This window comes from Nocardioides luteus, from assembly GCF_014648595.1.
In the GTDB taxonomy this organism is placed as follows: Bacteria; Actinomycetota; Actinomycetes; order Propionibacteriales; family Nocardioidaceae; genus Nocardioides; species Nocardioides luteus.
In genome coordinates, this window is record NZ_BMRK01000011.1 from 34,181 (window position 1) to 146,903 (window position 112,723).

Consider the following 112,723-nt stretch of genomic DNA (forward strand, 5'->3'; position numbering starts at 1 on the left):
GTGGCGCTGGAGGCCGACGTCTGCGAGATCTACACTGACGTCGACGGCGTCTTCACCGCCGACCCGCGCATCGTCCCGACCGCGCGGAAGCTGGGCCAGGTCGCCTTCGAGGAGATGCTCGAGCTGGCCGCCTCCGGGGCCAAGGTGCTCCACCTGCGCTCGGTGGAGTTCGCGCGGCGCCACAACCTCCCGATCCACGTACGCTCCTCCTTCTCGACCCTCAACGGCACCGTGGTCAAGGGCAGCATCGACGCGGTCTCGCCGCAGCGCATCCAGCAGCCCAGCGAGGACGCCGGGATGGAGGCGCCGATCGTCGCCTCGATCGCCTACGACCGCAGCCAGGCGAAGATCACCGTCGTGGACGCGCCCGACGAGGTCGGCGCTGCGGCGAAGGTCTTCGACATCGTCGCCGGCGTCGGGATCAACGTCGACATGGTCGTCCAGGACGCCTCCGCGGCAGCCACCGAGCGCACCGACATCACCTTCACCCTGCCCCGTGACGACGTCGAGCGAGCCGTCAAGGCGCTGGAGCTGGCGCGGCACGAGGTCGGTTTCGAGCGGGTCATCGCCGTGCCGAGGATGGGCAAGGTCTCGCTCATCGGCGCCGGTCTGCGCACCCAGCCGAAGAAGATCGCCGACTTCTTCTCGGCCATCGCGATGGCCGGGGTCAACATCCAGATGATCTCCACCTCGGAGGTGCGGATCTCGGTCGTCGTGGCCGACGAAGAGGTCGACCGGGCCGTGCAGGCCGCTGCCGAGAAGTTCAGCGACGTCGAGGTCGAGAAGGTCTCCTACGGCACCGAGGTCGATGGCGACGTCCCGGAGATCGTGGGCATCGCCCATGACCGCAGCGAGGCCAAGATCACCCTCGTCGGCGTCACCGACGAGCCCGGCGAGGCCGCCCGTGTCTTCGACACCCTGGCCGAGGCCGGCATCAACATCGACATGATCGTCCAGAACGTCTCTGCGGAGGAGACGCGGCGCACCGACATCTCGTTCACGCTCCCGCGCACCGACGTGAAGCTGGCGCGCGCGGCTCTCGGCGAGATTCAGAGCGAGATCGGCTTCGCCGACCCGATCACCGACACCCAGATCGGCAAGGTCTCCATCGTCGGTGAGGGGATGCGTACGCACCCGGGGATCACGTCTCGATTCTTCGCCGCGCTGGCCGCTGAGGGAGTCTTCATCAGGATGGTGTCGACCTCGGAGATCCGGGTCTCGGTGCTCGTCAGCACCGACGACCTCGACCGCGCCGTGCGCGCCACACACAGAGCATTCGGTCTCGACAGCGATGTAGAGGCCATCGTCTACGGAGGGACCGGCCGATGAACGTCAATCTGGGAATCGTGGGAGCCACCGGGCAGGTGGGCGTCGCCGTACGCCAGATCCTGCTCGAGCGCGGCTTCCCGCTGGGCGACGTCCGTTTCTTCGCCTCTGCCCGCTCGGCGGGCAAGACCATCGAGTTCGGTGACCGCTCGGTCGTCGTCGAGGACGCCGCCACGGCAGACCCGGCGGGTCTCGACATCGCGATCTTCTCGGCCGGCGGGGCCACCTCGAAGGCGCTGGCCCCGAAGTTCGCCGACGCCGGTGTGATCGTGATCGACAACTCGTCGGCCTGGCGCAAGGACCCGGAGATCCCGCTGGTCGTCTCAGAGGTCAACCCCTCGGCGATGGACGGCGTGATCGCCGCCCGGACGGGCATCATCGCCAACCCCAACTGCACCACGATGGCAGCGATGCCGGTGCTCAAGGCGCTCCACGACGAGGCCGGTCTCGAGCGGCTCATCGTCTCGACCTACCAGGCGGTCTCGGGCTCCGGCGTCGCCGGTGTCGAGGAGCTGGTCAACGGGGTCGCGGCTGCCGGTGACAAGGCCCGCGAGCTCGCCTACGACGGGTCCGCCATCGCGTTCCCGGAGCCGGACAAGTACGTCGAGCCGATCGCCTACAACGTCCTCGCCTACGCCGGCTCGCTGGTAGACGACGGCCTCAACGAGACCGACGAGGAGCAGAAGCTCCGCAACGAGTCCCGCAAGATCCTCGATCTGCCCGACCTCCCCGTCTCCGGCATCTGTGTCCGCGTCCCGGTCGTCACCGGCCACTCGCTCGCGGTCAACGCCGAGTTCGCCTCGCCGCTGACCCCCGAGCGCGCCACCGAGATCCTCGCCAAGGCCGAGGGCGTCGAGCTCCGTGACGTACCGACCCCGCTCCACGCCGCCGGCAAGGACCCGTCCTACGTCGGCCGAATCCGGCAGGACGAGGGTGTCCCGGACAACCGCGGCCTCGCCCTGTTCATCTCCAACGACAACCTCCGCAAGGGCGCTGCGCTCAACACGGTCCAGCTCGCCGAGCTGGTCGCCGCCGCCCTCTGACGAGCCGTCACATACGTCGGCCGAGATGGCACCTCGGTGCCGCCTCGGCCGACGGTGGTGACGTCTCGACCGGCGTGGGTGACGCCTCGCCGGGAGTCAGTCGATGTAGTTCGTGGTCACCCAGTGCGCGAGCGCGTACGCGGCTGCGGTGAGGGCGACGATGACGATCACGCCCCAGGCGTGGGTGAACATCTCGGTGAGGAAGAGCATCGAGAGTACGGCGACGAGTGCTGAGCCCAGAAAGCTGATCGTGAACGGGGAGCGGGCGCCGGTGACGCGGAGGAGATAGCCGCCGACCACGACGGCGAGCACGAAGACGCCGATGAGGATGATCGCGCCGGTGTCGCCGAGCGAGGAGGTGCCTCGCGTCCACTGGCTCACGGTGCCGCTGAACCAGATGGCCAGAGCCATCAGCGCGCCGACGAGGGCACCGATGATGGTCGCTGCGGTGAGTCCGGAGGGCGTCGGGAGCTTGATCCGCTCCTTCGGCTCCTTCGCCGGCTTTGGTGCCTTGGCAGGCTCGGGCTGCTTCTTCTCGGACTTGGGTGCCTTCGGCTTCTTCGGCTTCTTCGCGGTCTTGGCAGCCTTGGCAGGCGACTCGGCCTTGGCGGGCTTCTCGACCGACGGCTCAGGATCGACGACCGGAGCGGTCTCCTTCTCCAGCACCTGGGTCTTCTGCGCGGAGGCGGTCTTCGTCTCCGAGTTCTCGGCCTGGGTCTTCTCGGGCTGAGTCTTCTCGGGCTTGGCCTTCGCCGGCTTCGCGCCCCCACGCTTCTTCTTGAAACCGAACGACGGCGCGGCGAGCTTGTCGGCGGGGTCGTTGCTCATGAGGGGCAGTTTCGCATGTCGCCGGTCACAATTGAACTCAGGCGCGGGTCCACGAGATCAGGCCCTGGTCAGCCGGATCACCGGGATCTCGCGGTCGGTCTTCGTCTCGTACGTCGCGAAGTTCGCCGCCGTCTGCTTGATCTGCGCCCAGGCGCGAGCCCGTTCTTCGCCGTGCAGCTGCTCGGCGACCACCGGGATCCTCTCACCGTTGAGCTCGATGATGACCCGGTCCGGGTTGGCGGCGATGTTGTAGTACCACGCCGGGTTCTTGGGGGCTCCGCCCGCAGAGGCGGCGATCAACCAGGTGTCGTCCTCGCCGGGGAACCAGGCCAGCGGGGTCGAGCGCGGCTCACCGCTCTTCTTGCCGATGGTGGTGAGAGCCAGCATCCGCATGCCGGCCATCTGTACGTTGCGCTTGCGGGCCCGGTTCATCATCAGGTTGTTCATCGTCTTCCCGAAGAAGCCTGGTGAGGGCTGCTTGGCCCCGCGAGTGCCGTTGCGCGTGTCGAAGCTCATGCGGGCAGACCCTACTCGCCGAAAACGACTCAGGCTCGGAGATCTGTGCGATCTCCGAGCCTGAACTCGATGTCGGGTTGACAGGATTTGAACCTGCGGCCCCCTCGTCCCGAACGAGGTGCGCTACCAAGCTGCGCTACAACCCGAATGCTGCACCGAATCATCGGTCCAACGAGCAATGAGCATAGCCCAGAGACCCGCTCGATCCGTAATCGAGCCCACGATCTCTACCGGCGAGACGAACCACGCGGCGTGAGCGTCAGAAGGGTGGCCTCAGGACGGCACGCGATGCGGATGCGCGTGTAGGGGGAGGTGCCGAGTCCGGCCGAGACGTGCAGCCACGCCTGCCGCCCGCCGTGGGTGTGGGTGTGCAGCCCGCGCACCCGCTCGGGGTCGAGGTCGCAGTTGGTCGCGAGGGCCCGCCCGCCGGGCAGGCAGATCTGGCCGCCGTGGGTGTGGCCGGCCAGGATCGCGTCGTAGCCGTCGGCCGTGAACTGGTCCAGGACCCGCAGATACGGAGCGTGCGCGACCCCGAGCCGTACGTCGGCGGTCGGGTCGGCAGGGCCGGCGACCGCCGGCAGGTCGTCGAGCCGGAGGTGAGGGTCGTCGACGCCCGCGAAGGCGATCTCGATTCCCTTGACGGTCAACGACGTGCGCGTGTTGGTGAGGTCGAGCCAACCGGACCTGGTGAACGCGGCGGTGAGATCGCGCCAGGGCAGCTGGGGCACGTTCGTACGCCGCTTGCCGTTGTCGGGCAACAGGTAACCGATCGGGTTGCGCAGCCTCGGCTCGTAGTAGTCGTTGGAGCCGTGCACGAAGACGCCCGGGACGTCGAGCAGCGTACCGAGCGCGTTGACGACGGCCGGCACCGCCCGACGGTGGGAGAGGTTGTCGCCCGTGTCGACGACGAGATCCGGCTGCAGAGCGGCCAGCGACGCGATCCAGTCGAGCTTCTTGTGCTGCGACGGGACCACGTGCATGTCGGAGAGGTGCAGTACGCGCAACGGGTCCGCGCCCTCGGGGAGCACCGGCATCCGCACCCGGCGCAGGGTGTACTGCCGGGCCTCCCACAGGGCGTACGACGTGAGGGCCGCGCCGGTGGCGAGCCCGGTGCCGAGGGTTGCACCGACCACTGGGCCGATCACTGAGGCGAGCCGCATGGCTCAACCCTGCCACAATGGGTTTCATGAGCACTCTGAAGGACCAGCTGAGGACCGACCTGACCACGGCGATGAAGGCCCGCGACAAGGCCCGCGCCGGGACTCTGCGCATGGTCATGGCCGCCATCAGCGAGGCCGAGGTCGCTGGGACGGAGGCCAAGGAGCTCACCGACGAGGAGATCACTGCGATCCTCATCAAGGAGGCCAAGAAGCGCCGCGAGGCGGCCACTGCCTTCGCCGAGGCAGGCCGGGCTGAGCAGGCCGAGAAGGAGACCGCGGAGGCCGCCGTCATCACGGAGTATCTCCCAGCTCAGCTGAGCGCCGAGGAGATCTCTGACCTGGTCAGCAAGGCCATCGCGCAGACCGGTGCCGCCGAGCTCGGGATGAAGGGGATGGGCAAGGTGATGGGAGTGCTGACCCCACAGACCAAGGGACGTGCCGACGGCAGCGCCGTCGCGGCCGAGGTGCGCAAGCAGCTCGCCTGAGCGGAGCCGAGGACCGGGACCAGGGCCGGGGGCGGGGGCCGGCGACGACGTCAGTCGTCGTTCGGCGGCCACTCCCAGCCGAAGTCGGGCTCGTCGTCGGCCGCGGCGGGCCTCTCGTCGCCGCGGCCCGGCTTGTCGTTCCCGGGCTTGTCGGGCTTCCCTGGCTTCTTCTTGTCGGGCTTCTTCTCCGGCTTCGGCTCCGGACCGAGCGAGGTGTAGATCGTGATCGGCGAACCCTCGGCGGCGTCGCCGGACGGGGTGGTGAACGCGACCAGACCGCGGTCGTAGTCGGAGTAGGCCTCCGGGCCGACCTGCACCTGGAAGCCGGCCTTCCGCAGCACCTTGGTGGCCTTCTCGACCGACATGCCGCCCACCCAGGGGACGTCGACGGTGTTGCCGGCGATCACGTTGGGGTCGGGCTCGTGGAAGTCGACCGACTTGAGGTACTTGTCGATGACCTGCATCGCGCCACCCCACATCGGACCGGCGGTCGTCGAGCCGGCGGCTTCGTAGACGTAGCTTCCGCCGACCACCTGGCCGTTGAGGCTGAGCGGCGTGCCCTTCGAGTTGGCACCGGCGATCATCGACGCGGTCGCGAGCTTCGGGGTGTAGCCCATCAGCCACACCGCCTTGTTGTTCTGCGTGGTGCCGGTCTTGCCGGCGCTGGGCACCGACAGCGCGAGGTTCTGACCGAAACCGCCGGGCTCCATCACCCCGCGGAGGATGTCGTTCACCGCGTCGGCGGTGCCCTTGGCCATGACCTGCTTGCAGGACGGGGTGTACTTCTTGATCAGCTTGTCGTTGGCATCGAGGATCTCGTTGACGGGCACGGAGTCGCAGTGGTTGCCGCGGGCCCCGAACGTCGCGTACGCCTCGGCCATCTCCAGCGGGCTGACGTCGACGACGCCGAGGGTGAAGGTGGGGACGCGCTCCGCGCCGCCGCAACCTGTCTCGCTCGGCTTGCAGACGTGGCCGTCGTCGTAGCTGACGCCGAACGGGGCGGTCAGCTTGACGCCCATCTTCTGCGCCAGCTTGTAGGGGGCGCACATACCGGTGATCTGGAAGAGCTGGGCGTAGAAGGTGTTCACCGACTCCCGGGTGCCGGTGTAGGCGTCTTTGGCGCCCGAGGTGGTGGAGTTGTGGAAGGTGTGGTTGCCGACCCGGTTGCCGTCGCCGGGACACCCGGAGAACGTGGACTCGTTGAGGGTCAGCTCCTCGGGAGAGTTGATCTTCTGCTTGAGGGGGAAGCCCTGCTCGATGGCCGCGGCCAGGGTGAACGCCTTGAACGTCGACCCGGCCTGGAAGCCGTTGGAGTCGCCCGCCTTCTCCTTGGGGACCAGGTAGTTGAGGTAGGACTGGCCCTTCTTCTTGTTGTCGCCCATCGGCCGGGACTGGGCCAGCGCCCGCACCCGGCCGCTGCCGGGCTCGACCATCGCCAGGGCGCCGATGGCCTGGTCGGTGGCGTTGACGTGGTCCTCTACGGACTCCTGGGCGGCGTCCTGGAAGCGCTGGTCGAGGGTGGTCTTGATGGTCAGACCGCCCGACTTGATCAGCGCGAGCCGGTCGGTCTCGTTCTCGCCGAAGGCCGGGTCCTTGAGGAGCCACTTGATGACGTAGTCGCAGAAGAACTCCGCCGACGAGCCGAGGCAGCCGTTGCGCTGCTTCTGCACGTCGAGGCCGAGAGGAGCGTCCTTCAGCTTCTCCGCCTGCGGTCGGGGGACGACCTTGAGCGCGGCCATCCGGTCGATGACGACGTTGCGCCGCGCGATGGTGGCGTCGGGGTAGTTCGTCGGGTCGTAGCCGGTGGGGTTCTTCACCATCCCGGCCAGCATCGCCGACTGCTGCCAGTTGAGCTCGGAGGCGTTGACGTTGAAGTAGTGCTTGGCGGCTGCCTGCACGCCGTAGGCGCCGTCGCCGAAGTAGGCGGCGTTGAGGTAGCGCTCCAGGATCCAGTCCTTGGAGTGCTGCTCCTCGAGCGCGATCGCGTAGCGGAGCTCGCGGATCTTCCGGGCCGTCGACTTCTCGATGGCCGCCGTGCGCTCGGCCTCGGTCTTGGCGGAGTAGACCAGCGTCGTCTTCACCAGCTGCTGGGTGATCGAGGAGCCGCCCTGGACCGAGTCGCTGGCCTGGTTGGTGATCAGCGCGCGCAGCGTGCCCTTGAGGTCCATCGCGCCGTGCTGGTAGAAGCGGTAGTCCTCGATCGCCAGCAGCGCCTTCGTCATGTTGGACGAGATCTGGTCGAGCGGGCGGTAGACGCGGTTCTGGTCGTAGAGCGTGGTGATCAGGTTGCCCTTGCGGTCGACGATCTTGGTCGTCTGTGACATGTTGTCGACCTCGAACGCCTTCGGCAGCGAGTCCATCTTCTCGGCCGTCTCCTTGGCCGCGAGACCGGCCACACCGGCGAACGGGATCGCCAGACCTGCGGCGACGACTCCGAGAACGGCTGCCACGCCACACATGACGGCAAGATGCTTGAGCACGGTCTGCGGGCGCAGCGACGGCGAGGACATGCTGGTCATCGTAGGTGATCGTCACCAATAGCACACGAATCGCAACCGGCCCCCACAGGCCGGTCAGAAAGCCTCCACAGAAACGCCATAGTCATTTCGGACTACGTACTTTGGGCCAGAAGGGTGTGTCACCCGACAGGTTTCAGTCTTTAACCTTTAGTCCGCACGGGCGCCCACGCCATCAATGGGGAGGGCGAAGCGCTCCGACGAAGGGATGGCACACAATGTGGGTAGATGAATGGTCGCTGCAGGCTGCTTGTCGTGAGAACGAGCCGGACGAGCTCTTCGTGCGCGGGGCCGAGCAGAACAAGGCCAAGCTGGTCTGCTCCGGCTGCGCGGTTCGCACCGAGTGCCTTGCCGAGGCTCTCGACAACCAGATCGAGTGGGGCGTCTGGGGCGGCATGACCGAGCGCGAGCGTCGTGCCCTGCTTCGCCGCAGCCCGAACGCCTCCTGGCGCGCCGTCCTCGAGGCCGCTCGCAGTCGCGCCACCACCGTGGAGTGAACACTCGCCCCCTACACGAGTGGATCGCTGAAGATCTTGGTCTGAGCCAGGACGTACGTGACGTACGTCCTGGCTCGACTCATTCTCCGGCCAGCAGCCGGCCGATCTCACGCAGCCCGTCGAGGTCGTGTACGTCACCGGGCAGCGCCGGCACCACGGCCGTCGGGACGTGGGGGTGGGCGACGGCGAACCGTTCGCGCAGCTGCTCCTGACGCTCGACCAGCAGCGCGCGGTCGGCGTGGAGCCGCAGCAGCCCGGCGGTGAGCGGTGCGTCAGGGAGGCGCTCGGAGGCGGCGCCGGCCGCGGCGGCGGTCAGGGCGGCCTCGTCCGGCAGGGTCGCGCGGTTGATGACCAGCCCCTGGAGCGGCATCCGGTCGCCGGAGAGGCGCTCGACGAAGTAGGCGGCCTCCCGCAGCGCGTCCGGCTCGGGGGCGGCGATGACCAGGAAAGCGGTCTCGTCGGCCTGGAGCAGCGCGTAGGTCTCCTGGGCCCGCTGTCGGAAGCCGCCGAAGACCGTGTCGAGCGCGGTCACGAACGTCTGCAGGTCGGTGAGCATCTGCCCGCCGAGCACCTTCTTGAGCGCATTGGTGACGATGCTGATGCCGGCGGACATGAGCCGGACCGGACCCTTGGTGGGGGCCAGCATCAATCGCAGGAAGCGGCCGTCGAGGAAGCTGGAGAGCCGCTCGGGAGCGTCGAGGAAGTCCAGCGCGCTCCGGCTCGGAGGCGTGTCCACCACGATCAGGTCGTAGTCGCCGCTGCCACCGTTGTGGGCGAAGGAGTCGCGGTAGAGCTGGCCGAGCTTCTCCATCGCCATGTACTCCTGCGTGCCGGCGAAGCTGGAGCTCAGGGCGATGTAGAACTGGTTGTTGAGGATCTGCTGGGCCTTCTCCGGGCTGGCCTGCGACTCGACCACCTCGTCGAAGGTGCGCTTCATGTCGAGCATCATGGCGTCGAGCCGGCCCGGGCCGACGTCGGGCACGGGCCGGGGCGTGTTGTCGAGCTGGGCGATGCCCATCGACTGGGCGAGCCTGCGCGCGGGGTCGATCGTCAGCACGACGACCTTGCGTCCGCGCTCGGCAGCCCGCAGCGCGAGCGCGGCCGACGTCGTCGTCTTGCCGACGCCGCCGCTGCCGCAGCAGACGATGATGTGGGTGTCGCGGTCGTCGAGCAGCCGGTCGACCTCGAGGGCATGGGTGTGGTCGGCGTGGGCGGCCAGTGGCCCGACGCGGGGATGTGACGTCATGCGAGCCCCTGGTCCTTCAGCTCGGCGGCGAGCTCGTAGAGCCCACCGATGTCGATCCCGCCCGCGGTGCGGTCGAGCTCGTAGGTCGGGACCCCGAGCCCGGCCACGAGCTCACGCTGGGTGTCCTCGAGCGCCCGGCGCTCGGCGTACTCCTTCGCCTCCTCGGTCAGGGCGGCGACCAGTCCGGGGTCGGGCTCGACACCGGCCCGCTTGAGGTCCTCGGCGATCTCCTCGCTGTCGAGGTCGCCGGCGAGCGCGGCGGAGAGGGACTCGTCGGGGAGGTCGCGCGGGCGAACCTGGTTGACGATGACGCCGCCGACCGGGAGCCCGGCGGCGCGCAGCTCGCTGATGCCGTCGGCGGTCTCCTGGACCGGCATCTCCTCGAGCAGCGTGACCAGGTGGACGGCGGTGCGCCGGGAACGGAACAGGGTCATCATCGTGTCGGCCTGGTTCTTGATCGGTCCGACCTTGGCCAGGCCCGCGACCGACTCGGAGACGTTCAGGAAGGACGTGATCCGGCCGGTCGGGGGCGCGTCGAGCACGACGGCGTCGTAGGTGCGCGCGCCCTTGTTGCGGCTGTTGCGCTGGACGGCCTCGAAGAGCTTGCCGGTGAGCAGGACGTCGCGTACGCCGGGAGCGATCGTGGTCGCGAACTCGGTGACGCCGAAGCGGTCGAGCGCGCGGCCGGCCGGGCCGAGCTTGTAGTACATCTTGAGGTATTCGAGGAGCGCTTCCTCGGGGGCGATGTGCAGGGCGTAGACGTTGCCGGGCGCGGCGTCGGCGCCAGAGCGCGACCGCATCCGGAGCCCGGTCGCGATGCGGGTCTCGGCGTAGGGGAGCGGGTCGACGTCGAACATCCGGGCCACTCCCTGGCGGCCCTCGACCTCGCAGAGCAGCACGTTCTTCCCGTGCGAGGCCAGCCCGAGCGCCAGGGCAGCAGCCACCGTCGACTTGCCCGTGCCGCCCTTGCCGGTCACCACATGCAGCTGCACGTGTGGCCAGTCGGAACTCATGAAACGACTCTAACGGGGACCCGATGTCAGGGGGTGATGTTGAGGTTCTCCACGATCTTGGTGCCGAGGGTGGGGTCGCCGGTGATGGTGACCTTCGCGGGGTCGGCGGCGGCGCGACCGCCGGCGAGCAGGACGTACGTCTCCCGGTCGGTGCTCAGCGTGACCGCCGGGTCGGTGACGGCGCCGGCGAGCGGGACGCCCTTGCCCTCCTTCGTCACCGTGAACGCGTACGCAGGGTGCCCCTCGACCTCGACGACGACCGTCGATCCGGGGGCACCGCCGGCCTTCTTGGCGAGCACGAACCCGACGCCCTCGAGGAGGTAGTCGGCGGTGTGGAGCGCGCCGGCCGTGTCGAGGTTGCCGGGGCGGCCGGTCGCGCGGCGGATGTCCTGCTCGTGCATCCACACGTCGAGCGGCCGGTTGCGGAGCAGCTTGCCGGTGGTCCACCCGATCGCACCGAAGACCCCGATCGCCGGCGCCGCGGCGTCCTCGGGCGGCTCGGCGAGCAGCGCCTCGCGGCGTACGGCGGAGTGGCGGCGGATCTCGTCGATGATGCTGGCGGGGTCGGCCTCGCGGCGGGTGAGCACGCCGACCTCGGTGAACTGCCCCATCGGCGACTTGATGTGGTCGGCCTCCGGGACCTCGACGTCCTCGCGGGGCGCGCCCGCGGTGAGGCCCTCGAGGTGGGCGACGTGGGAGGCGATCGCGCGGACGTCCCAGCCGGGGAGGTCGGTGGCGAGGTCCCAGTCGGTCTCGTCGAGCTGCTCGAGGAGCGTGAGGAGGTCGCCGATCGAGGACCACCAGGCGTCGACGTAGGTCTTCAGCTGCTCTGCGGAAGTCACGGGCTGACCCTAGTAGGGATTTCAAACCATGTCATCGGACATCCGCCCTCCGCGGTCTGCGAAGTAGGGTGCCGACATGACCAAGTGGGAGTACCAGGTAGCGCCGATCCTCAACCACGCTGCGGCGCAGATTCTGAACAACTTCGGTGAGGACGGGTGGGAGCTCGTCTCGATCCTCGACAACGGCACCGGCAACTACGTCGGCTTCTTCAAGCGGGCGGTCTCCGAGTGAGCGCGCCCGAGGAGGTCCTGGCCGAGCTCGGGCTGAGCGTCCCGGACGTGGTGCCGCCGGTCGCGGCCTACATCCCGGCGGTCCGCTCGGGCAACCACGTCTTCACCTCCGGCCAGCTCCCGATGAAGGACGGCGCGCTGCTCTCCGTCGGCAAGGTCGGCGGCGACGTGTCGGCAGAGGACGGCTACGACGCGGCGCAGCAGTGCGCGCTCAACGCGCTGGCCGCGGTCAAGGCCGAGATCGGCGACCTCGCCCAGATCAAGCGGGTCGTGAAGGTGCTGTGCTTCGTCGCCTCCACGCCCGACTTCACCGGCCAGCCGGGTGTCGCCAACGGCGCCTCCGAGCTGCTCGGCAAGGTCTTCGGTGACGCCGGCCGCCACGCGCGGTCGGCTGTCGGGGTGCCCGTGCTGCCGCTCGACGCGCCTGTCGAGGTGGAGCTCGTCGTCGAGATCTGACCGCGGGTCGAGACCTACTGACACTCGGATAGGGGCACGTCGACCTCGTGACCGTCGCTACAGTGACGAGCGTGCGTATCCCGATCCCTCCAGTCCGGCTCAATGACGACATCGTGGCCTTGGCCGGGGAGTACGCCGAGGGCGTACGCACCCCGGTCGAGCCGCGCGACGCGGCGACGGTGCTCCTGCTGCGACCGGGCTCGGGCGCCGGGCCGGAGGTCTACCTGCTCCGGCGGCAGATGACGATGGGATTCGCCGCCGGGATGGCCGTCTTCCCCGGCGGCGGCGTGGACGTACGCGACGTCGAGCTGCCCGACTCCTGCTGGGCCGGGCCGACGGCCGCCGAGTGGGCGCGCCGGCTCGGGGTCGACGAGGCCCGGGCCCGGGCGCTGGTCGCTGCCGGCGTGCGGGAGACGTTCGAGGAGTCCGGGGTGCTGCTCGCCGGGGTCTCGGAGGACTCGGTCGTCGACGACGTCTCGGGCGACGACTGGGAGGCCGACCGTGCTGCTCTGGAGTCGCGCACGCTGTCGCTGACCGAGCTGCTGACCCGACGAGGGCTGGTGCTGCGTACCGACCTGCTGGCGCCGTGGGCCGCCTGGACCACCCCGGTCTTCGAGCCGAAGCGGTATGCGACCTGGTTCTTCGTCGCCCGGTTGCCGGAGGGGCAGCTGACGCGCGACGTGTCCAGCGAGTCGTCCTCCGTGCAGTGGCTGGAGGTCGCCGAGGCGGTCGCACAGGTCGAGGCCGGCGAGCTCGCGATGATGCCGCCGACCTACCTCAACTGCCTCGAGGTCGCCTCGCTCGGCTCCGAGGACGAGATCCTCGCCGATGCCGCCGGGAGGACGCTGACGATGTTCACACCGACCGTCTCGGAGGTCGACGGCGGTCACGTGCTGTCGATGATGCCGCGGCACGCGGCCCTGGTCGCGGGGAGGAAGCGCTGATGAGCGAGTCGTGGTCCGGCGGGACCTTCGGAGAGCGCGGGCAGTGCATCCTGGCGCCCAACCCCGGCATCATGTCGCTCGACGGCACCAACACCTGGGTGCTGCGCGAGCCGGGAGCGCGCCGGTCGGTCGTGATCGACCCGGGTCCGTTGGACGAGGGGCATCTCGACGCGGTCGCGGAGGCGGCCGGCGAGGTGGCGACGGTGCTGCTGACCCATCACCACTACGACCACTCCGAGGCTGCCCGGGCCTTCGCGGAGCGGGTCGGGGCCGGCGTACGCGCTCTGGATCCTGAATACCGGCTCGGCACCGAGGGCCTCGGCGACGGTGACGTCATCGAGGTCGACGGGCTGGAGATCCGGGTCGTCGGTACGCCCGGTCACACCGCCGACTCGCTCTCGTTCTGGCTGCCCGGCGACGGGGCGGTGCTCACCGGGGACACCGTCCTCGGCCGCGGCACCACCGTCGTCGCCCACCCCGACGGCCAGCTCGGCGCCTACCTCGACTCCCTCGACCGCCTCCACGCGCTCGCCTCCGAGCACGGGGTCGGCAACGTCTGGCCCGGCCACGGCCCGGTCATCGGCAACGCCCTCGGCGCCCTTGACTACTACATCTCCCACCGCCGCGAGCGCCTCGGCCAGGTCGAGGCCGCTGTCGCCACGCTCGGAACCACGGCGGCCGAGGCAGACCCGCGAGCGGTCGTCGAGATCGTGTACGCCGACGTCGACCAGGTCCTCTGGGGCGCCGCCGAGCTCTCGGTCCGCGCCCAGCTGGCTTACCTCGCCGAACGAACCTGACCCCGAGACGTCGAAAATCGACGCCGAGACGTCAGAAAACGACAGCGAGAGGTCGATCTCCGAGGCCCTGGCATCCGCCGGGTCTCAGAAATCGACCTCTCGCCGTCGAGAAGTGACGCCTCGGCGTCGATTTCTGACGTCTCGGCGGGCTGGCGGGTCAGCGGGCTCGGCGGGCCATTCTTTCGATGTCCATGATGACTACGCTGCGGGGCTCGAGGCGGAGCCAGCCGCGGCTGGCGAAGTCGGCCAGGGCCTTGTTGACCGTCTCGCGGGAGGCGCCGACGAGCTGGGCGAGCTCCTCCTGGGTGAGGTCGTGGTGGACGTGGACGCCGTCGTCGGCGGTGCGGCCGAAGCGGTCGGCGAGGTCGAGCAGAGCCTTCGCCACGCGGCCGGGGACGTCGGAGAAGACCAGGTCGGCGACGACGTCGTTGGCCTTGCGGAGCCGGCCCGCGAGCTGGGAGAGCAGGCCACGGGCGACGACCGGGCGGCCCTCGAGCCACTTGAGGAGGTCCTCGTGGGAGAGGCTCGCGAAGGTGGAGTCGGTGACCGCGGTGACGGTGGCGGAGCGGGGGCCCGGGTCGAAGAGCGAGAGCTCGCCGAACATCTGGCCGGGGCCCATGATCGCGAGCAGGTTCTCCCGGCCGTCGGACGAGGTGCGACCGAGCTTCACCTTGCCGTCGATCACGACGTACAGCTTGTCGCCGGAGTCGCCCTCGTGGAAGAGCACCTCTCCGCGGCGGAGCTTCGACTCTGCCATCGAGGCGTGCAGGGCCGTCATCGACTCGTCGTCGAGTGAGCTGAAGAGCGGTGCCTGACGGAGTACGTCGTTGTCCATTGCGGCCATTCCTCCTGGATTTTCCCCACATCCGCGGGTATTACATCGGGAATCCTATCTGTGGAACGTCTCACAGTTGCACTTCCCCCACCGATAAGCGGTCGATAAGGGTGGAAAGTGCATGTGTCCGACGGTATTTGTGCTAATCGAACTTCCGGGCCGGATCGGGATTGTCGGTGCGGCCGCGTAGCCTTGCTGCGTGCCTGCCCAGAAGTTTGCGACTGAGACGCGCCTGGGTCTGGTGCGTCGTGCCCGTCGGATCGACCGCATCCTCGGTGAGACCTACCCCGATGCGAAGGCCGAGCTCGACTTCACCAACCCGTTCGAGTGCCTGGTCGTGACCGTGCTCAGCGCGCAGACCACCGACAAGCGGGTCAACCTCGCTTCGCCCGCGCTGTTCGCGGCCTATCCGACGGCGAAGGAGATGGCCGCAGCGCCGCGCGAACACCTCGAGCAGCTCGTCGGGCCGCTCGGGTTCTTCCGGGCCAAGACCGATGCGCTGCTCAAGCTGAGCGCGGTGCTGGTCGAGGAGCACGACGGCGAGGTGCCCTCGCGCCTGGAGGAGCTGGTGAAGCTGCCCGGCGTCGGGCGCAAGACCGCCAACGTGGTGCTCGGCAACGCGTTCGGCAAGCCCGGGATCACCGTCGACACCCACTTCGGCAGGCTCTCGCGACGCTTCGGCTGGACCACCGAGAAGGACCCGGTCAAGGTCGAGCACGAGGTCGGCGCTCTCTTCGAGAAGCGCGACTGGACGATGCTCTCCCACCACGTCATCTGGCACGGCCGCCGGATCTGTCACGCGCAGAAGCCCGCGTGCGGTGCCTGTCCGCTGGCGAAGCTGTGTCCTGCGTACGGCGAGGGGCCGACCGACCCTGTGGTCGCGGCCAAGCTGGTCCGCACGGAGGGCCGCAACTGATGCTTCGTGGTCGCGCCGCGGTGGCAGCTGCTCTGCTGCTGACCGTGCTGGCTGCCTGCGGCACCGACTCGTCGGGCGGCGGGCAGTCGGGCGCGCCGCTGGGAGACAGGCCGTCCTCGAAGGTGGACGTCGCCACCAAGGACATGGTCGCGGCCAAGAAGGCCTCGAAGGTCGAGGACTGCCGGGCGGGCTCGGCGAGCGACGGCGGACTGCCTGCTGTCGAGCTCCCCTGCCTCGGCGGCGGTGACTCGGTCGACCTCGCGTCGTTCGAGGGACCGATGGTGGTCAACCTGTTCCAGGGTTTCTGCGCGCCCTGCAAGGAGGAGATGCCGGCGCTGCAGAGCTTTTACGAGACCTATGGCGACGAGGTGCCGGTGATCGGCATCGACGTCATGGACACCGTGCCCGGCGTCGCGCTCGAGGAGGCGATCTCGCGCGGAGTGACCTTCCCGATGTACGCCGATCCCGGCGGCGAGCTCCAGGGCGGGCCGCTCACCGCGCGAGCGGTGCCGGCGACGTACGTCCTCTCGGAGACGGGCGAGGTCGAGCTCCTGCAGATGGGCGGCATGACGAGTGCGGGCCAGGTGAAGAGGCTCGTCGAGAAGAAGCTGGGGATCACGCTGTGACGGCGGACGGCACAAGGCCGGACTGGTTCGAGGAGATCGTCGAGGCGGCGAAGAGGATCCGCGGCGAGGACATCTCGCAGTTCCTGCCGCCGGCCGACGGCAGTGCCCGCGAGTCGGCCGTGCTCATGCTCTTCAGCGACGGTCCTGAGGGTCCTGACCTGCTGCTGACCGAGCGCTCCCACACGATGCGTTCCCACCCGGGCCAGGTGTCCTTTCCCGGTGGACGGCTCGATGCGGGGGAGACCGTCGAGGAGGCGGCGCTCCGAGAGGCGTGGGAGGAGACCGGCCTCGACCCGGCCGGCGTCGACGTCGTCGGCAGGCTCCCGGCGCTGTGGATCCCGTTCTCCAACCATGCGGTGGTGCCGGTCATCGCGTGGTGGCGCGAGCCGTCGCCGGTGACCACTCGATCGCTCGAGGAGGTGCACGCTGTCTACCGCGTGCCCCTCGAAGAGCTCAAGGACCCCGCTCACCGAATCCAGGTGGGAGCGCCGGGCCGCAGCGGGTGGCTGATGCCCGCGTTCTTGATCGGACCGGAGAAGGATGTCATCCTCTGGGGCTTCACAGGTGGAATCATCAACCGTTTCTTCACCTATCTCGGGTGGATCTCGGAGATTCCGGACGCCCCGATCAAGGAGTTGCCCGAATACATGCTGCAGGGACGCGAACGGAATCGGCCGTGAACTTTCTTGATTGGATCCTGATCGTCCTCGTCGGGGCTTACGCGCTCTCCGGCTATTGGCAGGGCTTCATCACCGGCGCGTTCGCCACCGGCGGCCTGCTGCTCGGTGGCTTCATCGGGATCTGGCTCGCACCGAAGGTGCTCGGCAGCGCGGCCCCGTCGCTCTGGGTCTCCCTCGGTGCTCTGTTCGTGGTGATCGCCTGCGCCTCCATCGGGCAGGCGGTGCTGCAGTACGGCGGCGTACGCGTCCGAGACGAGATCACCTGGCAGCCTGCGCGCATCGTCGACGCTCTGGGTGGGTCGTTGCTCAGCGCGGCCGCGGTGCTGGTCGTCGCCTGGGCCCTCGGCGTCGCGGTCTCCGGTGCGCAGATCAACGGCCTGACCCCGGCCGTACGCGGCTCGGCGATCCTCGCCAAGGTCGACTCGATCATGCCGACCCCGGCCGACCGTGCGCTGCGCGCCTTCAACGACGTCGTCGGCACCTCGTTCTTCCCGCGCTACCTCGAGCCGTTCGCCCGTGAGCGGATCGTCGAGGTCGGCCCCGGCCCGCGCCGGATGCTCACCGACCCCGACGTCGTACGTGCCGGCGAGTCCGTCCTCAAGATCCGTGGCGCCAACCAGTGCGGCAAGGGCGTCGAGGGCACCGGTTTCGTGATCGGGCGCGGCTACCTGATGACCAACGCCCACGTCGTCGCGGGCGTGGACGACCCCAACGTGATCGTCGGCGATGGCGCCAACGACGCCAAGGTCGTCCACTACGACCCCGAGATCGACATCGCCGTGCTCAAGTTCAAGGGCGGCGGCAACCTCAAGCGCCTCGACTTCGACCGCACCGCCGCCGCCGAGGACCCGATCGCGGTCCTCGGCTACCCCCAGGACGGCCCCTTCGACGTACAGCCCGGTCGTATCCGCGCCGAGCAGCGTCTCCGCTCCCCGGACATCTACGGCGTCGGCACCGTCATCCGAGACGTCTACTCCGTGCGCGGCCTCATCCGCCCCGGCAACTCCGGCGGCCCCATCGTCGACTCCGAGGGTGACGTCGTCGGCGTCGTCTTCGCCGCCTCGGTCACCGACTCCGAGACCGGCTACGCCCTCACCACCGACCAGGTCATCGACATCGCCCGCGAGGCCCGCACCCAGACCGAAGCCGTCGACACCGGCGCCTGCGCCGGCTGAGTCGAGACGTCAGCTAGGTCGGTCGAGACGTCAGACGCGTCGGCCGAGAGGGCACCGGCGTGCCACTTCGGCCGTCCGGGGTGACGCTTCGGCTGTCCGGGGGTGACGCTTCGGCCGTCGGGGGTGACGTCTCGGCCGTCGGGGGTGACGTCTCGATCAGAATCGCCGGGTGAAGTACGTCGGAGTCAGCGCGTCTCTGACCTCGCGGAGCCAGGCGTCGAGGCGATCGCCGGTGAAGTCGCCTTTTCGCACGATCACGATCGTCCAGCCGTGGTCGATGAGCCAACCACGTCGTTCTTCGTCGTAGATGCGCTGGTCCGGGTCGTCGTGGTCCTCGCCGTCGTATTCGATCGCGACCTTGGCCAGGCGATAAGCGAAGTCGAGACGGTAGGTCGGGATCCCCTCGACCTCGACCCAGACCTGGGCCTCCGGGAGCGGTAGGCCGGCGTCGCTGATCGCGAGCATGGTCCAGGACTCGCGCTGGGACTCCATGCGTCGGCTCACCAGCGGGACGAGCTCACGGAGCTGGACGACGCCGCGGCGGCCTCGAAACCGGGGCAGCTCTTTGTCGAGGGCGCTGCGGCTGATCCCGTGTTGTCGGGCGAACTCGTTGAGGGCGGCCATCGCCTCGCGCCGGTTCAGGTTGCAGCCGAGGTCGAGGGCGGTGCGCAGCGGTGTCGTCACGCGCAAGCCGCCGACGATGGTGATGTCCTCCGGGAGCAGGTCGCGGGAGCGACCGTCGGCGCCTGGGCGGCGAGTGCGGGTGTGGCCACGGACGGCGCACGTCTCCACCGCCGGGACCTGCGACAGCTCCGTCTGCGTGAAGGTGTTGACGCCGTGGACCCATGCTGCCGTACGGTCACTGATGACTTGGTGCTCCGAGACCACCTGCACGAGCGCTTCCGCTCGCCTGACCGGATCGTCCTCCGCTTGCGCGGGGAGGTAGACGCCCCGGAAGGGCCGCCGCACGTCTCCATGGCCGATCGCCTGGGTGAGTGCGTAGCGGTTGGTCGCCACCGAGTCGATGTCGGACGTGGTGAACGGACTCTGGGGCAGGTCGCTGTCGGTCTTGACGAGTGAGAGATTCATGCTCGCAGCGTGCGCCAGGTCGCGTACGAAGTCATCCGTCTTTTCAGAGCCTGTGGATAACTCCGTGTCGGGACCTGCCTGTGGACAGAATTCGGCCCGTCACGATGACGCCTCGGCCGACCGCGCTGACGCCTCGGCGGTCAGTGCTGACCCTTGAGGGCGCGGGGGATCTCCTTGCCCTGGGCGATCGCCTTCTCGGGAGCCTTGACCTTCTTGACCTTGCGTACGCCGATGAAGGCGAGGAGGCCGGCGAGGAGTACGTAGAAGCCGAAGACGATCAGGAAGGCCCAGTGGAGGCCGAGGCCGGCCCAGTGGATGAAGTAGGCCACCGAGACGGAGAACATGATCACCGCGAGCACCAGCAGGAACGCGGCGGCGGCGAAGAGGCCTGCGCCGACGCCGGCGTTGGTGAAGGAGACCTTGAGCTCCTGCTTGGCGAGCGTGATCTCCTTGTTGACGAGCTCGGAGATGTCACGGGTGGCGTCGACGACGAGCTTCCCGATCGTCGGGTCCTCGCCGCCCGGAGCCTTCACGTTGTCGACTGCCATGGGAACCCTTCGCTGAACGTGTGTTGGGGAGCGATCACGACCTTACCGGTCCCGACCCTGATCCTCTTCGAACACGTCCGGCACGCCGTCGTTGTCGGCGTCGGTCGTCTCGAGCTCCTCGATGCGCCGGTAGACCCGGTTGCGTGCCCGGAGGATGATCGTGGCGAGGAGGGACGCGAGGACGGAGCCGAAAAGGACGCCGACCTTCATGTGGTCGTGGGCCCCGTGGTCGGAGCCGAAGGCGAGCTCGCCGATGAGCAGCGAGACGGTGAACCCGATGCCGGCCAGCATCGCCATCCCGATCACGTCGGTCCAGGCGAGGTCGTCGTCGAGCGAGGCGCGGGTGAAGGTGGCCAGCAGCCACGTCGAGCCGGCGATGCCGATCGTCTTGCCGACGACGAGGCCGAGGATGATGCCGAGCGTGATCGGGTCGTGCAGAGCGCTCGTGACGCCGTCCCAGCCGCCGAGGGAGACGCCGGCGGCGAAGAAGGCGAAGATCGGTACGGCGACACCGGCGGAGATCGGCCGGGTCAGGTGCTCGAGGTGCTCGGCGAGACCGCGCTTCGCCTCGGGGTCGCGCGCGACGACGGGCACGGTGAAGCCGAGCACGACCCCGGCGACGGTGGCGTGGACGCCGCTGGAGTGGACGAGCGCCCAGGCGACCAGGGCGAGCGGGATGAGCAGCCACGGGCTGGTGATTCGGCGCTGGACGAGGAGCGCGAAGAGCCCGATGGGGATGAGCGCGAGCAGCAGATAGCCGATGTGGAGCTCGGAGGTGAAGAAGATCGCGATGATGGTGATGCCGAGCAGGTCGTCGACGACGGCGAGGGTCAGCAGGAACGTACGCAGCCCGGCGGGCAGGTGGGTCGAGATGACGGCGAGGATGGCGACCGCGAAGGCGATGTCGGTGGCCACCGGTGTCGCCCAGCCGGCGAGCGAGCCGCCGCCGATGGTGTTGACGGCGACGTAGATCAGCGCCGGGGCGACCATGCCGCCGACCGCGGCCGCGATCGGCAGCGCGGCGCGCCGCGGGTCGCGCAGGTCGCCGGCGACGAACTCCCGCTTGAGCTCCAGGCCGGCGACGAAGAAGAAGATCGCCAGCAGGCCGTCGGCGGCCCAGGTGCCGACGCTGAGGTCGAGATGGAGCGCGGAGGGGCCGAAGCGGAAGTCGCGCACCGCCTCGTACGTCTCCTGCAAGGGGCTGTTGGCGAGGATCACCGCGATGACCGCGCCGATGATCAGCAGGATGCCGCCGGTGGTCTCGGCGCGCAGGATCTCGGCGGTACGTGACGTCTCCAGCCACGATGTTCGGGTGAAGAGTCGGTTGCGAGTCTCGCTCACGGGCAGGCCTCCAGGGGCTCAGGGGGTCGTCGAAGTCACGCCGACCAGACTTCCCGGCACACCTGATTCCGACCCTAGCAAGGGACCTCCAGCCGGTCCGCGACGTGGTCGCTCACCGCGTTGACATGGCTCTCGGAAAAATCGCTAACGTATGGAAACAGAATCAAATAGCAGCGACACAACGACATATTTGACCGTCAGAGCCGAGAAATGCGCGGAATCCGTTGCATAGTGGATCTCAGCCCTCGCCGAACGGCGAGGCCGCTCCGGTCGCGCCGAAGCCCGTCACAGCCGGAGGTGAACCGACCCAACCTAGGTGGCGGGCACGGGGGAGCCAGGCAGTACGCCGGCAGCCAGAGACAAGGCCGACCGGCTTGGGGTGAAGGCGCAGTCGACGGAACACAGGATTCCAGCGCCCGGGCATCAGCAGCCCGAATCCGACAGGTGAACCTTCGTAGGTGTCGCTGCATCGGGGGAACCTCGAATGATCGGAACGTGCATCAGCGCGCTGCCGCGCGCGCCCAGGAAGATCAGCAGGAAGTTCAGCATCGGCATTGCGACCACCCTCGTGGCCGGGCTCGCACTCGTCGCCGCACCCAACCAGTCGGCCACCTCGGCTCCGCCGGGCGCAACCACCCGGACCGGCGCTCCGCCGGCCACCGCACCCACCACGGCCGTCGTGGAGAAGAAGGCCAAGAAGAAGGGGTCCCGCGGCATCCGTGCGCTCCGGCGTGCCAAGAGCCGTGCCGGCGCTCCGTACTCCTACGGCGCCGACGGCCCGCACGCCTTCGACTGCTCGGGTCTGACCCAGTGGGTCTACAAGAAGCTCGGCCGCAAGCTGCCCCACAGCTCCTCGGGGCAGGTCGGCCACACCTTCAAGGTCAAGAAGCCCCGCAAGGGCGACCTGGTGTTCTTCTACGGCAGCGGCGGTGTCTACCACGTCGGCATCTACGCCGGGAAGCGCGACGGTCGCCGCTGGGTCTGGCACGCACCCAGGCCCGGTGAGCGGGTCCAGAAGGATCCCATCTGGACCGGCAGCCACTTCATCCGAAGGGTGAAGTACTAGCAGCCTGGAGGTCGCACAGAAACGCCGAGTCGGCGCATCCGACCCCTCCCGCTCGCTTCGCTTTCGCGAGGCACGGGGTCAGATGCGCCGACTCGGCAGCGGCTCAGTCCTCCGTAGAGGTCGCCTGGCCGGCGGCGATCAGATCCATGATCGTCTGGTCGGCGAGCGTGGTCGTGTCGCCGACACCGCGACCCTCGGCGAGGTCACGCAGCAGGCGCCGCATGATCTTCCCGGAGCGGGTCTTCGGCAGCTCGGGCACGATCATGATCTGCCGCGGCTTGGCGATCGGGCCGATCTCCTTGCGGACGTGGTCGGAGAGCTCCTTGTGGCAGTCCTCCGGCGAACCGTCGCGCAGGATCACGTACGCCACCACGGCCTGCCCCGTGTCGGCATCGGTCGCACCCACGACGGCCGCCTCGGCGACGTAGGGGTGGGAGACCAGGGCCGACTCGATCTCGGTCGTGGAGAGGCGGTGGCCGGACACGTTCATCACGTCGTCGACGCGGCCGAGGACCCAGACGTCGCCGTCCTCGTCCTTCTTCGCGCCGTCGCCGGCGAAGTAGAAGCCTTGGTCCTTGAAGCGCGCCCAGTAGGTGTCGACGTAGCGCTGGTCGTCGCCCCAGATCGTACGCAGCATCGACGGCCACGGCTCGGTGAGCACGAGGTAGCCCCCGGCACCGTTCGGCACGGAGACGCCGTTGTCGTCGACCACGTCGGCGCTCACACCCGGCAGCGCCTTCATCGCCGAACCCGGCTTGCCGTGGGTGACGCCGGGGAGCGGGGAGATCATGATCGCGCCGGTCTCCGTCTGCCACCAGGTGTCGACGACAGGCACCTTCGAGCCGCCGATGACGTCGCGGTACCAGACGTAGGCCTCGGGGTTGATCGGCTCACCGACCGAGCCGAGCAGGCGGACCGAGGAGAGGTCGCGCCCGTCCGGGATCTCCCGGCCCTGCTTCATGAACGTCCGGATCGCGGTCGGTGCGGTGTAGAAGAGGGTGACGCCGTACTCCTCGATGATCTTCCACCAGCGACCCTTCTCCGGGAAGTCCGGCGTGCCCTCGTAGAGCACCTGGGTCGCGCCGTTGGCCAGTGGGCCGTAGACGATGTAGGAGTGGCCGGTGATCCAGCCGATGTCGGCGGTGCACCAGTAGACGTCGGTCTCGGGCTTGAGGTCGAAGACCTCCCAGTGGGTGAACGCCGACTGGGTGAGGTAGCCGGCGGTGGTGTGCAGGATGCCCTTCGGCTTGCCGGTGGTGCCGGAGGTGTACATGACGAAGAGCGGGTGCTCGGAGTCGTGCGCGACCGGGGTGTGCTCGGTGGACGCCTCCGCGACGACGTCGTCCCACCACTTGTCGACCGAGTCGTTCCAGTCGATGTCCTGGCCGGTGCGCTTGACGACCAGCACGTTCTCGACCAGGCCGGACTGCGCCTCCTCGACCTTCGCGACGGCCTCGTCGACGGCCGGCTTGAGCGCCGAGGGAGCCCCACGACGGTAGCCGCCGTCGGAGGTGACGATCAGCTTCGCGCCGCAGTCGACCACGCGGGTCGCGAGCGCGTCGGCGGAGAAGCCGCCGAAGATGACGGTGTGGATCGCGCCGATCCGCGCGCAGGCCAGCATCGCGAAGACGGCCTCGGGGATCATCGGCATGTAGATGGCGACCCGGTCGCCCTTGGATACGCCCAGCGACTCGAAGGCGTTCGCGGCGCGCGAGACCTCGTCCTTGAGGTCGGCGTAGGTGATGGTGCGCTTGTCGTCCTCGGGCTCGCCGACCCAGTGGATCGCGACCCTGTCCCCGTGGCCGGCCTCGACGTGCCGGTCGACGGCGTTGTACGCGACGTTGATCTCGCCGCCCTCGAACCACTTCGCGAAGGGCGGGTTGTCCCAGTTCAGGACGCGGTCGAACGGCTTGGCCCAGGTGAGCCGCTCGGCAGCGACGGCCCAGAACGCGTCGCGGTCCGTGGCGGCCTGGTCGTAGGCCTCGGCCTTGACGTTGGCGGCGGCGGCGAGCTCGGCGGGCGGCTCGAAGCGGCGCTTCTCGTGCAGCAGGTTGGACAGGGTCTCGTCAGTCACGGGTCGCTCCTACGAACAGAAAGGTTGTGGCTCAAGCCACAGGGTAGTGCGGGGGAAGGAAAGAGGATGGCGGGCCGTCGCACGACCGAGACCGTGAGGCCTCAGCGGACGACGACCCGCCGGGGGTGGATCAGTGCGAGATCGCCTTCTCCGAGCCCGCGCCGGTGAGCGCGCGGACCTCGAGCTCGACGTAACGCTCGGCGGTCTCGGGCTCCTTCGACGTCACCGTGCCCAGCCAGCCCAGGAAGAATCCGAGCGGGATGGAGACGATGCCGGGGTTCTCGAGCGGGAACCAGGCGAAGTCGATCCCGGCCGGGAACAGCGAGAGGCTGGCGCCGGTGGCGGCGTCGACCTTGCCGGAGACGACGGGCGAGAAGAAGACCAGCCCGACGCAGGAGATCAGACCGCCGTAGATCGACCAGGTCGCTCCGCGGGTGTTGAAGCGCGCCCAGAACATGTTGTAGATGATCGCCGGCAGGTTCGCCGAGGCGGCGACCGCGAAGGCCAGTGCGACCAGGAACGCGATGTTGAGCGACTGCGCCGGGATGGCCAGCAGGATCGCGACCAGGCCGATGCCTGCCGCGGCCCAGCGCGAGACCTTCAACTCCTCCTTCTCGGAGGCCTTGCCGCGCTTGATCACCGAGTTGTAGATGTCGTGGGCGACGGAGACCGAGGAGGTCAGCGTCAGACCCGCGACGACGGCGAGGATCGTGGCGAATGCGACCGCGGAGATGAGGGCCAGCAGCACCGCGCCGCCGATCGAGCCGTCACCGCCACCGACCTCCTGGGCGAGCAGTGGTGCGGCCAGGTTTCCGGCCTTGTCCATCGTGGCCGGGTCGACCAGGGCGGCCGCACCGAAGCCCAGGACCAGGGTGAACAGGTAGAAGACGCCGATCAGGCCGATCGCCCACAGCACCGACTTGCGGGCATCCGCGGACGTCGGGACGGTGTAGAAGCGGATCAGGATGTGCGGCAGGCCCGCGGTGCCGAGCACCAGCGCGAGACCCAGCGAGACGAAGTCGAGCTCGCTGGTGAAGTTCAGGCCGTACTTCAGGCCCGGCTGGAGGAAGGCGTCGCCCTTGCCGGAGGCATCGGCGGCCGAGCCGAGCAGCGAGGACAGGTTGAAGCCGAACTGCGCGAGCACGAGGATCACGATCAGGGCCGAGCCGGTCATCAGCAGGACGGCCTTGACGATCTGGACCCAGGTGGTGCCCTTCATCCCGCCGACGGTGACGTAGAAGATCATCAGCGCGCCGACGAAGAGGATCACGATGTTCTTGACCGCCTGGTCCTCGACGCCGAGCAGCAGAGCCACCAGGGCGCCCGCGCCGACCATCTGGGCCAGCAGGTAGAAGATCGACACGACGACCGTGGAGGTCGCGGCCGCCAGGCGGACGGGGCGCTGCTTCATCCGGTACGCCAGCTGGTCGGCCATCGTGTAGCGACCGGAGTTCCGCAGCACCTCTGCGACCAGCAGCAGCGCCACCAGCCAGGCGACGAGGAAGCCGATCGAGTAGAGGAACCCGTCATAGCCCGAGAGCGCGATGGCCCCGGAGATACCGAGGAACGAGGCCGCCGACATGTAGTCGCCGCCGATCGCGAGGCCGTTCTGGAAGCCGGAGAACCCGCGGCCGCCGGCGTAGTAGTCGGCTGCGGTCTTGGTCTGCCGGCTCGCCCAGAAGGTGATGCCGATCGTGATCGCGACGACGGTCAGGAAGAGGACCGTGGTGAGGATCTGGCTGCCGTCCATGTCAGATCTCCCTCTTGCCGAGCTCGTATTCCTCGTCGAGCTTCCGAGCCAGCGGGTCGAGGTGCTTGTTGGAGTAGTTGGCGTAGAAGTACGCGATGCCGAACGTGGTCAGGAACTGCAGCAGCCCGAAGACCAGCGCGACGTTGATGTTGCCGACCAGCTTGGTGTTCATGAAGCCCTCTGCCCAGTTCGAGCAGAAGACGTAGAGGAGATACCAAACCAGGAATGCCACCGTGGCCGGGAAGACGAACTTCCGATACGCCGACCGCAGAGCGCGGAACTCTGCGGTGGCGTGCAGGCTGTCGTAGACCGGGTCGTGCCGGTGGGCTTGGTCGTGTGCTTCTTCGCTCACGGTCGAACCCTTTCGTTGACGAGCCCGTCCTCCGTGGGGGTAGAGGGCGGACGACGTTGTGATCGCAGTCACAGTAGAGGTGGCCCGCCCTGCTCGTCCCGGGCAACGCACCGTCCCTCGGTGGACGGCACCGTCGCGCGACGAGCGGTCGATTTCGTACGCCGAGTGGCGGTCGTCCGGGAGCGGTTCAGCGCTGGAGGGCGGGCGTGGCGGCCGGCTCGATCTTCGGTTCCGGAGTGTGCAGCCGGACCAGCAGCCGGGTCGTGTGGGCGGGGACGTGGGAGGCGGTGGCGAGGCTGACGACGATCATCACCGTGAACGAGAGCGGCACCGCCCACAGCGCCGGCTGGGTGAGGGCGACATCGACCCACGAGCCCGTACGCCACCCACCGATCGTGACCACGACGGCCGTGCCGGTCGTGACCAGGCCGGTGACGAGTCCGGCGCCGGCGCCGTAGGCGGTCAGCCGGCGCCACCAGATGCCGAGGATGAGGAGCGGGCAGAAGGTGGCGGCGGCGAGTGCGAACGCGAGCGCGACGCCGCGGGCGACGCCGACGCTGGGGGTCAGCAGAGCGCCGGCGACGGGGACGAGGACGGCGACCAGGGAGGCGATCCGGAAGGCAGCGACCCCGCCGAACGGGCTGCCGCGGCGGCGCAGCATCGGCACGACCACGTCCTGGGAGAGCACTCCGGAGACGGCGATCGCCAGACCCGACGAGGTCGACAGGAACGCCGCGAAGGCGCCGGCGCAGACCAGCCCGGTCAGGGCGTCGCCCGCCCAGCCGGGGAGCATCAGGCGGGGCAGCTCGAGGATCAGGGTGTCGGCGGAGGCGGGGGTGGCTGCGTACACACGGCCGAGGAGGCCGAGGACCGGTGGCAGCAGGTAGAAGGCGCCGAGGAGGGCCAGCACGACCAGGGTGGTGCGGCGGGCGGCGCGGCCGTCGGGGTTGGTGTAGAAACGGACGCCGACGTGGGGCAGGCCCATGGTGCCGAGGAACGTCGCCGCGATCAGCGAGTAGGTGGCGTAGAGGCCGGTCGAGCCCTCGGTGCCCATCGGCAGCGACCAGGCCAGGCCGAGGTCGGCGGGCCGGGGCGCGCCGTCGCCGGCCCAGACCGCGACCAGCACCCCGACCGGGACGAGCAGGGCGGTCAGCTTGAGCCAGTACTGGAACGCCTGCACGAAGGTGATCGAGCGCATCCCGCCGGAGAAGACGCTGACCAGCACGACGGTGCCGACCAGCACCGGGCCGACCCAGCGCGGCGCCCCGGCGACGAGCTCGAGGGTGATGCCGGCGCCCTGGAGCTGGGGGAGCAGGTAGAGCCAGCCGATGGAGACGACCAGCAGCGAGCAGAGCCGCCGCACACCGCGCGAGGCGAGCCGCTCCTCGGCGAAGTCGGGCAGCGTGTAGGCCCCTGACCTGCGCAGAGGTGCCGCGACCAGGGTCAGCAGCACGAGGTAGCCGGCGGTCCAGCCGATCGGGTACCAGAGCATCTCCGCGCCGGAGACGAAGACCAGCCCGGCGATGCCGAGGAAGGAGGCGGCGGAGAGGTATTCGCCGCCGATCGCGCTCGCGTTGAGGCCGGGGCGCACCGACCGCGAGGCGACGTAGAAGTCGCTGGTGGTGCGGCTGAAGCGCAGTCCCCAGGTGCCGATGGTGAGGGTCGCCAGGGTGACCAGGGTGACGGCGACGATCGCCGGGGCGGAGTCGAGGCTCATGGCGCCTCGTCGTCCGACTTCAGCAGGTCAGCGTAGCTGTCCTCGTTGCGCTCGGCGCCGCGCAGGTAGAAACGGCCGAGGAGGAAGAGGAACGGGTAGACGAGCACCCCGAGGAGCAGCCAGGGCAGCGGTACGCCGAAGGGTGCCGTGCGGGCCAGGCCCGGCAGCAGCCAGAAGAGCAGCGGGAGCGACCCGACGCCGACGACGAGCAGCGCCAGGGTGCGTACCGCGATCGAGAGCTGGGCGCGCATCAGCGAGCCGAGGTAGATCTCGCCGAGGTGGGTGTCCTCGTCGATGTCGACACGGCGGACGGCCGGGCGCCGGCGGGGCGGTCCGGTGACGCGTACGCGCTGGGGCTCAGTCATCTGCTCGGGTCATCTGATCGGGTCATGCGCGCCGCGCGAGCAGGTCCTTGAGCTGACGGGTGTGGCGGCGGCTGACCTGCAGCTCGATGCCGCGCGAGGAGCCGCCGACCACGACCGACGTGCGCCCGGCCTCCGACCTCACCTCGGTCACGTGGGCGAGGTTGACGAGGAGCGAGCGGTGGATGCGTACGAAGCGGGCCGAGGCCCACTCCTGCTCGAGCTGGGTCAGCGGCACCCGCACCAGGTGGGAGGCGTCGGCGGTGTGCAGGCGCGCGTAGTCACCCTGGGCCTCGACGTGGGAGATCTGTGAGCGCCACACGAAGCGGGTCACGCCGCCGAGCTCGACCGGGATCTGCAGGTCGCCGCTCGGCTCCTCCTCGGGGACGCTGCCCATCAGCCGGGTCACGGTCTCGGCCAGGCGCTCGGCGCGCACCGGCTTGAGGACGTAGTCGACCGCACGCAGGTCGAAGGCCTCCAGCGCGTGCTCCTCGTGGGCGGTCACGAAGACGACCGCCGGCGGCGTCTTGAACCGTGCCAGCAGGCGGGCCAGCTCGAGGCCGTTGAGCCCGGGCATCTGGATGTCGAGGAAGACCGCGTCCACACCGGAGCCCTGCAGCTGCTGCAGACCGTCGGTGGCGCTGAGGCAGGTGCGCACCTCGGCGACGCGTGCGTCCTGGGTGAGCAGGTAGGAGAGCTCGTCAGCCGCCGGCGGCTCGTCGTCGACGACCAGGATCCGCAGCCGGCCACCGGGCGCGCCCTGGCGAGCGGCGACGGCCTGGGTGGTGCGGTTCATGTGTGGACTCCTGGGGCGAACTTCGGGATTCTGAGGATGACCTTCGTGCCGGCGCCGGGGGCGGTCTCGACGATCAGGCCGTAGTCGTCGCCGTAGGCGTTGCGCAGCCGGGCGTCGACGTTGCCGAGCCCGACCGAGTCGTTGGCCGAGCTGTTCCCGGCGGTCGAGTCTGTCGAGGCCCCGGTCAGCGCGTCGCGCACCTTCTCCGGGTCCTCGCCGGCGCCGTCGTCCTCGACCTCGATCACGCACTCGGTGCCGCTGTCGGCCGCCCGGATGGAGATGTGACCGGTCTCAGCGTCGGCCAGACCGTGGCGTACGGCGTTCTCGACCAGCGGCTGCAGGCACAGGAACGGCACCGCGATCGGCAGCACCTCGGGCGCCACCGAGAGCCGCACGCTCAGCCGCTCGCCGAACCGGGCCTGCTCCAGGAGGAGGTAGCGCTCGACGGACCGGAGCTCCTCCGACAGCGTGGTGTATTCACCATGGGTGCGGAAGGAGTAGCGGGTGAAGTCGGCGAACTCCAGCAGCAGCTCGCGCGCCCGCTCCGGGTCGGTGCGTACGAAGCTGGCGATCGCACCCAGCGAGTTGTAGATGAAGTGGGGGCTGATCTGAGCGCGCAGCGCGCGTACCTCGGCCTCCATCAGCCGCCGCCGCGACGCGTCCAGCTCGGCGAGCTCGAGCTGACCGGAGACCCAGGTCGCGACCTCGTCGGTGGCGCGGACCATCATCGCCGAGGTGTCCGGGGCGTAGGCCTGCAGCGTGCCGACCAGGTGGTCGTCGACGACCAGCGGGCTGACCACGGCGGAGTGGAGCGGGCAGCCGGCCTGGCCGCACTCCAGGTCGACCCGGTCGTAGAACCTGGTCGCGCCGCGTTCCAGCGTCGCCTCGGCCAGCTTCGTCACGTGCTCCTGGTGGTGGGTGCCGATGCCCTCCCAGGCGAGCAGGCCGTCGGTGTCGGTGATCGCCAGCGCAGGGGCGGCCAGCAGCGCCTGCAGGTGGGGCGCCGCGCGCTCGGCGCTGTCGATGGTCAGGCCGCCACGCAGCGCAGGGCTCGCCAGCGATGCGTTGTGGAGGGTGCGGAAGGTCGCCCGGTCGGCTTCGGTGCCCAGATGGGTGCCCATGGAAGAGCGCAGCCAGCGCCGCATCCGCTCTCCTCCTCCCTTCGGTGGTCGATCCTGTCGAGACCCACCTGGCGTGATCCGAGACCATCCCCAAGTGTGACGGCGCCCACGCTATCTGTCATCAGGCCCGCCGCGGAGGTGCGAGGTAGGTTTGCGGCATGCGAGCGAGTCGAGTCATCCCGGGCCTGCTGGCCGCCGGCGTCGTGGGCGCGGGAGCCGCGTTCGTGATCGGCATGCGAAACAAGTCGCCATGGCTGCAGGACCGCATCCGCACCTTCTCGAAGCAGTTCGCCTCGGAGGCGCTGAAGACCGCCGGCCAGGAGGGTTCCACCAACGGCGTCGTCCTGCACGTCGGCCGTTCGAGCGGCCGGGAGTACGCCACCCCGATCACGCCGTTGCCCACCCCCGACGGCTTCGTCATCACGCTGCCCTACACCTCGAAGGTCGACTGGGCCCAGAACGTCCTGGCCGCCCACTCGGCCACGATCGTCTACGACGGCGTCGAGCACCGCGTCACCGACCCGCGGATCGTCCCCTACGCCGAGGTCGCCCCGCTGCTCCCCAAGAGTGCCGGCATCGTCCGCGCGCTCTTCGACGTGCAGGAGTTCCTCCGCGTCACCCACGCGGACTGATCCTCAGCCAGGTCGGCGTGGGATACGAGCTGAGGGACCGGCTGGTCGTCGGGATCGCGTCGAGCGCGCTCTTCGACCTGACCGAGTCGGACGCGTTCTTCCGCGCCCACGGCGAGGAGGCCTACCGGCGCTACCAGGACGAACGGATCGACGACCCGCTGCGGCCCGGGGTGGCGTACCCGTTCATCAAGCGGCTGCTCAGCCTCAACGACCTGTCCGCCGATGCCGACGACGGGCTCGTCGAGGTCATCGTGGTCTCGCGCAACGACCCCAACACCGGGCTGCGGGTGATGCGCTCGATCGAGCACCACGACCTGCCGATGACCCGCGCGGTCTTCACCCAGGGCCGCTCGCCGCACCGCTACATCGGTGCGCTCGGCATGTCGCTCTTCCTCAGCGGCAACCGCGACGACGTCATCGCGGCCAGCCGGGAGGGGTTCCCGGCCGGGCACGTGCTTCCGTCGGCCGCGACGTACGACGACTCCGACAGCTCCGTGGTCGTCGCCTTCGACTTCGACGGTGTGCTGGCCGACGACGCCTCCGAGCGGATCTTCCGGGAGGAGGGCATCGAGCGCTACCGGGCCTACGAAGCGAGCCGGAAGAGCGAGCCGCTCGAGCCCGGGCCGCTGAAGCCGCTGCTCAGCGACCTCAACCGGATCCAGCAGATCGAGGAACAGCGCCGGCTGGAGGACCCGAGCTACGAGCCGCGCCTGCGCATCGCCCTGGTCACCGCCCGCGGCGCCCCCGCCCACGAGCGCGCGATCCGGTCGCTGCAGTCCTGGGACGTCTACGTCAACGAGGCCTTCTTCCTCGGCGGCGTGGAGAAGAAACGCGTCCTCGAGGTGCTCCGGCCGCTGATCTTCTTCGACGACCAGACCACCCATCTCGACGAGGCGGTCGAGTCGATCGCAGGCGTCCACATCCCCTACGGCGTGGCCAACCCGGAGACCGGGCCAGACGACGTTCCCGCTGGTCAATAGCACCTTCACAGTTCCCCAACAGGACGTGCTCAACTGGGGGAAGGCCCTTCTGCTGTGTCACCCTGGGTGGCGTTGTACAGATTCTGTTCACGAAGAAGTGCGAGGAGTTCGCTCGATGACTTCGGCTATGTGTGCCATGTGCACCGAAGACGAGGAGATCCGGGTTCTCTCGCGTTCGGGGGGCCGCCGGCGGCTGATGTGCTGCAGGTGCGGGTACGCGTGGGAAGGCGGCCGCTCCGCGGCCCGTCAGACCCGACTGACCAGCTTGTTCGGCGCTGCCACCGTGGGGATGTTCCTCATCGTCCTGTGCAGCCTGCGGTTCGTGGACGTGGCCTGAGGGGTCGCGGGTGGCGGTCATCAGCGCGCGCTGAGCAGATGGTTCACGGCGCCGCCGCGTGGTGTTCACCGCAGGAGGGCCTGCAGGTTCGGTGAAGCGGTTTGGGTAGGGCCGAGAAGACCTGTCTCGGGATCCCCTACCTAGCTCCGAGGAGTATCACCATGCCTGCATCTCGTCGTTCCCTCATCGCCGGCGGCGCTGGTGCCGGGGTCGGGATCGCGATCGCCGGGACGATGCCCGCACTCGCCGACTCCACCCCCGGTGCGCACAAGGGCCGCGGCCCCGGGAAGTATGCGCCCACCCCGTACGAGGCGTTCCCGCCGCTCGTCGACGACCCGGACGGCATCCTGGCGTTGGCCGAGGGGTTCTCGTACAAGATCATCACCCGCGCCGGTGTCTCCAAGCTCGACAGCGGCGAGCTGACGCCGGGCTCTCACGACGGCAACGCGGTCTTCGCCGGTCGGCGTCGCGGCACCTACACGGTGATCCAGAACCACGAGCTCGGGCGCAACGCGACCTACGGTGTCCCGCACGTCGCGGGCACCGTCTACGACTCGGGTGCGACCGCCGCCGGCGGCTGCACCGTGATCACGACCAACGCGCGCGGCGAGAACCTCGGCGAGTTCGTCGGCGTCTCCGGCACGCTGACCAACTGCGCCGGTGGCCCGACGCCGTGGGGGACCTGGCTGACCTGCGAGGAGACCGAGCAGCGGGCGGGGAACGGGTATCAGAAGGACCACGGGTACGTCTTCGAGGTCTTCGCCGACGGTCGCAAGCTGCCGCTCCCGATCAAGGCGTTCGGCCGCTACGCCCACGAGGCGCTCGCGATCGACAAGGACCGTCGCCACGTCTACCTCTCCGAGGACGCCTCGGGCCCGAACGGGCTCTTCTACCGCTGGGAGGCGCCGCGCGGCTACCGGCTCGGCCCGGGGATCGCGGAGGACCTGGCCGACGACGCCGGCGAGCTCGGCGCGATGGCGATCATCCTGCCCGACGGCTCGATCCTGCCCGACGTGGCGTACCTGACCTCCAGCCAGCTCAACCGGCCGTTCCCGGTCCGCTGGATCCCGGTGCCCGATCGCGATGCGCGGGAGGTGTCGACCCGGAAGCAGTTCGCCGACGGTGAGGTGACCCGCGGGAAGAAGTTCGAGGGCGTGTGGGGCACCGACGAGGGGGTCTACGTGGTCAACTCCTACGCCGGTGAGGACAGCTCCGACCTGCCGGCCGACGCGGTCCCGCACGACGGCATGGTGTGGTTCTACAACTACAAGAACGAGACCATCCAGCTGGTGACCTACTTCCCGCACAACGACGAGGCCTGGGAGAACGACCGACCGGCCTACGACGACCTCGTCTTCGACGGTCCGGACAACGTCACGGTCACCCCTTGGGGCTCGCTGGTGCTCGCCGAGGACGGCTCGGGCTCCTCGCACGTGCTCGGCTCGTTCCCCGGCGGCCCGACGTATGCGATCGCTCGCAACCAGCTCAACGACTCGGAGTTCTGCGGGCCGGCCTTCTCGCCGGACGGCAAGGTGCTCTTCGTCAACATGCAGTCCCCGGGCCTCACGCTGGCCATCACCGGTCCGTGGGAGCGCTACCTCGGCTGAGGCCCAGGTCGCAGACGTACGCGGCGGGCGGCCCGAGCCGCCCGCCACGTGTGCAGGATCAGCCGAAGTTGATCAGCTTTCCGGCCGGAGTCGTACCCTCCTCGGTCCCGGAGAGGACGTCGACGGTGGCGACCAGGCCCCACTTCGTCCACTCGACCGCGCCGGGGGTCGGCTTCTTGGCGACCGTCCAGCGGTGGTGGTTGTGCACGGCGGTGATCTTGTTGCCGAACATCTCGGCCACGTAGATCGTGCCGCGCGGGCTCACCGCGACGCCGGTCGCACCGGCGAAGCCACGAGCGATCTGCTTCGCGTGACCGTGACCCTTGTGGGCGTCGATCTTGAAGACGCTGCCGCGAGGACCGAGCTCAGGACCCTCCGGCCCGCCCGGGAGGCTGGAGACGTAGAGGCGTCCGTGGTGACCCGTCTCGACATCGGTCGGCACGCCCTCGAAGTAGTAGGTCCGGCCGATGAAGCACCGGTCCAGCCCGAACTGCTTGACGACCTCCTTCGTGAACTTGTACGGGATCCCCGGGAGCGTCGCGACGGTGTGGATGCGACCGTGCGAGGAGACCGACAGGATGCTGTTGCCGCCGGCGTCGGCGACGTAGGTGGTGCCGCCCTCGAGGGCGGTGGCGTACGGGTGCGAGTCGACCCCGCCCTTGTAGGCCGCGGGCGCGCCGATGTCGGCCGGCCACTTCGCGTTGCACCTCTTGTTGCCGTCGCGGAAGCCGTAGTGCGTACGCCTGTCGGGGTTGTACTTCTTCTCGTAGGCGTGCAGGTTCGCGACCGTCTTGACCTTGCCCGACGGGTAGAGCCGCTTGAGCCAGCTGCCCGTGTTCTCGAAGGTCTCGCGGTCGGAGCGGGTGACGACGAAGGTGACCACGCCGCCGCGGACCGACAGCCCGCCGACCTCGTAGCCGTTGGGGTCGGTGTAGACGACCTTGGGCGCCTTGTGCGGCCGGATCTTGAGGATCTGGCCGGCGAAGTTCGAGGAGACGTACGCCGTGCCGTCCTGGTCTACCGCCGCGCTGAGCGGGGTGAGGAGACCGGAGGCGAGTACGCCGGTGGGCAGCCGTGGCTTGGAGTGAGCCTGCGCTGCAGGGGTGGTGGCGATGAGCGCCGCACCGAGGATCAGTGCGGCAGCCGCCGTCAGACACCGTGAAAGTCTGGACATGCTGTGTCCCCCTTGTTCTGTCTGTCGGCCGACGCCAGCGTCGACGCCGGCCGTGTTTCAGTCTGGATGCCTCCGGTGGCTGTTGAATCGCCCTGTTTGGGTAAGGCTCTTTTCGAACAGAGAGCTTCTGTTCGAGCGTGCTCAGGTGGGCATGGTGAGGTCGTGAGGACTGTGAGGCCGTGAGCGGAAGTTGACCGGCTCGCACGCGAGCGTTGGCGGCTGTCGAAACCTGGGCTGGTGATCGTGGGTGGCATCTCGCAGACCGCCGCACCCGAGGAGCAACCATGAGCCGCCGCCACTGGATCGATGATTGGCGTCCGGAGGACGCAAAGTTCTGGGAGGAGACCGGAGCGAAGACTGCTCGCCGCAACCTGATCTGGTCGATCTTCGCCGAGCACCTCGGCTTCTCGGTCTGGCTGATCTGGTCGGTCTCCTCGGCGTTCCTGGTCGCCCAGGGCTTCGACTTCACTCCCGGGCAGCTCTTCTTCCTGGTCGCCCTGCCCAACCTGATCGGCTCGCTGCTGCGGGTGCCCTACACCCTCGCCGTACCGAAGTTCGGTGGCCGCAACTGGACGATGATGTCGGCGGGGCTGCTGCTCGTACCGACCCTCGGCTTCGCGTACGCGGTGACCCAGCCCGCCACTCCCTACTGGGTCTTCTGCCTCATCGCCGCCACCGCCGGCCTCGGGGGCGGCAACTTCGCCTCCTCGATGGCGAACATCAACTTCTTCTACCCCTCGGACAAGAAGGGCGCCGCGCTCGGCCTCAACGCCGCGGGCGGCAACATCGGCGTCGCGCTCATCCAGTTCCTGCTGCCGGTGATCGTCGGCGGCGCGGGCATCTTCGGGCTGGTCAAGGCCGCCGAGGGCGGGATCCACCTGGAGCGGGCAGCGTTCGTCTACGCGACGCTGGCCGTGATCGCGATCCTCGCGGCGTACTTCTTCATGGACAACATCAGCTCCGCGAAGTCCTCGGCGCGCGAGCAGCTCTCGGTCGTGAAGTCGAAGCAGACCTGGATCATGTCGTTCCTCTACATCGGCACCTTCGGCTCGTTCATCGGCTACTCCGCCGCGATGCCGCTGCTGATCAAGCTCAACTTCTGGGTGCCGGAGCCGGCCCCGCTCGGTACCGGCATCTATTTCGCCTACTTCGCGTTCCTCGGCGCGCTCGTCGGCTCCGCGACCCGGCCGCTGGGCGGCTGGCTGGCCGACCGCTGGGGTGGCGCGAAGGTCACTCTCGGCGCGTTCGTCGGGATGGTCGTCTTCACCCTCGCCGTGCTGTGGACCCTCATGCAGCTCACCCCGAACCCGTCGGCGACGCCGGCGATCGCGCTCGAGAACCAGTCGTGGTTCCCGGTCTTCCTCGGCTTCTTCATGCTCGTCTTCGCCGCGACCGGCATCGGCAACGGCTCGACCTACAAGATGATCCCGTCGATCTTCCGCCGCGAGGCGGAGATGGCGACCACGCCCGGCACCGCCGAGCGCGCGGACGCGCTCGTCGCCGCCACGAAGAAGTCTTCCGCCGCGGTCGGCATCATCGGTGCCGTCGGCGCGGTCGGCGGCTTCCTCATCCCGATCGCGTTCAACAGCCCGTGGGTCTCCAACCCCCTCGACGCCACCAAGTCGGCGTTCGTGGTCTTCACGGTCTTCTACGCCGTCTGCGCGGTGGTCACGTTCATGTTCTACCTGCGGCCTCGGGGTGCGCGGGTCGGTGAGCTCGCGGTCGTACGGATCTGATCTCGGGCGGGTGCGCCGGCCCCGTGTAACACGTCGTTCGTGGGGGTAACACGTCGTTCGTAGGACTACTCGCCCTATCAGATAGGGCGAATAGTCCTACGAACAGCGTGTTACACGGGGCGCGGCGCCCTCAGTGCAGCCCGATCGCAGCCTCAGCGGCAGCGAGCACCGGGGCGGTCACCTCGCGACACCGCTCGGCCCCCGCGGCGTACACCTCGGTCACGTACGCGCGATCCGCGGCCAGCTCGCGGTAGCGCGTCTGCAGCGGCTCGAGCTGCGCGACGACGGCGTCGGTGACCGCTGCCTTCAGGGCGCCGTAGCTCGACAGCCCGGAAGCGGATCCGCCGCAGGCCTCGAGGATGTCGATGAGGTTGGTGACCCCCGGTCGGTCCTCGTCGCGGGCGACGAGCCCGGCGGAGTCGGTGACCGCACGAGCCACCTTGCGGCGTACGTCATCAGGCGGATCGAGCAGGAAGATCGACCCCGGGTGGGCGTCACCGGCCGACTTCGACATCTTGCGCGTCGGATCGGCCAGGTCCATGACCCGCGCCCCAGCCTCCGGATGCACCGCCTGCGGCACCGAGAAGACCCGGCCGTACGTCGTGTTGAACCGCACCGCGATGTCGCGAGCGAGCTCGACGTGCTGCCGCTGGTCGTCGCCCACGGGAACCTCAGAAGCGCCGTAGAGCAGGATGTCGGCCGCCATCAGCACCGGGTAGGTGAACAGCGAGGCGCGCACCGAAGCCCCGACGCGGCGGGACTTCTCCTTGAACTGGATCATCCGGCCGAGCTCGCCGGTGTGCGCGACGCACTCGAGCAGATAGCCGAGCGAACGGTGCGCCGGGACGTGCGACTGGATGAAGAGCGTGGCCGGCTCGAGGCCGCTCGCCAGCAGGAGCAGAGCCATCTCCTCGGTCCGCGTACGCAGCACCGACGGTTCGTGCGGCAGCGTCAGCGCGTGCAGGTCGGAGAGCCCGTAGAAGGCCTCGGAGTCGGCGGCGGCAGCCATCGGCTGCAACGCACCGAGCAGGTTGCCGAGCGTCAGTCGGCCCGATGGGGTGATGAGAGAGAGTCGCCGGGTCATGGTGAACCTTTCGGATGAAGGCCCACAGGTCGGCGTCGATCAGATGTCGGTCAGATACGAGAGAGGCCGCCCGTGGGCGGCCTGATGTGAGTGCGCAACATTCGAGGTGGACCGCCTAGGAGGCGGACCACCACTGACCGGAACGAATGCTGAACACCCCTCCAGTGTCGCACACGTCACGGATACGGTGTGGCCCATGACGACTTCGCCGACCACCGGGCTCGACAGCTGCCAGGGCCACTCGACGGTCGTCTACGACGAGAGCGTGGCCGACTACGACTTCGGCCCGGCCCACCCGATGGCACCGATCCGGGTCGACCTGACGATGCGTCTCGCGGGCGAGCTCGGCGTGCTCGACCACCTCCAGGTCGTCGAGGCGCCGATGGGCACCCCGGAGCAGCTCCTCACCATCCACGACGAGAGCTACATCGAGGCGGTCATCAGGGCCGGCAAGAGCGGTGAGCCCGACCTCTCCCACGGTCTCGGCACCGAGGACGACCCGGTCTTCTCCCACATCCACGACGCCAGCGCCCACATCGTCGGTGCGAGCATCGAGGCCTGCCGTCAGGTCCACTCCGGCGAGAGCATCCACAGTGCCAACATCATGGGCGGCCTCCACCACGCCATGCGGGGGCGCGCCTCGGGCTTCTGCATCTACAACGACGTCGCCGCAGGCATCCAGTGGCTCCTCGACCAGGGCGTCAAGAAGGTCGCCTACGTCGACGTGGACGTCCACCACGGCGACGGCGTCGAGAGGGCCTTCTGGAACGACCCGCGCGTGCTGACGATCTCGCTCCACGAGACCGGCCAGCTGCTCTTCCCCGGCACCGGCTTCGCCGAGGAGGTAGGTGGCCCCGAGGCCGAGGGGAGCGCGGTCAACGTCGCGCTGCCGCCCGGCACCGCCGACCACGGCTGGCTGCGCGCCTTCCACGCCGTCGTGCCCCAGCTCGTCCGCGAGTTCGAGCCCGAGATCCTGGTGACCCAGCAGGGCTGCGACTCTCACACCGAGGACCCCCTCGCCGACCTGGCGCTCAGCGTGGACGGCCAGCGGGCTGCGTACGTCGCTCTGCACGATCTCGCCCACGAGGTGTGCGGCGGGAAGTGGGTGGCTTTCGGGGGCGGTGGATACGCCATCGTCGACGTGGTGCCACGCGCATGGACCCATCTTCTTGCGCTAGTGTCGGGACATCCCTTGGAGCCGACGCTCGACGTGCCAGGTGGTTGGCGCGACCACGTGCAGACGCGCCTGGGGAGGGTCGCTCCGTTGCGCATGACGGACGGGCACGAGCCGGCCTACCGCGACTGGGGGAGCGGATACGACCCTGGGACGTGGCTCGACCGGCAGGTCCACGCGACTCGCACGGCGGTGTTCCCGCTGCACGGCCTCGACCCGATGCCTTAGTTTCTCAGCCGCTTCGAAACCCCTATCTCGTCGCGCCCAAAAGCAACTCGACACGCCGGGAGAACATGAGATTCCCAGGGTGTCCCCTTCCCCATCAGTCACATCAGGCCCTATTCTCACTTTGGGATCGCGTTTTGGACCAGAGGTGGGGAAGCCGCTGGCGTCGCGATCACTCGAAGAGAGAACGGTGGAAGCAGATGGTTACTCCTCCTGGAGACATCTCTGACAGCAAGTTCCTGACCGTCGCGGAGGTCGCGTCCATGATGCGCGTCTCGAAGATGACGGTCTATCGGTTGGTCCACTCGGGCGAGCTGCCTGCGGTGCGCGTCGGTCGTTCCTTCCGGGTTCGGGAGGACGACGCGAACGAATACCTCAAGAGCTCGTTCTACAACGCGGGCTAGTTGTCAGGCCCCGCGCCCGAGGTGGCGGGCGCGGGGGCAACCGCCTGTCTCAGCAGGTCACCGATTCTCGTCGGGCGCCAAGCCTTCGTTAGGCTGGAGCCCCTAGGCCTATCTGCCGCTCGTCGCGGCGTCTGGTCGCGTCGGCACAGGGCCGGCAATCTCTGCAACGATCGTGAAGGGTTCCCCGTGGGTTCTGTCATCAAGAAGCGTCGCAAGCGCATGGCGAAGAAGAAGCACCGCAAGCTGCTCAAGAAGACTCGCGTCCAGCGCCGCAAGCTCGGCAAGTGACGTACGTGGCGTAGGTGGCGGAACGCACCGGGCCCGGTCGGGTCCTCCTGGTCACCGGGGTCTCGCGTGACCTCGGTCGCCGGTTCGCGCGCGCTGCCGCCCGCCACCCGAACGTCGAACGGGTGATCGGCGTCGATGTCGCACCGCCTCGCGGCGACATCGGCAAGGTCGGATTCGTCCGAGCCGACATCCGCAATCCGGTGATCGCCAAGGTGATCGCCAAGGAGGAGGTCGACACCGTCGTCCACCTCAGCGTCATCTCGACCCCCGGCTCCACCGGGGGTCGATCGACGATGAAAGAGCTCAACGTCATCGGGACGATGCAGCTCCTTGCGGCGTGCCAGACCGCGCCCTCGCTGAAGCAGGTCGTGGTGAAGTCGACGACCCACGTCTACGGCGCGAGCAGCCGCGACCCGGCGATGTTCACCGAGTCGATGGAACCGCGGCGCAACCCGTCGACCGGCTATGCCCGCGACGTGGCCGACATCGAGTCCTACGTACGCGGCTTCGCCCGCCGTCGCCCCGACGTGGCCGTCACGCTGCTGCGTTGTGCCAACGTCCTCGGCCCGCGGGTGGCCAGCCCGATCGCGGAGCACTTCCGCCGCCCGGTCGTGCCCAACGTCCTGGGCTTCGACCCGCGCCTGCAGTTCCTCCACGAGCAGGATCTCTACGGCGTCCTCGCCCATGCCGTACGCACCGGTGTGCCCGGCACCTTCAACGTCGCCGGCGACGGCGTGCTCACCCATTCCCAGGTCGCCAGGCGTCTCCAGCGGCTGACCGTGCCGATCCCCGAGCCGATGTTCGGGCTGGCGCGGTTCGGCGGCAAGGAGTACCCCGCCGAGCTGCGGGCTCTGCTGACCTATGGCCGCGGCGTCGACACCACTCGGATGCGCTCGCTGCTGGGCTTCGAACCCCGCTTCACCACCGAGGAGACGGTCGTAGACTTCGCCGAGAGCGTGACGCCCTCGGCCAACCGGGCCGACCGCGCGCTGGCCGCCTTGGAGAGTCGACTGACAGGAGCGCCCGGTGACTGAGCCCGCCGCCCAGAGCTTTCCCGGCGCCACGACCCGAGAGCGCCACCCGCTGAAGGCGATCCCTGCCGCCGACTGGGCTGCAGCCCTCGAGAGCGCCGCCAAGGAGGTCTTCGGCCCCGAGTGGGAGCAGCAGCTCGCCAAGTTCATCGTCTTCCTGCGCCGCCGGGTCTCCGGTGACTACTCCGTCGACGAGTACGGCTTCGACCGCGAGCTCACCCAACGCTTCCTGCTGGCGGTGCTGCGGCCGATCAAGGAGAAGTGGTTCCGGGTCGAGGTCCGCGGCATCGAGAACATCCCGACCGACGGCGGCGCCCTGATCGTCTCCAACCATTCCGGCACCATCCCGATGGACGGGCTGATGACGATGGTCTCGGTCCACGACGAGCTCGGCCGCAACCTGCGCCCCCTCGGGGCCGACCTGGTCTTCCGGCTGCCGATCGTCGGCAACATCGCTCGCAAGGCCGGTGCCACGCTGGCCTGCAGCGAGGACGCCGAGCGGATGCTCCGCGGCGGCGAGCTGGTCGGTGTCTGGCCCGAGGGCTTCAAGGGCATCGGCAAGCCCTACAGCGAGCGCTACAAGCTGCAGCGCTTCGGCCGCGGCGGCTTCGTCTCCTCGGCGCTGCGCACCGGCGTACCCATCGTCCCGCTCTCCGTCGTCGGAGCCGAAGAGATCTACCCGCTGGTCGGCAACATCCCGGCCCTCGCCAAGGTGCTCGGCCTCCCCTACCTGCCGATCACGCCGTTCTTCCCGCTGCTCGGCCCCCTCGGCCTCGTCCCGCTCCCGTCGAAGTGGCTCATCGAGTTCGGCGAGCCGATCCGCACCGACGCGTACGACTCCTCCGAGGCCGACGACCCCATGCTGGTCTTCAACGTCACCGACCAGGTGCGCGAGACCATCCAGCAGACCCTCTACCGCCTCCTGGGCGAACGCGCCTCCGTCTTCGGCTGACCCCCTCCTCCCGCCGAGACGGCGAAAATCGACGCCGAGGGGTCAGATATCGACGCCGAGTGGGACCACTCGGCGTCAGAAATCGACCACTCGGCGTCGATAACTGACGTCTCGGCGGGAGGGTTAGGGGAGGAGGAGGCCGGTGGCGCCGGCGAGTACGTCGCCGACGAGGCCGGTCACACCGGTGACCAGGCCGGTCACCGGGTCCTTGACGGTGCCGGGGTCGGTCTCGGGCTCGTCGGCCGGGTCGTCGTCGCCGCCGCCGTCGGAGGGCACGGTGGGCGTGGGCAGGATGCTGCCGTCGTCGTCCGGAGTCTCGTCAGAGGGCTTCTTCGAGCCGTCCTTCTCGTCCTTCGGGTCGGTCACCGAACCGGGACCGATCTCGTCGGGGTCGATGGAGGGCAGGTCGAGAGCGTTGTCGTCACCCGAGGCGACCGGCGGCAGCGCCTCGGCCTCGACGACGGTGTCGGCCGGGAGCAGCCCGTCGATCTCCGAGGTCAGGCTGGAGACCAGCGTGGCCGGGAGCTCGGTGATGCCACCCTCGCAGGTCGGGCAGAGCTGGGCGGCGGCCTGATCGATCAGCACGAGCGTCTGGGCGGCGTCGGAGACGGCCGGCTCGGCCCGCTCGGGAACGTTCGCGCTCAGCTCGACGAGCTCCTCGACGCCGTCGGCCGCGAAGGTGCGCAGCTGGGCGAGGGAGTCGTTGTCCTGGGACTGCTCGAAGTCGCTGATCAGCAGGTCGGATCCACGGGCGGCCTGGCCCGAGAAGGTCTCCAGAGTCGAGACGACCCGTTCGGAGTCGGTCAGCGGGGCGTCGGCGACCAGCGTCTTGGCCTCGCGCAGGCGGGTCCCGGCGTCCTCGAGGATGCGGAAGCCGCGGGCCTGGGTGCTGACCGTGAAGCCGGCGGAGACGTTTTCCACGGCGCGCTTGACCGGGTAGAGCGAGTCACCCGGGAGCGCGGTCTGGGAGGCGGCTGCGGCGCCGGCGGTGCCGCCGACGATCGCCATCGCGGCGAGCGCGACGGCCAGCTTGCGCTGACGGCGCGGCCTGCGTACGGCACCGACGGTGAGCTTGCGCTCGATGGTCTTCTCGGCGCGCGGCGCCGGGACCAGCTCGGTGTCGGCGGCCTCCATGAGGCGCTCGCGGAGGGCGACGGAGAAGTCGCGGCTCGGCACGGCCGAGTCGCTGAGGGTCGAGAGCGACGAAGCGAAGACTGCCAGCTCGCGAAGCTCGTCGGCAGTCTGCGAGGAACGCCGATCAGGCGCGGCAGAGGCCGCGACCAGTCGGTCGAACTCTTCGGCACGCTTTCGCGCCGGGAACGCCGGGCTCATCGGAGGGTTCCTACTCGGTGTCGGCAGTGAGGGATTCGTCGAAACAGCTGCACGCAGGGAGCAGCCATGTCGGACAACGAGTCGCCCCGGCCGCGGGTTACGGCAACCGGTCGAGCATTCATGGTGGCGCGGAACACAGTCATCAGCGGATCCCGTCAGGCATCTGCTTGGCGAGATTGCGGATCCCGCGCAGCTGGAGCTGTTTCACGGCTCCGTCGCTGCGTCCGAGGATAGCCGCAGTCTCGGCGATCGACAGCCCCTGGAGGAAGCGCATGATGATGCAGTCGCGCTGTTCGTCGGGGAGCTTGGAGAGAGCTCCGAGCAGCATCTCGTTGGTGACCCCGGCCATCACGATCTTCTCCGGACCGTCCGAGGCGGAGTCGTGCAGACCCATGTCCTCGGTGGTCATCTCCAGGCGAGTGCGGCCCGCCTTGAAGTGGTCGGTGGCCAGGTTGCGAGCGATGGTCATCAGCCAGGCGCCGAAGTCCTTGCCCTGCCAGCGGAAGCCGGTCATCGAGCGGAGCGCCCGGAAGAAGGTCTCCGAGGTGAGGTCCTCGGCGACCTGGACGGACCTGGTCCGGTAGAAGAGGAACCGGTAGACCGCGCCGTTGTAGTGGTCGTAGAGGAGGCCGAACGCCTCCTTGTCACCCTTGCGGGCGAGCTCGACGAGCGCGATCAGCCGCGCCCGGTCGGCCTCGCTCTCCTCCGAGGAGGCCGCGAGATCGGTGTCGTCGTCGGGCTCGTTGTCGGAGTGTGGCTTCGTCTCGTGGGCACCGCCCGAGCCGCGCGGCTGGGGCTCGGCGAACGGGCCGGAGGCACCGGCCACCCCGGCGTACGCCGGTTCGTAGCCCTCGTTGAGAAGGATGTCGACGACCGCAGCACGCAGCGCATCCAAGCGACGCTGGACGTCATTGGCGCGGCGCGACATGTGGGTCCCTCCCGAAGACTCCCCCTGAGCGGAAGCAACCTTACGGGTTGGGGAGACCGGATGTCAGGTCCCGAGCCCAAGTTGCGTCGGCGCGTGTCGGCATTTTTCCGACACGGCATCGAATGCCCGCCTCTGCACGACGGTCGAGAGGAAAGGGGTCACCGGTGTCGTCCGCGGAGCGCGATCGCCACCGCGATCGCCCCCGTCGCGGCGCCGCCCAGTGCGGCCGTGGCCATGCCGGCACGGGCGGCCTTGCGCCCGGTGCGGTAGTCACGGATCGGCCATCCCTTCGCGCGCGCGTGGGCACGCAGGCGCGCGTCCGGATTGATCACGCACGGGTGTCCGACCAGTGAGAGCATCGGCAGGTCGTTGTAGGAGTCGGAGTAGGCCGCACAGCGGGACAGGTCGAGACCCTCGCGGGCGGCGATCGCCTTGACGGCCTCCGCCTTGGCCGGCCCGTGGAGCATCTCGCCGACCAGCTCACCGGTGTAGACGCCGTCCTCGGTCGCCGCCACCGTGCCGAGCGCGCCGGTCAGCCCGAGCCGGCGGGCGATCACGCGTGCCGCCTCGACCGGCGCCGCCGTCACCAGCCACACCCGCTGACCCTGGTCGATGTGGGTCTGCGCGAGCGCGCGGGTGCCGGGCCAGATCCGGTGGGACATGCCCTCGTCGAAGATCTCCTCCATCAGGCTCTCGACCTCTTCGACCCCGTGGCCGCGGATGAACGAGAGCGCGGAGCTGCGCGCCGACTCCATGTGGGCCGGGTCCTCGACGCCGGCCACCCGGAAGTACGCCTGCTTGTACGCAGCCGAGGCGATGTCGCGGGTCCGGAAGAACTTGCGCCGGTACAGGCCGCGCGCGAGATGGAAGATCGTCGCGCCCTGCATGATCGTGTTGTCCACGTCGAAGAAGGCGGCCGCGGTCGGGTCGCCCTCGGTCGGGTAGAGCCAGGCCTCGATCTCCGCGGCGGCGGCAGAAGCCTCGCCGGCGAGAGCCGAGCGTCGTCTGAGGTCTCGTCGCCGCAGCTCGGCGCGGCGGCGGTCGCTGGCGCTGCTCACGCCGCCAACAGTAATCGCCAGGAGGGCGAGGCGTGGTGCAGGTGGGAAGATGGCGGGATGGAACCGCGTGTGACCTTCTACTCCCGGCAGGGCTGCCACCTGTGCGACGAGGCCCGGCTGGTCCTCGAGACGGTGGTCGGCGACGACTACACCGAGATCGACATCGACTCCGACGAAGCGCTACGGGAGCGCTTCACCGATGAGGTTCCGGTCACATTCGTGGACGGCAGACAGCACGATTTCTGGCGGGTGTCCGAGGAGCGGCTGAGGGCAGCGCTGGCGCTTTCCCCAGAATAACTGTCAATCGGCCCAATACCCTGGACAACCCCCCTCTGACAACTCCGCAAACACGTGTGCTAGCCGACGCTCTCCGAGTTTGTTCTCGCAGTCACAAAGTCCGTATGGTGGCAAAGCCGCTTGGCGATCCCGGGCTAAAAAGCCCCCGCCTGTGGCGCCGGCATTGAAAGAGCAGAGCGTGACGGCACGGAGCATGAATACGGGTGCGGGCAGCAGTGCCCAGGAGCCCCACCGGGACATCCCCGAGGCGACGGTCGCCCGGCTCCCGGTCTATCTCCGGGCCCTGACCTCGCTGGCCGACAGGAACATCGCCTCGTGCTCCTCCGAGGAGCTCGCGGCGGCGGCCGGGGTCAACTCCGCCAAGCTGCGCAAGGACCTCTCCTACCTGGGCTCCTACGGGACTCGTGGGGTCGGCTACGACGTCGACTACCTGAGCTACCAGATCGCCCGCGAGATCGGTGTCACGCACGACTGGCCGGTCATCATCGTCGGCATCGGAAACCTCGGTCAGGCGCTGGCCAACTTCTCCGGCTTCAGCAGCCGCGGTTTCCGCACCGTCGCGCTGCTGGACGCAGCCCCGCAGATGCAGGGCCGGTCGGTCGCCGGGCTCGAGGTCCGGCCGTTCGCCGACCTGGCCGAGATCGTCGCGGCCGAGCAGGTCTCGATCGGGGTCATCTCGGTGCCGGCGCCGGCCGCGCAGGACGTGGCCGACGCGATGGTCGAGGCCGGCATCAGCAGCATCCTCAACTTCGCCCCCGCGGTCCTGAACGTGCCGGCGGGCGTCGACGTACGCAAGGTCGACCTCTCCATCGAGCTGCAGATCCTCGCCTATCACGAGTCGCGGAAGGCTGCGGAGGCCGAGGAGACGGTGGACAATGATTCCGAGGAAGGGATCACGGCATGAGTGTTCTGGTCGTCGGTATCTCCCACAACTCTGCGCCGGTCGCGATGCTCGAAGCGGCGTCGGTCGACGGTGAAGGTCTGCAGAAGCTCCTCACTGACGTGGCTGGTTGTGAACATGTCAGCGAGGCAGCGGTCATCGCGACCTGCAACCGCCTCGAGATCTACACCGAGGTCGAGCGCTTCCACGGCTCCGTCGAGGAGCTCTCCCGCCGCATCATCGAGGGCGCTGGGCAGACGCTCGAGGCGATGCTGCCGCACCTCTACGTCCACTACGACGACGGTGCCGTCTCCCACCTGTTCAAGGTGGCGGCCGGGCTCGACTCGATGGCCGTGGGCGAGGGTCAGATCCTCGGCCAGGCCCGAGCCGCGCTGCAGCTCGGTCAGGAGCTGGGCACCGTCGGGCCGGCGCTCAACAGCCTGTTCCAGCAGGCGCTCCGGGTCGGCAAGCGCTCGCGCGCGGAGACGGACATCGACCGGGCCGCGCCGTCGCTGGTCACCGCCGCGCTGGGCCGCGCTGCCCGAGCCGTGGGTGACGTACGCGGCAAGCGGGTCGCCGTGGTCGGCGCAGGCGCGATGGCGGGGCTGGCCACCGCGACCGTCTCCCGGATGGAGGCGGCCGACGTCGTCGTGGTCAACCGCACCGCGGTCAACGCCGAGCGCCTCGCCGCGGAATACTCGGCGCGCTCGGCCCCGCTCGACCGCCTGTCCGAGGAGGTCGCGGCCGCCGACATCGTGATCACCTGCGCAGGCGCCAGCGGGCTGCTCGTGCCGGCCGACATGGTCGGCGACCGCAGCGACCACCCGGTCGCGCTGATCGACCTGGCGCTGCCGCACGACATCGACCCCGACGCGGGTGCGCTGCCGGGCGCGACCCTGATCGACCTGGCCGCTCTCGCCGACGAGCTGCACGCCTCGCCCGCCGGCAAGGAGGTGCTCGCGGTCCGCGACATCGTCACCCAGGAGGTCGCGGCCTTCCTGAGCGCCCGCCGCCAGTCCGCGGTCACCCCGACCGTGGTCGCGCTGCGGAGCATGGCCACCGGCGTCGTCGACGCCGAGATGGCCCGGCTCGACGGCCGGCTCCCCGAGCTCGACCCGGCCACCCGGGCCGAGGTCCTCCACGCCGTACGCCGCGTGGCCGACAAGCTGCTCCACCAGCCGACCGTCCGGGTCAAGGAGCTCGCCAACGAGACCGGCGCGGTCTCCTACGCCGCGGCGCTCGCCGAGCTCTTCGCCCTCGACCAGAACGCGGTCTCGGCCGTCACCCGAGCCGATGTCCCCACGTCCCCCGACCACCGGAACAGTGGTGATCTCCCATGAGGACCCTCCGTCTCGGCACCCGCCGATCCCAGCTCGCCGTCACCCAGTCGACCCTCGTCGCGGAGATGCTCCGCGCCCAGGGGCACATCGTCGAGCTGGTCGAGATCGTCTCCGACGGTGACCGCACCCAGGCGACCAACACCCCGCTGACCAGCTCCAGCTCGACCGGCGTCTTCGTCAGCGCCCTGCGCGAGGCGCTCCACGCCAAGGAGATCGACCTCGCGGTCCACTCGCTGAAGGACCTGCCGACCTACCCCGAGCAGGGCATCGAGCTGGCCGCGATCCTCCCGCGCGAGGACCCGCGCGACGTGGTCGTCGCCCGCGACGGGCTGACCCTCGGGGAGCTCCCGCCGGGCTCGCGCGTCGGCACCGGCTCGCCGCGCCGGGTCTCCCAGCTGAAGGCTCTCGGCCTCGGTCTGCAGATCGACGGCATCCGCGGCAACATCGACAGCCGCATCGGCAAGGTCCGCTCCGGCGAGTTCGACGCGATCGTCATCGCGCGCGCCGGCCTGGCCCGCATCGACCGGCTCGACGAGGCCACCGAGGTCCTCGACCCGATCCAGGTGCTGCCCGCTCCCGGCCAGGGGGCCCTGGCGGTCGAGTGCCGTGAGGGCGATGCCGACGCCGACGTACTCAAGATCTTGACCACCCTCGACGACGCGCCCACCCGAGCGGTCGTGGAGGCAGAACGCGCAGTGCTCGCCACCCTCGAAGGTGGCTGTGCCGCGCCCATCGGGACCCTCGCCGACGTGGTTGAGGGTGAGGAAGGACCAGAGCTGTGGGTGCGGGCAGTCGCGCTCTCACTCGACGGCTCGCTCTCGGTACGCCTCTCCGCCTCCGGGCCGCTCGACGACGCCGCAGGCGTCGGTCGCCGGCTCGCCGAGGAGATGCTCGCCGAGGGTGCCGCAGACCTGACTGACGCTCCCGCGGAACCAGGCCAGGCTGTCATGGACACGGGCGGTTCCCCCCAGACCGCTCCCGAGCAGGACAAGGTGCACAACGCATGACCCGAGCAAAGACCACCGAGCAGAAGGCCGAGTCCACCTCGGCCACCCCACTGGGCTGGGTGTCCTTCGTCGGCAGCGGTCCCGGTGACCCTGAGCTGCTGACGGTACGGGCGATCGACCTGCTGAGGCAGGCCGATGTCGTCGTGACCGAGGCCCCCGAGCACGAGGCGATGGTGCGCGGCGTACTCGGCCTCCCCGAGCCGGTCGAGCCGGCCGAGGGCGAGGAGGGCCCGGAACCGGTCGGACCCGAGTTCATCGACGGCGGGTTCGGGACGGACGGCCAGCCGCTGGCCAACGCCGCCCGTGCCAAGGCTGTCGTCAAGCAGGCCAAGCTGGGCAAGCGCGTCGTGCGCCTGATGACCGGCGACCCGTTCCTCTACGCCTCGGGCCCCGAGGAGGCGCAGTCCTGCGCCAAGGCCGGCATCGGCTTCGAGATCGTCCCCGGCGTCTCGTCGGTCAGCGCGGTCCCGGCCTACGCCGGCATCCCGCTGACGACCAAGGACCACCAAGAGGTCGCGGTCGTGACCTGCAACGAGAAGATCGACTGGAGCCAGTACGCGGACAACCGCACCCTGGTGCTCCTCTCCGGTGTCGGCATGATCGGCGACATCGCCAAGGAGCTCGTCGCGGCGGGCCGCTCTGCCAAGACCCCGGTCGCGATCACCCGCGTCGGCACCACGACCGAGCAGGCGACGGTAGAGTCGACGCTGGAGAACATCGCCGTCGACGCTCGTGCCGCACGGATGGCGCCGCCGGCGATCGTGGTGATCGGCAAGGTGGTCAACTTGCGTGAGACGCTCTCGTGGTTCGAGACGAAGCCGCTCTTCGGCTGGCGTGTGCTGGTGCCGCGCACCAAGGAGCAGGCGCCCGCGCTGTCGCTGAAGCTGAAGGGCTTCGGTGGCGTGCCCGAGGAGGTCCCCACGATCTCCGTCGAGCCGCCGCGCAACCCGCAGCAGATGGACAAGGCCGTACGCGGTCTGGTCGAGGGGCGCTACAACTGGATCGCCTTCACCTCGATCAACGCGGTGCGCGCCGTCCGCGAGAAGTTCGACGAGTACGGCCTGGACTGCCGTGCCTTCTCCGGTCTGAAGATCGCCGCCGTCGGTGAGAAGACCGCGCAGGCGCTCGAGGCCTGGGGCCTGCGTCCCGACCTGGTGCCGCACACCGACAACCAGTCGGCGGCGGGCCTGCTCGAGGTGTGGCCGGAGTACGACGAGGACCTCGACCCGATCAACCGGGTCTTCCTCCCGCGCGCCGACATCGCCACCGAGAACCTCATCGCCGGCCTGGTCGACCTCGGCTGGGAGTGCGACGACGTCACGGCCTACCGCACCGTCCGGGCGGCTCCGCCGCCCGCGCCGACCCGCGACGCGATCAAGACCGGCAAGTTCGACGCGGTGGTCTTCACCTCCTCCTCGACGGTCCGCAACCTGGTCGGCATCGCGGGCAAGCCGCACGCCTCCACGGTGATCGCGGCGATCGGTCCGGCGACGGCCAAGACCGCCGAGGAGCACGGCCTGCGGGTCGACGTGATGTCGCCCGAGCCGTCGATCGAGGCGCTCACCGAGGCGCTCGCCGCCTTCGGCGCCGCGCGTCGTGCCTCGCTGATCGAGCAGGGTCTGCCGGTCACCAAGCCGTCCGACCGGCGCCCGGCCTCGCGTCGCCGTTCGCGCACGAGCTGAACCCACGCTGGCCGAGCCGCCGGCGCCGCTTGCCGGCGCTCGCGGCTCGGCCAGCGACGTACTCTGGAGATCTGATGAGCATCGAGAAGCCTGTGATCCGTCCGCGCCGCCTGCGCCGCACCCCGGTCCTGCGCCGGATGGTCGCCGAGACGGCCGTACGCCCCGCCAACCTGGTCCTGCCCGCGTTCGTGCGCGAGGGGATCGACGAGCCGGTGCCGATCTCGACCATGCCGGGCGTGGTCCAGCACAGTCGTGAGTCGCTGCGCAAGGCTGCGGCCGAGGCTGCGGCGGCCGGCGTCGGCGGCATCATGCTCTTCGGCGTACCGACCACGAAGGACGCGGTCGGCTCCGGCGCGATCGACCCCGAGGGCATCCTCAACCTGGCCATCGCCGACGTGGTCGCCGAGGTCGGCGACTCGCTCACGGTGATGAGCGACCTCTGCCTCGACGAGTTCACCGACCACGGCCACTGCGGCGTGCTGGCCGAGGACGGCACCGTCGACAACGACGCCACCCTCGAGCTCTACGCGCAGATGGGGCTCGCCCACGCCGAGGCCGGCGCCCACATGGTCGGCCCGTCCGGGATGATGGACGGCCAGGTCGCCGTGATCCGCGACGCCCTCGACGGCGCCGGCCACACCGACGTCTCGATCCTCGCCTACTCCGCGAAGTACGCCTCCGCCTTCTACGGTCCCTTCCGCGAGGCCGTCGACTCCTCGCTCAAGGGAGACCGGCGCACCTACCAGCAGGATCCGGCCAACGCGCTCGAGGGCGTCCGCGAGGCGCTCCTTGACGTCGCCGAGGGCGCCGATATCGTGATGGTCAAGCCCGGACTCCCGTATCTCGACGTGCTCCAGCGGGTGCGCGAGTCTGTCGATGTTCCCGTGGCGGCGTACAACATCTCAGGGGAGTACGCGATGTTGGAGGCCGCCGCCGCGAACGGCTGGGTCGACCGCGAACCGGCGATCCTGGAGACACTCACCGCCTTCAAGAGGGCGGGCGCGGACGTCATCCTGACCTACTGGGCCACCGAGGCCGCCGGCTGGATGCGAGGCTGAGAACCCCTCGCCGGATGCCGGGCACCACTGTGACGTGGAACATATCCGGAGAGTAGACTCGAGATCGTGACCAATCGAGAATTGGGCAGCCCCAAGCGCACCGGTCGGCCGCGCAACAGTGGACGCGATTCGGCGAATCCACGAGAAGAGATCCTCAAGGAAGCATCCAGGCTCTTCACTGCGCAAGGGGTCGCGGCGACGACGATCAGTCAGATCGCCGAGTGCGTCGGGCTGCGCCAGTCCTCGATGTACTACTACTACAAGTCCAAGGAGGAGATCCTCTCCGCCTTGATGGAGAAGAACCGCGAGTCGCTCACGCTCGCGGAGAAGCTTCTCGAGGACGACGGCCCAGCCGCGCCGCGGCTCTACGCCTTCCTCTACACCGACGTCCGCCAGCTGTGCACCGCCCCGCTCGACTTCTACGAGCTGGAGGTCGCCGCGCTTGCGCAGCCGGCCGTCTTCGCCGGGTTCGAGGAGGACGGCGACAAGCTGCGCTCCGCGGCTGCCCAGCTCCTCGAGCAGGGCGTGGACAGCGGCGAGCTGCGCGCGACCGACCCCACCGACACCGCCTTGATGCTGCTCTCGCTCAACGAGGGCGCCCAGCACCGGCTCTGGCACGGCCGCCGCGACGACGAGAAGGCCACCGCGAGCTCCGAGTCGCTGGCCCAGTCCGTCGCCGACTACCACCTCAGCTCCCTCCTCACCGACGCCTCCTCGCTGCCCGCCGTCCGTGAGGCCGGCCGCGACTACGTCACCGAGTACGAGGACGACGAGCCGGCTGCCTGAGCCTGCCGCCCCTGGTGGTCGAGCTTGTCGAGACCCCCGCCGTCTGGGGTCCGTTCGACGTGTAACACGTCGTTCGTAGGACTATTCGCCCTATCAGATAGGGCGAATAGTCCTACGAACAGCGTGTTACAGCTCGCGAGCAGGCCGAGTTGCCGGGAGACGGCCGAGCCGCTGGAGCCCTCAGGCGAGACCAACACAGTCCCGTCGAGCGCGCGGAACGACTGTGTTGGTCTCGACACGCTCGCTGGCGCTCGCGGCTCGACCAGCGGGGGCGATGCCCTACTTGACGAGGCCGAGCAACTTCAGGAGGCCGGTCAGGATGCCGCCGACAGCGCCGGTCGCCTCCGGCAGCGTCTTCCCCTGCAGCTGCGCCACACAGTCGGTGATCGTGCTCTGGGGGACCGTGCGAGCAAGGACTGCGCCGAGCTGGTCGACGACCGCCTTGGTGCACACAGTGGTCAGCTCAGCGACGGTCGCCACTGTCTTCTCGACCGGCTTGGTCACCGGCTCCAGCACCTTGGCGGGGTCCTTGGTGGCGCCGTCACCGGAGCCGGATCCGCCACCGGTGTTGCCGCCGTTGCTGCCGCCAGGGGTCTCACCCGAGGGAGCCTCGGTGGACGGCGAGGACGGGGCCTGCGAAGCGCCGCCGCCGCGCGGGCCGGCCTTCGGGCCGCCGGCGCGGAACTCGCGGCCCTTCTCCTTGGCCGGCTTGGGGGCCTCCATCCGCGGGATCGCGTAGTCGACCGGGACCGTGCTGTTGGGAATCGAGGTGAAGTCGCCGGAGCGGTAGGCCTCGGCGACGCCGAGCACCGTGGTGACGTACGCCTGGCTGTGGTTGTAGCGGAAGACGGCCGCCCGCGCGCCCTTGTCGGTGGAGAGGTCGTCGTCGCCGGAGCAGAGGTAGACGGCGCTGGCGAGCGCGGCGTCGTTGATGTCCTGCGGGTTGCGCTTGCCGTCGCCGTCGGCGTCGACACCGACCATCGCCCAGGTGGACGGGATGAACTGCATCGGCCCGACCGCACGGTCGTAGCTGGTGTCGCCGTCGTACTGCCCACCGTCGGTGTCGGTGATCTGGGAGACGTTGCCCTTGCCGTTGAGCGGCACCCCGAAGATGCCGGGGGTCGAGACGCCCTCGGCGGTGAGCCGGTTGTCGTTGGCGCGGCCGTGGTTGGACTCGACCCGGCCGATCGCAGCGATCAGCGGCCAGTCGATCTTGCACGAGGCGTCGGCGGCGTTGATCACGGTGGCCGCACGCTGGTAGGCGGCGAGCGCGGCCGACGGGATGCCGGCGGCGCTGGCGGTGCCCGGCAGCGACTTGTCACCCTTGCCGCTCGAGGCGGACACGCTGGCCGGCGCCTCGATCGCCTCGGACGGCACCGAGGTGCCGTCGGGCAGGCTGAAGGCGTCGTCATAGCCGGCAGGACCTGAAGCTGTGGCACTCGACTGCGTCAGACCGGTGACATTGACCGTCCAAGCCGCGCTGAGGAGCGCGAGCGGGACGAGCGCGGTCGCCTTCTGAAGGCGGCTGTAGCGCGTAGCGGACATCGAATCTCCCTCTCAATCCCCGAGCTGTGAATACCCCGGGGGTTGCTCCCCAATCGCAACGTTCTCAACGAACCGTCTCACGTCAAAGTTACGCACGTCACGTTTTACTGACACATTGCGTTCCAGTTAACGAGACGCCGATGAGACGCAGTTTGTTGCAGTTCATGACGGTGAGCCGAGAATCTCGTACGCACGGGTAACCCGACACGCGCTCCATGATGCGTGCGGAATGGGGATTCGGGTGCCGTTGGGGAAGAATGAACCGGTGCCTCACGACATCTCACCCCTGTCCGCAGCGGCATCCGAAGCGCTCTTCGCCCGAGCGAAGGCAGTGACGCCGGGCGGTGTGAACTCGCCCGTGCGCGCCTTCAACGCGGTGGGCGGCACCCCACGCTTCATCCGAGAGGCGAAGGGGGCGTGGCTGACCGACGTCGACGGCAACGAGTACGTCGACCTGATCTGCTCCTGGGGCCCGATGCTGCTGGGCCACGCCCATCCCGAGGTCCAGGCGGCGGTGCTGGACGCGGTCACGCGTGGCACCTCCTACGGCACGCCGACGACGCCGGAGGTCGAGCTCGCCGAGGAGATCGTGAGCCGGGCGCCGGTCGAGAAGGTGCGGTTCGTCAGCAGCGGCACCGAGGCGACGATGAGTGCTATCCGGCTGGCGCGCGGCTTCACCGGGCGCGACGTGATCCTCAAGTTCGCCGGCAACTACCACGGCCACGTCGACTCCCTGCTCGCCAGCGCCGGCTCCGGCCTGGTCACCCACGCGGTCCCCGGCACCCCGGGTGTCCCCGAGAGCAGCACCGAGCTCACCGTCGTGCTGCCCTACAACGACCGGGCCGCCGTGACGGCCGCGTTCGAGGAGTACGCCGGCCGGGTGGCCTGCCTGATCACCGAGGCCTCGCCGGGCAACATGGGCATCGTCCCGCCCGAGCCAGGTTTCAACGAGTTCCTGGCGACCACCTGCAAGGCCAACGGTGCGCTGTTCATCTCCGACGAGGTGATGACCGGCTTCCGGGCCGGCAAGCAGGGCCAGTGGGGTCTGGACGGCAAGAGCGAGGGCTGGACGCCCGACCTGGTCACCTTCGGCAAGGTCATGGGCGGCGGCTTCCCGGCCGCGGCCTTCGGTGGCCGTGCCGACGTGATGGGCGCGCTCAGCCCCGACGGGCCGGTCTACCAGGCCGGCACGCTGTCCGGGAACCCGGTCGCGACCACCGCCGGCCTGACCACGCTCCGGCTGGCCACCGACGAGGTCTACGCCCACATCGGGAAGGCCGCCGAGACCGTGAAGGCCGCGGTCGCCGAGAGCTTCACCAAGGTCGGCCTGCCGCACGTCATCCAGTCGACCGGCACGATGTTCTCGGTCTTCTTCACCGAGGGCCCGGTGCGCAACTTCGACGAGGCCAAGACGACCGACGAGGCGGCATACAAGGGGTTCTTCCACGCCATGCTCGACCAGGGCGTCTACCTGCCGCCGAGCGCGTACGAGACCTGGTTCCTCTCCTCGGCCCACGACGACCGGGCGGTCTCGCAGATCATCGATGCGCTTCCGTACGCTGCCGAGGTGGCGGCCGAGGCAAGCTCGACCACCGGCTCGAAGGACGGGAAGTGAGTATGGAGACGACGGTTCACCTGCTGCGTCACGGTGAGGTGCACAACCCGGAGGGGATCCTCTACGGGCGCAGGCCCGGCTACAACCTCTCCGAGCTCGGCCTGCAGATGGCCGAGCGGGTCGCCGACCGGATCGGCGGGCAGGACATCACCCACGTGATCTCCAGCCCGCTGGAGCGTGCGCAGCAGACCGCGGGCCCGCTGGCGAAGGCGCTCGGTGTCGACATCTCGCTCGACGAGCGGGTGCTCGAGTCGGAGAACCTCTTCGTCGGCAAGAGCTTCAAGGACGGCCTCGGTCCGCTGAAGGACCCGAAGGTCTGGCCGAAGCTGATCAACCCGCTCAAGCCGTCGTGGGGCGAGCCCTATCTCGAGATCGTCGCCCGGATGATGGACGCGATCCACGACGCCCGCGACCTGGCTCGCGGCCACGAGGCGGTCATCGTCTCCCACCAGCTGCCGATCTGGACCACCCGGCTCCACATCGAGGGTCGCAGCTTCCTCCACGACCCGCGCCGCCGCCAGTGTGCGCTGTGCTCGCTGACCTCGCTGCACTTCGTCGACGACGAGTTCGTCGCGCTCTCCTACAGCGAGCCGGCCGGCGACATGCTGCCCGCGAAGGACAAGTACGCACCGTTCTCGGCCGGCGACGCGGAAGAGTCTTAACAAGGCTCTCAGTTTTGTCAGGAAGAGTCTGCGGCGTGTGGTACAGGACTGGTGGTCTCGAGCTCGGCCACCGGTGGGGTGTGCGCGCCCTCATCGCGACGGTCATGGTCGCCCTGCTGGCCGGCTGCGGCCAGAGCGGCACCAACGAGGCCGGCTACATCTCCGGTGACGGCCGCACCCAGGAGATCCCGGTTGCCGACCGCGGCGAGCCCGTCGAGCTCACCGGCGAGACCCTCGAGGGCAAGCCCTTCGACCTCGCCGACACCCGCGGCAAGGTCACGGTGCTCAACGTGTGGTGGACCGGTTGCGCGCCGTGCCGCAAGGAGATGCCGATGCTCCAGGCCGCCTACGAGGAGCTGGGTGACGAGGTCGCCTTCGTCGGGCTGAACACCCGCGACGCCTCCGCCGCGCAGGGCCTGGCCTTCGAGCGCCACTACGGCGTGGAGTACCCCTCGGTCTACTCGCCCGACGGCGCTGCCGTCCTCGCCCTGAAGGGCTCCCTGGCGCCTCGCGCCATCCCGGCCACCGCGATCCTCGACGCCGAGGGACGTGTGGCCGCGCTGATCCGCGGTGAGATCCCCTCCGCGCGTACGCTCGACGAGCTCATCTCCTCGGCCGGGGAGCAGGCATGACCGACTGGTTCGCGAGCACCGCGGGCAGCGGGTCGCTGATCCTGGCCATCCCCGTCGCGCTGCTGGCCGGGTTCCTCTCCTTCGTCTCGCCCTGCACGCTGCCGATGCTGCCGGGCTACCTCTCCTACGCGACCGGTCTCTCCGGCGCCGACCTCGCCTCCGGTGACGTACGCCGCGGCCGCATGCTCGCGGGCTCGCTGCTCTTCGTCGCCGGTTTCTCGGTCGTCTTCGTGCTGATGGGCATCACCGTGGGTGGGATCGCCTACAAGCTGCTCGAGTTCCAGCAGACCGGCACCAAGGTCCTCGGCGTGCTCTCGATCGTCATGGGGATCGCGTTCATGGGCTTCATCCCGCTGCTGCAGCGCGACCTGAAGTTCCACAAGGTGCCGGCCGTCGGCCTCGCCGCCGCGCCGCTGCTCGGCTTCCTCTTCGGCCTGGCCTGGACCCCGTGCACCGGGCCGACGCTCGGCGTCATCGCCGGGCTCGCCTGGGACCAGGGCACCGCCGCCCGCGGCGGGCTGTTGCTCGCGGTCTACGCGCTCGGCCTCGGCATCCCGTTCGTGCTCGTCGCGGTGATGTGGCGCAAGGCCACCGTCGCGCTGAGCTGGTTCCGCCGCCACACCCGCGCGATCACGATCATCGGCGGCGTGCTGATGATCCTGATCGGCATCGCCATGCTCACCGGCTGGTGGGACAACGGCGTCCAGTGGCTGCAGGTCCAGCTCGTCCAGCGCTGGGAGGGCATCGCACTGTGACCACCTCGACCCCCGACAACGACGAGCGCCAGGACGTACGCCGCCCGGGCGAGCTCAACGCGCGCGAGCTGGCGCGCTGGGGCTGGCGCCAGCTGACCTCGATGCGCACCGCGCTGATCCTGCTCCTGCTGCTCGCGCTGGCGGCCGTGCCGGGGTCGCTGATCCCGCAGGACGGCGTCGACTCGCTCAAGGCCGACCAGTGGCGTGAGGCGCACACCACGCTGACCCCGATCTACGAGACGCTCGGCCTCTTCAACGTCTACTCGACCCCGTGGTTCGCGGCCATCTACCTGCTGCTGATGGTCTCCCTGGTCGGCTGCATCATCCCGCGCTGCCTGGTCTACGCCCGCGCCATGCGCGCTCAGCCGCCGGCGACCCCGGCCAACCTGACCCGGCTGCCCGACTCCACGACGTACGTCACCGACGAGGAGCCCGAGGAGGTGCTCGCCGCGGCTCGGAAGGCGCTGCGGGGCTACCGGCTCCGGCGCTCGACCGGCTCGACCACCGAAAGCCCGGACGACTCCGTCTCGGCGGAGAAGGGCTACCTGCGCGAGGCCGGCAACCTGGTCTTCCACATGTCGCTGATCATCGTGCTGGTGGCGTTCGCGCTCGGCAGCCTGTTCGGCTACAAGGGCGGCGTGATCGTGCTGGTGGGGGAGGAGTACGGCTTCGCCAACGAGATGTCGCAGTACGACGACCTCAAGCCCGGCTCCCTCTTCGCGCCCGAGGACCTCGACGAATTCACCTTCAAGATCGACGACTTCCACGCCGAGTGGCTCACCACCGGCAAGGGCGCCGGCACCGCGCGCGGCTTCAACTCGAAGATCCGCTACACCGAGGGCACCGGCGAGGAGAAGGCCTACGACCTCAAGGTCAACCACCCGCTGACCGTCGGCGGCACCGACGTCTTCCTGCTCGCTCACGGCTACGCGCCGGTGATCACGGTGCGTGACGGCGAGGGCAACGTGTCCTACTCCGGGCCCACGATCTTCCTGCCGCAGAGCCAGAACCTGCTCTCCTTCGGCGTCGTGAAGGCGCCGTACTCCTCACCCGAGGAGCTCGGCTTCCAGGGTCTGTTCTACCCCTTCGAGGGCACGGTCGACGGCGAGCCGGTCAACCTGACCGGCGACATCGGCGACGGGTCCCACGCGATGCTCTCGCTGCAGGGCTTCCGGGGCGACCTCAACCTCGACGCCGGCCCGCAGTCGGTCTACTCGCTCGACACGTCCAAGGCCCACATGATGTCGCCCGACCACACCGGGAAGGCGTTCAACCTGCGGCTGGGGGAGTCGGCCGAGCTGCCCGACGGTCTCGGCTCGATCTCCTTCGACGACGTCCAGCAGTGGAACCGGGTGCAGATCTCGAAGTCCCCCGGCAAGGAGTGGGCGCTCCTCGGCGTCTCCCTCGCCCTGGTCGGGCTGCTGGGGTCGCTGTTCATCCGACCCCGGCGGGTGTGGGTTCGCGCCCGCCGCGCCGATGGGGGCACACTGGTCGAGATCGCCGCGCTCGACCGTTCCGGCGGTGGTGACACCGCTGCCGTAGTCACTGGCCTCGCGGAGACCTTACGAGGCGCGCGAACACACGAGGAGAACTGATGACCGACCACACCTGGGGAGTTCTCAGCAACCAGGCCATCACGGCCGCCGGGACCGTCTACTTCCTGGCGCTGCTCTGCGCGGTGGCCGAGTGGTCGGCCTGGCTCTCCCGCGCCAAGGCCTCGGTCGCGGAGAAGGAGCTCGTCGGCGCGGGTGCCGCTGCCGACGAGACCGAGACTCCGGCCGACGCCGCTGCTGCCGTACGTGAGCAGCGAGCCGCCCTCTTCGGGCGGCTCAGCCTGCTGCTGACCGTGATCGCGGTGGCCTGCCACCTGGTGGCGCTCGTCTCCCGCGGGATGGCCGCCGACCCCAACCGGGTGCCGTGGGGCAACATGTACGAGTTCACGATCTCCGGCTCGTTCGTGGTCGCCGCTGCGTACGTCGTCCTCTACCGCCGGCTGAAGCTGGCCTGGATGGCGACGTGGGTGCTCGGGTTCACCTTCGTGGTGCTGATGCTGGCCGTGGTCGGGCTCTACGAGCCGGTCGCGCCGCTGACCGAGGCGCTCAACTCCTACTGGCTCGTCATCCACGTCATCGCGGCCATCATCGCCACCGGTGCGTTCACGCTGGGCGGCATCGCCTCGGTCGCGTACCTGCTCAAGAAGCGCTACCCCGACGCCACGCTGCTGGCCCGGGTGCCCGAGCTGGAGGCGCTCGACCGGGTCTCCTACCGCATCCACGCCTTCGCCTTCCCGGTGTGGACCTTCGGCGTGCTGATCTCCGGCCCGATCTGGGCCCACGAGGCCTGGGGCTCCTACTGGAACTGGGACCCCAAGGAGGTCTGGGCCTTCATCACCTGGGTCGTCTACGCCGGCTACCTGCACGCGCGTGCGACCGCGGGGTGGAAGGGCAAGAAGGCGGCGATCGTCGCACTGGTCGGCCTGGCCACCCTGTGGTTCAACTTCATCGGCATCAACTACTTCTCCTCGACGTCGCAGCACTCCTACGCTGCGCCCGCTCCGACCGCCTCGGTGGTCGAGGTCGTCGAGACCACCCGATAGGGATTCCCCATGAAAGAGTTCTGGATCTACACCGGCCTGCGGCTGCTGTCGCTGGTCGCCACCTTCGGCATCGTGGCGGGCATCTGGTCGCTCGTCGCGGGCGAGGTCAACCTGTTCTTCGCCATCATCTTGGCGTTCGTGATCAGCGGCATCCTCTCCTTCTTCGTGCTCGACCCGCAGCGCCGTGCCTTCGCCGAGAAGGTCGAGGCCCGGGCCGCGCGGGCGGTCGAGGCGGCCCGCGCCAAGGAGGACGACGAGATCGACTCCTCGGTCGACACCGCTTCCAGCGGCGAAGGCGATGGCCACAAGGTCTCCTGACCTGTTAGACAACGGTCATGTCGATCATTCACAAGGCCACCCTGACCCCGTCGAAGAAGGAGATCTTCGGCGCCTGGCTCGCCACCCAGGCGTGGTGCCAGGGTGAGCTGACCGGCACGATCGGCTCCTACCGGTTCGACGACCCGGCCGGCAAGGTCGGCATCGAGTGCGTGCTCCTCGAGGTCGGCGACTCCGTGGTCCATCTCCCGGTCTCCTATCGCGCGGCTCCGCTCGACGGTGCCGAGGACTTCCTGATGGCCACCACCGACCACTCGGCGCTCGGGAAGCGCTACGTCTACGACGCCTGCGCCGACGCGGTGGCGGTCCGGGCCTTGCTCAACGCCGCGCTCACCGGCGCTCGCCAGGAGGCGATGGAGGTCTACGACCAGGGCCGCTTCGTGGAGCGGCGGGAGGCCGTCGTCACCGCGACCGGCACCGGCGCGTGGGACCGTCACGCGGTGCCACACTTCGACGGCGTCACGGTCCGTTCTCACGGTGCCGACTCCCGCGTCGAGGCGGGCAGCTTCACGGTCGTCGTCAAGCGCATCGTCGACGGCACCGACGCCGACGGCGCCGAGTCGATCCAGGTCGCCTGGCCCGACGGTGCCGGGTCGCTGGTCGGCGTACGCCACCTCTGAGGAGGGTCTCACCGCCTTCCTGTGCGCCGCCTGTGTGCACAGATGATCAACGGAGACTCCCGTAAGTCACGAGTCGGAAACATCCTCGTTCCGCACTTGACGCATCCGGAGGGAAAGAGGCACATTGTGCCAATGTGAGCGTTCACATTCGTGACAGCGCTCACCCGTGGACCGGCCCGAGAGCCGGTTCGCAGTCCCCCAGACAGCGGCGCGTCGGCCTTCCGCGCGGCCGTAGACGAAATGGAGCAGGTAAGTGCGCAAGGTACTCACCACGATCACCGCGGCCGCGCTTGCGCTCGGCCTGGCGGCATGCGGCGGCGACGGTGGCTCGGACGGCGACAAGGGCACGATCGGTGTCGCGATGCCGACCAAGTCCTCGGAGCGTTGGATCGCCGACGGCAACAACATCAAGAAGCAGCTCGAGGGCGAGGGTTACAAGGTCGACCTGCAGTACGCCGAGGACGACATCCCGACCCAGGTCTCCCAGGTCGAGAACATGGTCACCAAGGGCGTCGACGTCCTCGTGGTCGCGGCCATCGACGGCACCGCGCTCGGTGAGGTCCTCGAGACCGCCGAGTCCCAGGACATCCCGATCATCAGCTACGACCGCCTCATCCGCGACACCGAGGCCGTCGACTACTACTCGACCTTCGACAACTTCGAGGTCGGCGTGCAGCAGGCGACCTCGCTCGTCGACGGTCTGAAGGCCAAGGGCAAGGGCCCCTACAACGTCGAGCTCTTCGGTGGTTCGCCGGACGACAACAACGCCACCTTCTTCTGGGAGGGCGCCATGTCGGTGCTCGAGCCGCTGATGAAGTCCGGCGAGATCGTCATCCCCTCGGGCCAGACGAAGTTCGACCAGGCCGCGATCCTGCGCTGGGATCCCGCCACCGCGCAGAAGCGCATGGAGGACATCCTCACCAAGACGTACGCCTCCAAGAAGGTGCAGGGCGTGCTGTCGCCCTACGACGGCCTCTCGCTCGGCATCATCGCCGCGCTCAAGGGCAACGGCTACACCACCGCCGACCTCCCGGTCGTGACCGGCCAGGACGCCGAGGTGCAGTCGGTGAAGTCGATCAACGCCGGTGAGCAGTACTCCACGATCTTCAAGGACACCCGCGAGCTCGCGAAGGTGACCGTCGACATGATCGTCGCCGTCGGTGAGGGCGAGGAGCCCGAGGTCAACGACACCGAGACCTACGACAACGGCAAGAAGGTCGTGCCGTCCTACCTCCTCGAGCCGGTCGCGGTCACCAAGGACGACGTCACCAAGGTGCTCGTCGACTCCGACTACTACACCGCCGACGAGATCAAGTAGTGCCCACGAGGCCGGGCCCGGCGACCACGCCGGGCCCGGCCTTGGCCCTCCCGCGAGCGCAAGGTCAGCCACGCGGGCCAGACAGTCAGGAACGACATGACCTCACCGATCCTGGAGATGCGCGGCATCACCAAGGAGTTCCCCGGCGTCAAGGCGCTCTCCGACGTCAACCTCGTCGTCAACCGCGGTGACATCCACGCGATCTGCGGCGAGAACGGCGCCGGCAAGAGCACCTTGATGAAGGTGCTCAGCGGGGTCTACCCCCACGGCACCTACACCGGCGACATCGTCTTCGAGGGAGAGACCGCGAAGTTCGGCAACATCCGGCAGAGCGAGGCCGCCGGCATCGTGATCATCCACCAGGAGCTCGCCCTCATCCCCGAGCTCTCGATCGCGGAGAACATCTTCCTCGGCAACGAGACGGCCAAGCGCGGCATCATCGACTGGGGTCGCGCCAACCGCGAGGCGATCGACCTGCTCGCCCGGGTCGGCCTGCGGGAGAACCCGCTGACCCCGGTGAAGCACCTCGGCATCGGCAAGCAGCAGCTGGTCGAGATCGCCAAGGCGCTCTCGAAGGAGGTCAAGCTGCTCATCCTCGACGAGCCGACCGCCGCCCTCAACGACGACGACTCCCAGCACCTCCTCGCGCTCCTGAAGGGGCTCAAGGAGAAGGGGATCACCTCGATCATGATCAGCCACAAGCTGAACGAGATCGAGCAGATCGCCGACGAGATCACCATCATCCGCGACGGCCAGAGCATCGAGACGCTCTCCGTCGCCGACGGCGGCGTCGACGAGGACCGGATCATCCGCGGGATGGTCGGTCGTGACCTCGAGAACCGCTTCCCCGACCACACCCCCTCCATCGGGGACGTGCTCTTCGAGGTGCGCGACTGGACCGTCATGCACCCGCAGGACAGCCACCGTGAGGTCATCCGGCAGGCCAACCTGTCCGTGCGAGCCGGCGAGATCGTCGGCATCGCCGGGATGATGGGCGCGGGGCGTACCGAGCTGGCGCGGTCGATCTTCGGACGCTCCTACGGCTCGCGGACCACCGGGTCGCTGGTCCTGGACGGCGCCGAGCTGCAGCTGAACACGGTCACCCAGGCGATCGATGCCGGCATCGCGTACGTCTCGGAGGACCGTAAGGGCCTCGGGCTCAACCTCATCGACGACATCAAGACCTCGGTCACCGCAGCGGCTCTGAAGAAGCTGCGCAACGGGCTCGTCGTCGACGAGCACAAGGAGGTCGTGGTCGCCGAGGGCTACCGCAAGAACCTCAACATCAAGGCGCCGTCGATCACCGCCGGGGTCGGCAAGCTCTCCGGCGGCAACCAGCAGAAGGTGGTGCTGTCCAAGTGGATGTACACCGACCCGAAGCTGCTGATCCTCGACGAGCCGACCCGAGGCATCGACGTCGGCGCCAAGTACGAGATCTACGGGATCATCCAGGAGCTCGCCCGCAGCGGTCGCGGCGTACTGGTGATCTCCTCCGAGCTGCCCGAGCTGCTCGGTCTGTGTGATCGCATCTACACGCTCGCCGAGGGCGTGATCACCCATGAGTTCGACCGCTCAGAGGCCACCCAGGAGTCCCTGATGCGCTACATGACCGCGGACGCGAGGAAGTAACCCCCGATGAATGCCCTGCTCAACACGCTGCGCGGGAACGTCCGCCAGTACGGGATGATCATCGCTCTGGCGGCGATCATCGTCCTCTTCCAGATCTCGACCGAGGGCGTGCTGCTCAAGCCGCTCAACGTCTCCAACCTGGTCGTCCAGAACGCTCAGATCCTGATCCTGGCCATCGGCATGGTGATCGTGATCGTGGCGCGTCACATCGACCTCTCGGTCGGCTCGGTGGCCGCCTTCGTCGGCGCCGCCTCGGCGATCATGATGACCCAGTACGACTTCCCGTGGTGGCTGGCCGTCTTCCTCGGCCTGCTCATCGGCACCGCCATCGGCGCCTGGCACGGCTTCTGGGTGGCGTACGTCGGGATCCCGGCGTTCATCGTGACGCTGGCCTCGATGCTGCTCTTCCGTGGTCTGACCCTGGTCGTGCTCAAGGGCGCGACCGTCGGTGGTCTGCCGGAGCAGTTCAAGGCGATCGGCAACGGCTTCCTGCCCGAGATCGGTCCGGACACCGGGCTGCACAACCTGACGCTGATCATCGCCGTCGTCGCCGTCGCGATCCTGATCGTGCTCGAGGTGCGTCGTCGCAACGCTCAGGCCGCGTACAACTTCGACGTCCTGCCTTTCCCCCTCTTCGTGGTGAAGCTGGCGCTGCTGACCGTCGTGATCATGTACTTCGCCTACCTGCTCGCCGACGCCCGTGGCCTGCCGATCGTCGGCCTGATCCTGGGCGGCCTGATCGTGGTCTACACGTTCATCATGAACAAGACCGTCTTCGGCCGGCACGTCTACGCGATCGGCGGCAACGTCGACGCGGCCACGATGTCCGGCGTCAACACCAAGCGCGTCGACTTCCTGGTCATGATGAACATGGGTCTGCTCTCGGGTCTGGCCGGTCTCGTGACGACTGCACGTCTGACCGCCGCGAACCCCAAGGCCGGCGTGAACTTCGAGCTCGACGCCATCGCGGCCGCCTTCATCGGTGGCGCGGCCGTCACCGGCGGTGTCGGCACCGTCGTCGGCGCCATCATCGGTGGTCTGGTGATGGGTGTCCTCAACAACGGCATGTCGCTGCTCGGTGTCTCCATCGACTGGCAGCAGGCCATCAAGGGCCTCGTGCTCCTCCTCGCGGTCGCCTTCGACGTGTGGAACAAGCGTCGCACCGCCGGCTCCGGCGGCGCCGGTGCCGAGGCCACCGAGTCGAGCGCTCCGCCGCCCGACAAGCTGGCCGAGGAGATCGAGGCCATGGAGGCCGAGCTCAGCGTCGACTCGACGCCGGGCGAGACCCCGAAGACCTGATTCATCCCCCACCCCCCACCTGACGACCCCTGCCGCGCTCGGCAGGGGTCGTTGGGGTTTCTGGGGCTGGTGGGGCAGGTGGGGTTCGTGGGCTCGTGTAACACGCTGTTCGTAGGACTATTCGCCCTATTGGAACGACCGGATAGTCCTACGAACGACGTGTTACATCCCCGGCGCGCCCGCTCCGAGCCCCGGGTGTTGAATAGCGCCGTGGCAACTTCTGCTCAGTGGGTCCAGGGGGCCCGGCCCCGTACGCTCCCCGCGGCGCTCGCGCCGGTCATCGCCGGGACGGGGGTGGCCGCGTACGCCGACGGGCTGGTCTGGTGGAAGGCTCTGCTCGCGCTCGTGGTGGCCCTCGCGCTGCAGGTCGCGGTCAACTACGCCAACGACTACTCCGACGGCATCCGCGGCACCGACGACGAGCGGGTCGGTCCGCTGCGGCTGACCGGCTCCGGTCTCGCGAAGCCGGCGGCGGTCAAGCGCGCTGCGTTCATCGCCTTCGGCATCGCCGCCGTGGCTGGCCTCGTGCTGGCGCTGACCTCGGCGTGGTGGCTGATCCTCATCGGCCTCGTCTGCATGGTCGCGGCCTGGTACTACACCGGCGGCTCGCACCCCTACGGCTACGCCGGTCTCGGCGAGGTCATGGTCTTCGTCTTCTTCGGGCTGGTCGCGGTCATCGGCACGACCTTCGTCCAGACGCAGTCGTGGGAGTGGGGCGCGCTGTGGGCCGGCGTCGGCGTCGGCGCGATCACCTCCGCGCTCCTGGTCGCCAACAACCTCCGCGACATCCCCGGCGACACCGAGTCCGGAAAGATCACCCTCGCCGTACGTCTCGGCGACGCCCGCACGCGCTGGCTCTACGTCGCGCTCGTCGCGGTCGCCGCGATCGCGGTCGTGCTGGTGGCGCTGACGACCTCGTGGTGGGCGCTGATCGGTCTCGGGTTCATCGCCGTCGCCGCCCAGGGCGTGCGCACCATCCTCGATCGAGCCAACCTCGGCCCGCGGCTGATCCCGGTCCTCCAGCAGACCGGTCAGGCCACCCTGGTGTGGGGGCTGCTCGTCGGCGTACCTCTGCTCTTCGTCTGAGTCTCAGGCTGCCTTCGGCCGGCGGACGCGGAATCGGTCCAGGTCGGAGATGTCGGTGCCGAAGGCGTGGCAGGTGGCCAGGTATTCGCGGCGCAGGCGTTCTTTGAGATAGCTGCGGTTGCGGCCGAAGAGGTCGTCCCAGCCGACCCGCGACATCCCGAGGTGGAAACCGTGGGCCCAGTCCTGCCTCACCTTCTCCTCGGCGAGGATGTCGTCGACGGAGCGGAGCGCGAGACCGCCGTCACCGACCGGCAGGTATTTGGTGCGACCGTCGAACTCGAAGAGGTGACGCCCGACCCGGAGGTCGAACCGCGCGGTGCGTACGCCGTCGGTGATCTCGAACTGGGTCTCGATGCCGGTCATGCCCAGCTCCTCGAGCACGTCGCGGGTGAGCGACTCACCGATCGACTCGGCACCAGCGTCGGAGAGCGCGATCGCCTCCTTGACCAGGCGGCGGTTGGGCCAGTGCTGCATGTGATGGAGGACCTCCCAGAGATCATCGACCGAGACGCCCATCCTGCGTGCGGAGTCCATGGCGACCACGCCGTACGGCCGGCCGTGCTCGCGAGCGATGTCGACCGCCGTGCGGGCCGGGCCGAGGACATCGAACCCGTTGACTTGCACGACTTGGTCCTCGAGGTAGGGCGCCAGATGATGCTTCACGCCCCACTTGTTGTGTGTGCCGACGACCGGCTGGCGGGTGACGTGCGTTTCGGGTTTCACCGGCAGGAGGATGCCCATCCCGAGCTCGAGGGCCGCGGTGTCATGGCTCCGCACGAACGGCACAGTGATCGCGGCGCAGGCCGCTCGGTCGCGGAGACGTCGCCGGTCCGAGAGGAGGGTCACGCTCTCGACGTAGGCGCGTTCGGCATAGACCCCGCGGCGTACGACCACCCACTCGCGACTCGCGACCTGACGGTGGATCGCCTCGAGGTCGAGGCCCGTCGCGAGCGCCTGCCTGCGGGTGATCAGCCCGTGGTTGGCCGACATGATCGCCTGGATCCGAGGGTTCATGGCACCAGCCTGCTGGCGAGCTCCGACACGTACTGAGCGATTTCGCAGGGGCTGTGGACAACTGCTGATCGAGCTGGGGCTGTGGATGGTGAGTGGCCCGGGGCGGGGGCTCGGGGACGGGTAACACGTTGTTCGTAGGACTATCCGGTCGTTCTGATAGGGCGAGTAGTCCTACGAACGACGTGTTACACGGGGAACGGCAGCCCGCGCGGAGCAGCCCGACGCAGAGCGGCCCGCGCCGCCGCTCAGACAGCCGCACCCACTGGCTGCGCCCGACGAGCCAGATAGCGCTCCGCAGCACGAGCAGAGGGATGTACGCCGACGGCGGCGGCGACGATGACCGCCGCGATGATCGCCCACCCGAGATGACCCAGCTCCATGGCGAGGAAGGTGTAGGCGGCGGGGGCCCAGACGGTGCCGAGGGTGTAGCCGACCTGGGCGGCTCCCTGGTAGTCGCCGCGGTGCTCGGGGTCGGAGAGGTCGGCGACGAGGCCCCACTCGCCGGCGGACTGGAAGAGCTCGGCGCCGGTGACGGTCACGTGGCCGAGCCAGACCAGCGCGATGGTGAGCAGGCCGACGGTGTCGTGGGTGACCGCGATGATGGCGCACGAGGCCAGGAAGCAGACCGCGCCACGACGCTGCGCCTTGAGCGAGGTGGTCACGTCGGTCACCCCGCGAGCGGCGATCACCTGCAGGCCGACGGCCATCACCGTGTTCGTGCCGAACAGCCACGCCAGCAGCACCCGCGGCGCGTCGGTCTCCTGCACCAGCCACAGCGGGATGACCACGTTGAGCAGCACCTGGTGGGTGCCCAGAACGCCGTCGAAGAACGTCGTGGCCAGGAACGCGCGGTTGCGCAGGGCGCCGAGGCGGTCGCGTACGACCTGGGCGATCTCCGTGGTGGGCGCCGGGGTGGAGAGGCGGGGGAGGCGCGAGATCCAGAAGGCGTTGACCAGCAGCACCACCGCGGTCATCACCGGGACCGCCTTGATCAGGGTGTTGGAGTCGGCCGCCAGCGCGAGACCGCTGGCGAGGGCGCCGAGCGTGTAGCCGACGTTGCGGGCCGCGCGCATGTAGGCGAAGCCGCGCACCCGGGTGGCCGCGGGGAAGACCGAGATCCGGTACGCGTCGCGGCCCGACTTCTGCCAGGACGAGGCGAGCGCGAGGAGCACCTCGACGGCGACGTACGCCGCGAAGTTGCCGACCAGGACCCAGGCACCGAAGAGCAGCGCCTGGAGCACGGCACCGGCGATCCAGCTGAACCGTGTGCCGAGACGATCCGCGAGTCGGCCCAGGGGGACGGCGAACAAGAAGGTTGCGACGCCCGCGATCGTGAGACCGAGGCCGACCTGTGCGGCGGAGAGCCCGACGATCTGAGTGAAGAAGACCGCCGAACCGGTGAGAAAGGTGCCTTCGGCGAAGGCCGACAGCACCGACTGGTACGACATCGCCCGGATGAGCGGGTCGTCAGAGAGGATCGTGTCCCTCCACCGGATGAAGCGAGGGGACATGTCGACTCCAGACTGTCTTGACATCGAGACAACCGCAGTCTCGTCACTGCGATCGCGAGCGTCAAACAGTTATCTGCTGCTCAGTCCCCATACCGGGCAGCGAAGAAAAGGAGCCCATCGCGCCGACGCACGTGCGTCGACGTCGTCATGCTGCCGAGGTCAGCGGGTGGAGCCCTCGATGGTGCCGATCACGCCGCCGAAGACGTCGGTGGTGACGCCCCAGATGCCGCCGGCGATGGCCGAAACCGTGTTGGTGAGTCCCTGCGGATCGGTGAACAGCCAGAACCCGACGAACAGTACGCCGATGACGATGAAGATCTTCTTCTTGTCCATGTGAGCTCGTCCTCCCGAGAAATCCGATTGAATGAAAGGTAAATTCGTGAAACCGGACGCAAGCGCGCGAAATTCGCGAGGATGCACCGGGATATAGGTTCCCCGAAGTTAGCCTTCCCTCGCAAGAATACGGCCAAGTAGCCCACTGAGCGGGACAGGCGTGCGCCGGGCGGTCGTTCGGCGCCCTGGTGGGTGCTATGACAACTGTGTCAGGAGGTCGCCGCGGAAGGCCGGAAACCGCGAGTCGGAGCCGTGTCGTCAGATGGAACGAGGTGCGTTGTGGCGGTCTGGGGACTACCCTCGTCTCATATGGCGGTGGCGTTTGTCCAGAATGCCGACGTCCGGGAGTTTGCGTCAGCGCGCGGGAGGGGCGAGACGCCTCCACCCGCCGGTGCCGCATGGGGCTGCGCCGGGCGGGACAACCGAATAACTTCCGGACGCATCCGGCAACCACACCTCACCTCGGGAAAGGGAGCAGAACAATGGCACCGCACCAGTTGATTCAAAGTACGACGCAGGCCGCCGAATATGGCACCGGTGGCCTGGCCGAGTGGATCACCGACAACATCATCACGCTCGTCGTCCTGATCCTGGGCGTCACTGTCCTGTGGGCTGCCCGCAGCGGCAACATCTCCAAGGCCGTCACGATCGTCGGCGGCCTGATCATCGGGCTGGGCGTCCTCGGCCTGGCCGTGGGCAACAACGCCACGGATCTCGGTCAGTGGATGGCTGGTCTCTTCAAGGGGTGAACCCGGTCCCGTTAGCTACCCAGGGAGGGATTCTCGGGGATGAGGCTGCCTGACGACGACGAGCTGTACGAGGTCGACCAGACCTATCTCGGTCCCCCTCGTCGCTACATCGGGGAGATGCGTTATCGCACCATCTTCCTCTTCTTGGTCATCGCACCGCTGACGCTTGTGCTGCTCCGCAAGCTCGGCATGCCGGTGACGCTCCTCAGCATGGGACTGTGGCTGATCGGCGCCTCCTACCTCTCGATGAAGGCCTCCGACTACATCAGCTCGGAGAGCTCGGCCGGCGCCTGGCTGATGACCTTCTGGCACGAGCTGACCACGCCACGCGTGGAGACCGGCGTGCAGTACGCCGGTGGTGCGGCCGTCGCGTTCCGGCACGTCACCAGCCCCCGAGGTGGCTGGGCGAAGGCCATGCGCCGTCCCGGCCGCCGGTTCGCGCAGCCGCCGGGCGCAACCCCCGAGCCGCGGGTGCTGAAGGCGACCGTCGTCTCCTCGACCCCGACCGCCCAGAGCCAGACGGTGCGCGGCAAGGCCGCCCCGGTTCGGCCCGTGATCGAGGCCAAGGTGGTCGAGGAGCCGCTCCCGGCCTTCCCCGAGCCCCAGCCGGCACCCCAGGCGTCCGTACGCCAGCAGCCGGTCGGTCGCACGCGCCCTGCCAAGGGTGGCTGGTCGAGCCGTCCGGCTCCGTCGCCGCGCGAGCCCCGCGACGTACCGTGGAAGGGCGGTGCGCCCTGGCAGGCCCGCCAGGAGAGCCAGCAGCCTGCGGCTGCCTCGGAGTCGACAGCACAGTCGACGCCGCCGCCTCCGCCCGCGGTGCAGCCGGCCACGCCGAGCACCCCGCCGCCGCCTCCGCCGCCCCAGGCGGCCGAGCCGGCCCCGGTGACGCAGACTCCCGCGCCGGAGCCCCGAGAACCCCAACCCCGAGAACCCCAACCCCGAGAGCCCGAGCCCCGAGAGCCCGAACCCGCGCCGACCCTCGAGCCGAAGGTCGCGCGCCTGCCGCTCTCCCACGCGGTGCGCCCGGCCGTGGTGATCGCGCCGGAGCCGGGACTCGACCACTTCGACGACACCGACGGTCTCGACGCGTTCGACGATGCTCCCTCGGGTTCCACCCGCCCCAGAGAGAATCCCGATGACTGGGCGACGGCTGACAGCGGCGTGCAGACCGTGGACGATGGCCACTGGCGCCACCACGGCGGCGACCGACCCCACGACGCACCGAACGATGCACCCGACGACGGAGGAACCGCATGAGGCGGCCGCGAACGGAGCGGGCCTACGGGCCCGGCTTCGAGAAGCCCAAGCCGGGACGCAAGCGCGTCTTCGGCCGGGGCGGCGACGACTCGAAGGGCGCGCGTGAGCCCAGAGGGGACATGTGGGCCCTCGAGGAGGTGCGCGGTCACCTCACCTTCACCAACGACCGCATCATCGCCTGGTACCTCGCCGAGCCCCAAACCTGGTCGTTCCGTGCCCACTCCGACCTCGAGGCGCTGATCACCGACCAGGCCAGCCAGCTGGCCGACCTCGTCGGCAACACCGTCCACGGTCGGGTCACCACCCGCCCCTATCCCGTACGCCACTGGGCGCACGCCGCGTTCGCCAACGCCCCCGACCCGCAGCCCGGGTTCGAGGAGATGATGGCGCGCAACCAGGCCCACATGGCCGCCCACAGCCAGGCCGACAAGCTGGTCTACTACGGCGTCGACCTCGGCCGACGCGATGCGACGGTGCGTACCCTTGCGAAGTTCTCCGCCGGTGCCGCCGAGCGCGAGATGGCGGCGATCAGCGAGCGCCTCGACACGGTCAACCGGGTGATGTCACGGCCGGGCTTCTCGGCGCGGCCCGCGGTCGGCCACGACATGGAGTGGATGATCGCCCGCTCGCTCTCCCTGGGCGCCAAGATCCCGGTGCCCGAGCCGGGGGAGGCCCAGCAGAACTTCCTCGACACCGACGACATGGCCGAGTGGTTCGAGTCGGTGGCCTGGTCGGCCGAGCCGCTGGCGCCGACCGTGCAGGTCACCAGCAGCGTCGGTGGCCGCCAGGAGACCAACCACGTCTGCGTGCTCACCGTCTCCCGGGTCGGCGACATCGAGGTCCCCGAGACCCATGCACCGTGGATGGCGAAGACCGACGCGCTCGGCTTCCCGGTCGAGTGGTCCTTCCGGGTCGAGCCTCGCTCGCCGGAGGACGTGTCCCGAGAGATGGCGAGCCTCACCCGCCGTATCGACGGCCAGGTCAGCCACTGGTCCGAAGACCACGGCAAGCGTCCGCCGAAGCAGCTCTCCCGCCAGGCCGGCCGCGCCGCCGACGTGGAGGACGAGATGCGCTCGGAGTTCACCGGCCTCTCGACCCGCACCCGCGGCTGGTACCGCATCGCCGTCACCGGCCGCACCGAGGCGGAGGCGCTCGACAAGGCCCAGAAGGTCGTCGACCTCTACCGGCCGCAGATCAAGATCACCCGCCAGCTGGGGCAGTACCACCTGGCCCGCGAGTTCGTCCCGGGCGAGCCGCTCGCGAGCACCGCCCACGCCCGCAAGTTCCCGGTCCTCAAGGTCGCTGCCGGTCTGCCCGCGGTCACCGCGGAGGTCGGCGACAAGCGCGGCTTCTACCTCGGCGAGACCTCGGCGATGGCCTCGCGCGCGGTGCTGATGGACCCGTGGTACCTCACCGAGGTCATGGAGCAGGCCGGTCTGATCCCGCTGGTCGGCACGCCCGGCTCCGGTAAGTCGACCCTGATGGGCGTCATCATCTACATGTCGATCCTCTCCGGCATCCACGGCGTGGCCATGGACCCGGCGGGCCGGCTGCAGCGACTGATGACGCTCCCGGAGATCGGCGGCGGGATCTTCAACGGCCACCAGGTTCCCGCGCGCGCCCGCAGCGTCGACGTCCTGGGCGGCCGTCCGGGCTCGCTCTCGCCGTACGCGGTCGTCCCCGACCCCAACCCCGAGCTGATCCGGGCAGAGGCGATGTCGGACCACGAGTTCGCCGAGCGGCTCCACCGGGAGCGGTCGGCCGCCGTCCAGCAGCGCCGCGACCTCACGGTCTCCGTGCTCCGCTCGTGCCTGCCGGTCGGGCTGGCCAACAACGAGGAGGTGCTCAAGCGCATCCGTGCCCGCGTGATGGAGGCGCAGGCCGACCGTGGCGCGGACACCTCGACGATCGTGAAGATGCTCTTCGAGGGCGGCAACGGCGACCACGAGATCGCCCGCGAGCTCGCCGCCGCCCGCGAGCGCGAGCTCGGCCGCCTCTTCTTCGGCAACGACTTCCTCCAGTCCGACGAGGAGCTGAAGGGCACGCCGTTCACCTTCTACAACCTCAAGGGTCTCAACACCCCGCCCGAGCACGTGCCGCGCGAGGAGTGGAGCGCCGAGGAGCAGATGGCGCGCCCGATCATGACCCTCGCGGCCTGGTCGGCCCTTCACCTGATCTACCGGAGCGACCCCAACGAGCGGAAGCTGTTCGCGCTCGACGAGGCCCACGAGGTCACCCAGGCCTCCGGCGGCACCGGCCGCGCGCTGGTGCACAAGCTCTCCAGCGACTCCCGCAAGAACAACTGCGCCGCGCTGGTCTCCACCCAGAACGCCTCCGCGATCCTGGGCTCCGACATCAACAACTTCGTCGGCGCAGCCTTCGTGGGACGTACGCAGGACGAGAACGCCCAGCGCGACGCGCTCAAGCTGCTCGGCAAGCCCGAGGGCCTGGGTTACGAGTCGATCCTGGCGCGCCTCTCGCCGCGCACGCGGCGCGGTGACGAGCAGCTCGGCTTCCGTGAGTTCATCTACCGCGACGGTCTCGGCGGCGACACCGGCCACGGCGGCATGGAGATCATCAAGGTCACCCTCAACCACCACCCCGGTCTGCAGGAGGCCCTCAACACCACCGCCGACCCGACCCGCCGCGTCAACCGGGCCATCGGCGGCGACCCGGCCGACCTCTCCGCGAGCGAGCTCTCCGGGGACGGGATCGGCTGATGGCGGCCGCCTTCCGCCGGTCGAGCCGCGAGCGCCAGCGAGCGTGTCGAGACCAACACAGTCCCCTCGAGCGCCGAGGGGACCGTGCTGGTCTCGACACGCCTCCGCCCGGCGGCTCCGGCGGCTCGACCGGCGGGTGGCGCCGGAGGGCAGCAGCTCTCGTCGTACTGGTAGCTGGCCTGCTGGCGTTCGCGGCTCCTGCCTCTGCGATCGACATCCCGATCCCGTTCGACCCCACCGGCGGGCTCTCGGGTGTGGGCGACGCGTGCAACAACCTGGACGCGCCGATGCCGGCCTCGCCCTACGGCGACGGCTCCTTCATCGTGCGGATGACGGCGCTGGGGGCGGCGTCGAAGGCGGGCACCGAGCTCAACGACCCGAAGAAGGTCGACGACGAGCTCGACCCGTTCCGCAACAAGGACGAGGTCTCGCTGGAGTCGGCCTACGGCACCTCGCCGCAGTGGTGGACCTACGACAACGGGTGCACGGGCCAGTTCATCGCCGGGGCCGGCACCTCGATCGGCAACATCATGCTGGAGATCTCCGGCATCATGCCCAACTGGTCCCACGCGCTGCTCAACGCGGTGATCGGCGAGAACTCCTTCCTCAAGGTGCTCGACGACCCGATCGTGACCGCCAGCAAGGCCGTCACCGACGGCGTCTGGGCGCCGTGGGTGAGCGTGGTGCTGCTGCTGGTCGCGGCGACGGTGATGATCCGGGCGCGCGACGGGCGGTTCGCCAGGGCGGTCACCGCGGCCGGCTGGGCGCTGGGCGTGCTGGTGGTGACGTCCTGGCTGATCCAGTATCCGGTGGAGTCGACCAAGCTGGTCGACGACGGCGTGCGGTCCGCGACCGGTCTCATCGCGACCGGCTTCAACGACGGCAACACGGTCCCCGGGGTCGGCGACGACAAGTTCGGTGAGACCGACGCGGTCAAGGCCGTGGACGGCCAGATGGACGAGGTGGTGCGCTCGACGCAGTACCGCACCTGGCTCGCCGGCGCCTTCGGCGACCCCGACTCGGCCACCGCGAAGAAGTACGGACCGCGGGTCTTCCGCTCGACGCACTTCTCCTGGCAGGAGTACGACACCTACCGCAAGGACCCCAACGGCGACGGCAAGAAGGTCCTCGAGGCCAAGCAGGACGCGTTCAAGAAGCACGCCGAGGCGATCAAGAAGTCCGACCCGGTGGCCTATGAGTTCTTCAAGGGCGAGCACTGGTCGCAACGAGCGACCACGGCCCTGGTCAACCTCGTCGTGGTCGTCGTCGTGTGCGGCTTCCTGCTGGTCGCGGGGCTGGCGATCCTGCTCTCCTTCGCGCTGATCCGGCTGATCGTGCCGTTCGCGCCGGCCGCAGGCGTCCTGTTCATGCTCGACCACACCCGCGACGCCGCGGTGGCGATGCTGAAGCGCGTGGTCGGCCCGCTGGTGATGGGGCCGATCTACTTCCTGGTCGCGCTGCTCCTGCTCAGACTCGACTCGGCGATCCTCACCTCGACGATGTGGTTCGTGCTCAAGCTGGGCCTGATCGCGGTGCTGACCGTGCTCGCCTGGCGACTCACCCGCCCCGCTGCGTACGGCATCCCGCTGCCGGGGATGGGCCGTCTGACCTCGATGCTGACGTCGTACGTCGGGGCCCGGGCGGGCACCGAGGCCGGCGTCCGCGACGCCGCGGCCGACCGCGAGCAGGTGCCCGCGGGCCCGGCGGCCGGGACCGGGTCGGTCTCGAGCCCCGGTGGGGTCTACATGCCCGGTCACGAGCTCACCGGCAGCACGCGCTCGACGATGACCGCTCAGCAGGTGCCCAACCAGGCGCCGGTGACGGCCGCGGGAGCCCTGGGTGCCGGGGCGGCTGCGGCCGGCCCACCGGCGTACGCCCTGGGGTCCTCGATGAGCGGCAACGACGGCGAGCGCGTGGCCGGTCAGTGGTTCGACTCGCGCTCCACCGAGCGCGACGAGCCCGCGTACCGCGAGGCGTCGGCCCACGAGGAGGCGGCGTCCGTGGGATCTGCCGCGCGCGTCTACAACAACGACCGGCCCGAGGCGCCGAGCCCCGTCGACTACACGGGCGGCTACGCCGACCGGGAGCCCGAGCCGCCGCGGCAGTCACCGGTGGCGGAGGCCAACGTGGACTACGACGCCGACGGGAACCCGGTCTTCGTCATCTACTCACCGAGCGGGAACCGTGCGGTGCCCGTCGACAACAGTCCGAGCTGGGGGTCAGCTGAAGGAGGAGCCCGGTAGTGCGGTCGACAACGACGCGTGGTGTGCTGTGGGAGGTCATCGCGCCGGTGCTGAGGTGGCCCATGAGGTCGCCGTTCCGCTTCTTCTCGGTGGCGGTCGGCATCGTGTTCGTCATCTGGCTCATCGCGCAGTGGAGCGACGCCCCCGACACCGAGCCGGCCTCGCAGCCCGACCGCGGCGCCGCGTCGGCGGGGCAGAGTCCCAGCCCCACCGGCTCTCCGGCTCCCGTCCCGGACCCGCTGCCGTTGGCGACCAAGTTCGTCACCGCCTGGGCTCGTCCCGACCTGACCACGGAGCAGTGGTGGGAGGGGATCAACGCCGCCCGCCCGGACGAGTCGCTGGCGCAGGCTCTCGGCACCACCGACCCGGCCACCGTTCCGGCGACCAAGGTGGTCGGCACCCCGAAGGTGCTCGAGCAGGCCGACGGGGAGGCGCGCGTCGAGGTGGCCACCGACGGTCCGACCGTCATCGTCTACATGACGCTGGTTGACAACGTCTGGTACGTCTCGAACATCCTCCCGGGCGGCGGAGGCTGAGCCGATGTGGATCTTCAAGGCCCGCCTGATTTGGGGGATCGTGGCTGCGGCAGCCACGTTCGTCCTGGTGGTCGCCGGTGCCTTCGTGATCATCGTGGGCGGTCTGGCGAGCACCGAGCAGAGCAACCAGGACCAGGCCGAGTCCGGCTGCGTCAACGGCACCAACGCCATCGCCACCGGCTTCGGACCCGACGGGGAGATCGCCGAAGGCAGCCTCGCCGGCTTCGACAAGGAGCAGATCCAGAACGCCCGCACGATCGTGGCGGTCGGCAAGCAGGCCGGCGTACCCGCCTACGGCTGGGTGATCGCGCTCGCGACCGCGATGCAGGAGAGCACCCTCCACAACCTCGACTACGGCGACCGCGACTCGGTCGGCCTCTTCCAGCAGCGGCCGGTCTCCGGGTGGGGCTCGGTCGCCGACATCATGAACCCGGTCAAGTCCGCCCAGGCGTTCTACGGCGTCGCCAGCCACACCGGCAACACCGGACTCCTCGACATCCCGGGCTGGCGCAAGATGCAGGTCACCGCCGCGGCGCAGGCGGTGCAGCGCTCGGCGTTCCCGCTGGCGTACGCACAGCACGAGGACAAGGCCCGAGCGCTCGTCGCCGCGCTCGCCGACGGCGTCTCCGCCGCCGACCTGAAGGCCACCGCGACGGACGTGTCGTGCACGATCGGCCTCGCCGGGATCAGCACCACCGTCGTACGTCCCATCCAGGCCGGGCTCGCGATCGACAACGGCAACTACGGAAACTCCGGCTCCAACTGGGCGAACATGCACACCGGCAACGACTACTCCTCGCCCTGCGGCACCCCGGTGCAGGCCGCCCACGGCGGCACCATCGTGCTCGAGTCCGGTGGCGGCTGGGGCTGGTCGGGCCGCTGGCTGGTGAAGGTGCAGACGGCGCCCGGCAACCTGACGACCTGGTACGGCCACATGCAGTCGCTCTCGGTCAAGGAGGGCCAGACCGTGAAGGCCGGTCAGGTCATCGGGCAGGTCGGCAGCGAGGGCAACTCGACCGGCTGCCACCTCCACTTCGAGGTCCACCCGCACGGTGGCGGTTACCTGCAGGACCAGGTCGACCCGGCCGTCTGGCTGAAGAAGAACATCGGCAAGACCCTGGAGGCGACCAAGAAGGCCGCCGGCCTGCCGGGCGTCGGCCAGATCGGCGCCTCGCCGGCCGGGGTCTCCGGCCCGCAGGTGCGCCTGGCGCAGGCCAACATCAAGGTGTCGATGTCGCGCGCCAGATACCGCTCCGACCTGGCCAGGGTGATGAAGCACGGACCCGACTTCGTCTCCCTCAACGAGGCCCAGTCGCGTACGGTCTCCGACATCTCGGTGAAGGGCTACGGCACCTACCGCGCCTCGGCCGACGAGTACGGCCGCCGCAGCCAGGCGCTCAGCCCCGTCGTCATGTGGCGTACGGACCGGTGGGTCGCCGTCGACAAGGGCACCGTCCAGCTCACCAAGCCGGTCACCGGCGCGAAGAACGACAACAGGTACGCCACCTGGGTGGTCCTCGCGAGCAGCGACGGCTCCGGGCGTATCTCGGTGATCTCGACTCACACGATGACCTCGCCGGCCAAGAGCCCGCAGGCTCGCAAGAACGAGGCCCAGCGCGGCTTCGCGAAGCTCGCCGGACTGGCGCAGGGGCTGCAGAAGTACGGCCCGGTCCTCGTCGCGGGCGACCTCAACTCGCCCTACCCCCGCAACGGCGGCAACGGCGACCCGTGGGGCCCGAAGCCGCTGATGAGCAAGGCTGGGATGACCTCCTCCTTCGAGGCGCTCGGCGCGCCGCCGCAGGGTTGGGCCACCCACGACGGCGGCGGCAACATCGACTGGCTGCTCGGCTCGAAGGCGACGCTCGTACCCACCCGCCACGCCACCTTCCCGCTGACCTCCGACCACCACGGGCTGGTCGCCGACTTCAAGATCCGCGGTCAGTAGCGGCTCGTACGCGACGTGTAACACGTCGTTCGTAGGACTACTCGCCCTATCTGATAGGGCGAGTAGTCCTACGAACAGCGTGTTACAGCCCACGGACGCCGCCGACCCACCGCCGGCTCCCTCCTGGCACCAGATAGCGTTGGGGGCGTGAACGACGCGGTGGTACGGGCTCAGAGCACCATCGCCGCGATGAGCGAGTGGCTCGCCGGCGGCGGGCCGGAGCACTGGGTCGTGGAGACCTCCGGATCGACGGGCAGACCCAAGCGGGTGATGCTCTCGCGCGGTGCGGTGCAGGCGTCCGCGGCGGCGTCGGCGCGACGTGTCGGGGCCAGCGGGCAGTGGCTGCTGACGCTGCCCGACTCGTACGTCGCCGGTGCCAACGTCATCGCCCGCTCGCTGATCGCCGGTCACGAGCCGGTGATCGCCGGCGCCCACGGGTCCTTCGCGGAGGCTGCTGCGGCGATGAAGACCGGGTCGCGGTTCGTCTCGATGGTGCCGACCCAGCTCCACCGGATCCTCGAGGCCGGCGGGGACGACCTCGCCGCGCTGGCGGAGTTCCACACGTTGCTGCTCGGTGGCGGGCCGATCGACCCGCCGCTGCGGACACGGGCGCAGGAGGCCGGGGTGAACGTCGTCGCGACCTATGGTTCGGCGGAGACGTGCGGCGGGTGTGTCTACGACTCGATGCCGCTGGACGGTGTCGGGATCGCGATCGGAGCCGACGGCCGGGTCCGGATCAGCGGGCCGACGCTCTTCGACGGCTATCAGGACGACCCGGAGCAGACTGCGGCTGCACTGGTAAACGGCTGGTTCCTCACCTCCGACGCCGGCACCCTCGACGAGGACGGCCGGCTCAGGATCCTCGGCCGGATCGACGACATGGTGATCACCGGCGGCGTGAAGGTGCCGGCGGCGCAGGTCGCCAGGCGGCTCCGCGAGCACCCTGCCGTGAAGGCGGCGGAGGCGCTCGGCACCCCCGACGAGGAGTGGGGCCAGCGACTGGTCGCCTTCGTCGTCGGCGACCTCGACGCCGCCGCGGCCCGGGACTGGGTCGCCGCCGAGCACCCGCGTTACTGGGCGCCGCGGCAGGTCGTCGCGCTCGACGAGATCCCGCTCCTCGGCAACGGCAAGCCCGATCGTCAGGCCCTGCTCGCGCTTGCCGTCGGCTCCGGGACGGATGCCCGATGAGCGCCGACCTCCATGTCTTCTCGCTGCCGTTGACCAACCGGTTCCGCGGCATCACCGTGCGCGAGGGCCTCGTCTTCGAGGGCGCCGGCGGCTGGGGCGAGTGGTCGCCCTTCCTCGACTACGACGTCCCCGAGATCGAGCCGTGGCTGCGCTGCGCGGAGGAGGCAGCGGCGGGGGACTGGCCGACGCCTCTGCGGGTGTCCGTGCCCGTCAACGCCACGGTGCCCGCGGTCGGGCCCGAGCGCGCTCACGAGATCGTGAACCGCTCCGGGTGTGCGACCGCCAAGGTCAAGGTCGCCGACCCGGGCCAGAGCCTCGCCGACGACATCGCCCGCGTCGAGGCGGTCCGGGACGCGCTCGGTCCCGCCGGCAAGGTGCGCATCGACGTCAACGCGCTCTGGACGGTCGACGAGGCGCTCGCCGCGATCGGCGTCCTCGACCGTGCGGCCGGCGGTCTGGAGTACGTCGAGCAGCCCTGTGCCACGGTCGAGGAGCTGGCCGAGGTACGCCGCAAGGTCGACGTCCCGATCGCCGCCGACGAGTCCATCCGCCGCGCGACGGACCCCTACCGCGTACGCGACCTCGAGGCTGCCGACGTGGCGGTGCTGAAGGTGCAGCCGCTCGGCGGCGTACGCGCCTGTCTGCAGATCGCCGAGGACATCGGGCTGCCGTGCGCGGTCTCCTCGGCGTTGGAGAGCTCGGTCGGGATGGCTGCCGGGATCGCGCTCGCGGCGGCGCTGCCGGAGCTGCCGTACGCCTGCGGGCTCGGCACGGTCTCGATGTTCACCGGCGACACCGCCGCCGTCTCGCTGCTCCCGACGGGTGGGGCGCTCCCGGTGCTTCCGGCCTCGCCCGCCCCTGACCGGCTCGTCGCCGAGCCGGCACTGCGCGCCACGCCCGAACGCGATGCCTTCTGGCGCGAGCGTCTGGCGGACGTGCTGGCCTATCGCGAGTCGCTCCGGTGAGCGGCGCACATTCCCGCCATGGCGGGAATTTGCCCCGGCCCCAGCCTCGGCCCGGCAGACCACCATCACCCCCGAAGGGAGCCCCGATGCCCACCGCCACTGAGCTCGCCCGCGCGGTGGTGACCGCGCTGATCGAGACCCGGGTGACCGACGTCGTGATCGCGCCGGGGTCGCGCAACGCGCCGCTCTCGTTCGCGGTCTTCGACGCCGCGCGTGCAGGCCTGCTGCGCCTGCACACCCGCATCGACGAGCGCTCGGCCGGCTTCTACGCCCTCGGCCTGACCAAGGTCGGCACCCGCGCGGCGGTGATGTGCACCTCCGGCACCGCGGTCGCCAACCTGCACCCGTCCGTGCTCGAGGCCGCCCACGCCGGCGTGCCGCTGGCGGTCGTCACCGCCGACCGCCCCGCCCGGCTGCGCGAGACCGGGGCCAACCAGGTGACCGACCAGGTCGGCGTCTTCGGGCGGCTGATCGAGACCCGCGACCTCGATGCGTCCCCGACCAAGGACCAGGTCGACGAGCTCGACGCCGCGCGCGGCCCGGTCCACTGGAACGTCCAGCTCGACGTACCGCTGACCCCGCCCGACCGGTGGCAGCCCGCCCCGATCGAGGCCCGCCCGGTGCCGCCGCGGCCCGAGCTGATGGTCTACGAGTCGATCTCGACCGGCGCCGACGCGCCGCGCACGGTCGTCGTCGCCGGTGACGACGCCGGCCCGCCGTCGCGGATCCTCGCCCAGGAGGGCGGCTGGCCGCTGCTCGCCGAGCCGTCCTCGGGCGCCCGCACCGGCGACAACGCCCTGCGCTCCTACCGCCTGCTCCTGGAGTCACCGCTCGCCGACCGGATCGAGCGGGTCGTCGTCTACGGCCACCCGACCCTCTCCCGGCCCGTCACCAACCTGCTCGCGCGCGACGACGTCCAGATCATCGCCGCACCGGTCGAGGGTGCCTGGCCCGCGCGCCCGTTCCGCGTCGACCAGCCGATCCGCAACCGCCTCCACGTCGACGGCGAGCCAGACCCGGCCTGGCTGGAGGAGTGGCGCACTGCCGACCGCACCGTCAGCCGCGAGGTCGACCGGATGCTCCACGAGGAGCAGGAGATGACCGCGTACGACGTCGCAGCCTGTGTCGCCCGCGCGCTGCCCGACGGCGGACTGCTGATGCTCGGCCCCTCCAATCCCGTACGCGACCTGGACCTGATGCTGCGCCCCAACCGCGTCGGCGGGCGGCGGAAGGTGATCGCCAACCGTGGCCTGGCCGGCATCGACGGCATCGTCTCCACCGCGATCGGCGCTGCGGTGGGCCGACCGGCCTCGACGCGCGCGCTCGCGCTGATGGGCGACGTCACCTTCCTGCACGACGCCGGCGGGCTGCTGCTCGGCCCGGAGGAGGTCCGTCCTGACCTCACGATCGTGGTCGCCAACGACGACGGCGGCTCGATCTTCGCCTCCCTGGAGCAGGGTGCTGACGACTACGCCGACAGCTTCGAGCGGCTCTTCGGCACCCCGCACGGCACCTCCTTGGAGGCGCTCTGCGCCGCCCACCGCATCCCTCATCTCGCGGTCTCGTCGGTGCCGGAGCTCGAGGCCGCCCTCGCCTCGCCCAACGGCCGCATCGAGGTCGTCGAGGCCACGGTCTCCCGCACCGGCCGACGTGCCCTCGACCTGGCCATCCGGGCGCTGGCGCGTTCCTGACGCCCCGGCTCGCCCGGCCATGGCACAGTGTGGCCGTGACCGAGCAACCGCAACCTCCGGTGCCGCCGCAGTGGCCAGGCGTGGTGCCCTATGTGGAGTACTACACCGGCGCCAAGCGCATCCTGGTGATCCATCTGACCAGCGGAAACGTGATGCTGGCGACCAATCCCGGCAAGCTGCCGCCGATCGTGAGCATCGACGGCCGGCAGTACGTCGTCTACTGGGGCACGGTCTCGTTCGAGATCCCTGCCGAGCGGGCCTGCCATATCAGCGTCCACGTCGAAGGCGACTATCTCCAGCAGGCCGCCACCATCCTGCTCGCGCCCGGGCCGGAGCAGGTGCAGCTGACGTACGCCACCCAGTACGCCGCCGGCGTCGGGCGGCTGACGCTCGGCTGACCCGTCACGGTCGCCAGTACGGATCCCGACCGATGAACCCGAGAAGCCGCTCCTGCGGCGACGCGTCGGAGGACACCTCGACCCGGGGCCCGAACTGCCCCGAGGAACGCATCGCGTTCTCCATGGCGGTCGCGCCGGCGAGCGTCGCGGCTGCGCGCTCGGCACCCAGGTCGAAGTCGCGCCCGAGGGCACGAGCGAGGTCCCAGGAGTGCATCCAGATGTCGGGCGTGTAGATCTGCGAGAGCGCGACGTCGACCGGCTGGTCGCCCGTGTGCGGGTTGGAGACGGCCCGTCCGGCGGGGTCGTCGAAGAGCGCCTGGATGTCGGCGGTGTGGCGCTTCCACGCCGCTGCCGGGTCCGCCGCGACCTCCAGCGTCGGCAGGTCCATGCCTGCCGAGCTCTGCAGGAACGCCCGCGGCCACTCGATCAGATGGGTGACGACGTCCAGCGCGGACCACGCCGCCACCGGGCTTGGACGGGCCCAGTCTTCGGCGGCGGCGGAGTCGACGAGCTCGGCGAAGCGCGCCGCGTCGTACGCGTGCTGCTCGCCCATCGTCAGGTCGGCGTGGTTCACGAGAGCTCCTCGAGCACCTCGTCGAGCTGCTCGTAGCCCTGGATGACGCCCTTGTCCATGCCGCTGGCCATGATCGCGGCCTGGGTCTCGAACGACTCCACGACGCTCAGGCCGGTCAGTCTGGTGCGGCCGCCGGGGAGCGGCTCGAGGGTGAGGTACTCCAGCGAGGCGCCGTCGGGTGCGCCGCGCCAGGTGAAGGTCTGCACGATGCGCTCGTTCTCCCGCACCTCGTGGAAGCTGCCGAAGAACTGGGTGAGCTCGTCACCACCGCGCTCGGCCGAGTAGGCCCAGGACCCGCCGGTGCGGAAGTCCCACTCGGTGATGTCCATCTCGACGTCGCGCGGGCCGAGCCACTTGGCGTACAGCTCCTTCTCCGCATGCGCCCGGAAGACGAGCTCCGGGGGAGCGTCGAACTCGCGGACGATGGTGATCGTGGGGGTCTCCTTGGAGGCCTCGATCGTGGTCTCGTTCTTGGTGGTGGTCATGATGCGTCCTCTTCTCGTGATGATGTGTCGCGTGTCGGTGCGGTGTCGCCCTGCATCTCCGCGAGGAGCGCGTCCAGGCGCTGGTAACGCTCCTCGGCCTGCTGTTGGTATCGGTCGATCCACTTGGTCATGAGGTCGAACACCTCCGCTTCGAGCCGCACCGGCGCGCGGCGCGACTCCCTGCTCACCAGGCCGGCGTCCTCGAGCACCTTGAGGTGCTTGGACACCGCTTGGAGACTGACGTCGTAGGGCGCCGCCAGCTCTCCGACCGTCGCGTCCGCGGAGGCGAGCCGGGCGACGAGGTCGCGCCGGGTCGGGTCCGCCAGTGCCGCAAAGACCCTGGAGAGTCTGTCCTCGCTCATGTGCTGCTCTTTCCGAATTGTTCTCAACCGTTTGGTTGATAAAGACGGTAGACCGCGCTCGCGCCATTCGTCAACCATCTGGTTGAGTAATCTGATTACCGAAAACCATTCCGCCCGGATACCGGTTGCGGCACCATGTGGGGATCGGACAACTCTGTCCGTGAAAGTCTGTAGAAGCAGCTCCTCCTCGGGAAAGGCCTAGCCCCATGAGACCTTCGCGCCGCAGATCCATGAGACTGACCGCCGTAGCCGCCGGTCTTCTCCTCGCCATGTCACTGTCCCCCACCCAGTCCGCCGGCGCCGCCGAGAAGGACGACCGCCACCTCACCCAGAAGGCGAAGTCGCACGGTGTCGACCTCGAGCACGGTGCGTACGTCGGCTGGTCGACGCCCGGTTCCCACGCCGAGGGCGGCACCCCCAACGACAAGCCGATCACCGCGCAGGCGACCGTGAGCGGCATGGACGTCTCCGGCCACCAGGGCAACGTCGACTGGGCCTACTGGTGGGGCCAGGGCAAGCGGTTCGCCTACATCAAGGCGACCGAGGGCACCTACTACAAGAACAGCACCTACTTCCCGCAGCAGTACAACGGGTCGTACAACCAGGGCTTCATCCGCGGGGCCTATCACTTCGCCAACCCGTCCGACTCCGGCGGCGCCGCGCAGGCCGACTACTTCGTCAACAACGGCGGCGGCTGGTCGGCCGACGGGAAGACGCTGCCGGGCGTGCTCGACATCGAGTACAACCCCTACGACGGTGGCACCTGCTACGGCCTGTCCCAGGCCTCGATGCGCTCCTGGATCGCCGCGTTCCTCGACCGCTACCGCTCCCGCACGGGCCGCGACGCGGTCATCTACACGACCACCGACTGGTGGACGACCTGCACCGGCAACACCTCGCAGTTCGCCAGCTCCCACCCGCTGTGGATCGCGCGCTACGCCAGCACGCCCGGCACCCTGCCGTCCGGCTGGAGCTTCTACACCTTCTGGCAGTACACCTCGTCGCCGCTGGACCAGAACACCTTCAACGGCGCGATCGACCGCCTGCAGGCGCTTGCCCGCGGCTGAGAAGCGCGCCTGAAATCGCATCGAGTCGGCGCAACTGCCTCACGCCCCGGGGCAGATGCGCCGACTCGACGTCATTTTCTGAGGCAGTTGCGCCGACTCGGCGATCTCAGAGTTTCAGGTCCTTCATCCAGGAGCCGAGGACCGGGGTCCACTCGAAGACGCGACGGTCCTTGATCAGGCCGACGGCGCGGAACGGGTCGTCGTTCACGGCCGCCTCCACCGCCGCGACCTCGCCCTCGAAGAGGAGCAGGCCGGAGCCGTCGGAGGTGGGGCCGGAGAGCACCAGGTTGTCCTGGCTCGCCAGGAAGTCCCGGTGAGCGCTGAGGTGCTGGGCGCGCACCTCGGGGAGGTCGTTGTAGGTGTAGAGGACTGCGACGAGGGCCATCAGAGGTCGGCCCCGTCCGCGAGACGTACGTAGCCGCGCTCGGCCGGGATCAGCGCACCCGCCTGGGTGTCGAACGTCTTCGAACCGGCCTCGGAGTAGACCCGGTCGTGGATCGCGAGGGTCTTCGAGGCGCCGACCTCGCGGGCGAAGTCGATCAGGTCGGCCGAGCGCGCCCATGGCGCGGAGACCGGCAGGAAGAGTACGTCCACGGGCTGGCCGGGGCCGTCGAGCGCGTCGCCCGGGTGGAAGATCTTGGTGTCGCCGGCCTGGATCAGGTAGCCCGAGTTGTCGATGTGGGGCAGCTCGGGGTGGATGACGGCGTGCTTCTCGTTGATCGCGGTGACCGGGAGCCCCACGTCGAACGTGTCGCCCGGCTTCACGACGGTGGTGCGCTCGTGGACCGCGGGCGCACCCTTCTGGATCTGCGCCGCGACCGAGCCGATCGTGTAGATCGGAGCGTCGTTGTTCTCGAGCAGCGGCGGGTGGTAGTGGTCGGGGTGCTCGTGGGTGATCAGCACCGCCGTCGCGCCGTCGAGGGCCTCGGGCTGGGTGAAGACGCCCGGGTCCAGGACGACCACGGCTCCGTCGTGCTCGATCCGGACACAGGCATGGCCGAACTTCGTGATCCTCATGCCGCCGAATCTATCGCGCCGGATCTAGACCTCGGAGCGGACCATGTTGGCGAGCCACAGCCCGATGAAAGCGGGGAGGAGCACGCCCCAACCCATGTGCACGGCCGAGTCCTCCGGGAGGGCGATCACGCCGATCACGCCGACGACGCTCGGCAGCGCACCGGCCACGATCGAGAAGCCGATCTCGGCGCCGGGATGCTTGCTCCGGGAGTAGGCGAGGTAGAGGCCGATGGCTGCGGCCGCGACGGCGAAGAGGATCGCCAGCACGGCCGCGACGGTGAGCAGGCGGTAGGCGCCGGGAGCGTCGTCGGGGCGATCGGCCAGCCAGCCGATGGCCGACCAGAAGCCATGGCTCTGTCCCTCGTCGCCATCGTCGTAGACGATCCGGAAGGCCGGCACGGTGAGCATCGCGACGATCAGGACCGGCACCATGAGCAGCTGGGTGCGCGCCAGCCGGTCGGCGTTCTCCTCGCCCTCGCGAAGAGACGTGCGGATGAGAGCGTCCGAGTTCTCCATGGACGGAGACTAGCGGCGCGGCCTCGGGCCAACGGGTGGACGCGCGGTCAGGACAGCGCGTCGCGGATGGGGACGAACTTCGCCTGTGTCTCGGCCAGCTCGGTCGCCGGGTCGGAGCCGGCCACGATGCCGCAGCCGGCGAAGAGGCGGGCGGTGCGGTCGTCGATGAGCTCCGCGCTGCGCAGCGCGATGCCCCACTCACCGTCGCCGGAGGCGTCCATCCAGCCGACCGGCCCGGCGTAGCGGGCGCGCTCCATCGACTCGATCTCGGCGATCAGCGCGACGGCGTCCTCGCGCGGGGTGCCGCCGACGGCGGCGGAGGGGTGGAGCGCGGCGGCCAGGTCGAGCGAGCTGACCCCGTCGCTGGCCACGCCGGTGATGTCGGTGGCCAGGTGCATCACGTTGGGGAGCTTGAGCACGAACGGCGCCTCGGGCACGTTCATCGAGGAGCAGTGCGGCTCCAGCGCGTCGGCGACCGACCTGGCGGCGTACTCGTGCTCCTCGAGGTTCTTCGAGGACTCGGCCAGCGACGAGGCGAGGGCGTGGTCGAAGTCTTCCTCGCCGGTCGGCCAGATGGTGCCGGCCAGCACCCGGGAGGTGACCAGGCCGCGCTCGCGGCGAACCAGCAGCTCGGGGGTCGCGCCGAAGAGGTCGTCGACGTGGAACGTCCAGCAGGTCGGGTACGCAGCGGCCAGCCGCCGCAGGACGGACCGGATGTCGATCGGGGCGCTGGCAGCGGCCAGCAGGTCGCGGGCGAGGACGACCTTGTCGAGGTCTCCGTCCTGGAGCCGCGAGACGGCGTCGGCGACGATCCGCATCCAGTGCTCGCCGTCGACGTAGGCATCGGCGAAGACGACGTCGCGCGGGGCCTCCGGCTCCGGGGCCGGGGCCAGCGCGGGCGGCGGGGCCGCGGCGGGGCCGACGGTGGTCACCCAGGCGACGTCGCCGCGCTTGCCGACGACGACCGAGGGAACCTTGAGCACCGAGAAGCCCGGCAGGTCCGCGAACGCGAAGGAGCCGAAGCCGACCAGGCCGGTGCCGGGCTCGCCCACCGGGTCGGTGACGGTCGAGACCGCGACGAGCTCCTCGAACCACTTGGCCGCGTGGGCGAACCGCTCGGGGCCCGACGTCCGGATCTCGGCGGCGGTGCCCCAGCCGACCAGGCCCTCGCCGTGGCGGACCCAGGAGAGCACCCGCCGGCGGGCGGGGAGCAGCGCGAGCAGGTCCTCGAGAGTCTCGGAGTCGGCGTCGAGCGCCACTGTCGTGGCTACCAGGGACCGCTGTTCCGACTCACTCACCCGACCAGGATATCGGCGTGGTGTCGCCGGAGACGAGTCGATGTGATGTATGCGCCGTCACGCCCCGTTTGCCACGCATCACCAGATGGGTTGTAGCGTGCGCAGGCGTGAGTACCAACAAAGAGCAGTCGTTCATCGCAGAGAACGGCATCACCCTCGGCATCATCGCCCTGGCCCTCTTCGTCGTGCTGGGCGTGGGCCTGCCGCGATGGGTTGGCGACTCCGAGTCCCACTCGGGTGTGAAGATCACCCTGCCGGCGACCCTGTCGGGTGGCCTGAAGTCTGCCGACGAGAAGTCCTCCTACGACCTCGACGCGATCAAGAAGCAGGGCGCGACCGAGGAGCAGCTGGACCAGTTCATCAAGCAGAACGCGATCGGCGCGAAGACCGAGGACCGCAACGTCTCCGACGCGCTCGGCTTCTCGATGGCCTCGCGCACCTACATCACCAAGGACATGAAGAAGTCCGTGCTGATCCGCGCCTTCGCCGGTGACGGCAGCGCCTACTACGGCGGTGGCGAGGTCTCGAAGGTCCGCGACAACATCTGCTACTCCAGCTCCGACCAGCAGACCGGTCAGACCCAAGCGACCTGCTCGCACGCCTCCAACGACCTGACCGTCCAGGCGACCGCGATGTCGAAGAAGGAAGCGGCGAAGTACGCCGACGAGATCTTCGAGAAGCTCGCCTGATCCTCGGTCCGACGGCGACCCGAGACCGAGCCTGATACAGACCTGAGACAGAATCAGCCTGTGACCCGAGCAGACCTGGACAAGCAGCCCGGCGAGGTGCGCCGGATGTTCGACGCCGTGGCCAAGCGCTATGACCTCACCAACGACGTGCTCTCGCTCGGCCAGGACCGGCGCTGGCGCCGCGAGGTCATCAAGGCCGTCGCCCCGAAGCCGGGCGAGCTCGTGCTCGACCTCGCCGCCGGCACCGGCACCTCGTCCCAGCCGTTCCTCGACGCCGGCGCCGAGGTGGTGCCGACCGACTTCTCGATCGGCATGCTCCAGGTCGGCAAGGAGGCCAAGCCTCACCTGCCGTTCACGGCCGGCGACGGCACCCGGCTGCCCTATCGCGACGGCACCTTCGACGCGGTGACGATCTCGTTCGGCCTGCGCAACATCGTCGACCCCGCGGCCGGCCTGCGCGAGCTGCGCCGGGTCACCCGCCCCGGCGGCCGGATCGTGGTCTGCGAGTTCTCGCACCCGACCTGGAAGCCGTTCCGGACGGTCTACGTCGAATACCTGATGAGGGCGCTGCCGCCGGTCGCTCGGGCGGTATCCTCCTCCCCGGACGCGTACGTCTATCTCGCTGAGTCCATCCGGGCATGGCCTGACCAGGCAGGTCTCGCCGACATGCTCACCTCGGCGGGTTGGCGATCGCCGACCTGGACGAATCTCTCGGGTGGAATCGTCGCACTTCATCACGCAACCGCTTGATCTCTGCGAAAGTTCAACTATGACCACGACGTTGCCATGGGACGGCATCTTGATGCCTCGCGAGGCCTACGGCCCCGCAGCGGTCAAGGCCAGGGACTCGCTCACCGACGCGGCCGCGCAGGGTGACTGGCGCCGCGCGCTCTCGCAGGTGCGCAACGACTACACGGTCGGTGTCAACACCTGGAAGATCGGCGGCGAGTCGATGTTCACCCCGCTCCACCACGCCGCCTACCTCGGCGCGCCGCGCGAGACCGTGCAGGAGCTGCTCTCGCTGGGTGGGGTCCGGTCGCTCCCGACCGCCCACGGCGAGACGCCCTACCAGCTCGCGCAGCGACGCGGTCACGACCACCTGCTCGACATGCTCGACCCCTACTTCCGCCCGGGCACGCCCCTCGGCGACAACCTCGAGGGCGTCAACCTCCATGTGAACCAGACGCTCGCCGAGCTGACCGCGGAGTTCCGGGGCGACTATCAGCTGCGCACCTTCGACGTCCGGCTCATCTCCGAGGAGGGCGGCCCCGACGAGGCCTGGTTCACCGCGCCGGGCATGTACGGCGGCATCCGGATCGGGATGTTCTGGGGTCGCGCCCACCTGGAGTACAACTCGCGGCTCGGTGACTCCTACGCGGTCGTCGGTCCGGAGGGCTCGACCTACGTCAGCCGCACCAAGCGGGCCATGCCCGCCCTCCCCGGCCGCTGACCGAGCCTCGCATGCGAAGGTCGTCCCATGGACGACTCGCGTGACGACCTGATCGCCGGCCTCAACCCGCTCCCGCACGAGATCGGTGGGCGCCTGCGCGCCCAGCTGGAGTTCATCGCGGAGGCCGACAAGCTCAAGACGATCCTGCGCGCCTCCCCGCTCGCCGCGGCCGACCGCCGCGAGAACGACGCCGAGCACTCCTGGCACCTGGCGCTGATGGTGCTGCTGCTGGCCGAGTACGCCGACGAGCCGATCGACGTCGGCCACGCGATCAAGCTCGTGATCATCCACGACATGGTCGAGATCTACGCCGGCGACAGCCCGGTCTTCGACGCCGCCGCCGTCGTCGATCAGGTCGAGCGCGAGGAGGCCGCCGCCGACCGGCTGTTCACGATGCTGCCCTCGGACCAGGCCGATGAGATCCGGGCGCTGTGGGACGAGTTCGAGGCAGCCCAGACACCCGAGGCACGCTTCTGCAAGGCGATGGACCGGCTCGAGCCGATGTTGCTCAACTGGCTCAACCGCGGCGGCACCTGGGGCATGCCCGGTGCCACCGAGTCTCGGGTGCGTGCGCGCGAGGCCGGTGTGGTCGCCGCGTCCACGACCCTCGGCGCGGCCACCGACGCCATCGTGCGCGCCGGGCTGGCCGAGGGCTGGATCCGTCCCGACGCTGGCTGAGCGGTCGGTGGCGGACGTCCGGCATACGTCATGAGAGCGCTCGCACGCGCCTCATGACGTACCTCTGCCATCGTTTGCGCCCGGATGCGGACGCACTCTCCGGCGATGACCGGAACGCGCCACACGCCATTTCACCAACCCACTTGCAATCCGCCGCAGGAGTGGCAGGATGTGAGTTGGCCCACATTGTGATTACATTCACAAAGTCTCAAGAAGGGGTGGGCCGCTCAGGGTAGGAGGCGAGATGGAGCTCTACGTGCCGGTGCTCGCGTTGGCGGGACTGGCGACGCTCTTCGCGGTCGGTTCGGTGGTCATGAGCTCGGTCGTGGGACCGAGCCGCGCCAACCGGGCGAAGGCGGATCCCTACGAGTGTGGGATCGAGGCCACGCCACAGGCGCTGGGCGGTCGCTTCCCGGTGAAGTACTACATCACCGCGATGCTCTTCATCATCTTCGACATCGAGATCATCTTCCTCTACCCGTGGGCCGTCAGGTTCGACGCGATGGGGTGGTTCGGTCTCGCGGAGATGGGCCTCTTCCTGCTGACCGTGTTCGTGGCGTACGCCTACGTGTGGCGCCGCGGTGGATTGGACTGGGACTGACCGTGAACAAGCGAAGCGAGCGAACAATCCAGGGCAGCTCTCCCCGGGCCCCGCGGCTGCCCGCAGCGAAGCGAGGACAGTCGTGGGTATAGAAGAGAAGCTTCCGAGCGGGGTTCTGCTCACGACAGTCGAGGGCCTGGCGGGCTACTTCCGCAAGGCGAGCCTGTGGCCGGCGACGTTCGGACTGGCCTGCTGTGCCATCGAGATGATGACGTCGGGTGGGCCGAAGTACGACCTCGCGCGCTACGGCATGGAGGTCTTCCGGGCCTCCCCGCGCCAGGCCGACCTGATGATCGTGGCCGGTCGGGTGAGCCAGAAGATGGCGCCGGTCCTGCGCCAGATCTACGACCAGATGCCGGAGCCGAAGTGGGTGCTCGCGATGGGCGTCTGCGCCAGCAGCGGCGGCATGTTCAACAACTACGCGATCGTCCAGGGCGTCGACCACATCGTGCCCGTCGACATGTATCTCCCCGGCTGCCCGCCGCGTCCGGAGATGCTCATCGACGCGATCCTCAAGCTCCACGACAAGATCCAGGGCGGCTCGCTGGGCGTCAACGCCGAGCGCGAGGAGGTCGCCGAGGAGACCGCGGCGCTGCGCCAGCTGCCGCTGATCGACCAGACGGGACTGCTGCGTTGAGCGATAACGCTGATCCGACCGAGAAGCCGGGCGGTGGCATGTTCGGCGTGCAGGACACCGGCGACACCAGCGGCTACGGCGGTCTCACCCGCCAGCACGCGATGCCGAGCCGCACCAGCGACGTCGGCGTCCAGCCCTACGGCGGCTGGTTCAAGGAGATCGCCGACGCGCTCTCCTTCGCCGGAGCCGAGGCCGTCATCCACCGCGGTGAGCTGACCTTCCACGTACGCCGCGAGCAGCTGCTCGAGGTCCTGCAGGTGCTCCGCGACGAGCTGCGCTTCGAGCTCTGCTCCGGGGTCTCCGGGGTGCACTACCCGGCCGACCAGGGCAACGAGCTGCACGCGGTCTACCACCTGCTCTCGATGACCTTCAACCGCCGGGTGCGGATCGAGACCGCCGCGCCCGACGCCGACCCGCACGTGCCGAGCGGGGTGTCGGTCTATCCGACGCTCGACTGGCACGAGCGCGAGACCTACGACATGTTCGGGATCGTCTTCGACGGACACCCGGGGCTGACCCGGATCCTGATGCCCGACGACTGGCCCGGACACCCCCAGCGCAAGGACTACCCGCTCGGGGGGATCCCGGTGGAATACCACGGCGCCACGATCCCGCCGCCGGACACTCGCAGGAGCTACAAATGACGACCACCGAGGCCGACGAGGGCCGCACCTTCACCGTCACCGGCCAGGACTGGGACGAGCTGACCGACGCCCTCAAAGACGTCAAGGACGAGCGGATCGTCGTCAACATGGGGCCGCAGCACCCCTCGACCCACGGCGTGCTCCGGCTCATCCTCGAGCTCGAGGGCGAGACCGTCACCGAGGCCCGCGCCGGCATCGGCTACCTCCACACCGGCATCGAGAAGAACCTCGAGTTCCGCTCCTGGACCCAGGGCACGACCTTCGTCACCCGGATGGACTACCTCTCGCCGATCTTCAACGAGACGGCCTACGTCCTCGGCGTGGAGAAGCTGCTCGGCATCGGCGCCGAGGTGCCGGAGAAGGCCGACGTCATCCGGGTCCTGCTGATGGAGCTCAACCGGATCTCCTCCCACCTTGTGGCGATCGCGACCGGTGGCATGGAGCTGGGTGCGCTGACCGTGATGACGATCGGGTTCCGCGAGCGCGAGCTCTGCCTGGACCTGTTCGAGTTCATCACCGGCCTGCGCATGAACCACGCCTACATCCGCCCCGGCGGGGTCGCCCAGGACGTACCCGAGGGCACCGTCGAGCGGGTCACCGAGTTCATCGAGCTGATGAAGACCCGGCTGACCGAGTACGCCGCGCTGTGCAACGCCAACCCGATCTTCAAGGGCCGCCTCGAGCAGGTCGGCTACCTCGACCTCGAGGGCTGTCTCGCGCTCGGCCTGACCGGCCCGATCCTGCGCAGCACCGGCTACCCGTGGGACCTGCGCAAGACCCAGCCCTACTGCGGCTACGAGGACTACGACTTCGAGGTCATCACCTGGGACACCAGCGACTCCTACGGTCGCTTCCGGATCCGGCTGGCCGAAATGTGGGAGTCGCTGCGGATCATGGAGCAGGCGCTCAAGCGGCTCGAGGACCTCGACGGCGCGCCCGTCATGGTCGCCGACAAGAAGATCGCCTGGCCCTCGCAGCTCTCGGTCGGCCCTGACGGCCAGGGCAACTCCCTCGACCACATCCGCCACATCATGGGGGAGTCGATGGAGGCCCTGATCCACCACTTCAAGCTGGTGACCGAGGGCTTCCGGGTGCCGGCCGGCCAGGCGTACGCAGCGATCGAGTCGCCGCGCGGCGAGCTCGGCGCCCACGTGGTCAGCGACGGCGGCACCAAGCCCTTCCGGGTCCACTTCCGGGACCCGTCGTTCACCAACCTGCAAGCCACCAGCGTGATGTCCGAGGGCGGCATGGTGGCCGACGTGATCGTGGCGATCGCGTCCATCGACCCGGTGATGGGAGGCGTCGACCGATGAGCCTTGCTCCGGAGACCTACGACGAGCTGCGCGAGATCGCGGGCCGCTACCCGCAGGCCCGATCGGGCCTGCTGCCGATGCTCCATCTGGTGCAGTCGGTGGAGGGACGCGTCACGCCCGAGGGCATCGAGGCGTGCGCCTCGGTGCTGGGCCTGACCGCGGCCGAGGTGAGCGGCGTGGCGACCTTCTACACGATGTACAAGCGTCATCCCGTCGGCACCCACCACGTCGGTGTCTGCACCAACACGCTCTGCGCGGTGATGGGCGGTGACGAGATCTTCGCCTGCCTGCGCGAGAAGCTCGAGGTCGGCAACGACGAGACCACCGCCGACGGCAAGATCACCCTCGAGCACATCGAGTGCAACGCGGCCTGCGACTACGCGCCGGTGGTGATGGTCAACTGGGAGTTCTTCGACAACCAGACCCCCGAGTCGGCCTCCCAGCTCGTCGACGACCTGCGCGAGGGCCGCGAGGTCGTGGCCTCCCGCGGTGCCAAGATCACCAGCTGGCGCGAGGCCGAGCGGGTGCTCGCCGGCTTCGAGGACGGGCTGGTCGACGAGGGTTCCGCGGCCGGGCCGGCCTCGGTCGTCGGGCTCGAGCTCGCCCGTGAGCGCGGCTGGGCCGCGCCGGGCGACACCCGCGGCTCCGTCGAGGTGCCGCAGCAGATGCCGGAAGCCGTCGAGGAGGCGGACACCAGCCGCGCCGAGTCGGAGACGATCGCCGAGGAGGCCTCCGATGACTGACACCCTGACCCCGGTCCTGACCGCCAACTGGGCCGACGACCGGGCCTGGACGCTGTCGGCCTACGCCGAGCAGGGCGGCTACGACGCGCTCGACGTGGCGCTCGGGATGAGCCCCGAGGAGGTCCAGACCACGGTCAAGGACTCCGGCCTCCGCGGCCGCGGAGGCGCAGGCTTCCCGACAGGCGTGAAGTGGGGCTTCCTGCCGCCGCCCGACCCGGAGAACCCCAAGCCGCGCTACCTCGTCGTCAACGCCGACGAGTCCGAGCCCGGCACCTGCAAGGACATCCCGCTGATGATGGCCTCGCCCCACACCCTGGTCGAGGGCGTGATCATCTCCTCCTACGCCATCCGCGCGGAGCGTGCCTTCATCTACGTACGCGGCGAGGTGCTGCACGTGATCCGGCGGCTGCGCGCCGCCGTCCGTGAGGCCTACGAGGCCGGCCACCTCGGCACGGACATCCACGGCTCCGGCTACGACCTCGAGCTGGTCGTCCACGCCGGTGCCGGTGCCTACATCTGCGGCGAGGAGACCGCGCTGCTCGACTCGCTCGAGGGCCGCCGCGGCCAGCCCAGGCTGCGCCCGCCGTTCCCGGCCGTCGCCGGTCTCTACGCCAGCCCGACCGTGATCAACAACGCCGAGTCGATCGCCTCGGTGCCCGCGATCGTGAAGAACGGCGCCGACTGGTTCGCCGGCATGGGCACCGAGAAGTCGGCCGGTTTCGGCATCTTCTCGCTCTCCGGCCACGTCAAGAAGCCCGGCCAGTACGAGGCCCCGCTCGGCATCACGCTGCGCGAGCTGATCGATCTGGCCGGCGGCGTACGAGAGGGCCACGAGCTGAAGTTCTGGACCCCGGGTGGCTCCTCGACCCCGCTGTTCACCGACGAGCACCTCGACGTGCCCCTCGACTTCGAGGGGGTGCAGGCGGCCGGCTCGATGCTCGGCACCCGCGCGCTGCAGATCTTCGACGACTCGGTGTGCGTGGTGCGCGCGGTGCTGCGGTGGACGGAGTTCTACAAGCACGAGTCGTGCGGGAAGTGCACGCCGTGCCGCGAGGGCACGTGGTGGCTGGTGCAGGTGCTGGAGCGGCTGGAGAAGGGCGACGGCGAGCCCGGCGACCTCGACCTGCTGCTCGACCAGTGCGACAACATCCTCGGCCGCTCGTTCTGCGCGCTGGGTGACGGTGCGACCAGCCCGATCACGAGCTCGATCAAGTATTTCCGGGACGAATACCTGGCTCACCTCGAGCACGGTGGCTGTCCCTTCGACGCCAGGAAGTCGACCGCCTGGGCGGACCCGGTGGTCGAGCCTGTCGAGACCACCCCTGAGGAGGCAGTCGCTCATGACTGACGTGACGCTCAAGATCGACGGCGCCGACGTCACGGTCCCCGAGGGGACCCTCGTCATCCGGGCCGCCGAGCAGGCCGGGATCGAGATCCCGCGCTTCTGCGACCACCCGCTGCTCGAGCCGGTCGGCGCCTGCCGGCAGTGCCTGGTCGACATCCCCGACGCCGGCAACGGCCGCGGCTTCCCGAAGCCGCAGGCCTCGTGCACGATCCCGGTCGCCGAGGGCATGGTCGTCGAGACGCAGAACCGCACCGCGGTGAAGGCGCAGCAGGGGATCATGGAGTTCCTCCTGGTCAACCACCCGCTGGACTGCCCGGTCTGCGACAAGGGCGGCGAGTGCCCGCTGCAGAACCAGGCCATGTCCCACGGACAGGGCGAGACCCGGTTCGACGGCGTGAAGCGTACGTTCCCCAAGCCGATCAACCTTTCGCCCAACGTGCTGCTCGACCGAGAGCGGTGCATCGTCTGCCAGCGCTGCACCCGGTTCGCCGCCGAGATCCCGGGCGACCCCGGCATCGCGCTGATCCAGCGCGGCGCCCAGCAGCAGATCGGCATCGCCGAGGACAAGCCGTTCTCGTCCTACTTCTCCGGCAACGTCATCCAGATCTGCCCGGTCGGCGCGCTCACCTCCGACGACTACCGGTTCCGCGCGCGTCCCTTCGACCTGGTCTCGACCCCGAGCGTCGCCGAGCACGACGCCTGCGGCGCAGCGATCCGCGTCGACCACCGCCGCGGCAAGGTGATGCGCCGGCTGGCCGGCAACGACCCCGAGGTCAACGAGGAGTGGATCTCCGACAAGGACCGCTTCGGCTTCCGCTACGCGGTCCGCGACCGGCTCACCTCGCCGATGATCCGTGAGGACGGCGAGCTCCGTCCGGCGTCCTGGCTCGAGGCCGTCGCCGTCGCCGCCCAGGGGCTGGCCGCCGCCGGCTCGGTCGGCGTGCTGCCCGGTGGCCGGCTGACGCTGGAGGACGCGAAGGCCTACGCGACCTTCGCCCGTGAGACGCTGCGCACCCCGCACGTCGACTTCCGCTCGCGCCCCCTCTCCGCGGAGGAGACCGGCTTCCTGCGGTCCCGCGTCGCCGGCACCAGCGTCACCTACGCCGACCTCGACGCCGCCGACCACGTGGTCCTCGTCGGGCTCGAGCCGGAGGACGAGGCCGGCACCCTGTTCCTGCGCCTGCGCAAGGCCAACCGAGCCGGGTTGCGGATCACCGCCCTGAGTGCGTACGCGTCAGAGGGCTCGCGCAAGCTCGGCGCCGAGGTCGTGCTGACCGCTCCCGGTGCCGAGAAGGACGCGTTGTCGCAGGTCAGCGGGGTCACCGAGGCTTCGGTGATCCTCGTCGGCGAGCGGCTGGCGACCAGCCCCGGCGGCTACACCGCGGCAGCTGAGCTCGCCGATCGCAGCGGCGCCAAGCTCGCCTGGGTGCCGCGCCGCGCCGGTGACCGGGGCGCCGTCGAGGCGGACCTGCTGCCCGGTGAGGGCGGCCTCGACGCCGAGGCGATGGTCCGGCAGGGCGGGCTCGACGCGCTGCTCGTCGCCGGCGTCGACCCCGACGACACCGCCGATCCGGCCGCGTTCCTCGCGGCGCTCGACGAAGCCGGATTCGTGGTCAGCCTCGAGCAGCGGGTCACCGCCGTGACCGAGCGCGCCGACGTGGTGCTCCCCGTCGCCGCGGCCTCGGAGAAGGCGGGCACCTTCGTCACCTGGGAGGGGCGCCGCCGCCCGTTCCAGAAGGTCTTCGAGAAGCCCGCCACGTACTCCGACGCCGAGGTCCTGGCCCACATCACCGCCGAGATCGCTCTTCTGGAGACCGAGACTGCAGGAGTGGCGGACGAAACTGTCGAATCGTCGCCCACAACCACCTTCTCGGCCGCCACAACTGAGGATTCGGCGGGGCTTCACCTGGCGACCTGGCACCTGATGCTCGACAACGGCACCCTCCAGCGCGGCGACAAGGCGCTGGCGGCGACCGCCCGGGCGGCAGTCGTACGCCTCCCGGCAGCGCTCCACGCGGAGCTCGGTGACGTCGTGACGATCACCGGAGACCGGGGGAGCTGGACGCTTCCGGCGCTGCCGGCCGAGATGGCCGAGGGCACCGTGTGGGTGCCGACCAACAGCTTCGGGCGCGGTGTCTGGGCGGATCTCGCCTCCCCGGGCTCGACGGTCACCGTCGAGGGAGCAGTGCAGTGAACGGGCTGGAGCAGTTCGGCCAGGACCCCTGGTGGATCATCGCGATCAAGGTCCTGCTGGTCTTCGTGGTCTGCGTCGTGCTGACGCTGTTCAACATCTGGTGGGAGCGCAAGGTCGTGGCCCGGATGCAGCACCGCATCGGGCCCAACCGGCACGGTCCGTTCGGACTGCTGCAGAGCCTCGCCGACGGCGTGAAGCTGGCGCTCAAGGAAGATCTGACCCCGCAGAAGGCCGACAAGATCGTCTTCGTCACCGCGCCGATCCTGGCCTGTGTGCCGGCGTTCGTGACGTTCTCGGTAATCCCGTTCGGGCCGGAGGTCGACTTCTTCGGCGAGCGCACCCCGCTGCAGCTGACCGACATGCCGGTCGCGGTGCTGTTCGTGATGGCGATCGCCAGCATCGGCATCTACGGCATCGTGCTCGGTGGCTGGGCGTCCGGCTCGACCTACTCGCTGCTCGGCGGCCTGCGCAGCAGCGCGCAGATGATCTCCTACGAGGTCTCGATGGGGCTGGCGCTGGTGACCGTCTTCCTGATGGCGGGGAGCCTGTCCACGAGCGAGATCGTCGCGGCTCAGCACGACTGGTGGTTCGGCGCCCTGCTGCTGCCGTCGTTCCTGATCTACTGCATCGCGATGGTCGGCGAGACCAACCGCGCGCCGTTCGACCTGCCGGAAGCCGAGGGCGAGCTGGTCGGTGGTTTCCACACCGAGTACTCCAGCCTGAAGTTCGCCCTCTTCTTCCTGGCCGAATACATCAACATGGCCACCGTCAGCGCGCTCGCCACGACGCTGTTCCTGGGCGGCTGGCGGGCCCCGCTCGGCATCGGCACCCTGTGGGCCGGCGCCAACGAGGGCTACTGGCCGGTGCTGTGGTTCTTCCTGAAGATGTTCTTCTTCATCTGGATCTTCATCTGGCTGCGCGGCACGCTGCCGCGGCTGCGCTACGACCAGTTCATGGCGCTCGGCTGGAAGATCCTGCTGCCCGCCAGCCTGGCCTGGATCGTCGTGGTCGCGATCATCAAGATGGCTGCCATCCAGGGCGACTTCAGCCCGAGCTGGATCCTCTTCGGCTTCGGCCTGGTCGTCACCGCGGTGGTCGTGCTCGGCTTCCTCAACCGGATGCCGGAGAAGGCCCCCCAGGTCACCAAGCCGACCGGCGGCTACCCGACCCCGGCGCTGCCGCAGGGCGGCGCCGTGCGAGGTGCCGCTCAGCCGTTGGTGTTCGGACCCGACGCCGTGCAGCCGGGCAGCAGCGGCGTACGCATCATCTCCTCGCCCGAGGACGAGCTGTCCGAGGACGCACTGCCTGAGGAGGCAAAGTGAGCAAGGACGACCGCACGTTCAAGGAGCGTTTCTGGGACCCGGTGAGCGGGTTCGCGGTGACGTTCGGGACGCAGTTCAAGAAGCCGGTCACCGAGCAGTACCCGCAGCAGAAGGAACCGACCGAGGAGCGCTTCCACGGTCGCCACCAGCTCAACCGTCACGCCGACGGCCTGGAGAAGTGCGTCGGGTGCGAGCTGTGCGCGTGGGCCTGTCCCGCCGACGCCATCTACGTGGAGGGCGCCTCCAACACCGAGGAGGAGCGCTACTCGCCCGGTGAGCGCTACGGCCGCGTCTACCAGATCAACTATCTGCGCTGCATCCTGTGCGGCCTGTGCATCGAGGCCTGCCCGACGCGCGCGCTGACGATGACCAACGAGTACGAGCTCGCCGACACCTCCCGCGAGAGCCTGATCTACGAGAAGCAGGACCTGCTCGCGCCGCTCGAGGAGGGGATGGAGGCTCCTCCGCACCCGATGTTCCTCGGCAACGACGAGTCCTCCTACTACGCGCCCGAGCCCAAGGAGCGCGCCCGATGAGCTTCGTCATCCTCGCGACGATCATGGTGATCGCCGCGCTGGGGCTGCTGTTCGCGCGCAAGCCCGTGCACGCCGCGCTGTCGCTGGCGGTGGTCATGGTCTGTCTCGCGATGGTCTACGCGACGCTGGAGGCACCGTTCCTGTTCGCGGTGCAGATCGTCGTCTACACCGGCGCGATCCTGATGCTGTTCCTGTTCGTGATCATGCTGGTCGGCGTCGACACCTCCGACACGCTGAAGGAGACGATCGCCGGGCAGAAGGTGCTCGCGGGCGTCCTCGGCGTCGGGCTCGGTGCGATCCTGATCGCGGGCGTCGGCCAGGCGAGCATCGCCACGATGCGCGGGCTGTCCAGCGCCAACGAGGGCGGCAACGTACAACGTCTGGCCGACCTGCTGTTCTCCCGCTACGTGATCGCCTTCGAGGCGACCAGCGCCCTGCTGATCACCGCGGCGATCGGCGCGATGGTGCTCGCCCACCGCGAGCGGATCGACCCGAAGCAGACCCAGACCGGTCTGGCGCAGAAGCGGGTCGCCGACTACGCGGCGAGCGGCAAGCACCTCGGCCCGCTGCCCCCACCGGGCACCTTCGCCAGACACAACAGCAACGACACCCCGGCCCTGCTGCCGGACGGCTCGCAGAGCAAGAAGTCGGTCCCCGCGATCCTCGCCGGCGGAGTCTCGAACGGCTCGAACGACGTAGAAGGAGACGACGCATGACCGACAGCACCACGGCGTACGTCATCCTGTCCGCCATCCTCTTCACGATCGGCACCATCGGCGTGCTGACCAGGCGCAACGCGATCGTCGTCTTCATGTGCGTCGAGCTGATGCTCAACGCGGCCAACCTGGCCCTGGTGGCGTTCAGCCGGATGCACGGCAACCTCGACGGTCAGGTGACCGCGTTCTTCGTGATGGTCGTCGCGGCCGCTGAGGTGGTCGTCGGGCTGGCGATCATCATGACCATCTTCCGCACCAGAAACACGGCTTCGGTCGACGAGCCAAGGATGCTCAAGTGGTAACTGCTGCACTCGTCAACCCCATCGAGGCGGACGGGGTCTTCTCGCTGCTCTGGCTGGTCATCGCGCTGCCGCTGGCCGGTGCCGCCCTGATCCTGGTCGGGCGCCCGCTGGCGCCGGCGCTGTTCGACCGGATCGGCCACTGGCTCGCGGTCGCGCTCGCGGGCGCGTCCTTCGTGCTCTCGCTGGTCCTCTTCTTCGCCGCCCTCGGGCGTGACGAGGAGAGCAGGCAGGTCGTCCAGCACCTCTACACCTGGTTCGACACGGCCAGTTCTCGAGGTGACGGTCTGTCGGTGGGCTTCGACCTGCTCTACGACCAGCTCTCCAGCCTGTTCCTGCTGCTCATCACCGGCGTCGGCACGCTGATCCACGTCTACTCGGTCGGCTACATGGCCCACGACGAGCGCCGCACCCGGTTCTTCGGCTATCTCAACCTGTTCCTCGCCGCGATGCTGATGCTGGTGCTGGCGGAGAACTACGTCGGCCTGTTCCTCGGCTGGGAGGGCGTCGGTCTGGCGTCCTACCTGCTGATCGGCTTCTGGCAGTACAAGCCGTCCGCGGCCGCCGCCGCCAAGAAGGCGTTCGTGATGAACCGGGTCGGCGACATGGGGCTCTCGCTGGCGATCGCGCTGAGCTTCGTCACCTTCGGGTCGACGTCGTTCTCCTCGATCGACGTCAGCGATACCACGACGACCACGCTCAACTGGCTCGGCATCCTGCTGCTGGTCGGTGCCTGCGGCAAGTCCGCGCAGGTCCCGCTGCAGGGCTGGCTGCTCGACGCGATGGAGGGCCCGACGCCCGTCTCGGCGCTGATCCACGCGGCGACGATGGTCACCGCCGGTGTCTACCTCATCGTCCGCTCGTCGGCGATCTTCGACGCCGCCGACGCGGCCTCGACGGCCGTGGTGGTCGTCGCCCTGGTCACCATCATCTGGGGTGCCGCGGTGAGCTGCGTGAAGGACGACATCAAGAAGGTCCTGGCCGGCTCGACGATGAGCCAGATCGGCTACATGATGCTGGCCGCCGGCCTGGGCGGACCGGGCTATGTGTTCGCGATCTTCCACCTGCTGACCCACGGCTTCTTCAAGGCCAACATGTTCCTCGGCGCCGGCTCGCTGATGCACGGCATGAACGACGACGTGAACCTCAAGCACTACGGCGCCCTGAGCCGAGCGCTCCCGGTCACGTTCCTCACCTTCGCGATGGGCTACCTGGCGATCATCGGGTTCCCCGGCTTCGCCGGCTTCTGGTCCAAGGACAAGATCCTCGAGGTGGCCTTCGCGGAGAGTTGGCTGGTCGGTCTCATCGCCCTGCTGGCCGCCGGTGTGACCGCCTTCTACATGACCCGTCTGATGATGCTGGCCTTCTTCGGCCGCAAGCGGTGGCTCGAGGGCGTACACCCGCACGAGTCGCCGAAGATCATGACCGGCCCGCTCGTCGTCCTCGCGGCGCTGTCGGTCCTCGGTGGTGTCCTCGCGCTCGGCGGCTGGATCGAGCACTGGCTCGAGCCGGTGGTCGCCATCGGTCACGGCGAGCACCACGGCCCGCTCCCGGTCTGGGCGACCTCCGTCCTCGCGGTGCTGGTCGTCGCGATCGGCGTCGCGGCCGCCGCGTTTGCCTTCGGCCGCCGCCCGGTCACGACCGAGCCGACGCCCTACCTGCACGTCCCGCACGTCGAGGACGTCGTGGTGCCGCCCGGGATGGCGCTCACCCGCGGCACCCTCGCGACCGACAAGTACGCGGTCGACGGCCTGATGAGCGGTGGCCCGATCGCCCTCGCGGCGATCGCCGGTGAGCTCCGCAAGGCGCAGACCGGCTACGTACGTTCCTATGCCCTCTCCGTCCTCGGTGGCACGGTCCTCGTCGCCCTGGCCCTGATCGTGGTGAGCTGACTTGTTGACACTCCTCTTCCTCATCCCGTTCGCGGGCGCGCTGATCACCGCGGTGATGCCCGCGCGGCCCAAGCTGTGGGCCTTCGGGTTCGCGATCGCGACCCTGGTCGCGGGCCTGGTGACGATGTTCACCGCCCCCGACACCAACCTCATCTGGATGGAGCCCCTCGGGGTCCACTGGGCGCTGGAGATGGACGGCTTCGGCAAGCTGATGGTGATGCTCACCGTCGTCCTGGTGCCGCTGGTGATGGTCGCCGCGGTCAAGGACCACGACAAGCGGTGGTACGCCTGGGCGCTGGCCCTGGAGGCCTTCGCGCTGCTCACCTTCCTGGCCGCCGACCTGTTCGTCTTCTACATCGCCTTCGAGGCGACGCTGATCCCGGCGTACTTCATGATCGGCCAGCACGGCGGGCCCAACCGGGCGAAGGCGGCGCTGAAGTTCCTGATGTTCCAGCTCGGCGGCGGCCTGGTGCTGCTCGGTGCGCTGATCGGGTTCTTCGTGGTCTCCTCGGAGGCCGGCAGCCCGTCCTACCTGATCAGTGACCTCGCCCAGCTCGACATCGGCACCACCGCGCAGCGCTGGATCTTCGTGGCGATGTTCATCGCGTTCGCGGTCAAGGCGCCGCTGTTCCCGGTGCACACCTGGCTGGCCGACACGACCGAGCAGGCGACGACGCCGACCTCGGTGCTGCTGGTGTGCGTCCTCGACAAGATCGGCACCTTCGGGATGATCCGGCTCTGCCTCGGGCTGGTGCCGGAGGCCTCCGCGTGGGCGACGCCGGTCGTGATCGTGCTGGCGCTGATCTCGATCGTCTACGGCGCGGTCCTCGCGATCGGCCAGGACGACCTGCTCCGCCTGATCGGTCTGACCTCGCTCTCCCACTTCGGCCTGATCACGCTCGGCATCTTCGCGGCCACCCGCGAGGGCCTGGTCGGCTCGATCCTCTACATGGTCAACCACGGTGTCGCGACCGCGGCGATGTTCCTGCTCGCCGGGTTCCTGATCACCCGCAAGGGCACCGCCTCGATCTCCTCGATGCGCGGCCTGGAGAAGGCGACACCGGTCCTGGCCGGCACGTTCCTCGTCGCCGGGCTGGCCACCGCCGGCCTGCCGGGGCTCTCCCAGTTCGTCTCCGAGATCATGGTGCTGATCAGCGCCTTCGACTACCACTGGCTGGTCGGTGTCATCGCGGTGACCGCGATCGTGCTGGCCGCGATCTACGTGCTGTGGGCCTACCAGCGCATCTTCACCGGCCCCACGGAGCAACCCCGGCCGGTCACCGACCTCAACCGGCGTGAGCTCGGCGTGGTCGTCCCGCTGCTGGCCGCGCTCCTCTTCTTCGGCTTCGTCCCCGGCCCGCTGATCTCGGCGGCCCAACCGGTCGTGGCCCCTCTAGTCGACGTCATCCAGGCAGGTGAGTGAGGCGATGTTCGAGTCTCCCGGAATTTCGTACGCCACCCTCTGGCCCGTCCTGCTGGTGCTGGGTGTGGCCTGCGCCGGTGTGATGGTCGAGGCGTTCGCGCCGCGCGCCGCACGGTTCAACGCGCAGGTGGGGCTGGCCGTGGTCGGTCTGGCCGCCGCGCTGGCCGGCACGGTCGCCATCGGTTCGGGGGCCAGCCTGGGCGCCTCGACCGGTGAGGGTGCGCTCATCGTCGACGGTCCCGGCGTCTTCTCCCAGGGTCTGGTGCTGCTGGTCTCGCTCGGTGGCGTGGCGCTCTTCGCCGAGCGCCGACTCGACAACGGCGTCAGCGTCTTCGCAGGTCAGGCAGCCGCTCTGCCCGGCACACCCGCCGAGCGCACCGCCTCCCAGCGCGGGCTCGAGCACACCGAGGTCTACCCGCTGATGATGTTCGCGGTCGGCGGGATGATGCTCTTCTGCATCTCCGGCGACCTGCTGATGCTCTTCGTCGCCCTCGAGGTGCTCTCGCTGCCGCTCTACCTGCTGACCGGCCTCGCCCGCCGCCGGCGGCTGCTCTCCCAGGAGGCGGCGCTGAAGTACTTCCTGCTCGGCGCCTTCTCCTCCGGCTTCTTCCTCTACGGCCTCGCGCTGGTCTACGGTTTCGCCGGCTCGATGTCGCTGGCCGAGATCGGCGCAGTGGCGGAGGAGGGCTCCAGCCCGCTGCTGCTGCTCGGCATCGGCCTGATGGCGGTCGGTCTGCTCTTCAAGACCGGTGCGGTCCCGTTCCACTCCTGGACCCCCGACGTCTACCAGGGCGCCCCGACGCCGGTCACCGCCTGGATGAGCGCGGCCACCAAGATCGCCGCGTTCGCCGCGATGCTCCGGCTCTTCTACGTCGCCTTCGGTGCCGAGGGCGACATCTGGCGACCGGCCATCGGCGTCGTGGCGGTGCTGACGATGCTGCTCGGCGCCTCGTTCGCGATCGTCCAGTCCGACGTGAAGCGCATGCTCGGCTACTCCGCGGTCGCCCACACCGGCTTCCTGCTCACCGGCCTCCTCGGCGTGCAGGACGACGCCTTCGGCTCCACCCAGGCGGTGCTCTTCTACCTGACCGCCTACGGCTTCGCCACGCTCGGCGCCTTCGCGATCGTCTCCCTGGTCCGTGGCCCCAACGGCGAGGTCGGCTCGCTCGACCGCTGGGCCGGGCTGGGACGTACCAACCCGTGGGTCGCGGCGACCTTCGCCGTCTTCCTGCTCTCGATGGCCGGGCTGCCGCTGACCGCCGGCTTCATCGGCAAGTGGGGCGTCTTCGCGGCCGCGCTCGGCGCCGGACAGTGGCCGGTCGTCGGGATCGCGATCGTCTCCAGCATCATCGCCGTCTTCTTCTACGTACGCGTGATCATGCTGATGTTCTTCAACGACGCGCGCGAGGACGCGGCCACGGTCGCGACGCCTTCCTACGCCACCTCCGGCGTGATCGCACTGAGCGCTGTCGCCACCGTCGCGTTGGGTGTAATTCCGGGCCCTGTGCTCAGCCTGTTGGTGGATGCGGGAGGATTCATCGGGTGAGCACCAGCGCACCCACCGACCGAGTCCCCGACCTCGCCCTCCCGATCACCGATCCCGAGCTCGAGCAGCGGCTGCGTGCTCGGATGGCGGTCGTGGAGGAGAAGCTCGCCGGCTACACGCGGAGCCGGTCGCCCTTCGTCACCGAAGCGGCGACCCATCTGCTGGAGGCCGGCGGCAAGCGGTTCCGGCCGTTGCTGGTGCTGCTCGCCGCCGAGTGCGGCCCGGAGGCGCTCTCCGACGAGGTCGTCACCGCGGCCTGCGTCGTCGAGCTGACCCACCTGGCCTCGCTCTACCACGACGACGTCATGGACGAGGCGCTCGTACGCCGCGGTGAGGACTCGGCCAACGCCCGCTTCGACAACCACGTGGCGATCCTCACCGGCGACTTCCTCTTCGCCCGCTCCTCCGAGCTGACCGCCCAGCTGGGCCCGGAGGCCGTACGCATCCAGGCAGCCACCTTCGCCAAGCTCGTCGAGGGGCAGATCCTCGAGGGCGTCGAGCCGGCCGAGGGTGTCGACCCGGTCGATCACCACCTCGAGGTGCTGGCCGGCAAGACCGGTGTCCTGATCGCCACCTCGGCGCTCTACGGCGCGCTCTTCTCCGGTGCCGACAAGGAGATCCAGGACGCCCTGCTCGCCTACGGCGACATCGTCGGCGTCGCCTTCCAGCTCTCCGACGACATCCTCGACATCGCCTCCGACTCCGAGGAGTCCGGCAAGACCCCCGGCACCGACCTGCGAGAAGGCGTCCCCACGCTGCCGGTCCTGCTGGCCCGCCGCTCCACCGCCGCCGGCGACGCCCGCCTCCTCGAGCTGCTCGACAGCGACCTCACCGACGACGACGCGCTCGCCGAGGCCGTCGCCCTGCTCCGCGCCCACCCGGCGCTCGCCGAGGCGCGGTCCTACGTCCAGGAGCGCGCCGAGGAGGCCAAGGCCGCCCTCGCCCCGCTGCCCGAGGGCCCCGTCCGCACCGCCCTCGAGGCCTTCGCCGACATCGTCGCCGTCCGCTCCTCCTGACGATCCTCCCCGCTGGTCTCCACCCGCCTCCGCCTAGCGGCTCCGGCGGCTCGACCAGCGGGACAGACGGTCCGACCGGCACGACGATTTCACGTGGTGACCCTGGGTAAAGACCGGATACCGGGAGCGGTAGCGTGAGGCTGTGAGCGAGCAGAAGCGTGGTGTGTTCTTCGGAGCTGCTGCTTACATCATGTGGGGCGCGTTCCCGCTCTACTTCCCGCTGCTGGAGCCCGCCGGCGCCTGGGAGATCCTGGGCCACCGGATCCTGTGGTCGCTCGTCGTCGCCGGCGCGCTCGTGGTCATCGTGGGGCGCCGCGCCCAGGTGGCGGCGATCCTGCGCGACCGGCGCAAGCTGCTCCTGCTGGCCGCCGCAGCCGCGGTGATCTCGATCAACTGGGTGACCTACATCTGGGGCGTCAACAACGGCCGGATCGTGGAGACCAGCCTCGGCTACTTCACCAACCCGCTGGTGACGATGCTGATGGGCGTACTCATCCTGCGCGAGAAGATGCGCAAGCTGCAGTGGGTCGCGCTCGGGATCGCGTTCGTGGCGGTCGTCGTGCTCACCCTCGACTACGGCCGGCTGCCGTGGGTCGCGCTTCTGCTGGCCTTCTCGTTCGGCACCTACGGGCTGCTGAAGAAGAGCGCCGGGGTCGGCCCGTTCGAGTCACTGGCCGTCGAGACCGCCGTGACGGCGCCGTTCGCGCTCGCCCTGATCGTCGCTCTCCAGGTCGCCGGCCACGGCACGTTGGTCGGCAACGGCGCCCTCCACGTACTCCTGATGATCAGCCTCGGCGTCGCCACCGTCGTACCCCTGGCCTGCTTCGGTGCCGCCGCCATCCGGGTGCCGATGGTGACCATCGGGCTGCTCCAGTATCTCGCGCCCATCCTGCAGTTCGCCGTCGGCGTCTTCATCGCCCACGAGGCGATGCCTCCCGGCCGCTGGGCCGGCTTCGCGATCGTCTGGGTCGCCCTCGTCATCTTCAGCGCCGAGGCCGTCCACCACCGCCGCAAGGTCCTGCGCGAGCTCGTCGCCCCTGCGGCGACACCCACTGCCTGACCCCAGCCGAGCCGTCACGTACGTCGGCCGAGCCGTCACGTACGTCGCCCGAGCCGTCACGTACGTCGCCCGAGCCGTCACCCGGCTGCCATCTCGGCCGACGCAGCTGACGCCTCGACCGATTTCACCGTCCACGAAGCGGACCGATGGTGTGTTTTCACATTCACTCGACTAACTCGAGTATTGTCCTCGACATTCGAGATTCGATGGACCTTGGCTCGGCAGGGCAGATCACGGCAGAAGTGAGGAACAGATGAGGAAGTTCAAGGCCGCGGCAGCGCTCGCCGCTGCCGGGATGCTGGCGCTGACCGCGTGCGGTGGTTCCGGATCCGGCGACGCGGAGTCGATCTCCATCGTGGGCTTCGCCGTCCCCGAGACGGCCAACAAGGCGATCGCCAAGGAGTTCACCAAGACCCCCGAGGGCGAGGGTGTCACCTTCCAGACCTCCTACGGCGCCTCGGGCGACCAGAGCCGTGCGGTCGAGTCGGGGCTGAAGGCCGACTACGTGCACCTCTCGGTCGGCACCGACGTACAGCGCCTGGAGAAGGCCGGCCTGGTCGACGCCTCCTGGGACGACAGTGACAACAAGGGCATCGTGTCCAGCTCGATCGTCGTGCTCGGTGTCCGGGAGGGCAACCCGAAGAACATCCAGAGCTGGGAGGACCTGATCAAGCCGGGCGTGGGCGTGGTCACCGCCAACCCGGCCTCCTCCGGCGCCGCCCGCTGGAACGCGCTCGCCGCCTGGGGCTCCGTTGTGAAGAACGGTGGCACCGAGGACGAGGGCAAGGCGTACCTCGACAAGCTCTTCAAGAACGTGGTCACCCTGACCAACTCCGGTCGCGACGCCACCACCGCGTTCCTGGGCGGCACCGGTGACGTACTGCTCGCCTACGAGAACGAGGCCATCCTCGCGGCTCAGCAGGGCGAGGGCTTCGACTACATCGTCCCGGAGTCCACGGTGCTGATCGAGAACCCCGGCGCGATCCTGAAGGACGCCTCCAAGCCGTCGCAGGACTGGCTCGACTTCGTGCTCGACCCGAAGGGTGGCCAGAAGCAGTTCGCGCTGACCGGCTTCCGCCCCGTCAACACCGCCGAGCCCGGCGTCGTCGACTGGGACGCGATCGGTCAGAAGCCCGAGGACATCAAGGGTGCCAAGGACCCGGCCGACCCGTTCCCCGAGCCGAAGAAGCTGCTCACGCTGGAGAACGACTTCGGCGGCCGCGACTGGTCGGGCGTCAAGGAGAAGCTCTTCGGCACCGGCGAGGACGGTGAGCCGGTCGGCATCGTGACCGACTCCATCGCCAAGTCCGGCAAGGCATCGCAGTAGTCCGGTCATGACCACCACCATCCCTACGGTCGGTCCGGCTGGACCTGCTCGATCACCACGCAGCCGGCCCGCCAACACTCTGACACGAACCAGCGGCATCGGCCTCGGCGTCACGATGCTCTGGTTCAGCCTGCTCGTCCTCATCCCGCTGGTCGCGGTGATCATCACCGCGTCCAGCGGGGGCTGGTCCGCCTTCGCCAACCAGCTCCAGAACGAGCAGACCGCCGCGGCGATCTGGCTGACCATCCGCGCCGCCCTCGTCGTCACCCTGATCAACGTCGTCATCGGCACCGTCATCGCTTGGGTGTTGGTGCGCGACAAGTTCTGGGGCAAGGGGCTGCTCGAGGTGATCATCGACATCCCGTTCGCCCTGCCGACGATCGTCGCCGGCCTGGTGCTGCTCTCGCTCTACGGCGCCGAGTCACCGCTCGGCCTGCACTGGGCGAACACCTCGAGATCGGTCTACCTCGCCCTCGCTTTCGTGACGCTGCCCTTCGTCGTACGCATGGTGCAGCCGGTCCTCGAGGAGCTGGACGCCGACGTGGAGGAGGCCGCGGCCTCGCTGGGCGCCTCCCGGTTCACCACGTTCCGGCGGATCATCCTGCCCTCGCTGACCCCGGCGATCGCGGCCGGCGCGGCGCTCTCCTTCGCGCGCGGGATGGGGGAGTACGGCTCCCTGGTCCTGCTCTCCGGCAACCTGCCGTTCGAGTCCGAGGTCGCCTCGGTGCGGATCCTGTCCGCGATCGAGAACGACAACCCGGAGGGCGCGGCGGCGATCGCGGCGATGCTGCTGATGGTCTCGCTGCTCGTCATCGTCGTCCTCGACCTGCTCCAGAGGAGGATGGTCCGCCGTGGCTGAGACCCGACGCTCTCCCCGCACCCCGCTGACGTACGTCCTTCGCATCATCGTCATCGCCTACCTCGGTCTCCTGGTGGCCTGGCCGGTCTTCCTGGTCGGCTGGAACGCCTTCCACGTGCCCGATGTCGGGTTCACGACTCAGGCGTTCGGCGAGATCTTCAGCGACCCGCAGATGATGCACGCGATCCAGCTGACCTGCATCGCAGCGGTGGTCGCGACGCTGATCAACCTGGTCTTCGGAGTCTCGATCTCGATGCTGCTGGTGCGCACCGAGTTCCCCGGCAAGCGCATCCTCAGTGCGATGATCGACCTGCCGCTCTCGGTCTCGCCGATCGTCGTCGGCCTGGCGCTCGTGCTGGTCTACGGCGGCCGCGAGGGCTGGCTCGGTCCGGCGCTCGAGTCGGTCGGGATCCAGGTCATCTTCGCGACTCCCGGGATCATCCTGGCGACCGCGTTCGTGTCGCTGCCGCTGGTCATCCGCGAGGTCATCCCGGTGCTCGAGGAGATCGGCACCGAGCAGGAGCAGGCCGCCGCATCACTCGGCGCCAGCACCTGGCAGACCTTCTGGCGGATCACGCTGCCGGGCATCAAGTGGGCCGTCATCTACGGCGTCGTCCTCACCCTGGCCCGGTCGCTGGGCGAGTTCGGCGCGGTCAAGGTCGTCTCGGGCAACGTGCTCGGCCAGACCCGCACGGCGACGCTCGCGGTCGAGGAGAAGTACCTCAACTTCGACCAGCAGGGCGCGTACGCCGTCGCCTTCCTCCTCGCCAGCGTCTCGGTCATCTGCATCCTCGTCGTCTTCGTGCTGCGCGCCCGCGGTGCGCGCGTGCGGTGAAAGGGCACATCCCATGAGCATCGAAGTAAGTGGTGTCAACAAGCGGTACGGCGACTTCGTCGCGCTGGAGGACATCAACCTGACCATCCCCACCGGGCAGCTGACTGCCCTGCTCGGTCCCTCCGGCGGCGGCAAGACCACGCTGCTGCGCGTCATCGCCGGCCTCGAGACCCCCGACACCGGCACCATCAGCATCGAGGGCGTCGAGGCGACCGCGTTGCCGGTGCAGAAGCGCAACGTCGGCTTCGTCTTCCAGCACTACGCGGCGTTCAAGCACCTCACGGTCGCCAAGAACGTCGCCTTCGGCCTGGAGATCCGCAAGAAGCCGCGTGCCGAGATCGCCGCGAAGGTGGAGGAGCTGCTCGAGCTCGTGCACCTCTCCCAGTTCGCCGACCGACTGCCCTCACAGCTCTCCGGCGGCCAGCGGCAGCGGATGGCGCTCGCGCGGGCGCTGGCGATCGAACCGTCGGTGCTGCTGCTCGACGAGCCGTTCGGCGCGCTCGACGCGAAGGTGCGCAAGGAGCTGCGCGACTGGCTGCGACGCCTCCACGACGAGGTGCACGTGACCACCGTCTTCGTGACCCACGACCAGGAGGAGGCCCTCGAGGTCGCCGACGAGATCGTGGTCGTCAACCAGGGTGGCATCGAGCAGATCGGCACCCCCGAGCAGCTCTACGACGAGCCGGCCAACGACTTCGTGATGTCGTTCCTGGGCGACGTGACGACTCTGGGCGGCTCACTGATCCGGCCCCACGACGTCGAGGTCACCACCTCCCCGCTCTCCGAGCACTCCCTCGAGGGCACCGTCTCCCGCGTCCTGCGGATCGGTTTCGAGGTGCGCCTCACGGTCCTCACCGACGACGGCGAGGTCGTGACCGCCGAGCTGACGCGTACGCATGCTCGGGCTCTCCAGCTCGAGGAGGGCGCCAACGTTTTCGTCACGCCGTCGCCTGGGGCTTACATGATGCCGGCGCCTTCGCTGGCGGGGTAGGGGGGTGTGGGATACCCGGTCGACCGGGTATCCCTGGACTGGACGGGCACTGAAACACCCGTCCAGTCCATGAAGTGCCCGTCCAGTACGCGGCCGGGTCTCACTCCGTGGACACTCAGTGAGGCAGCCAGGCCTCGTCGCGCGCGGTGCGGGTGGTGACCTCGTCGGGCAGCTCGCGGGAGGCGAGGGCGGCGATGGAGACCTTCTCGAAGACCTCGCGCAGCGAGTCGCGCGCGGCGATCCAGACGTGCTGGAGGACGTCGGCGCGCTCGTTGTAGGTGACGCCCTCGGGACGCAGCCCGTAG

At 69.3% G+C, this 112,723-nt stretch carries 111 protein-coding genes and 1 tRNA gene (1 of these 112 only partly in view); 76 read left to right on the forward strand and 36 right to left on the reverse strand.

Annotated features, from left to right (window positions below; translation table 11 throughout):
* Both IEY81_RS14505 and IEY81_RS14510 read left to right on the forward strand, forming a co-directional pair.
* On the forward strand, nt 1-1,329 hold a 1,329-nt coding region (locus IEY81_RS14505; RefSeq protein ID WP_229787883.1), incomplete at its 5' end, for an aspartate kinase.
* On the forward strand, nt 1,326-2,369 hold the full coding sequence (locus tag IEY81_RS14510) for an aspartate-semialdehyde dehydrogenase (protein WP_189119198.1): 1,044 nt from the start codon (nt 1,326-1,328) through the stop codon (nt 2,367-2,369). The genes IEY81_RS14505 and IEY81_RS14510, both read left to right, overlap by 4 nt.
* Before the next feature lie 96 nt (nt 2,370-2,465).
* On the opposite strand, the gene IEY81_RS14515 is transcribed toward IEY81_RS14510, so the two are convergent.
* The 4 genes from IEY81_RS14515 to IEY81_RS14530 all read right to left on the reverse strand — a co-directional run bounded on the left by IEY81_RS14515 (nt 2,466) and on the right by IEY81_RS14530 (nt 4,873).
* Nucleotides 2,466-3,197 (reverse strand): MFS transporter, encoded by a 732-nt coding sequence (locus IEY81_RS14515; protein ID WP_189119199.1) that lies wholly within the window; start codon nt 3,195-3,197, stop codon nt 2,466-2,468.
* A 57-nt stretch (nt 3,198-3,254) separates the two neighbouring features.
* Nucleotides 3,255-3,713, reverse strand: coding sequence for a nitroreductase/quinone reductase family protein (locus tag IEY81_RS14520; RefSeq protein WP_189119200.1), 459 nt, complete (start codon nt 3,711-3,713; stop codon nt 3,255-3,257).
* 72 nt (nt 3,714-3,785) lie between these two features.
* Nucleotides 3,786-3,859: transfer RNA gene (locus IEY81_RS14525), tRNA-Pro, on the reverse strand.
* 81 nt (nt 3,860-3,940) lie between these two features.
* A complete protein-coding gene (locus IEY81_RS14530; protein ID WP_189119201.1) occupies nt 3,941-4,873 on the reverse strand; it encodes a metallophosphoesterase in 933 nt (310 codons plus the stop codon).
* Between the two features lie 26 nt (nt 4,874-4,899).
* Between IEY81_RS14530 and IEY81_RS14535 the strand changes: the two genes are divergently transcribed.
* On the forward strand, nt 4,900-5,358 hold the full coding sequence (locus IEY81_RS14535; RefSeq protein WP_189119202.1) for a GatB/YqeY domain-containing protein: 459 nt from the start codon (nt 4,900-4,902) through the stop codon (nt 5,356-5,358).
* A 50-nt stretch (nt 5,359-5,408) separates the two neighbouring features.
* Here the strand turns inward: IEY81_RS14535 and IEY81_RS14540 are convergent, their stop codons facing one another.
* Nucleotides 5,409-7,868, reverse strand: coding sequence for a penicillin-binding protein (locus IEY81_RS14540; protein WP_189119327.1), 2,460 nt, complete (start codon nt 7,866-7,868; stop codon nt 5,409-5,411).
* 224 nt (nt 7,869-8,092) lie between these two features.
* On the opposite strand from IEY81_RS14540, the gene IEY81_RS14545 reads away from it, so the two are divergent.
* A complete protein-coding gene (locus IEY81_RS14545; RefSeq protein WP_189119203.1) occupies nt 8,093-8,371 on the forward strand; it encodes a WhiB family transcriptional regulator in 279 nt (92 codons plus the stop codon).
* Nucleotides 8,372-8,450: 79 nt separating this feature from the next.
* Here the strand turns inward: IEY81_RS14545 and bagB are convergent, their stop codons facing one another.
* Genes bagB through IEY81_RS14560 form a run of 3 tightly spaced genes read right to left on the reverse strand, consistent with a single transcriptional unit; the run spans nt 8,451 to nt 11,472 of the window.
* A complete protein-coding gene (gene bagB / locus IEY81_RS14550; RefSeq protein WP_189119204.1) occupies nt 8,451-9,617 on the reverse strand; it encodes an ArsA family ATPase in 1,167 nt (388 codons plus the stop codon).
* Nucleotides 9,614-10,630: an ATPase BagA gene (gene bagA / locus IEY81_RS14555; protein ID WP_189119205.1), complete on the reverse strand. Its 1,017-nt coding sequence runs from the start codon at nt 10,628-10,630 to the stop codon at nt 9,614-9,616. Before bagA ends, bagB begins: the two co-directional genes overlap by 4 nt.
* A 26-nt stretch (nt 10,631-10,656) precedes the next feature.
* Nucleotides 10,657-11,472, reverse strand: coding sequence for a maleylpyruvate isomerase family mycothiol-dependent enzyme (locus IEY81_RS14560; protein WP_189119206.1), 816 nt, complete (start codon nt 11,470-11,472; stop codon nt 10,657-10,659).
* A gap of 76 nt (nt 11,473-11,548) precedes the next feature.
* Between IEY81_RS14560 and sp36 the strand changes: the two genes are divergently transcribed.
* From sp36 to IEY81_RS14580, 4 genes are all read left to right on the forward strand, one after another.
* Nucleotides 11,549-11,704 carry a Sp36 family protein gene (gene sp36 / locus IEY81_RS14565; RefSeq protein WP_189119207.1) on the forward strand — a complete coding sequence of 52 codons (156 nt, stop codon included), beginning with the start codon at nt 11,549-11,551 and terminating at the stop codon, nt 11,702-11,704.
* Entirely contained in the window at nt 11,701-12,159 is a 459-nt protein-coding gene (locus IEY81_RS14570; protein WP_189119208.1) for a RidA family protein, read from the forward strand. Before sp36 ends, IEY81_RS14570 begins: the two co-directional genes overlap by 4 nt.
* A gap of 71 nt (nt 12,160-12,230) precedes the next feature.
* A complete protein-coding gene (locus IEY81_RS14575; protein ID WP_189119209.1) occupies nt 12,231-13,103 on the forward strand; it encodes an NUDIX hydrolase in 873 nt (290 codons plus the stop codon).
* The gene (locus tag IEY81_RS14580; protein ID WP_189119210.1) at nt 13,103-13,900 is read left to right on the forward strand and encodes an MBL fold metallo-hydrolase; all 798 of its coding nucleotides are present in this window, start codon (nt 13,103-13,105) and stop codon (nt 13,898-13,900) included. The genes IEY81_RS14575 and IEY81_RS14580 overlap by 1 nt, the downstream gene beginning before the upstream one ends.
* 157 nt (nt 13,901-14,057) lie before the next feature.
* Here IEY81_RS14580 and IEY81_RS14585 read toward each other — a convergent pair whose 3' ends face one another.
* Complete coding sequence (locus IEY81_RS14585; RefSeq protein WP_189119211.1) at nt 14,058-14,735, reverse strand: Crp/Fnr family transcriptional regulator; 678 nt, start codon at nt 14,733-14,735, stop codon at nt 14,058-14,060.
* 199 nt (nt 14,736-14,934) lie between these two features.
* Here IEY81_RS14585 and nth point away from each other — a divergent pair, with 199 nt between their 5' ends.
* The 4 genes from nth to IEY81_RS14605 are packed head-to-tail and all read left to right on the forward strand — an operon-like array spanning nt 14,935 to nt 18,132.
* Nucleotides 14,935-15,651: an endonuclease III gene (gene nth / locus IEY81_RS14590; RefSeq protein WP_189119212.1), complete on the forward strand. Its 717-nt coding sequence runs from the start codon at nt 14,935-14,937 to the stop codon at nt 15,649-15,651.
* Nucleotides 15,651-16,277: a TlpA family protein disulfide reductase gene (locus tag IEY81_RS14595; RefSeq protein ID WP_189119213.1), complete on the forward strand. Its 627-nt coding sequence runs from the start codon at nt 15,651-15,653 to the stop codon at nt 16,275-16,277. The genes nth and IEY81_RS14595 overlap by 1 nt, the downstream gene beginning before the upstream one ends.
* Complete coding sequence (locus tag IEY81_RS14600) at nt 16,274-16,957, forward strand: NUDIX hydrolase (protein ID WP_189119214.1); 684 nt, start codon at nt 16,274-16,276, stop codon at nt 16,955-16,957. The genes IEY81_RS14595 and IEY81_RS14600 overlap by 4 nt, the downstream gene beginning before the upstream one ends.
* The gene (locus tag IEY81_RS14605) at nt 16,954-18,132 is read left to right on the forward strand and encodes a MarP family serine protease (RefSeq protein WP_189119215.1); all 1,179 of its coding nucleotides are present in this window, start codon (nt 16,954-16,956) and stop codon (nt 18,130-18,132) included. The genes IEY81_RS14600 and IEY81_RS14605 overlap by 4 nt, the downstream gene beginning before the upstream one ends.
* A gap of 156 nt (nt 18,133-18,288) precedes the next feature.
* Here IEY81_RS14605 and IEY81_RS14610 read toward each other — a convergent pair whose 3' ends face one another.
* From IEY81_RS14610 to nhaA, 3 genes are all read right to left on the reverse strand, one after another.
* Entirely contained in the window at nt 18,289-19,221 is a 933-nt protein-coding gene (locus IEY81_RS14610) for a type IV toxin-antitoxin system AbiEi family antitoxin (protein WP_189119216.1), read from the reverse strand.
* Nucleotides 19,222-19,361: 140 nt separating this feature from the next.
* On the reverse strand, nt 19,362-19,769 hold the full coding sequence (locus tag IEY81_RS14615; RefSeq protein ID WP_189119217.1) for a phage holin family protein: 408 nt from the start codon (nt 19,767-19,769) through the stop codon (nt 19,362-19,364).
* Between the two features lie 42 nt (nt 19,770-19,811).
* A complete protein-coding gene (nhaA, locus tag IEY81_RS14620) occupies nt 19,812-21,110 on the reverse strand; it encodes a Na+/H+ antiporter NhaA (RefSeq protein ID WP_189119218.1) in 1,299 nt (432 codons plus the stop codon).
* Between the two features lie 484 nt (nt 21,111-21,594).
* On the opposite strand from nhaA, the gene IEY81_RS14625 reads away from it, so the two are divergent.
* Nucleotides 21,595-22,176 carry a C40 family peptidase gene (locus IEY81_RS14625; protein ID WP_189119219.1) on the forward strand — a complete coding sequence of 194 codons (582 nt, stop codon included), beginning with the start codon at nt 21,595-21,597 and terminating at the stop codon, nt 22,174-22,176.
* Between the two features lie 103 nt (nt 22,177-22,279).
* On the opposite strand, the gene acs is transcribed toward IEY81_RS14625, so the two are convergent.
* The 7 genes from acs to IEY81_RS14660 all read right to left on the reverse strand — a co-directional run bounded on the left by acs (nt 22,280) and on the right by IEY81_RS14660 (nt 30,372).
* Complete coding sequence (gene acs, locus IEY81_RS14630; protein WP_189119220.1) at nt 22,280-24,250, reverse strand: acetate--CoA ligase; 1,971 nt, start codon at nt 24,248-24,250, stop codon at nt 22,280-22,282.
* Nucleotides 24,251-24,380: 130 nt separating this feature from the next.
* The gene (locus IEY81_RS14635) at nt 24,381-26,000 is read right to left on the reverse strand and encodes a monocarboxylic acid transporter (protein ID WP_189119221.1); all 1,620 of its coding nucleotides are present in this window, start codon (nt 25,998-26,000) and stop codon (nt 24,381-24,383) included.
* Nucleotide 26,001: 1 nt separating this feature from the next.
* Nucleotides 26,002-26,352: a DUF485 domain-containing protein gene (locus IEY81_RS14640; protein ID WP_189119222.1), complete on the reverse strand. Its 351-nt coding sequence runs from the start codon at nt 26,350-26,352 to the stop codon at nt 26,002-26,004.
* 187 nt (nt 26,353-26,539) lie between these two features.
* Complete coding sequence (locus IEY81_RS14645) at nt 26,540-28,069, reverse strand: sodium/solute symporter (RefSeq protein ID WP_189119223.1); 1,530 nt, start codon at nt 28,067-28,069, stop codon at nt 26,540-26,542.
* Nucleotides 28,066-28,434 carry a hypothetical protein gene (locus IEY81_RS14650; protein WP_189119224.1) on the reverse strand — a complete coding sequence of 123 codons (369 nt, stop codon included), beginning with the start codon at nt 28,432-28,434 and terminating at the stop codon, nt 28,066-28,068. Before IEY81_RS14650 ends, IEY81_RS14645 begins: the two co-directional genes overlap by 4 nt.
* A 22-nt stretch (nt 28,435-28,456) precedes the next feature.
* Nucleotides 28,457-29,227, reverse strand: a complete 771-nt coding sequence (locus IEY81_RS14655; RefSeq protein ID WP_189119225.1) for a LytR/AlgR family response regulator transcription factor — start codon at nt 29,225-29,227, stop codon at nt 28,457-28,459.
* A complete protein-coding gene (locus IEY81_RS14660; RefSeq protein ID WP_189119226.1) occupies nt 29,224-30,372 on the reverse strand; it encodes a sensor histidine kinase in 1,149 nt (382 codons plus the stop codon). Before IEY81_RS14660 ends, IEY81_RS14655 begins: the two co-directional genes overlap by 4 nt.
* 134 nt (nt 30,373-30,506) lie before the next feature.
* On the opposite strand from IEY81_RS14660, the gene IEY81_RS14665 reads away from it, so the two are divergent.
* The 3 genes from IEY81_RS14665 to IEY81_RS14675 all read left to right on the forward strand — a co-directional run bounded on the left by IEY81_RS14665 (nt 30,507) and on the right by IEY81_RS14675 (nt 33,904).
* A complete protein-coding gene (locus IEY81_RS14665) occupies nt 30,507-30,980 on the forward strand; it encodes a PNPOx family protein (RefSeq protein ID WP_189119227.1) in 474 nt (157 codons plus the stop codon).
* Nucleotides 30,981-30,997: 17 nt separating this feature from the next.
* Nucleotides 30,998-31,960, forward strand: coding sequence for a 5'-nucleotidase (locus IEY81_RS14670; protein WP_189119228.1), 963 nt, complete (start codon nt 30,998-31,000; stop codon nt 31,958-31,960).
* 498 nt (nt 31,961-32,458) lie between these two features.
* Nucleotides 32,459-33,904 (forward strand): alkaline phosphatase PhoX, encoded by a 1,446-nt coding sequence (locus IEY81_RS14675; protein ID WP_189119229.1) that lies wholly within the window; start codon nt 32,459-32,461, stop codon nt 33,902-33,904.
* Between the two features lie 58 nt (nt 33,905-33,962).
* Here the strand turns inward: IEY81_RS14675 and IEY81_RS14680 are convergent, their stop codons facing one another.
* Nucleotides 33,963-35,078 carry a ScyD/ScyE family protein gene (locus IEY81_RS14680; RefSeq protein ID WP_189119230.1) on the reverse strand — a complete coding sequence of 372 codons (1,116 nt, stop codon included), beginning with the start codon at nt 35,076-35,078 and terminating at the stop codon, nt 33,963-33,965.
* A 284-nt stretch (nt 35,079-35,362) separates the two neighbouring features.
* Here IEY81_RS14680 and IEY81_RS14685 point away from each other — a divergent pair, with 284 nt between their 5' ends.
* Nucleotides 35,363-36,814 carry an MFS transporter gene (locus IEY81_RS14685; RefSeq protein WP_189119231.1) on the forward strand — a complete coding sequence of 484 codons (1,452 nt, stop codon included), beginning with the start codon at nt 35,363-35,365 and terminating at the stop codon, nt 36,812-36,814.
* Nucleotides 36,815-36,944: 130 nt separating this feature from the next.
* On the opposite strand, the gene trpS is transcribed toward IEY81_RS14685, so the two are convergent.
* Complete coding sequence (gene trpS / locus IEY81_RS14690) at nt 36,945-37,898, reverse strand: tryptophan--tRNA ligase (protein WP_189119232.1); 954 nt, start codon at nt 37,896-37,898, stop codon at nt 36,945-36,947.
* 196 nt (nt 37,899-38,094) lie between these two features.
* Between trpS and IEY81_RS14695 the strand changes: the two genes are divergently transcribed.
* From IEY81_RS14695 to IEY81_RS14715, 5 genes are all read left to right on the forward strand, one after another.
* The gene (locus IEY81_RS14695) at nt 38,095-39,300 is read left to right on the forward strand and encodes an acetoin utilization protein AcuC (RefSeq protein WP_189119233.1); all 1,206 of its coding nucleotides are present in this window, start codon (nt 38,095-38,097) and stop codon (nt 39,298-39,300) included.
* A 197-nt stretch (nt 39,301-39,497) separates the two neighbouring features.
* Complete coding sequence (locus tag IEY81_RS14700) at nt 39,498-39,701, forward strand: helix-turn-helix domain-containing protein (RefSeq protein WP_141782367.1); 204 nt, start codon at nt 39,498-39,500, stop codon at nt 39,699-39,701.
* A gap of 186 nt (nt 39,702-39,887) precedes the next feature.
* On the forward strand, nt 39,888-39,989 hold the full coding sequence (locus IEY81_RS14705) for a 30S ribosomal protein bS22 (RefSeq protein ID WP_008356322.1): 102 nt from the start codon (nt 39,888-39,890) through the stop codon (nt 39,987-39,989).
* A 14-nt stretch (nt 39,990-40,003) separates the two neighbouring features.
* Complete coding sequence (locus IEY81_RS14710; protein WP_189119234.1) at nt 40,004-41,023, forward strand: NAD-dependent epimerase/dehydratase family protein; 1,020 nt, start codon at nt 40,004-40,006, stop codon at nt 41,021-41,023.
* On the forward strand, nt 41,016-41,972 hold the full coding sequence (locus IEY81_RS14715) for a lysophospholipid acyltransferase family protein (RefSeq protein WP_189119235.1): 957 nt from the start codon (nt 41,016-41,018) through the stop codon (nt 41,970-41,972). Before IEY81_RS14710 ends, IEY81_RS14715 begins: the two co-directional genes overlap by 8 nt.
* Before the next feature lie 123 nt (nt 41,973-42,095).
* Here the strand turns inward: IEY81_RS14715 and IEY81_RS14720 are convergent, their stop codons facing one another.
* The 3 genes from IEY81_RS14720 to IEY81_RS14730 all read right to left on the reverse strand — a co-directional run bounded on the left by IEY81_RS14720 (nt 42,096) and on the right by IEY81_RS14730 (nt 45,290).
* Nucleotides 42,096-43,304 (reverse strand): DUF5667 domain-containing protein, encoded by a 1,209-nt coding sequence (locus tag IEY81_RS14720; protein WP_189119236.1) that lies wholly within the window; start codon nt 43,302-43,304, stop codon nt 42,096-42,098.
* A gap of 142 nt (nt 43,305-43,446) precedes the next feature.
* Entirely contained in the window at nt 43,447-44,232 is a 786-nt protein-coding gene (locus IEY81_RS14725) for a sigma-70 family RNA polymerase sigma factor (protein WP_189119237.1), read from the reverse strand.
* A 158-nt stretch (nt 44,233-44,390) separates the two neighbouring features.
* Entirely contained in the window at nt 44,391-45,290 is a 900-nt protein-coding gene (locus IEY81_RS14730) for an HAD family hydrolase (protein ID WP_189119238.1), read from the reverse strand.
* A gap of 57 nt (nt 45,291-45,347) precedes the next feature.
* On the opposite strand from IEY81_RS14730, the gene IEY81_RS14735 reads away from it, so the two are divergent.
* The 7 genes from IEY81_RS14735 to IEY81_RS14765 all read left to right on the forward strand — a co-directional run bounded on the left by IEY81_RS14735 (nt 45,348) and on the right by IEY81_RS14765 (nt 52,340).
* Complete coding sequence (locus IEY81_RS14735; RefSeq protein ID WP_189119239.1) at nt 45,348-45,587, forward strand: glutaredoxin family protein; 240 nt, start codon at nt 45,348-45,350, stop codon at nt 45,585-45,587.
* 193 nt (nt 45,588-45,780) lie between these two features.
* Complete coding sequence (locus IEY81_RS14740) at nt 45,781-46,491, forward strand: redox-sensing transcriptional repressor Rex (RefSeq protein WP_189119328.1); 711 nt, start codon at nt 45,781-45,783, stop codon at nt 46,489-46,491.
* On the forward strand, nt 46,488-47,807 hold the full coding sequence (locus IEY81_RS14745) for a glutamyl-tRNA reductase (protein WP_189119240.1): 1,320 nt from the start codon (nt 46,488-46,490) through the stop codon (nt 47,805-47,807). Before IEY81_RS14740 ends, IEY81_RS14745 begins: the two co-directional genes overlap by 4 nt.
* The gene (gene hemC, locus IEY81_RS14750; protein WP_189119241.1) at nt 47,804-48,814 is read left to right on the forward strand and encodes a hydroxymethylbilane synthase; all 1,011 of its coding nucleotides are present in this window, start codon (nt 47,804-47,806) and stop codon (nt 48,812-48,814) included. The genes IEY81_RS14745 and hemC overlap by 4 nt, the downstream gene beginning before the upstream one ends.
* Complete coding sequence (locus IEY81_RS14755; RefSeq protein ID WP_189119242.1) at nt 48,811-50,496, forward strand: bifunctional uroporphyrinogen-III C-methyltransferase/uroporphyrinogen-III synthase; 1,686 nt, start codon at nt 48,811-48,813, stop codon at nt 50,494-50,496. The genes hemC and IEY81_RS14755 overlap by 4 nt, the downstream gene beginning before the upstream one ends.
* Before the next feature lie 74 nt (nt 50,497-50,570).
* Nucleotides 50,571-51,554: a porphobilinogen synthase gene (hemB, locus tag IEY81_RS14760; protein ID WP_189119243.1), complete on the forward strand. Its 984-nt coding sequence runs from the start codon at nt 50,571-50,573 to the stop codon at nt 51,552-51,554.
* A 66-nt stretch (nt 51,555-51,620) separates the two neighbouring features.
* Nucleotides 51,621-52,340 carry a TetR/AcrR family transcriptional regulator gene (locus IEY81_RS14765; protein WP_189119244.1) on the forward strand — a complete coding sequence of 240 codons (720 nt, stop codon included), beginning with the start codon at nt 51,621-51,623 and terminating at the stop codon, nt 52,338-52,340.
* Between the two features lie 279 nt (nt 52,341-52,619).
* Here the strand turns inward: IEY81_RS14765 and IEY81_RS14770 are convergent, their stop codons facing one another.
* Nucleotides 52,620-53,885 carry a lytic transglycosylase domain-containing protein gene (locus IEY81_RS14770; protein ID WP_189119245.1) on the reverse strand — a complete coding sequence of 422 codons (1,266 nt, stop codon included), beginning with the start codon at nt 53,883-53,885 and terminating at the stop codon, nt 52,620-52,622.
* A 265-nt stretch (nt 53,886-54,150) separates the two neighbouring features.
* Between IEY81_RS14770 and hemL the strand changes: the two genes are divergently transcribed.
* From hemL to IEY81_RS14830, 12 genes are all read left to right on the forward strand, one after another.
* Nucleotides 54,151-55,500, forward strand: a complete 1,350-nt coding sequence (gene hemL, locus IEY81_RS14775) for a glutamate-1-semialdehyde 2,1-aminomutase (protein WP_189119246.1) — start codon at nt 54,151-54,153, stop codon at nt 55,498-55,500.
* Between the two features lie 2 nt (nt 55,501-55,502).
* Nucleotides 55,503-56,162, forward strand: a complete 660-nt coding sequence (locus IEY81_RS14780; RefSeq protein WP_189119247.1) for a histidine phosphatase family protein — start codon at nt 55,503-55,505, stop codon at nt 56,160-56,162.
* 35 nt (nt 56,163-56,197) lie between these two features.
* Nucleotides 56,198-56,794, forward strand: coding sequence for a TlpA family protein disulfide reductase (locus IEY81_RS14785; RefSeq protein ID WP_229787884.1), 597 nt, complete (start codon nt 56,198-56,200; stop codon nt 56,792-56,794).
* Complete coding sequence (locus tag IEY81_RS14790; protein ID WP_189119248.1) at nt 56,791-57,549, forward strand: cytochrome c biogenesis CcdA family protein; 759 nt, start codon at nt 56,791-56,793, stop codon at nt 57,547-57,549. Before IEY81_RS14785 ends, IEY81_RS14790 begins: the two co-directional genes overlap by 4 nt.
* A complete protein-coding gene (gene resB, locus IEY81_RS14795) occupies nt 57,546-59,144 on the forward strand; it encodes a cytochrome c biogenesis protein ResB (protein WP_229787885.1) in 1,599 nt (532 codons plus the stop codon). The genes IEY81_RS14790 and resB overlap by 4 nt, the downstream gene beginning before the upstream one ends.
* A complete protein-coding gene (ccsB, locus tag IEY81_RS14800) occupies nt 59,144-60,145 on the forward strand; it encodes a c-type cytochrome biogenesis protein CcsB (protein WP_189119249.1) in 1,002 nt (333 codons plus the stop codon). Before resB ends, ccsB begins: the two co-directional genes overlap by 1 nt.
* Before the next feature lie 9 nt (nt 60,146-60,154).
* Entirely contained in the window at nt 60,155-60,463 is a 309-nt protein-coding gene (locus IEY81_RS14805; RefSeq protein ID WP_189119250.1) for a DUF4229 domain-containing protein, read from the forward strand.
* A gap of 17 nt (nt 60,464-60,480) precedes the next feature.
* Complete coding sequence (locus IEY81_RS14810) at nt 60,481-61,101, forward strand: maltokinase N-terminal cap-like domain-containing protein (protein ID WP_189119251.1); 621 nt, start codon at nt 60,481-60,483, stop codon at nt 61,099-61,101.
* A 253-nt stretch (nt 61,102-61,354) separates the two neighbouring features.
* On the forward strand, nt 61,355-62,419 hold the full coding sequence (gene chvE, locus IEY81_RS14815) for a multiple monosaccharide ABC transporter substrate-binding protein (RefSeq protein ID WP_189119252.1): 1,065 nt from the start codon (nt 61,355-61,357) through the stop codon (nt 62,417-62,419).
* Between the two features lie 96 nt (nt 62,420-62,515).
* A complete protein-coding gene (gene mmsA / locus IEY81_RS14820; RefSeq protein WP_189119253.1) occupies nt 62,516-64,048 on the forward strand; it encodes a multiple monosaccharide ABC transporter ATP-binding protein in 1,533 nt (510 codons plus the stop codon).
* Between the two features lie 6 nt (nt 64,049-64,054).
* Nucleotides 64,055-65,347 carry a multiple monosaccharide ABC transporter permease gene (gene mmsB / locus IEY81_RS14825; protein ID WP_189119254.1) on the forward strand — a complete coding sequence of 431 codons (1,293 nt, stop codon included), beginning with the start codon at nt 64,055-64,057 and terminating at the stop codon, nt 65,345-65,347.
* A 210-nt stretch (nt 65,348-65,557) separates the two neighbouring features.
* Entirely contained in the window at nt 65,558-66,433 is an 876-nt protein-coding gene (locus IEY81_RS14830) for a 1,4-dihydroxy-2-naphthoate polyprenyltransferase (RefSeq protein ID WP_189119255.1), read from the forward strand.
* Nucleotides 66,434-66,436: 3 nt separating this feature from the next.
* On the opposite strand, the gene IEY81_RS14835 is transcribed toward IEY81_RS14830, so the two are convergent.
* The 3 genes from IEY81_RS14835 to IEY81_RS14845 form a co-directional block, all read right to left on the reverse strand.
* Nucleotides 66,437-67,447 carry a type IV toxin-antitoxin system AbiEi family antitoxin domain-containing protein gene (locus IEY81_RS14835; RefSeq protein WP_189119256.1) on the reverse strand — a complete coding sequence of 337 codons (1,011 nt, stop codon included), beginning with the start codon at nt 67,445-67,447 and terminating at the stop codon, nt 66,437-66,439.
* A gap of 245 nt (nt 67,448-67,692) precedes the next feature.
* A complete protein-coding gene (locus tag IEY81_RS14840; RefSeq protein ID WP_189119257.1) occupies nt 67,693-68,958 on the reverse strand; it encodes an MFS transporter in 1,266 nt (421 codons plus the stop codon).
* A 159-nt stretch (nt 68,959-69,117) separates the two neighbouring features.
* The gene (locus tag IEY81_RS14845) at nt 69,118-69,291 is read right to left on the reverse strand and encodes a hypothetical protein (protein WP_189119258.1); all 174 of its coding nucleotides are present in this window, start codon (nt 69,289-69,291) and stop codon (nt 69,118-69,120) included.
* 482 nt (nt 69,292-69,773) lie between these two features.
* On the opposite strand from IEY81_RS14845, the gene IEY81_RS14850 reads away from it, so the two are divergent.
* The 10 genes from IEY81_RS14850 to IEY81_RS14895 all read left to right on the forward strand — a co-directional run bounded on the left by IEY81_RS14850 (nt 69,774) and on the right by IEY81_RS14895 (nt 82,983).
* Nucleotides 69,774-70,040 carry a hypothetical protein gene (locus tag IEY81_RS14850; RefSeq protein WP_091043078.1) on the forward strand — a complete coding sequence of 89 codons (267 nt, stop codon included), beginning with the start codon at nt 69,774-69,776 and terminating at the stop codon, nt 70,038-70,040.
* 39 nt (nt 70,041-70,079) lie between these two features.
* Nucleotides 70,080-71,297: a hypothetical protein gene (locus IEY81_RS14855; RefSeq protein WP_189119259.1), complete on the forward strand. Its 1,218-nt coding sequence runs from the start codon at nt 70,080-70,082 to the stop codon at nt 71,295-71,297.
* Complete coding sequence (locus IEY81_RS14860) at nt 71,294-74,017, forward strand: ATP-binding protein (protein WP_189119260.1); 2,724 nt, start codon at nt 71,294-71,296, stop codon at nt 74,015-74,017. The genes IEY81_RS14855 and IEY81_RS14860 overlap by 4 nt, the downstream gene beginning before the upstream one ends.
* Nucleotides 74,017-76,260, forward strand: coding sequence for a hypothetical protein (locus IEY81_RS14865; RefSeq protein WP_189119261.1), 2,244 nt, complete (start codon nt 74,017-74,019; stop codon nt 76,258-76,260). Before IEY81_RS14860 ends, IEY81_RS14865 begins: the two co-directional genes overlap by 1 nt.
* A 62-nt stretch (nt 76,261-76,322) precedes the next feature.
* On the forward strand, nt 76,323-76,796 hold the full coding sequence (locus tag IEY81_RS14870) for a hypothetical protein (RefSeq protein WP_189119262.1): 474 nt from the start codon (nt 76,323-76,325) through the stop codon (nt 76,794-76,796).
* Between the two features lie 4 nt (nt 76,797-76,800).
* Nucleotides 76,801-78,741 carry a peptidoglycan DD-metalloendopeptidase family protein gene (locus IEY81_RS14875; protein ID WP_189119263.1) on the forward strand — a complete coding sequence of 647 codons (1,941 nt, stop codon included), beginning with the start codon at nt 76,801-76,803 and terminating at the stop codon, nt 78,739-78,741.
* A 147-nt stretch (nt 78,742-78,888) separates the two neighbouring features.
* Entirely contained in the window at nt 78,889-79,929 is a 1,041-nt protein-coding gene (locus IEY81_RS14880; protein WP_189119264.1) for an AMP-binding protein, read from the forward strand.
* The gene (locus IEY81_RS14885) at nt 79,926-80,894 is read left to right on the forward strand and encodes an o-succinylbenzoate synthase (RefSeq protein ID WP_189119265.1); all 969 of its coding nucleotides are present in this window, start codon (nt 79,926-79,928) and stop codon (nt 80,892-80,894) included. Before IEY81_RS14880 ends, IEY81_RS14885 begins: the two co-directional genes overlap by 4 nt.
* An 86-nt stretch (nt 80,895-80,980) precedes the next feature.
* A complete protein-coding gene (menD, locus tag IEY81_RS14890) occupies nt 80,981-82,585 on the forward strand; it encodes a 2-succinyl-5-enolpyruvyl-6-hydroxy-3-cyclohexene-1-carboxylic-acid synthase (protein ID WP_189119266.1) in 1,605 nt (534 codons plus the stop codon).
* Nucleotides 82,586-82,620: 35 nt separating this feature from the next.
* The gene (locus IEY81_RS14895) at nt 82,621-82,983 is read left to right on the forward strand and encodes a hypothetical protein (RefSeq protein WP_229787886.1); all 363 of its coding nucleotides are present in this window, start codon (nt 82,621-82,623) and stop codon (nt 82,981-82,983) included.
* Between the two features lie 4 nt (nt 82,984-82,987).
* Here IEY81_RS14895 and IEY81_RS14900 read toward each other — a convergent pair whose 3' ends face one another.
* Genes IEY81_RS14900 through IEY81_RS14910 form a run of 3 tightly spaced genes read right to left on the reverse strand, consistent with a single transcriptional unit; the run spans nt 82,988 to nt 84,404 of the window.
* Nucleotides 82,988-83,557, reverse strand: coding sequence for a TIGR03086 family metal-binding protein (locus tag IEY81_RS14900; protein WP_229787887.1), 570 nt, complete (start codon nt 83,555-83,557; stop codon nt 82,988-82,990).
* Nucleotides 83,554-84,042: an SRPBCC family protein gene (locus tag IEY81_RS14905; protein WP_189119267.1), complete on the reverse strand. Its 489-nt coding sequence runs from the start codon at nt 84,040-84,042 to the stop codon at nt 83,554-83,556. The genes IEY81_RS14900 and IEY81_RS14905 overlap by 4 nt, the downstream gene beginning before the upstream one ends.
* Entirely contained in the window at nt 84,039-84,404 is a 366-nt protein-coding gene (locus tag IEY81_RS14910) for an ArsR/SmtB family transcription factor (protein WP_189119268.1), read from the reverse strand. The genes IEY81_RS14905 and IEY81_RS14910 overlap by 4 nt, the downstream gene beginning before the upstream one ends.
* Nucleotides 84,405-84,673: 269 nt before the next feature.
* On the opposite strand from IEY81_RS14910, the gene IEY81_RS14915 reads away from it, so the two are divergent.
* The gene (locus IEY81_RS14915) at nt 84,674-85,471 is read left to right on the forward strand and encodes a GH25 family lysozyme (RefSeq protein ID WP_229787888.1); all 798 of its coding nucleotides are present in this window, start codon (nt 84,674-84,676) and stop codon (nt 85,469-85,471) included.
* Between the two features lie 106 nt (nt 85,472-85,577).
* Here IEY81_RS14915 and IEY81_RS14920 read toward each other — a convergent pair whose 3' ends face one another.
* Genes IEY81_RS14920 through IEY81_RS14935 form a run of 4 tightly spaced genes read right to left on the reverse strand, consistent with a single transcriptional unit; the run spans nt 85,578 to nt 88,302 of the window.
* Entirely contained in the window at nt 85,578-85,856 is a 279-nt protein-coding gene (locus tag IEY81_RS14920; protein ID WP_189119269.1) for a YciI family protein, read from the reverse strand.
* Nucleotides 85,856-86,488 carry an MBL fold metallo-hydrolase gene (locus IEY81_RS14925; protein WP_189119270.1) on the reverse strand — a complete coding sequence of 211 codons (633 nt, stop codon included), beginning with the start codon at nt 86,486-86,488 and terminating at the stop codon, nt 85,856-85,858. Before IEY81_RS14925 ends, IEY81_RS14920 begins: the two co-directional genes overlap by 1 nt.
* 24 nt (nt 86,489-86,512) lie before the next feature.
* Entirely contained in the window at nt 86,513-87,004 is a 492-nt protein-coding gene (locus tag IEY81_RS14930; protein WP_189119271.1) for a hypothetical protein, read from the reverse strand.
* 47 nt (nt 87,005-87,051) lie between these two features.
* Nucleotides 87,052-88,302 (reverse strand): isochorismate synthase, encoded by a 1,251-nt coding sequence (locus tag IEY81_RS14935; RefSeq protein WP_189119272.1) that lies wholly within the window; start codon nt 88,300-88,302, stop codon nt 87,052-87,054.
* Nucleotides 88,303-88,409: 107 nt separating this feature from the next.
* Here IEY81_RS14935 and IEY81_RS14940 point away from each other — a divergent pair, with 107 nt between their 5' ends.
* The 24 genes from IEY81_RS14940 to IEY81_RS15055 all read left to right on the forward strand — a co-directional run bounded on the left by IEY81_RS14940 (nt 88,410) and on the right by IEY81_RS15055 (nt 112,418).
* Nucleotides 88,410-88,991 carry a hypothetical protein gene (locus tag IEY81_RS14940; RefSeq protein ID WP_189119273.1) on the forward strand — a complete coding sequence of 194 codons (582 nt, stop codon included), beginning with the start codon at nt 88,410-88,412 and terminating at the stop codon, nt 88,989-88,991.
* Nucleotides 88,992-89,051: 60 nt separating this feature from the next.
* Nucleotides 89,052-89,741 carry a demethylmenaquinone methyltransferase gene (locus IEY81_RS14945; RefSeq protein ID WP_189119274.1) on the forward strand — a complete coding sequence of 230 codons (690 nt, stop codon included), beginning with the start codon at nt 89,052-89,054 and terminating at the stop codon, nt 89,739-89,741.
* Between the two features lie 19 nt (nt 89,742-89,760).
* Nucleotides 89,761-90,441: an ankyrin repeat domain-containing protein gene (locus IEY81_RS14950; protein WP_189119275.1), complete on the forward strand. Its 681-nt coding sequence runs from the start codon at nt 89,761-89,763 to the stop codon at nt 90,439-90,441.
* Nucleotides 90,442-90,468: 27 nt separating this feature from the next.
* On the forward strand, nt 90,469-91,119 hold the full coding sequence (locus IEY81_RS14955; RefSeq protein WP_189119276.1) for an HD domain-containing protein: 651 nt from the start codon (nt 90,469-90,471) through the stop codon (nt 91,117-91,119).
* 244 nt (nt 91,120-91,363) lie between these two features.
* The gene (locus tag IEY81_RS14960; RefSeq protein WP_189119277.1) at nt 91,364-91,720 is read left to right on the forward strand and encodes an NADH-quinone oxidoreductase subunit A; all 357 of its coding nucleotides are present in this window, start codon (nt 91,364-91,366) and stop codon (nt 91,718-91,720) included.
* 82 nt (nt 91,721-91,802) lie between these two features.
* Nucleotides 91,803-92,357, forward strand: a complete 555-nt coding sequence (locus IEY81_RS14965; RefSeq protein ID WP_189119278.1) for a NuoB/complex I 20 kDa subunit family protein — start codon at nt 91,803-91,805, stop codon at nt 92,355-92,357.
* Nucleotides 92,358-92,395: 38 nt separating this feature from the next.
* Nucleotides 92,396-93,001: an NADH-quinone oxidoreductase subunit C gene (locus IEY81_RS14970; protein ID WP_306341457.1), complete on the forward strand. Its 606-nt coding sequence runs from the start codon at nt 92,396-92,398 to the stop codon at nt 92,999-93,001.
* Complete coding sequence (locus tag IEY81_RS14975; protein WP_189119280.1) at nt 92,998-94,314, forward strand: NADH-quinone oxidoreductase subunit D; 1,317 nt, start codon at nt 92,998-93,000, stop codon at nt 94,312-94,314. Before IEY81_RS14970 ends, IEY81_RS14975 begins: the two co-directional genes overlap by 4 nt.
* Nucleotides 94,311-95,057: an NADH-quinone oxidoreductase subunit NuoE gene (gene nuoE, locus IEY81_RS14980; protein WP_189119281.1), complete on the forward strand. Its 747-nt coding sequence runs from the start codon at nt 94,311-94,313 to the stop codon at nt 95,055-95,057. The genes IEY81_RS14975 and nuoE overlap by 4 nt, the downstream gene beginning before the upstream one ends.
* A complete protein-coding gene (gene nuoF / locus IEY81_RS14985; protein ID WP_189119282.1) occupies nt 95,050-96,405 on the forward strand; it encodes an NADH-quinone oxidoreductase subunit NuoF in 1,356 nt (451 codons plus the stop codon). Before nuoE ends, nuoF begins: the two co-directional genes overlap by 8 nt.
* The gene (locus tag IEY81_RS14990) at nt 96,398-98,596 is read left to right on the forward strand and encodes an NADH-quinone oxidoreductase subunit G (protein WP_189119283.1); all 2,199 of its coding nucleotides are present in this window, start codon (nt 96,398-96,400) and stop codon (nt 98,594-98,596) included. The genes nuoF and IEY81_RS14990 overlap by 8 nt, the downstream gene beginning before the upstream one ends.
* The gene (gene nuoH / locus IEY81_RS14995) at nt 98,593-99,918 is read left to right on the forward strand and encodes an NADH-quinone oxidoreductase subunit NuoH (protein ID WP_189119284.1); all 1,326 of its coding nucleotides are present in this window, start codon (nt 98,593-98,595) and stop codon (nt 99,916-99,918) included. The genes IEY81_RS14990 and nuoH overlap by 4 nt, the downstream gene beginning before the upstream one ends.
* Complete coding sequence (gene nuoI, locus IEY81_RS15000) at nt 99,915-100,454, forward strand: NADH-quinone oxidoreductase subunit NuoI (protein ID WP_189119285.1); 540 nt, start codon at nt 99,915-99,917, stop codon at nt 100,452-100,454. Before nuoH ends, nuoI begins: the two co-directional genes overlap by 4 nt.
* Nucleotides 100,451-101,170, forward strand: a complete 720-nt coding sequence (locus IEY81_RS15005; protein WP_189119286.1) for an NADH-quinone oxidoreductase subunit J — start codon at nt 100,451-100,453, stop codon at nt 101,168-101,170. Before nuoI ends, IEY81_RS15005 begins: the two co-directional genes overlap by 4 nt.
* Complete coding sequence (nuoK, locus tag IEY81_RS15010; RefSeq protein WP_189119287.1) at nt 101,167-101,472, forward strand: NADH-quinone oxidoreductase subunit NuoK; 306 nt, start codon at nt 101,167-101,169, stop codon at nt 101,470-101,472. Before IEY81_RS15005 ends, nuoK begins: the two co-directional genes overlap by 4 nt.
* Complete coding sequence (gene nuoL / locus IEY81_RS15015; RefSeq protein ID WP_189119288.1) at nt 101,466-103,361, forward strand: NADH-quinone oxidoreductase subunit L; 1,896 nt, start codon at nt 101,466-101,468, stop codon at nt 103,359-103,361. The genes nuoK and nuoL overlap by 7 nt, the downstream gene beginning before the upstream one ends.
* A 1-nt stretch (nt 103,362) precedes the next feature.
* Complete coding sequence (locus IEY81_RS15020) at nt 103,363-104,784, forward strand: complex I subunit 4 family protein (protein ID WP_189119289.1); 1,422 nt, start codon at nt 103,363-103,365, stop codon at nt 104,782-104,784.
* Between the two features lie 4 nt (nt 104,785-104,788).
* Entirely contained in the window at nt 104,789-106,330 is a 1,542-nt protein-coding gene (gene nuoN, locus IEY81_RS15025) for an NADH-quinone oxidoreductase subunit NuoN (protein ID WP_189119290.1), read from the forward strand.
* The gene (locus IEY81_RS15030) at nt 106,327-107,346 is read left to right on the forward strand and encodes a polyprenyl synthetase family protein (RefSeq protein ID WP_229787889.1); all 1,020 of its coding nucleotides are present in this window, start codon (nt 106,327-106,329) and stop codon (nt 107,344-107,346) included. Before nuoN ends, IEY81_RS15030 begins: the two co-directional genes overlap by 4 nt.
* 142 nt (nt 107,347-107,488) lie before the next feature.
* Nucleotides 107,489-108,406 (forward strand): EamA family transporter RarD, encoded by a 918-nt coding sequence (gene rarD, locus IEY81_RS15035; RefSeq protein WP_189119291.1) that lies wholly within the window; start codon nt 107,489-107,491, stop codon nt 108,404-108,406.
* Between the two features lie 253 nt (nt 108,407-108,659).
* Nucleotides 108,660-109,733 carry a sulfate ABC transporter substrate-binding protein gene (locus IEY81_RS15040; RefSeq protein ID WP_189119292.1) on the forward strand — a complete coding sequence of 358 codons (1,074 nt, stop codon included), beginning with the start codon at nt 108,660-108,662 and terminating at the stop codon, nt 109,731-109,733.
* A 7-nt stretch (nt 109,734-109,740) separates the two neighbouring features.
* On the forward strand, nt 109,741-110,592 hold the full coding sequence (gene cysT, locus IEY81_RS15045; RefSeq protein ID WP_189119293.1) for a sulfate ABC transporter permease subunit CysT: 852 nt from the start codon (nt 109,741-109,743) through the stop codon (nt 110,590-110,592).
* Nucleotides 110,585-111,427, forward strand: coding sequence for a sulfate ABC transporter permease (locus tag IEY81_RS15050; RefSeq protein WP_189119294.1), 843 nt, complete (start codon nt 110,585-110,587; stop codon nt 111,425-111,427). Before cysT ends, IEY81_RS15050 begins: the two co-directional genes overlap by 8 nt.
* 13 nt (nt 111,428-111,440) lie before the next feature.
* Entirely contained in the window at nt 111,441-112,418 is a 978-nt protein-coding gene (locus IEY81_RS15055; RefSeq protein WP_189119295.1) for a sulfate/molybdate ABC transporter ATP-binding protein, read from the forward strand.
* Nucleotides 112,419-112,533: 115 nt separating this feature from the next.
* Here IEY81_RS15055 and IEY81_RS15060 read toward each other — a convergent pair whose 3' ends face one another.
* A protein-coding gene (locus IEY81_RS15060) for an RrF2 family transcriptional regulator (protein WP_189119296.1) crosses the window boundary here: on the reverse strand, nt 112,534-112,723 show its final stretch. Its footprint extends 269 nt past the window's final position; the window shows 190 of its 459 coding nt (coding positions 270-459); its start codon lies beyond the right edge, outside the window; it ends in the stop codon at nt 112,534-112,536.

Excerpts from the sequence above, each read along its gene's own strand:
- IEY81_RS14510 (WP_189119198.1), top strand. The coding sequence starts at position 1,326 with ATGAACGTCAATCTGGGAATCGTGGGAGCCACCGGGCAGGTGGGCGTC.
- IEY81_RS14515 (WP_189119199.1), bottom strand. The coding sequence starts at position 3,197 with ATGAGCAACGACCCCGCCGACAAGCTCGCCGCGCCGTCGTTCGGTTTC.
- IEY81_RS14520 (WP_189119200.1), bottom strand. The coding sequence starts at position 3,713 with ATGAGCTTCGACACGCGCAACGGCACTCGCGGGGCCAAGCAGCCCTCA.
- IEY81_RS14530 (WP_189119201.1), bottom strand. The coding sequence starts at position 4,873 with ATGCGGCTCGCCTCAGTGATCGGCCCAGTGGTCGGTGCAACCCTCGGC.
- IEY81_RS14535 (WP_189119202.1), top strand. The coding sequence starts at position 4,900 with ATGAGCACTCTGAAGGACCAGCTGAGGACCGACCTGACCACGGCGATG.
- IEY81_RS14540 (WP_189119327.1), bottom strand. The coding sequence starts at position 7,868 with ATGTCCTCGCCGTCGCTGCGCCCGCAGACCGTGCTCAAGCATCTTGCC.
- IEY81_RS14545 (WP_189119203.1), top strand. The coding sequence starts at position 8,093 with ATGTGGGTAGATGAATGGTCGCTGCAGGCTGCTTGTCGTGAGAACGAG.
- bagB (WP_189119204.1), bottom strand. The coding sequence starts at position 9,617 with ATGACGTCACATCCCCGCGTCGGGCCACTGGCCGCCCACGCCGACCAC.
- bagA (WP_189119205.1), bottom strand. The coding sequence starts at position 10,630 with ATGAGTTCCGACTGGCCACACGTGCAGCTGCATGTGGTGACCGGCAAG.
- sp36 (WP_189119207.1), top strand. The coding sequence starts at position 11,549 with ATGACCAAGTGGGAGTACCAGGTAGCGCCGATCCTCAACCACGCTGCG.
- IEY81_RS14580 (WP_189119210.1), top strand. The coding sequence starts at position 13,103 with ATGAGCGAGTCGTGGTCCGGCGGGACCTTCGGAGAGCGCGGGCAGTGC.
- IEY81_RS14585 (WP_189119211.1), bottom strand. The coding sequence starts at position 14,735 with ATGGACAACGACGTACTCCGTCAGGCACCGCTCTTCAGCTCACTCGAC.
- IEY81_RS14595 (WP_189119213.1), top strand. The coding sequence starts at position 15,651 with ATGCTTCGTGGTCGCGCCGCGGTGGCAGCTGCTCTGCTGCTGACCGTG.
- IEY81_RS14610 (WP_189119216.1), bottom strand. The coding sequence starts at position 19,221 with ATGAATCTCTCACTCGTCAAGACCGACAGCGACCTGCCCCAGAGTCCG.
- IEY81_RS14615 (WP_189119217.1), bottom strand. The coding sequence starts at position 19,769 with ATGGCAGTCGACAACGTGAAGGCTCCGGGCGGCGAGGACCCGACGATC.
- IEY81_RS14625 (WP_189119219.1), top strand. The coding sequence starts at position 21,595 with ATGATCGGAACGTGCATCAGCGCGCTGCCGCGCGCGCCCAGGAAGATC.
- IEY81_RS14635 (WP_189119221.1), bottom strand. The coding sequence starts at position 26,000 with ATGGACGGCAGCCAGATCCTCACCACGGTCCTCTTCCTGACCGTCGTC.
- IEY81_RS14645 (WP_189119223.1), bottom strand. The coding sequence starts at position 28,069 with ATGAGCCTCGACTCCGCCCCGGCGATCGTCGCCGTCACCCTGGTCACC.
- IEY81_RS14650 (WP_189119224.1), bottom strand. The coding sequence starts at position 28,434 with ATGACTGAGCCCCAGCGCGTACGCGTCACCGGACCGCCCCGCCGGCGC.
- IEY81_RS14655 (WP_189119225.1), bottom strand. The coding sequence starts at position 29,227 with ATGAACCGCACCACCCAGGCCGTCGCCGCTCGCCAGGGCGCGCCCGGT.
- IEY81_RS14660 (WP_189119226.1), bottom strand. The coding sequence starts at position 30,372 with ATGCGGCGCTGGCTGCGCTCTTCCATGGGCACCCATCTGGGCACCGAA.
- IEY81_RS14665 (WP_189119227.1), top strand. The coding sequence starts at position 30,507 with ATGCGAGCGAGTCGAGTCATCCCGGGCCTGCTGGCCGCCGGCGTCGTG.
- IEY81_RS14675 (WP_189119229.1), top strand. The coding sequence starts at position 32,459 with ATGCCTGCATCTCGTCGTTCCCTCATCGCCGGCGGCGCTGGTGCCGGG.
- IEY81_RS14680 (WP_189119230.1), bottom strand. The coding sequence starts at position 35,078 with ATGTCCAGACTTTCACGGTGTCTGACGGCGGCTGCCGCACTGATCCTC.
- IEY81_RS14685 (WP_189119231.1), top strand. The coding sequence starts at position 35,363 with ATGAGCCGCCGCCACTGGATCGATGATTGGCGTCCGGAGGACGCAAAG.
- trpS (WP_189119232.1), bottom strand. The coding sequence starts at position 37,898 with ATGACCCGGCGACTCTCTCTCATCACCCCATCGGGCCGACTGACGCTC.
- IEY81_RS14695 (WP_189119233.1), top strand. The coding sequence starts at position 38,095 with ATGACGACTTCGCCGACCACCGGGCTCGACAGCTGCCAGGGCCACTCG.
- IEY81_RS14700 (WP_141782367.1), top strand. The coding sequence starts at position 39,498 with ATGGTTACTCCTCCTGGAGACATCTCTGACAGCAAGTTCCTGACCGTC.
- IEY81_RS14720 (WP_189119236.1), bottom strand. The coding sequence starts at position 43,304 with ATGAGCCCGGCGTTCCCGGCGCGAAAGCGTGCCGAAGAGTTCGACCGA.
- IEY81_RS14725 (WP_189119237.1), bottom strand. The coding sequence starts at position 44,232 with ATGTCGCGCCGCGCCAATGACGTCCAGCGTCGCTTGGATGCGCTGCGT.
- IEY81_RS14735 (WP_189119239.1), top strand. The coding sequence starts at position 45,348 with ATGGAACCGCGTGTGACCTTCTACTCCCGGCAGGGCTGCCACCTGTGC.
- IEY81_RS14740 (WP_189119328.1), top strand. The coding sequence starts at position 45,781 with ATGAATACGGGTGCGGGCAGCAGTGCCCAGGAGCCCCACCGGGACATC.
- IEY81_RS14745 (WP_189119240.1), top strand. The coding sequence starts at position 46,488 with ATGAGTGTTCTGGTCGTCGGTATCTCCCACAACTCTGCGCCGGTCGCG.
- hemC (WP_189119241.1), top strand. The coding sequence starts at position 47,804 with ATGAGGACCCTCCGTCTCGGCACCCGCCGATCCCAGCTCGCCGTCACC.
- IEY81_RS14755 (WP_189119242.1), top strand. The coding sequence starts at position 48,811 with ATGACCCGAGCAAAGACCACCGAGCAGAAGGCCGAGTCCACCTCGGCC.
- hemB (WP_189119243.1), top strand. The coding sequence starts at position 50,571 with ATGAGCATCGAGAAGCCTGTGATCCGTCCGCGCCGCCTGCGCCGCACC.
- IEY81_RS14770 (WP_189119245.1), bottom strand. The coding sequence starts at position 53,885 with ATGTCCGCTACGCGCTACAGCCGCCTTCAGAAGGCGACCGCGCTCGTC.
- IEY81_RS14780 (WP_189119247.1), top strand. The coding sequence starts at position 55,503 with ATGGAGACGACGGTTCACCTGCTGCGTCACGGTGAGGTGCACAACCCG.
- IEY81_RS14790 (WP_189119248.1), top strand. The coding sequence starts at position 56,791 with ATGACCGACTGGTTCGCGAGCACCGCGGGCAGCGGGTCGCTGATCCTG.
- ccsB (WP_189119249.1), top strand. The coding sequence starts at position 59,144 with ATGACCGACCACACCTGGGGAGTTCTCAGCAACCAGGCCATCACGGCC.
- IEY81_RS14805 (WP_189119250.1), top strand. The coding sequence starts at position 60,155 with ATGAAAGAGTTCTGGATCTACACCGGCCTGCGGCTGCTGTCGCTGGTC.
- IEY81_RS14810 (WP_189119251.1), top strand. The coding sequence starts at position 60,481 with ATGTCGATCATTCACAAGGCCACCCTGACCCCGTCGAAGAAGGAGATC.
- mmsA (WP_189119253.1), top strand. The coding sequence starts at position 62,516 with ATGACCTCACCGATCCTGGAGATGCGCGGCATCACCAAGGAGTTCCCC.
- mmsB (WP_189119254.1), top strand. The coding sequence starts at position 64,055 with ATGAATGCCCTGCTCAACACGCTGCGCGGGAACGTCCGCCAGTACGGG.
- IEY81_RS14835 (WP_189119256.1), bottom strand. The coding sequence starts at position 67,447 with ATGAACCCTCGGATCCAGGCGATCATGTCGGCCAACCACGGGCTGATC.
- IEY81_RS14840 (WP_189119257.1), bottom strand. The coding sequence starts at position 68,958 with ATGTCCCCTCGCTTCATCCGGTGGAGGGACACGATCCTCTCTGACGAC.
- IEY81_RS14845 (WP_189119258.1), bottom strand. The coding sequence starts at position 69,291 with ATGGACAAGAAGAAGATCTTCATCGTCATCGGCGTACTGTTCGTCGGG.
- IEY81_RS14850 (WP_091043078.1), top strand. The coding sequence starts at position 69,774 with ATGGCACCGCACCAGTTGATTCAAAGTACGACGCAGGCCGCCGAATAT.
- IEY81_RS14855 (WP_189119259.1), top strand. The coding sequence starts at position 70,080 with ATGAGGCTGCCTGACGACGACGAGCTGTACGAGGTCGACCAGACCTAT.
- IEY81_RS14860 (WP_189119260.1), top strand. The coding sequence starts at position 71,294 with ATGAGGCGGCCGCGAACGGAGCGGGCCTACGGGCCCGGCTTCGAGAAG.
- IEY81_RS14865 (WP_189119261.1), top strand. The coding sequence starts at position 74,017 with ATGGCGGCCGCCTTCCGCCGGTCGAGCCGCGAGCGCCAGCGAGCGTGT.
- IEY81_RS14870 (WP_189119262.1), top strand. The coding sequence starts at position 76,323 with ATGAGGTCGCCGTTCCGCTTCTTCTCGGTGGCGGTCGGCATCGTGTTC.
- IEY81_RS14875 (WP_189119263.1), top strand. The coding sequence starts at position 76,801 with ATGTGGATCTTCAAGGCCCGCCTGATTTGGGGGATCGTGGCTGCGGCA.
- IEY81_RS14885 (WP_189119265.1), top strand. The coding sequence starts at position 79,926 with ATGAGCGCCGACCTCCATGTCTTCTCGCTGCCGTTGACCAACCGGTTC.
- menD (WP_189119266.1), top strand. The coding sequence starts at position 80,981 with ATGCCCACCGCCACTGAGCTCGCCCGCGCGGTGGTGACCGCGCTGATC.
- IEY81_RS14905 (WP_189119267.1), bottom strand. The coding sequence starts at position 84,042 with ATGACCACCACCAAGAACGAGACCACGATCGAGGCCTCCAAGGAGACC.
- IEY81_RS14910 (WP_189119268.1), bottom strand. The coding sequence starts at position 84,404 with ATGAGCGAGGACAGACTCTCCAGGGTCTTTGCGGCACTGGCGGACCCG.
- IEY81_RS14915 (WP_229787888.1), top strand. The coding sequence starts at position 84,674 with ATGTCACTGTCCCCCACCCAGTCCGCCGGCGCCGCCGAGAAGGACGAC.
- IEY81_RS14920 (WP_189119269.1), bottom strand. The coding sequence starts at position 85,856 with ATGGCCCTCGTCGCAGTCCTCTACACCTACAACGACCTCCCCGAGGTG.
- IEY81_RS14925 (WP_189119270.1), bottom strand. The coding sequence starts at position 86,488 with ATGAGGATCACGAAGTTCGGCCATGCCTGTGTCCGGATCGAGCACGAC.
- IEY81_RS14930 (WP_189119271.1), bottom strand. The coding sequence starts at position 87,004 with ATGGAGAACTCGGACGCTCTCATCCGCACGTCTCTTCGCGAGGGCGAG.
- IEY81_RS14950 (WP_189119275.1), top strand. The coding sequence starts at position 89,761 with ATGACCACGACGTTGCCATGGGACGGCATCTTGATGCCTCGCGAGGCC.
- IEY81_RS14955 (WP_189119276.1), top strand. The coding sequence starts at position 90,469 with ATGGACGACTCGCGTGACGACCTGATCGCCGGCCTCAACCCGCTCCCG.
- IEY81_RS14960 (WP_189119277.1), top strand. The coding sequence starts at position 91,364 with ATGGAGCTCTACGTGCCGGTGCTCGCGTTGGCGGGACTGGCGACGCTC.
- IEY81_RS14970 (WP_306341457.1), top strand. The coding sequence starts at position 92,396 with ATGTTCGGCGTGCAGGACACCGGCGACACCAGCGGCTACGGCGGTCTC.
- IEY81_RS14975 (WP_189119280.1), top strand. The coding sequence starts at position 92,998 with ATGACGACCACCGAGGCCGACGAGGGCCGCACCTTCACCGTCACCGGC.
- nuoE (WP_189119281.1), top strand. The coding sequence starts at position 94,311 with ATGAGCCTTGCTCCGGAGACCTACGACGAGCTGCGCGAGATCGCGGGC.
- nuoF (WP_189119282.1), top strand. The coding sequence starts at position 95,050 with ATGACTGACACCCTGACCCCGGTCCTGACCGCCAACTGGGCCGACGAC.
- IEY81_RS14990 (WP_189119283.1), top strand. The coding sequence starts at position 96,398 with ATGACTGACGTGACGCTCAAGATCGACGGCGCCGACGTCACGGTCCCC.
- IEY81_RS15005 (WP_189119286.1), top strand. The coding sequence starts at position 100,451 with ATGAGCTTCGTCATCCTCGCGACGATCATGGTGATCGCCGCGCTGGGG.
- nuoK (WP_189119287.1), top strand. The coding sequence starts at position 101,167 with ATGACCGACAGCACCACGGCGTACGTCATCCTGTCCGCCATCCTCTTC.
- nuoN (WP_189119290.1), top strand. The coding sequence starts at position 104,789 with ATGTTCGAGTCTCCCGGAATTTCGTACGCCACCCTCTGGCCCGTCCTG.
- IEY81_RS15040 (WP_189119292.1), top strand. The coding sequence starts at position 108,660 with ATGAGGAAGTTCAAGGCCGCGGCAGCGCTCGCCGCTGCCGGGATGCTG.
- cysT (WP_189119293.1), top strand. The coding sequence starts at position 109,741 with ATGACCACCACCATCCCTACGGTCGGTCCGGCTGGACCTGCTCGATCA.
- IEY81_RS15055 (WP_189119295.1), top strand. The coding sequence starts at position 111,441 with ATGAGCATCGAAGTAAGTGGTGTCAACAAGCGGTACGGCGACTTCGTC.